We start from the raw sequence: 115343 nt of genomic DNA on the forward strand, positions 1-115343 counted from the left end.
GGGGCAGGCAGGGTCACAACAAGCCCGGGTGGGGCCTGGCAGGCGAGCGCCTTGGACCGCGCGTCACGCGGCCCACAGACTCAGGTCTGGCAACCCCGCTATCGTGACCCGGCGCCTGGACTGGAGGTTTCCAGTCTGGCGCCCGGCGGTAGACCGGAGGCTTTGCGACCCCGGCTTTCGCTCGGGTGTGCCCTGATGTGTCCGGACTGTAGTCAATGTGTGCGTCCGCAACAAGAACCCTTTTTGCACCGCACCAAAACAGCGTCCGCACCCGTGACGGATTTCACGAGTGCGGACTCTGCCGCCCCAACATTGATCCGCTGATCGCGCACATTGGGGCATTTTCGCGGCGCTGTGCGGCGTGAATGATAAATATGAAAAATCATCCACCGGCAACCGCGCAGGGGTATTAACGACTGGCGCGTCTCGGCGCTTAAATTCCGCTTCAGCGGCGTGTGCGATTCGCGATCCGCCATTTGTGATTTATTCCCCGATGAATCGAAGCCTGCCATTTCGATGCTGGCCTAAATCTCCATCGATTCCTAGAATTCGATGGTTATGGCGCGCGACCGGATGACAGTTTGGTTAAAGCGCCGCCCCTCCCTCCCTGGAACCACGGATGAACCAGCCCTCGCCCACCCCGCCGCCCCGGCCCGCCGCGCTCGATCCGCGCAGCCTGGGCCGTCCGGTGCACTTGCTGCCGCAGGTGGCGCAGCGCCTGCGCGAGGTGCTGCAGCGCACGCTCGTGCAGCCGTGGAACCGGCGTTATCACAGCCGCCATGAGCTGCACGCGCTGATGCTGCGACCGCTGGCGGCCGCGCCGCGCGGCGCGGACGAAGCGGACGAAGGCCAGGCGCGCTGGCTGCGCGCCAGCGGGCCGTCGGGTCCGCTGGCCTGCCGCATCGACCGGCCGCTGGTGCTGGCGCTGATGGCGCGCCGGCTGGGCCTGGGTCCCGACACCGCCGTGGCCACCGCCGGCACGCCGCCCACCGCCACCGAGGACCGCCTGCTGCATCTGCTGGCCGGCCAGTTCGCGCGCCAGTGCGTGCACGGGCTGGCGCAGGCCGCGAGCGCCGGGAGCGACGATGCGCAAGACCCGGCCCCGGCGGACGACGCGCTGCCGATGCAAGGCGGCGCGCTGCCCGCCTTCGGCCCCGATGCCTGGGAGTTGATCGCCACGATGCGCGATGGCGAGCAGTCGTCGACGCTCTCGTTGGCGCTGGCCGGCGCCTACCTGACGCCGCTGCTGCGCCATCTCTCGGCGCGGCAGCGGCCGGCGCGGCCCGCCGCGCCGCAGGCGCCGCTGGACCGGCGCCTGTCCCTGACCCTGCAGGCGCGCCTGCTCGAGCGCGAACTGGATCTGGGCACCGTGCTGGACCTGCGCCCGGGCGCGCTGATTCCGATCCGGCTCGCCGATGCGACGGTGCTGGTCGAGGGCTCCGCGCTGATGAGCGCGGCCGTCGCCGAGCACCAGGGCAAGCTGTGCCTGACCTCTTTCCAAGACCTGGAGTGATTGATGATGAGCGATACCGATCTGATCGCGGGCCTGCTCGACGAACCGGTGCAGGACGCGCCGGTGGCCGAGGCCAGGCCGGCCGGCCGTGATCTGCCCGCGCTGATGCGCAAGATCCCGGTGACGCTGACGCTGGAGGTCGGCCAGGCGCGCCTGTCGCTGCACGACCTGGCGCAGCTGCGGGCCGACAGCGTGGTCGAGCTCGACACGCTGGCCGGCGCGCCGCTGGTGATCAAGGTCAACGGCACGCCGATCGGCCATGCCGAGGTCGTGGTCAGCGGCGACAGCCACGCGCTGCGCGTGCTGGACATCGACGGCCTCGATCTGGACCGGCTGGGCGCATGAGGCCGCTTCCCGCGATCGGCCGCCGGCTCGCCGCGCTGGGCGGGCTGCTGGCGCTCGGCGCGATCGCGGCCGACCCGGCGATGGCGGCGATCCGCATCGCCGGCGCGGGCGCCGGCGGCGGCGACTTCACGCTCAAGACGCAGGTCCTGGTGATCATGACGCTGCTCGGGCTGCTGCCCGTGCTGGCGCTGATGATGACGAGCTTCACGCGCTTCGTGATCGTGCTGTCGCTGCTGCGCCAGGCGCTGGGCCTGCAGCAGGGCCTGCCCAACCGGCTGGTCACGGGCATCGCGCTGATCCTGACGATTCTCGTCATGCGCCCGATCGGCCTGCAGATCTACGAGCAGGCGATGCTGCCCTATGACAACGACAAGCTGACGTTGATGCAGGCGCTGGCGGTGGCGGAGAAGCCGATCTCGCGCTTCATGCTGGCGCAGACCAGCAAGAGCGCGCTGGCCCAGATCGCGCAGCTCTCCGGCGAGACCAACGTCGCCAGGCCCGAGGACCACAGCTTCCCGGTGAAGCTGGCGGCGTTCACGCTGTCGGAGCTCAAGACCGCGTTCCAGATCGGCTGCATGCTGTTCATCCCCTTCCTGGTGATCGATCTGGTGGTGTCGTCGGTGCTGATGGCGATGGGGATGATGATGCTGTCGCCGCTGGTGATCTCGCTGCCGCTGAAGCTGCTGCTGTTCGTGCTGGTGGACGGCTGGACGCTGACGGTCAACACGCTGGTGTCGAGCGTGCGCGGGGTGGCGGGATGACGCCGGAGATCGCCTCCGACCTGATCGGCGAGAGCCTGCACCTGACCATGCTGCTGGTGCTGGTGCTGATCCTGCCGGGGCTGGTGGTGGGCGTGCTGGTGGCGCTGTTCCAGGCCGCGACGCAGATCAACGAGCAGACGCTGGCCTTCCTGCCGCGGCTGCTGGTGACGCTGCTGGTGCTGGGCCTGGCGGGCCGCTGGATGGTGGGCCTGCTGATGGACTACTGCGTCTCGATCTTCGAGCGCGCGGCGCAGCTCGTCACCTAGCGGAGGCCGCGCCGTGGAGATCGAGTTCAGCCAGCTGACCATCTGGCTCAGCGCGCTGTGGTGGCCGTTTTGCCGCGTCATCGCGATGCTGGCCGCCGCGCCGACCATCGGCGACGCGGGCGTGCCCATGCCGATGCGCGCGCTGCTGGCGCTGGTGCTGGCGGTGGTGCTGATGCCGGTGTCGCAATCGACGGCCGCGCACGTCCCGATCTTCTCGATGCAGGGCGTGCTGGCCGCCGCCGAGCAGGCGATCCTGGGCCTGGCGATGGGCCTGACCTTCCACCTGGCGATGGCGGTGATCGGCGTGCTGGGCTTCCTGCTGTCCTCGCAGCTCGGGCTGGCGATGGCGGTGCTCAACGATCCGATCAACGGCAGCTCGTCGGACGTGGTGGGCGCGCTGCTCAACGTGCTGTGCGTGCTGGCCTTCTTCGGCATGGACGGCCACCTGCTGTTCACCGCGGTGCTGGGCGAGAGCTTCCGCGCCTGGCCCGTCGGCGCGGGGCTGTCGCTGCTGACGCTGCAGAACTTGGCCTACAACCTGGCCTGGGTGTTCTCGGCGGCGCTGCTGCTGGCGCTGCCGGTGGTGGCGGCGACGCTGGTGGTGCAGCTGGGCATGGGCTTCCTGAACCGCGTGGCGCCGGCGCTCAATCTGTTCTCGCTGGGCTACGCGCTGGTGACGCTGTTCGGCCTGTTCATGCTGACGCGGATGCTGGCGCAGGTGCCGGCCCACTACCTGCGGATGACGCGGCAGCTGCTGCGCATGCTGGAGCAAGGCATGCGCGGCATGCCGGGCGGAGGCCTGGATGGCTGACACCGACAGCGCCGACAAGACCGAGAAGCCCTCCGAGCAGAAGCTGCGCAAGGCGCGCGAGCAGGGCCAGGTCGCGCGCAGCAAGGACATCGGCGCGGCGATCGGGCTGCTGCTCGGCCTGAAGCTGCTGGTGATGGTGGCGCCGCTGTACCTCGAGGACTTCGGCCGGCTGTTCCGGCTGGCGCTGGCGCCGCTGGGCGGCAACGACGCGCTGCAGGGGCTGGACGGCCTGTGGGGCGAGGCGGCCCATGAAGCGCTGTGGCTGCTCGCGCGCCTGCTGCTGCCGCTGCTGGCGCTGCCCGCGGCGGTGATCGCCGCGGCGCAGCTGGGTGGCGGCATCGTGTTCTCGACCGCGCAGTGGCTGCCGCGCTTCTCGAAGCTGAATCCGATGGCCAACCTCGGGCGGCTGTTCAGTGCCAGGCACTACAGCGAGCTGGCCGCCACGCTGCTGAAGACCGGCGGCGTGCTGGGCGTCCTCTACGTCGTGACGACGGCCTGCGCGGCGCGCTACGTGCAGCTGCAGGCGATGCCCCTGCCGGCGGCGGTGGCGGGCGCGGCCGCGCTGGTGATGGACGCGCTGCTGACGCTGGCGGCGGTGCTGGCGTTCTACGCGCTGATCGACGTGCCCTTGCAGCGCCTGCTGTTCCTGCGCGGCCAGCGCATGAGCAAGCAGGAGGTCAAGGAGGAATACAAGCAGAACGAGGGCCGGCCCGAGGTGCGCCAGCGCCTGCGCCAGCTGCGCCAGCAGATGGCGCGGCGCGGCGTGCGCAAGGCGGTGCCGGAGGCGGACGTGGTCATCGTCAATCCCCAGCACTACGCCGTCGCGCTGCGCTACGACGGCAGCCGGGCCGAGGCGCCCTATGTCGTCGCCAAGGGCGTCGACGAGATGGCGCTCTACATCCGCGCCCTCGCGCGCGAGCACCGCGTGCAGCTGCTGGAGCTGCCGCCGCTGGCGCGCGCGCTCTACAACAGCTCGCAGGTGCAGCAGCAGATCCCGGCCTCGCTGTACCAGGCGGTGGCGCAGGTGCTCAGCCACGTGATGCAGCTCAAGGCCTTCCACGCGGGCCGCCGCAAGACCGAACCCCAGCTGGCGACCGACCTGCCGGTGCCACGCCACCTCTCCGATCCGGAGTCCCCATGAAGTCCGCCCCTACGACCTCCTCCGCGTCCGGCCTGGGCCGCCTCGGCCAGCAGCTGCGCGACCTGCGCGTGGCGGCGCCGCTGTTCCTGCTGGCGATCCTGGCGATGGTGATCCTGCCGCTGCCGCCGGTGCTGCTGGACGTGCTGTTCACCTTCAACATCGTGCTGGCGCTGGTGGTGATCCTGGTCAGCGTGAACAGCCGGCGGCCGCTGGACTTCTCGATCTTCCCGAGCGTGATCCTGGCGACGACGCTGATGCGGCTGTCGCTGAACGTCGCGTCCACGCGCGTGGTGCTGCTGCACGGCCACGAGGGCACGCATGCGGCGGGCCAGGTGATCGAGTCCTTCGGCAATGTGGTCATCGGCGGCAACTTCATCGTCGGGCTGGTGGTGTTCGTGATCCTGATGGTGGTGAACTTCATCGTCGTCACCAAGGGCGCGGAGCGGATCTCGGAGGTGTCGGCGCGCTTCACGCTGGACGCGCTGCCCGGCAAGCAGATGGCGATCGACGCGGACCTGAATGCCGGCCTGATCAACCAGGAGCAGGCGCAGAAGCGGCGGCAGGAGGTGGGCACCGAGGCCGACTTCTACGGCGCGATGGATGGCGCGAGCAAGTTCGTGCGCGGCGACGCGATCGCGTCGATCCTGATCCTGCTGATCAACCTGGTGGGCGGCGTGGCGATCGGCGCGTTCATGCACGGGCTGAGCCTGGGCGAGGCGATCCGCCAGTACGGCCTGCTGACGATCGGCGACGGCCTGGTGGCGCAGATCCCGGCGCTGCTGCTGTCGGCGGCCGCCGCGATCATCGTGACGCGGGTGAGCGACTCGGGCGAGTTCGAGCAGCAGGTCAGCGAGCAGATGCTGGCCTCGCCGCAGGTGCTGTACAGCGCGGCGGGCGTGATGGCGGTGCTGGCGCTGATTCCCGGCATGCCGTGGCTGGCGTTCAGCGCGTTCGCGGTGGCGCTGGGCTACGCGGGCTGGCGGATGGGCGCGCGGGCGAGCGGCCGCATCCAGCCGGCCGCGCCGCTGGAGAGCGCGCTGGTGGCGGCCGCGCCGCCGGAGATCGACTGGCGCGCGCTGCCGGTGGTGGAGGCGGTGTCGGTGAGCCTGGGCTACAAGCTGGTGGGGCTGATCGATCCGGCGCAGGGCGCGCCGCTGCAGGCGCGGGTGCGCGGCATGCGGCAGTCGATGAGCGAGGCGCTGGGTGTGCTGCTGCCGACGCTGGCGGTGCGGGATGACCTCTCGCTCAAGCCGAGCCAGTACGCGATCTTGCTGAGCGGCGCGGTGGTGGCGCAGGCGGAGGTCTATCCGGACCGGCTGATGGCGATCGCGTCGGGCCAGGTGTGGGGCGATGTGGATGGCATCCCGGGCTTCGATCCGGCGTACGCGATGCCGGTCACCTGGATCGAGCCGGAGCACAAGGCGCATGCGCTGGGATTGGGCTATCAGGTCGTCGACGTGGCGAGCGTGGTGGCCACGCATGTGTCGAAGGTGCTGCGCGAGCAGTTGCCGGAGCTGCTGAAGTTCGACGACATCACGGCGCTGCTGGAGCGCCTGAACGCGATCGCGCCGAAGCTGGGCGGCGCGCTGGACAAGGCCTTCACCCATGCGCAGCTGCTGAAGGTGCTGCGGCTGCTGCTGGCCGAGGGGGTGGCGGTGAAGGATATCCAGACCATCGCGTCGACGCTGGTCGAGAACGCGGAGGCGACGAAGGATGCGGTGCTGCTGGCGGCGGAGGTGCGCTGCGCGCTGAAGCGGCAGATCGTCGCGCAACTGCAGGGGCCGCAAGGCGCGCTGGGGGCGCTGAAGGTGTTCAACCTCGGCAGCGAGCTGGAGAACCACCTGCTGAACGCGCTGAACCAGGCACGCTCGGGCGGCGCGAAGGTGCAGCTGGACAGCTATCCGGTGGATCCGCAGCTGCTGTCGCAGCTGCAGCACCACATGCCGGGCGCGCGGGACCAGATGAAGTCGCTGGGCGCGCCGCCAGCGCTGCTGGTGATGCCGCAGGTGCGGCCGCTGCTGGCGCGCTACGCGCGGCTGTTCGCGCCGGGCCTGTCCGTGCTCTCGTACAACGAGGTGCCGGATCAGAAGGAGATCGCGGTCGTGGGGACCTTGGGGTGATGCGCCGCCTCAGCGGATGACCGAGGCGACCATGTCGCGCAGCCACAGGAGGGTCAGGCGTTGCGTTGCCGTAAAGCATCAGGGATGTCCAACGACTACCATCCCCCCGCTAGCCTCCCGCCAGCCTTCCCGATCCCTCACCTCATGGAGCTGACGATGCGCCTGACGATTCCCGGACTGCCCCTGCTGCTCGCCACCCTGATGCTGGCCGGCACCGCCCTCGCCGCGCCCGCCGAGACCCGTGACCTCCAGCAGGAGGAAGCCAATCGCGCGCTGGTGGTCGACTTCTACGACCGCTTCTTCAACAAGCACGACATCGGCGCCGCCAGCGTCGTCGCCGACGGCTACCGCCAGCACAACCCCGAGGTCCCGGACGGCAAGACGCCCTTCCTGACGTTCTTCTCCGGCTTCTTCAAGCAGTACCCGACGTCCTCGGCCCGCATCGTGCGCACCGCCACCGCCGGCGACCTGGTCTACCTGCACGTGCACTCGAAGATCACGCCTGCCGATCGCGGCGTCGCCGTCGTCGACATCTTCCGCGTCGACCATGGCCGCATCGTCGAGCACTGGGACGTCATCCAGCCGGTGCCCGAGAAGGCGGCCAACGGCAACACGATGTTCTGATCCGCCTGAAGGCAGAAGGCAGAAGGCGGCGAGCCTCCCCCGGCGCGATCAACGCGGGCTGGCGGCCTCCCGGCCGAGCCGCGCCACCGCCATCGCCCGCTGCAGGCGGCTGAGCGCCTGACGCGCCGCGGGCCCGTCGTCGCCACCGAACTCCAGCGTCGCGGCAAGCGCGGCGCGCAGTTCGTCGAAGTCGTTCGCGGCCGCCGCACGGCGGAACCACACGCTCAAGCACAGCGGCCTGAGCTCGGCCTGATGCGCCTCGTCGAGCATCGCGAACGCCTGATGCCAGCGTGGCGCGCCGGGCCGCGACGGCAGGCGCTCGAGCAGCCCCATCCGCGCGGCGCCGCCCTGCCTCGCGGGCACGACCGGCGGCGGCGCGGTGCGCGGATTCAAGGCCGCCGCGCACAGCATCCCCATCACGACATTGGCGTGATACGAGGTCCGCAGCTCGATGTCCTCGCGCGGCAGCGCGTCCCCCGCCACGTCGACCCATCGCGCGTGATCCGGCCCCGGCAGGAAGCCCTGCTCGTCCTGCGCCCGCGCGAGCACGTCGAACGCGAACGCCGCCACCGGACTCCACGCCTGGCGCAGCATCGGCCAGGTCCAGAGCAGCTCGGCGGCGAGATCGAAGTTGTCCGCGTCCAGCGCCGCCGCCAGCACGGCCTCGGCCTCCGCCAGTACCGCACCGGTCGGCCGCGGCAGCCACACGGCGCGGCGCCCCATGTCGGACGCATACAGCACCACGTGCGTGAACATGTAGAGATCGAGCGTCGAGCAGCCCAGCACGTCCAGCGGCCCGCCCAGGCAGGTGCCCGCGAGCAGCGCCTCGTCCGCGCGCATCGCGTCCACGCGCCGGCGGCGGATCTGATCGAGCCATTCGCACTCGAGCTGGTGATTGGGCAGGCGCTCGGGCCCGCGCGACGCCTCGCCGCCCACGATGCCTTCGAGCAGCCGCTCGAAGCCGTCGTCGCGATACCCCGCATCGCCCAGGAACAGATGCGCCGACGCATGCTCCAGCGCGCGGCCGGCGTCGTTGCACAGCCGCTCGACGACGCCGGCGCCGCGCGCCAGCGGCGCGAGCGTCTCCGCCAGCGCCTGCGCCTCGGCATCGAGCGCGGCATCCTCGCCGCGCAGGAAGGACATCGTGCGCAGCAGCATCGCGGACTCCCCCGCGACCTTGGCCGGCACCAGCGCCGGCGGGCGCCGCCGGCGTTCCGTCTCGGGCGCCGTCGCCATCCCGGCGATGGCGGCTTCGAGCGCGCGGCGCGCCATCCGCAGCGCCAGCCGCACGCGCCGCGGCAGGTCGTCCCGGCATGGCGCCGCGGCCGGCGTCCGGTGCGCCGCGGTCCGGACCACCGGCGTCGAGACGACCGTCACCGCGTCACTCGCGCAGTTGCCGCGCTTCGCGCAGGATGTCCAGCTCCGGGCCGGGCCAGCCGCAATTCCAGATCGCGTTGCGGTTGATGATCGTCACGAGCGATTCCCCGTGCAGCAGCGCCTTGTCGCCGAACTTGGCGAAGGTCGCGCCGATCGCCGACACGTTGATGGCCTTGCTCTCGACCAGCGCCTCGATGACCTGCTGCTGGAATGCGGATCTTGCTTCCGTGTTCATGGTGCCTCCTTGATGACTGCGTCGCGAGCGGAGGCGGTCGCCCCTCCCTTGATCGCTCGCCAGTTTTAGGTGGCCCTCCAGACCCCCACCACCCCTAGCTCGGCCTCGGCACCCCGGCCTCGGGGGGATGGTTCTAGGGGGTCTCTCCCCCCGCCGGGCCGCGCGGCGCCGCACGGCACGCGATTAGGTGATTACCCGCAGTTGTACGACTTCTTCTTGAACGCCGCGGTGGTGCTCGCTACGATGCGCCCCATGCTGGTACCGGTACCAATCCTGGTGCGATCGGAGCTGCCAGCGCTGTTGTAGCCACGGAGACACGCCCCCATGACCTCGCCGCAAGACCTCAAGGCCACCATTTCCCACGGCCTGCTGTCCTTCCCGCTGACCGACTTCGACGCCCAACTGAACTTCGCGCCCAAGCCCTATGCCGAGCGCCTGGAGTGGCTGATGCCTTACGGCGCGACCGCGCTGTTCGCGGCCGGCGGCACCGGGGAGTTCTTCTCGCTCGAGCCCAAGGAGTACAGCGACGTCATCCGCGTCGCCGTCCAGACCTGCCAGGGGAAGATGCCCATCATCGCGGGCGCCGGCGGCCCGACCCGCGTCGCCATCCAGTACGCGCAGGAGGCCGAGCGCCTGGGCGCGCAGGGCATCCTGCTGCTGCCGCACTACCTGACCGAGGCGTCGCAGGAGGGCCTGGTCGCGCACGTGCAGGCGGTGTGCCGCAGCGTCCGGTTCGGCGTGATCGTCTACAACCGCGGCGCCTGCCGTCTGACGCCCGAGTCGCTGCGCAAGCTCGCCGACTTCTGCCCCAACCTGATCGGTTTCAAGGACGGCATCGGCGACATCGAGTCCTTCGTCTCCATCCGCCAGCAGCTCGGCGACCGCTTCAGCTACCTGGGCGGCCTGCCCACCGCCGAGGTCTTCGCCGGCGCCTATCGCGCGATGGGCTGCCCGGTGTACTCGTCGGCCGTCTTCAACTTCATCCCCAAGACCGCGATCGACTTCTACAACGCGCACGCCGCCGGCGACACCGCGACCACCGACCGCCTGATCCAGGACTTCTTCCTGCCCTACATCGCGCTGCGCAACAAGGGCCAGGGCTACGCGGTCTCGATCGTGAAGGCCGGCGCCACCATCGCCGGCCATACCGCCGGCCCGGTGCGGCCGCCGCTGTCCGACCTCAAGCCGGCCGAGTTCGATGAACTGGGCGCGCTGATGGCCAGGCTCGGCCCGCAGTGAGCGCGCGCGGAGCAGTACCCATGTTCAAGAACCTCATCAACGGCGAGTGGGTCGACGGCGCCCGCGCCTCGCGCAACATCAACCCCAGCGACACCGGCGACGTGGTCGGCGAGTACGCGCAGGCCGACGTCGCCCAGACCCGCGCCGCCATCGACGCGGCGCGCGCCGCCTTCGGCAAGTGGAGCCTGTCCACGCCGCAGCAGCGCTTCGACATCCTCGACGCCGCGGGCACCGAGATCCTGGCCCGCAAGGCCGAGCTCGGCGACCTGCTGGCGCGCGAGGAAGGCAAGACCCTGCCCGAGGCGATCGGCGAGGTCGCCCGCGCCGGCAACATCTTCAAGTTCTTCGCCGGCGAGGCGCTGCGCGCCGGCGGCGAGGTGATCGCCTCGGTGCGCCCCAACGTCGGCGTCGAGGTGACGCGCGAGCCGATCGGCGTCGTGGGCCTGATCACGCCGTGGAACTTCCCGATCGCGATCCCCGCCTGGAAGATCGCGCCCGCGCTGGCCTTCGGCAACAGCGTCGTGCTCAAGCCGGCCGACCTGGTGCCGGGCTCGGCCTGGGCGCTGGCCGACATCCTCCAGCGCGCGGGCCTGCCCGACGGCGTCTTCAACCTCGTGATGGGCCGCGGCTCGGAGGTCGGCGCCGAGCTGCTCGAGAACCGCCAGGTCGATGCGATCAGCTTCACCGGCAGCGTCGCCACCGGCCAGCGCGTCGCGGCGGCTTGCGTCGCGCGCGGCGCCAAGTTCCAGCTCGAGATGGGCGGCAAGAACCCGTTCGTCGTGCTCGACGACGCGGATCTCGACGTCGCCGTCGCGGCCGCGATCAACAGCGGCTTCTTCTCGACCGGCCAGCGCTGCACCGCCTCCTCGCGCCTGATCGTGACGGCGGGCATCCATGACCGCTTCGTCGCCGCGATGGTCGACCGCATGAAATCGCTGAAGGTCGACGACGCCCGCAAGGCCGGCACCGACATCGGCCCGGTGGTCGACGAGCGCCAGCTCGCGCAGGACCTGGAGTACATCGCCATCGCCAAGGCGGAGGGCGCGACGCTCGCGGCCGGCGGCGAGGCGCTGGCGGTCAGCAGCGCGGGCGCGCCTGGTTTCTACCTGACCCCCGCGCTGTTCACGGACACCGCGCCGGCGATGCGCATCAACCGCGAAGAGGTCTTCGGTCCGGTGGTCAGCGTCATCCAGGCCCAGGACTATGACGAGGCGCTGGCGCTGGCCAACGACACGCCGTTCGGCCTGGCCACCGGCATCGCGACCACCTCGCTGAAGCACGCGACGCACTTCAAGCGCCACGCGCAGGCCGGCATGGTGATGGTCAACCTGCCGACGGCGGGCGTCGACTATCACGTGCCCTTCGGCGGCCGCAAGGCGTCCAGCCACGGCCCGCGCGAGCAGGGCCGCTACGCCGCGGAGTTCTACACGACCGTCAAGACCGCCTACACGCAGGCCTGAGCAGGCCTGAGCAGGCGCCTGGCCGCTCCCCCCCTGTCATGCAAGCCGGCGCAGACCGGCCCTCGAATGCGATCCGGAGACAACATGCAGTTATCCCTCTCCTCCCCGGCCGCGGGCGCGGTCGGCCGCGCGCGCTTCGGCGTGCTGGCGATGATCTTCATCGTCACCGTCCTGAACTACGCGGACCGCGCCACGGTCGGCGTCGCCGGCCCGGTGCTGTCCAGGGAACTGGGCATCGACGCGGTCCAGATGGGCTTCATCTTCTCGGCCTTCAGCTGGTCCTACGTGCTGGGCCAGCTACCCGGCGGCTGGCTGCTGGACCGCTTCGGCGCCAGGCAGGTCTATGCCTGGAGCATCCTGCTGTGGTCGCTGTTCACGATGCTGCAGGGCACCGTGCATCACATGGGCATGGACACGATGCTCCTCGGCCTGCCGCTGGCGGTGTCGGCGCTGTTCCTGATGCGCCTGCTGGTGGGCCTGGCCGAGTCGCCCTCCTTCCCCGCCAACGGCCGCATGGTCGCCGCCTGGTTCCCGGTGAAGGAGCGCGGCACGGCGTCGGCGATCTTCAACTCGGCGCAGTACTTCGCCACCGTGCTGTTCGCGCCGATCATGGCGTGGATCGTCCATGCCATCGGCTGGTCCGAGGTCTTCTACTTCATGGGCGGCCTGGGCATCCTGATGAGCGTGATCTGGATGCGCACGATGCACAACAGCCCGTCGGACCATCCCACCATCACCGCCGCCGAGCGCGAGCACATCGAAGCCGGCGGCGCGCTGCTCGCGGGCGGCGCGTCGGCCAAGGCCGCGCCGGGTCCGGCGCTGGGCTATCTCAGGCAGCTGCTGGGCAACCGCATGCTGCTGGGCGTCTACATCGCGCAGTACTGCGTGAACGTGCTCACCTATTTCTTCCTGACCTGGTTCCCCATCTACCTGGTCAAGGAACGCGGCATGTCGCTGCTCAACGCCGGTTTCGTCGCGGCGCTGCCCGCGATCTGCGGCTTCGCCGGCGGCGTGCTGGGCGGCGTGATCTCCGACTGGCTGCTGCGCCGCGGTCATTCGCTGACCTTCGCGCGCAAGCTGCCGATCGTGATCGGCATGCTGCTGTCGACGTCGATGATCGCGTGCAACTACGTGGGCATCGAGGCCGTCGTGGTCGGCATCATGGCGCTGGCGTTCTTCGGCAAGGGCCTGGGCGCGCTGGGCTGGGCCGTGGTGTCGGACACCTCGCCCAAGGAGATCGCCGGGCTGTCGGGCGCGCTGTTCAACACCTTCGGCAATGTCGCCGGCATCGTCACGCCCATCGTCATCGGCTATATCGTGCAGACCACGCATTCATTCAACGGCGCGCTGGTGTTCGTCGGCGCCCACGCGCTGATCGCGGTGCTGAGCTACCTGCTCATCGTCGGCGAGATCAGGCGCGTCGAGCTCAAGCCGGTCTGAGCCGCCCCGTCGCGCCCCTCCCAGGTTGACCCGTCCCAGGAAGTCCCCATGATCACCTCCCCGCTGACCATCCAGATGCACGAGGCCGACAACGTCGCCATCGTCGCCAACGACGGCGGACTGCCCGAAGGCACGGTGCTGCCCTCGGGCCTGGTGCTGCGCGAGCACGTGCCGCAGGGCCACAAGGTCGCGCTGGCCGACCTGCCGGCCGATGCGGCCGTGCTGCGGTACCACGTGCCCATCGGCTACGCGCTGCAGGACATCCCGGCCGGCAGCTGGGTGCACGAGCGGCTGCTGCGCATGCCGCCCGCGCGCGAGCTGCAGGGGCTGCCGATGGCCACGGTCCCGGCCCCGGCGCGGGTGCCGCTGGAGGGCTACACCTTCGAGGGCTACCGCAATGCCGACGGCTCGGTGGGCACGCGCAACATCCTGGCGATCACGCAGACGGTGCAATGCGTGTCGGGCGTGGTCGAGTTCGCGGTCGAGCGCATCAAGCGCGAGCTGCTGCCGAAGTATCCGAACGTCGATGACGTGGTGGCGCTGGAGCACACCTATGGCTGCGGCGTCGCGATCGACGCGCCGGACGCGGTGATCCCGATCCGCACGGTGCGCAACATCAGCCTCAATCCCAATTTCGGCGGCGAGGTGATGGTCGTGAGCCTGGGCTGCGAGAAGCTGCAGCCGGAGCGGCTGATGCCGCCGGGCGTGATCCCGATCGCGGACCAGCGCGGCGAGGCGGCGGGCGAGACGCTCGATGTCGTCTGCCTGCAGGATGCGAAGCACGTCGGCTTCATGTCGATGATCGATTCGGTGATGACGCAGGCGAGCGTGCATCTGGCGCGTTTGAACGCGCGCCGGCGCGAGACGGTGCCGGCCTCGGAGCTGGTGGTGGGCGTGCAGTGCGGCGGCAGCGACGCGTTCTCCGGCGTGACCGCGAATCCGGCGGTGGGCTTCTGCGCCGACCTGCTGGTGCGCGCGGGCGCGACGGTGATGTTCAGCGAGAACACCGAGGTGCGCGATGGGATCGCGCAGCTGACCGCGCGCGCGAGCACGCCCGAGGTCGCGCAGGCGATGGTCCGGGAGATGGCCTGGTACGACGAGTACCTGAAGCGCGGGAGCGTCGACCGCAGCGCCAACACGACGCCGGGCAACAAGAAGGGCGGGCTGTCCAACATCGTCGAGAAGGCGATGGGCTCGATCGTGAAGAGCGGGAGCTCGGCGATCTCCGGCGTGCTGTCGCCGGGGGACAAGCTGCGGCGCGATCAGCGCGGGCTGATCTACGCGGCGACGCCGGCGAGCGATTTCATCTGCGGGACGCTGCAATTGGCGGCGGGGATGAACCTGCATGTGTTCACGACCGGGCGAGGCACGCCGTATGGGCTGGCGGAATGTCCGGTCATCAAGGTGGCGACGCGCAGCGACCTGGCGCGGCGGTGGCATGACCTGATGGACGTGAACGCCGGGCAGATCGCCGATGGCGAGAAGACGATCCAGGAACTGGGGTGGGAGATGTTCCGGCTGATGCTGGATGTGGCCTCCGGAAAGAAGACCTGGGCGGAACAGCACAAGCTTGCGAACGCGCTCGTGCTGTTCAATCCGGCGCCAGTGACCTAGGGGGCGCGACTTCCTCGGCCGCTGGCCTTCACCCCTGCCCTCTCCCACTTCGCGGGAGAGCAACCGTGTCAAGCGCTGCTGCTGACCAACTCCCTCGCCCCCCGCAAGCGGGCGAGGCCGCCCGCACATGCCTTGCGCAAGAACTCCCTCGCCCCCCGCGAGGGGGGAGAGGGCAGGGGAGAGGGGGTGCTTCGAAGGGCAGCAGCGCTGTGGCACGAGCCCCCTCTCCCCTCCCTCTCCCCGCTGGGGCGAGGGGGTTCACTGCGCCGCCCGGCTCCTCTTACCCCTCCTCCTTACTCCCTCCTCCCTCCTCCTTACCCCCTCGCCCGCTTGCGGGAGGGGTGAGGGCCTGCGTCACGGCATGCTCATGGCCTGCCTGAACGACTGATCGAGGATTTCCGCGACGAGATCGAGCAATTGCGCCGCCTCCTCGTCGCCCATCGGGTCATACGGCGCCGCGTCCGTCGCCGGCACGCCCAGCAGCGCATGGAACGGCGTGCACCCCATCGCCGCGGGCGACAGGTTCTCCCCGAGGAACCGGTCGTCGAAGGGCGTGACCGGCCGTTCGGTCAGATCCACCATCGTGCCGAGCATCCGGACCACATCGCCGCGGTGATCCCGCTGCACCACCCTCCCCCGCGACAGCACGGTCCGGTACCCCGAGCCATTGCTGCGCAGCCGGAATCGCTGCTCATAGCTTTCGGTGAACCCGTCGAAATGCGCCCGCAGCGCCGCCATCATCGGTTCGAGGTCCTCCGGATGCACGCGGCAGCGCCAGAACGCGGTGCTGTCGGGCTGCTCCGGATGCGGAAACCCGAGGTGCTCCTTCCAGCGCGGCGAGTAGTGCACCAGCTCCAGCAATGGCTTCAAGTCCCAGACGCCGAAGGCGCCCCGCTCGATCGCCGTCCGCCAGCACCGGACTTCGTCATGACGGATCCCCATGGCGGGGCATCTTGCGCGCCCCTCGGGGGGATGGTCAACGCGAGTTCCCCGGGGAGGCGCGGAAAACAGTGCCGCCAAGCCACGGCGCCCGTGACAGGCGCCTTGACATCCCCTTTCGCAGGGCTCATCCCAGCGCCGTCACCCATTCAGCCGCCGCCGCCAGCAAGGAGGCATCGGACCGCATCGGCGGCGAGGGATCCACCGGCACCCACAGCGGCTGCCGCCGCCATCCCAGCCGCCGCAGACGGAACCCCGCCCGCACCAGCGCCGCGACCAGCCGCGGCAGCTCGCCGCGCAAGGCCGTCAGCACCTGCTCGTGCTCCGCCAGCACCGTCAGCGACAGCGCCGCCCGCGTCCCTTGCAACTGCAGCCCGATCGCCTCGCCGCGCCAGCGCAGCAGCAGGGACAGCGACGGTTCCTCCACCGCGCCGCCCCCTCCTTCCGGCGCCGGCGCCACGTCGTCGTGCCGCTCGGCCCTGACCCAATACGGCAGCGGCAGCATCCACAAGGGCTCGCCGCCCGGCCCGGCCGGCACCTGCCCATGCGCCAGCGCGATCGTCCAGGCCGAGACCAGCGCCGCGGGCGTGCGCGCCGGCGGCGTCTCGACGATCGCGGTCAGCAACTGCCGCCGCCACTGCGCCAGATCGACGCGCAAGGCCGGCAACTGCCCCCAGGCGCTCGGCGACGCGCCCTCGCCCCGCCCGCCGCCCGGCGCGGCCGCCGCCCCCGCCGACGGATCACGCCGCCGCTCGATCACCTCCAGCTCCATCCGCGGCGCCACCGCGCGCACGCGCAGCAGCACTTGATCCCCTGGGGCCAGGTCCTCCAGCGGCGGCTCGATCAGCGTCATGACCTCGCCGCTGTCGAGCGACTCCAGCCGCCAGCCCGGCGCGCCGCCGCTCCGGTCTCCGCCACCCGACAGCCTCAGCACCGCCCCCGGCGCCAAGCCCGCGAACTCCCGCAGCGCCGGCTGCAGCCGGCCCGCCGCCGCCACGGCGCCGACCCCGCCGACCCCGCCGACTCCGCCGATGGCACCCGCATTCGATGTCGATCCCGCCATGGCCGCCCCCCCCCCCGCCCTGCGCTTCCAGAAAGAACAAGGGCCGGACGTCGCCGTCCGGCCCTCGCGTGTCGATGTGGACGGGCGCGCCTCTCGGCGCGCCCCGCGCTCATCAGCCCAGCAGCGACATGACCAGGCCGGACATGCTGTTGCTCTGCTTGAGCATCGCGGTGCCCGACTGCATCAGCATCTGCTTGGTCGTCATCGTCGACGACTCGGCGGCGAAGTCCGTGTCCATGATCCGGCCCTTGGCGGCCGCGGTGTTGGTGCTCATGTTCTGCAGGTTGTTGTAGACATGATCCAGACGGTTGGCGGCGGCGCCGAAGGTGGCGCGCAGCTCGCCGACCTTGTCGATCGCGGTGCCGATGGTGGTCAGCAGCGTGTTGGTCGCGGCGGACAGCTCCGTGCCGGCGGCCGGCGCGGCGGCGTACTGCGTCGAGATCGCGGCCAGCGAGGTCGTCAGCGCGGTCAGCTGCGTGCTGGCATCCACCGACATCGTCTCGCCCGCGGACGCGCCGATCTGGAAGTTCATCGCCGCGGACATCTTGCCCAGCGTGCCGTCCACGGTCGTGCCGTTCGAGAACAGCTGCGTGCCGCCGAAGGACGTGTTCTTGACGATGTTGGTCAGCTCGGTGCCCAGCGCGTCGTACTCGCCCTGCATCGCGGTCTTGTCGGTCGCGGTCGAGGACGCCGAGAAGGCTTCCGTCGCCAGGTCCTTCATGCGCAGCAGGATGTTGCTGACTTCATTCAGCGCGCCTTCGCCGGTCTGCAGCATCGAGATGCCGTTCTGCGTGTTGCGCTGGGCCACGGCCATGCCGCGCGTCTGGGCATCCAGACGGGTGGCGATCTGCAGGCCGGCGGCGTCGTCCATCGCGGAGTTGACGCGGTAGCCGGTGCCCAGGCGGGTCATCGACGTGGCCAGGCTCTTCTGCGTCGAGCTCAGCGAGTTCTGGGTCGACAGGGCCGCGGCATTGGTGTGCAGGCTCAACATGGTGATTCGCTCCTAGAGAGAGGGGTCAAGCGCCTTCGCGCTTCGTTGTCGAGGGACTCAGCTGCCCTCCCACTCACAGGACGACCCCCTGCGCGGGGGACTTAAATCACCTGTCGAAAAAACTTTCGACGCGCAGGCGCCGGGCCTAGCGCGGGTCGTACATGTAGCGGCGCGTCAGCGGCACGGGGGCCGGGCCGCCGTCGCGCTTGCTGGCCAGGATCTGGTACAGGCCCAGCTCGCCGGTCTCGAATTCCAGCGCGGAGGCCGCCATGTACAGGCGCCAGATCCGGTAATGCGCCTCGTCGACGTACTGCAGCGCCTGCTCGTGGTTTTCCTCCAGGCGCGCCACCCACGCGCGCAGCGTGCGCGCGTAATGCATCCGCAATCCCTCGACGTCGTGGATCTCGAATTTTTGCTGCTCCATCACCCGCAGCACGTTGCTCGCCCGGTCCAGCTCCCCGTCCGGGAAGACATACCGGTTGATGAATTTCGAAGAGAGCGCCTGCCCCCAGCCGTCCTCCTCATGGGTGATGCCGTGATTCATGAAGAGACCGCCCGGCTTGAGCAGCCGGTGCACGCTGCCGAAATAGGTCGGCAGGTTCTTCAGGCCCACGTGCTCGAACATCCCGACGCTCGAGACCTTGTCGAACTGCCCGGTCATGTCCCGGTAATCGCACAGCCGGACCTCCACCTGCCCCTGCAGGCCCGCGGCCGCGATGCGCTCCCGGCCCATCGCCAGCTGGCGCTCCGACAGCGTGATGCCCACCGCCTTCACGCCGTAATGACGCGCCGCGTGCATCACCAGCGCGCCCCAGCCGCAGCCCACGTCCAGCAGCTCCTCCCCGGGCTGCAGGCGCAGCTTGCGGCAGATGTGATCCAGCTTGGCCCATTGCGCCTGCGCCAGCGTGGTGTCGGCGGTCTCGTAATAGGCGCAGGAGTACACCATCGCCGGGTCCAGCCACAGCGCGTAGAAGTCGTTGGAGAGGTCGTAATGGAAGGCGATGGCGGCCTTGTTCTCGGCCCGCGTGTGGCGCCGCACGCCGCCGGCGCGCAGGTCCGCGTCCGCGGCGCCCGGGGGCGGCGCCAGCAGCCGCACGGCCAGCCGCAGGCGGTCGCTCCAGGACAGGGTCAGCTCCGGCAGGTGGTCCTTGAGCTGCAGCGCGGCGAAGAAATCGCCCTCGACGTCGATCTGCTGCGTGAAGTAGGCCTCCGCGAAGCGCAGCGGATCGCGCCCCAGCAGCAGCCGGCGCAGCGCGGCCGGGTCGTTCAGCACCAGCGTGAAGTCGGGCGCGCGCTGCGCCTGCGCGCCCAGCCGGGCCTCCCAGTGCCCCAGCCTCAGCCCCATGCTGCCCGGATAGGCCGAGAACAGCCGCTGCAGCAGCGTCAGGCCGGCGGGCGGCAGCGGCGGCGCGCCGGCGGCGCTCGCGATGGCCTCGGCCGCGCGCGCGGCGGTGGGCGACGTGGGGGACATCAGTTCCTGATCCATGCGATTCCTCGTCCGCGAAACACGAAAGAAGCTTGGTCGGAAGCGGCCGGGGGGTCAGTTCTTGCGCGCCCCGCCGCTGGCGGCCTGGAAGTCCTGGGCCATTTTTAGCCAACCGTCCTCGCCCCGCCCCGATTGGGGGCATTGCTGCAAACGGCGTTCCCGCCCCCTGCCGGCGAGGGCCGTTGCGCCCTCGCACACCCTCGCCCAAAGGGGTCATCACAACATCGGCCGCCGAGGCCACAATCAGCCCCCATCGACGGCCAGAACGCCAAGATCAAAAGCCAAGGAGTGAGCCATGCCCGATGCATTCGCCAACACCATCGCCAGCTTCAAGACCGCGTCCGGCAAGGGCGGCAAGTACTACTCGCTGCCCAAGCTTGCCGAGCGTTTCCCCAATGTGAAGCAGCTGCCGGTGTCGATCCGGCTGGTGCTGGAGTCGGTGCTGCGCAACTGCGACGGCAAGCGGGTGACCGCCGAGCACGTCGAGCAGCTCGCCAACTGGCAGCCCAACGCGCCGCGCAACGAGGAGATCCCCTTCGTCGTCGCCCGCGTGGTGCTGCAGGACTTCACCGGCGTGCCGCTGCTGGCCGACCTGGCCGCGATGCGCAACGTCGCCCAGGCCCAGGGCAAGGACCCCAAGACGATCGAGCCGCTGGTGCCGGTCGACCTGGTCGTCGACCACTCGGTCATGATCGACCACTTCGGCACCCCCAAGGCGCTGGACCTGAACATGAAGCTGGAGTTCGAGCGCAACCGCGAGCGCTATGAATTCATGAAGTGGGGCATGCAGGCCTTCGACACCTTCGGCGTCGTCCCGCCCGGCTTCGGCATCGTCCACCAGGTCAACCTGGAATACCTGGCCCGCGGCGTCCACAAGGCCGGCTCCGGCGCCGCCGCGGTGTACTACCCGGACACGCTGGTCGGCACCGACAGCCACACGACGATGATCAACGGCATCGGCGTGGTCGGCTGGGGCGTCGGCGGCATCGAGGCCGAGGCCGGCATGCTCGGCCAGCCGGTCTACTTCCTGACGCCGGACGTGGTCGGCTTCGAGCTGACCGGCCGCCTGCGCGAGGGCGTCACCGCCACCGACCTGGTGCTCACCGTCACCGAGATCCTGCGCAAGGCCAAGGTGGTGGGCAAGTTCGTCGAGTTCTTCGGCGAGGGCACGGCCTCGCTGTCCGTGCCCGACCGCGCCACGATCGGCAACATGGCGCCCGAGTACGGCGCCACCATGGGCTTCTTCCCGGTGGACGAGCGCACCATCGACTACTTCCAGGGCACCGGCCGCACGCAGGACGAGATCGAGGCCTTCGAGGCCTACTTCCGCGCCCAAGGCCTGTTCGGCGTGCCCAAGACCGGCGACATCCGCTACAGCCAGGTCGTGTCGCTGGACCTGGGCAGCGTCGTGCCGTCGCTGGCCGGCCCGAAGCGGCCGCAGGACCGCATCGTCATCACCGACCTGGCCAAGACCTTCGCCTCGCTGTTCACCAAGCCGGTGGCGGAGAACGGCTTCAACCAGCCGGTGGACAAGCTGCCCAAGGCCTTCGCGCTCGGCGGCAACCAGAAGGGCCTGGAGATCTTCAACGGCGACGTGCTGATCGCGGCGATCACCTCCTGCACCAACACCTCCAACCCCAGCGTGCTGCTGGCCGCCGGCCTGCTGGCCAAGAAGGCGGTCGAGGCCGGGCTGAAGGTCCAGCCGCACATCAAGACCTCGCTGGCGCCGGGCTCGCGCATCGTCACCGAGTATCTGGAGAAGGCCGGCCTGCTCCCCTATCTGGAGAAGCTGGGCTTCGCCGTCGCCGCCTACGGCTGCACGACCTGCATCGGCAACGCCGGCGACCTGACGCCCGAGATCAACGAGGCCATCACCAGCAACGACCTGGTCTGCGCCGCGGTGCTGTCGGGCAACCGCAACTTCGAGGCCCGGATCCACCCCAACATCAAGGCCAACTTCCTGGCCAGCCCGCCGCTGGTGGTGGCCTACGCGATCGCCGGCAACGTGACGCGCGACCTGATGACCGAGCCGGTCGGCCTGGGCACCGGCGGCAAGCCGGTCTATCTGGGCGACATCTGGCCGACCAGCGACGAGATCCACGCGCTGCTGAAGCTGGCGCTCAATCCGGACGCCTTCCGCGTCAACTACGGCAAGGTGAAGTCGGAGCCCGGCAAGCTGTGGGAGAAGATCAAGGGCGGCACCGGCCAGGTCTACGGCTGGCCCAAGAGCACCTACATCGCGCAGCCGCCGTTCTTCGGCGGCTTCACGCAGGTGCCGGAGGCGCACGAAGCCGGCGTCAAGGGCGCGCGGATCATGGCGCTGTTCGGCGACTCGATCACCACCGACCACATCTCGCCGGCCGGCTCGATCAAGGAGGCCTCGCCCGCGGGCGCCTACCTGAAGGAGCAAGGCGTGCTCAAGGCCGACTTCAACAGCTATGGCTCGCGCCGCGGCAACCATGAAGTCATGATGCGCGGCACCTTCGCCAACGTCCGCATCAAGAATCTGATGATCCCCGCCAAGCCGGACGGCTCGCGCGAGGAAGGCGGCCTGACACTGTTCCAGCCGGGCGGCCAGAAGGAGTTCATCTACGACGCCGCGATGCGCTACATCGCCGCCGGCGTGCCGACGGTGATCTTCGCCGGCGAGGAATACGGCACCGGCTCCAGCCGCGACTGGGCGGCCAAGGGCACGCAGCTGCTGGGCATCAAGGCGGTCGTCGCCAAGAGCTTCGAGCGCATCCACCGCTCCAACCTGGTCGGCATGGGCGTGCTGCCGCTGCAGTTCCGTCCGGGCGATTCCTGGGAGTCGCTGGGGCTGAAGGGCGACGAGATCATCGACATCGAACTCGGCGACGAGATCAAGCCGCAGTCCGCCGCGACGCTGATCATCCGGTCCGCCGGCAGCCCCGAGCGCCGCGTGCCGCTGATCCTGCGCATCGACACGCCGATCGAGGTCGAGTACTACCGCCACGGCGGCATCCTGCCCTACGTGCTGCGGCAGCTGATCGCGGCCTGAGGGCCGGGCGCCTCCGGGCGCACCGCCAGGAAGCGCGCCGCCAAGAACAACGGGCGCTGGCTTTCGCCAGCGCCCGTTGTTCGTTCCGATGCAAGCGATGACCGCGATGACCGCCTCGGCGGCGGTCAGGCGCCCATCACTTCGTGCCGGTGCCCGAGGTGCTGTTGCTCTTCTTCGGCGCCGACTTGGCGGCCGGCTTCGGCGCCGCCTTCGGCGTGCCGGCCGGCGCGGCCTGGTCCAGCTCCTTGGACGCGGCGGTCGAGCCGCCCTGCACGCCCAGCCGTCCGCCGGTGCCCAGGCCGCCCTTGACCTGCTGGGCCTTGTAGTTGCGCAGCGCCTTGACCATCTGGTTGTACGAGTCCGCGAAGGCGGTCACGATCACCTTGCCGGCCGGCGTCTTGCCGTACGCGCCGCCCGCCACCGCGGTGTTGCTGAAGAAGCTGGCGCCGCCGATGCCGAAGTCGAAGTTCTTGGCCGTGCCTTCGGCCGCCGAGATCTGCACGCCCGAACGGTTGTCCACCAGCAGCAGCGTCGTCGACGCCTCGTTCTGGCTGATGTTGGCCGCCACCGCGGTCAGCAGGCCGATCGCGCCGGTGCCGATGCCGCCGCCACCGCCGCCGGTCTTGCCGGCGAACTGGATCTCGGGGCTCATCGTGTAGTCGGCCGCGACCATCTGGCCCTGGCCGAAGTTGCTGCCGGCGCGCACTTCACCGGATTGCATCAGCGCGCGCTCACGCTCCATGTTGGCGAAGGCCTTGCCGCGCTCGACGATCACGAAGCAGTTGGACTGCTGGACCATCAGGCGCAGGACGGGCACCGTCGAGCCCAGCTGGCGGTCGCGCAGCTGCGACCACCACGGCGCGTTCGTGTCCTCGAAGATCGTCAGCGTGCCCAGCGTCTCGTCGCAATGCTCGAGCTGGCTGTTCTGGTTCTCGGCCGTCGCGCCGCCGGCGGCGCCGGACACCGTGCCCTTGTTGTCGCCCATCGTGGGCGCGGTGGCCATGCAGCCGGCCAGCAGCAGCGGCGACAGCAGCAGGGCGGACTTCAGCGCGAGGCCGGAAACAGGGGTGAAGCGGGGGGTGGCAAGCATGGGATCCTCCAATTTTTCTAGCGATATCTCAGGACTGCAAACACGTCGGCGGCAACGGACGCGGCCCGTGCGGGCCCGGCCGGCCGGGACTTCGGGAACAGGGGTCAATCGATCGGCGTGGCGGGCGCGACGCCGTAATAGCCGCCGACCGGCTGGCCGTGCGGATTGCCGATCCAGATGCTGGTGCCGAACACATCGCTGCAACCGCCCCAGGCGATCTCCAGCGCGCGCGGCTCCTCGTTGCGGGTCTGCGCATAGACGGACACGGCGCTGTCCGACGGGCCGATCGTGTAGCAGACACGGGCCCATACCGGGCGCGGCGCCGACGCGACCACCGAGGCCGAACCCTCGGTGTCGCCATCGGACGCCTTGGCCATCCATTTGGTGCCCCGGGTCGGACCCGGGTTGTAGCTGAACACATAGGGCACCTGCGCGATCGCGGCGATCGACGCGGCAATCAATCCGGCAGCCATCAGGCCTTTGGCCAACATTCGTCTTCTCCCCCTGTTGTCTCGAAGCGTGTCTCGAAACCAAACGATTTCAACGAAACGTCGCGGATTGTTAGGGGCCCGACCTGAAAAAGCGAGGCCCCCATCGTGGTGGATTCCACGCCCCCCCAGACGGCGGGATGGCGAAACGGCGCCTGGCTGAGGTTCCTGCTCCGCCACTCGCACGCGAGGGCGGTCTGGCGAACGCCGCCGCAAGCCCTGACCCCGCGACGGCCAGGCGTGGCGCGGCCTGGCGGCCGGCGGGGCGTGCCTCGATGGCAGAGGGCAAATCCTGGCACCGGCCGCGTGCGGGGGCGCTCGCGCCGGGGCCTGGAGGGGCCGGGATCGAACCCGGCGGCGGGCGAGGATCGCCAGCCTGGTGACTTAGGTCACCCAGTGTTGTAGGGATGGGAAATGCCGGGGGATCACCTATGCGGGTTGTGCCTCGGTGGCCGCTCAGTCCAGTCCCAGGTCCAGGCCGCGCTCCCGCGCGAAGGCCTTCAAGGCGGGCATCAGCGCGCCGATCTTCTCGGCCACCGCGTCGCGGACGGTGTCCACCATCACCTGCGTCTGGCGCTCGATCTCGATGTGCAGCGGGGCGCCCTCGCCCTTGTCGGCGAAGGTCGTCATCCGCAGCGTCTCGGGGATCAGCCAGACCTCGAACCAGCCCGAGCCGTCGGCATGGCGGCCGGCCTCGGCCACCGTCAGGCTGGCGCCGTTCACCGCGATGTAGCCCTTGGCGAAGATGTAGCGCATCCACGGCGCCGGCACCGCGATGCGGATCACGTGGTTGTTGGCCGGACGGCGGATGGACTCGACCGTCGCCATGAAGTCGACATGGCCCGACAGCGGATGGCCGCCGATCTCCGCGCCATCCTTGGCCGCGCGTTCGACGTTGAGACGGCCGCCGCGCTCGAGCCGGCCCAGCGTGGTCAGGTTCAGGCTCTGCAGCATCACGTCGAAGTCCGCCTGGGTGTCCCCCTTCAGGGCGGTGACGGTCAGGCAGACGCCGTCGCAGGCGACGCTCGCGCCGATCTCCAGGTCCTGGCAGAAGCCGGGCGGGAAGCTCAGCGTGAAGCTGCGCAGCCCTTCCTTGTCGGTGATCTCCGCGACCTGCGCGATCCCTTGGACGATGCCGGTGAACATGCGGGGGCTCCTCGGGTCAGCGCGCGGCGGCGTGGGCGGCTTGGGCGGCATGCGCGGCGAACAGCTCGGGCGAGAAGCCCAGGCTCAGCCGGCCGTCGGCCCATTCGACGATCGGGCGCTTGATGACGCTGGGCTGCGCCACCATCAGCGCGGCGGCGCCGGCCGCGTCCGAGGCGCCGGCCTTGGCCGCGTCGTCCAGCTTGCGCCAGGTGGTGCCGGCGCGGTTCAGCACCTTGTCCCAGCCGAGTTCATCCATCCAATGCGGCAGCTTCGCCGCGGGCACGCCCTGCTTCTTGTAGTCGTGGAACTGGTACGCGAGGCCCTGCTCGTCGAGCCAGGCGCGGGCGCGCTTCACGGTGTCGCAGTTGGGAATGCCGTAGAGGGTGATCATGGGAACGCAGGGCTTCGAGGGAGCCGATGAAAGAAGCCGGCACGCTACCATGAAGCGGATGATCCCCTGGCTCGACGATGACTCTCTGGACTTCCCCCCGACGCGCCGCGCCCTCGGTCCGCGCAGCGACGCGCCGGGGTTGCTCGCGGCCGGCGGCGATCTGCGGCCGGCCCGCCTGAAGGCGGCCTACGCGCGGGGGATCTTCCCCTGGTATGGGGAAGGCCAGCCCATCCTCTGGTGGACCACCGATCCGCGCATGGTGCTGAAGACGGCGGACTTCAAGCTGTCGCGCTCACTGCGCAAGACGATCGCGCGCTTCATCCGCACGCCCGGCTGCGAGATCCGCGTCGACAGCGCCACCGAGACCGTGCTGCGCGCCTGCGCCAGCACGCCGCGCGACGGGCAGGACGGCACCTGGATCGTGCCGGAGATGCAGCTGGCCTACCTGCGCCTGGCCGAGGAAGGCACGGTGCACTCGGTCGAGACCTGGATGGACGGCGAGCTCGCCGGCGGGCTGTATGGCGTCAACCTGGGCCGAATGTTCTTCGGCGAGTCGATGTTCATGCGCAGGACCGACGCGTCCAAGATCGCGCTGGCCGCGCTGATCTGCCTGTGCCGCGAATTCGGCATCCCCTGGATCGACTGCCAGCAGCAGACCGCGCACCTGGCCTCGCTGGGCGCGGCACCCGTCACGCGCGAGGCCTTCGAGTCCCATCTCTGGGCGCATGCGGGCCTGCAGGCGCCGGGGGATTGGACCTATCATCCGCGCCTATGGGCCCACCTGGGCCTGCACGACAGCCCCGCCCCTCGCCCTGCCCCGTGACGCCGTAACGCCGTGACGCATCCCAAGGAACTCCCGCTGGCCGAGCTGCAGTTCTATGCGACCGCGCCCTATCCCTGCAGCTACCTGAGCGACCGCCAGGCCCGCTCGCAGGTCGCCACCCCCAGCCACCTGATCCATGCCGACGCCTACACCAGCCTGGTGGCGGCCGGGTTCCGCCGCAGCGGCATGTTCACGTACCGGCCCTACTGCGATGGCTGCAAGGCCTGCGTGCCGATGCGCATCCCGGTCGCGGAGTTTCACCCCAACCGCAGCCAGCGCCGTGCCTGGGCGCAGCACCAGTCGCTGCAGGCGCGCGTCATGCGGCTGGGCTACAGCGACGAGCACTACCAGCTCTACCTGCGCTACCAGGCCGGCCGCCACAGCGGCGGCGGCATGGATCACGACAGCGTCGACCAGTACACCCAGTTCCTGCTGCAGAGCCGCGTCAACTCGCGGCTGGTGGAGTTCCGCACCCCGGAGGGGGCGCTGAAGATGGTGTCCATCCTCGACATCCTGGGCGACGGGCTGTCGGCGGTCTACACCTTCTACGAGCCCGAGGCCAACGTCAGCTACGGCACCTACAACGTGCTGTGGCAGCTGCGGCAGACCCGCGACCTGGGGCTGCCGCACCTGTACCTCGGCTACTGGATCGCGCAGAGCGACAAGATGGCCTACAAGGCCCGCTTCCTGCCGCATGAACTGCTCCGGGAGGGGCAGTGGCAGCGCGTCGGGCGCTGAGATCCCGCGCCCGCCAGGGCAATAACTGGTCCCACATTGGTTTTTCCTGCAAAGCGACGTGGAAGCGCCGTCTTTTCGTTCTTCTGACGGAAATTGACGCCATAACACGGCTTTAGCGACATCATTACGACACGTTACCCCTTATCCAAGGGTTAACCTGAATGATGAGTGTGCGAGTGGTATCTACATTGCATACCACTATGAGATCAGCAGCGGTACCGATCTCCTGGACGCCGCGGACTTGCATCACCGCGGACCGCCTGTCGACTGCAAGGAGTGACTCCATGCCTGCACACGCCGTTGCCCGCACCGCTGACCGCGCCGCCGAGCGCCTGAGCGCGCCCGCCGCGCCCATTCCCTCCCCCGCTGCCCCCGAGTGGCCGGCCTGAGCGCCGGCCCTGGCGGCCGGCTCCGGCTGGCCGCCCGCTTCGCCGGTTGACCGCCGGCGCTTTTTCTTCCCGAGCACGACCGTCCCCGCCGCGCTGCATCCGCAGCCGCACGGCGCGGCGGCGCTCATCCCGCAGTCCCCGATCCGATAACGACAACCACGACAACCACGACAACACCTGCTCAGGAGACCCCGATGAGACTTCGCCCCCTTCCCCATCCGGCCCTGCCGTGGCTGCTGCCGGCGATGCTGGCCTTCGCCGGCGCGCCGGCCTCGGCCTACGACTGCACGAACGTCGCCGAATGGAACGCCGCGACCGCCTACGGCGGCAACGCGATCGTCAAGCAGAACGGCAATGCCTACCAGGCCAAGTGGTGGACGCAGAACAATGCGCCGGCCACCAACGCCGGCCAGTGGGATGTGTGGAAGCCGCTGGGCGCCTGTGACGGCGGGGGCGGCGGCACGAACAAGCCGCCGACGGTGGCGCTGAGCTCGCCCGGCGCGGGCAGCTCGCCGACGGCGGGCGACGTGGTCACGCTGTCGGCCACCGCCGCGGACAGCGACGGCAGCGTCGCCAAGGTCGGCTTCTACGTCAACGGCGCGCTGGTGGCCGAGGACACCAGCGCCCCCTTCAGCGTGAACTGGACCGCGCGGGCCGGCGTGGCCGACATCACCGCCCGCGCCACCGACGACAAGGGCGCCACCACCGAGAGCAGCGCCGTGCGCATCACCGTGCAGGGCCAGGTCACCGGCGACGAGCGCTGCCGCCCCGAGGGCCTGGTGACCACCGCCGGCACCGCGCCCGCCTACTGCAAGGTCTACGACGACCAGGGCCGCGAGAAGATGGGCGCCGACAAGCCGCGCCGCATCATCGGCTACTTCACCAGCTGGCGCACCGGCAAGACCGGGCAGCCCGCCTTCCTCGCGCACCAGATCCCCTGGGCGCAGGTCACGCACATCAACTACGCCTTCGCGCATGTCGATGCGGCCAACAGGATCTCCGTCGGCAACACCGCCGACGCCGCCAACCCCGCCACCGGCCTGACCTGGCCCGGCACCGCGGGCGCCGAGATGGACCCGGCCTACGCCTACCAGGGCCACTTCAACCTGCTCAACAAGTTCAAGAAGCAGTACCCGGGCGTCAAGACGCTGATCTCGGTCGGAGGCTGGGCCGAGACCACCGGCTTCTACACGATGACGACCAACGCCGACGGCTCGGCCAACACCGCCGGCATCGCCACCTTCGCGGACTCGGCGGTGGCCTTCCTGCGGCAGTACGGCTTCGACGGCGTCGACATCGACTACGAGTACCCCACCAGCATGAAGGACGCCGGCAACCCGGTGGACTTCGCCATCAGCAACGCGCGCCGCGCCGCGCTGATGAAGAACTACGTGGTGCTGATGCGCACGCTGCGCGCGAAGCTGGACGCGGCCGGCCAGGCCGACCAGCGCCACTACCTGCTCACGATCGCGGCGCCCTCCTCCGGCTACCTGCTGCGCGGGATGGAGGCCTTCCAGGTGACCCAGTACCTGGACTACGTGAACATCATGAGCTACGACCTGCACGGCGCCTGGAACCAGTTCGTCGGCCCGAACGCGGCGCTGTACGACGACGGCAAGGACGCGGAGCTGACGGCCTGGAACTACTACTCGAGCAGCCAGTACGGCCGCATCGGCTACCTCAACACCGACTGGGCCTACCACTACTTCCGCGGCGCGATGCCGGCGGGCCGCATCAACATCGGCGTGCCGTACTACACGCGCGGCTGGCAGGGCGTCACCGGCGGCGCGAACGGCCTGGGCGGCCAGGCCGCGCTGCCCGACCAGGGCAAGTGCCCGGCCGGCACCGGCGGCGCCGCCGTGCAGAAGTGCGGCAACGGCGCCGTCGGCATCGACAACCTCTGGCATGACCTGGACGTCGCCAGCAAGGAGGTGCCCGCCGGCTCCAACCCGCTGTGGCACACGATGAACCTGGCCTCGGGCCGCGCGGGCAGCTACCTGGCCGCCTACGGCCTGGATCCAGTCAACAACCCGGCCGACCGCCTGACCGGCAGCTATGTCCGCAACTACGACGCGACGCTGGTGGCGCCGTGGCTGTGGAACGCGCAGAAGCAGGTCTTCCTGAGCATCGAGGACGAGCAGTCGCTGGGCGTCAAGGCGCAGTACGTCGCGGACCGCGGCATCGGCGGCGTGATGTTCTGGGAGTTCGCCGGCGACTACGCCTTCAACACCGCCCGCAACGAGTACTTCATCGGCAACACGCTGACGAGCCTGCTCTACAACAAGCTCAAGACCGCGAGCGCCTACGGCAACCGCCTCACCCCGGCCAGCCTGCCCGCCGAGACGCTGGACATCGGCTTCGCGCTGAGCGGCTTCGCGCTGGGCGACAGCAACTACCCGATCACGCCCAAGCTCACGCTGACCAACAACAGCGGCGTCACGCTGCCGGGCGGCACCGAGTTCCAGTTCGACGTCCCCACCGCCATCCCGGCGACGGTCACGGACCAGAGCGGCTTCGGGCTGACGGTGATCAGCAACGGCTCCAACCCGGCGGGCAACAACGTCGGCGGCCTGAAGAACGACTTCCACCGCGCCAGCTTCAAGCTGCCCGGCTGGCAAAGCCTGGCCCCCGGCGCCAGCGTGACGGTGACCCTCAACTACTACCTGCCTATGCCCATGCCCAGCAACTGGACCGTGAGCTTCAACGGCCGCAGCCACGCGCTGGCGCAGGAGGCGCGCCGCGGCGCGGTGCCCGCCTCCGCCCCGGCCGCCCCGGCCATGAAGGCCGCGGCCAAGGCGCGCCAATGATTTCCAGGACCTCCCCACCCACCCCCCAACTTCCTTTTCAGGAGCTCGACATGACGAACCGACTGGCCCGGCTCAGCGGGATCGCGCTGGCCGCCGCGATGGCTGCCGGCAGCGCCCACGCCTATGACTGCACCAACGTGCCCGAGTGGTCCGCCTCGGCGGTCTACACCGGCACCTCCAACAGCTACGCCAAGCAGAACAACGCCGCCTACCAGGCGAAGTGGTGGACCCAGAACGAAGCGCCGGCCACGCACTCGGGCCAATGGGATGTGTGGAAGCCGCTCGGCGCCTGCGACACCGGCGGCGGCGACACGACGCCCCCGAGCGTCCCGTCTGGCCTGAGCTCCAGCAACATCACCACCAGCAGCATCACGCTGAGCTGGGCCGCATCGACCGACGCCGGCAGCGGCGTGGCCAACTACGAGCTGCTGCGCGGGGGCGCGCTGATCGCCTCGCCGGCCGCCACCAGCTACACCGACAGCGGGCTGAGCGCGGGCACCTCGTACAGCTACCAGGTGCGCGCCAAGGACAAGGCGGGCAACGTCTCGGCCGCCAGCGCCGCGCTGCTGACCAGCACCGCCAGCGGCAACTGCGCCGCCGCGCCGGCGACGCCCTCGGGCCTCACCTCGCCGTCCAAGTCCTCGACCAGCGTCAACCTGGCCTGGAACGCGGTCGCGGCGGGCCCGAACTGCACGGTGCAGTACCGCGTCAACCAGGGCGCGACGCAGGTCTCGCAGGGCGCGGCCACCAGCGCCAGCGTCGCCAACCTGACGCCCGACACCAGCTACACCTTCACGGTCAGCGCGTTCAACCAGGCGGGCGCGTCGCAGCCGTCGGCGCCGATCACGGTCAAGACCGACACGCAGACCGCGGGCGGCAAGGTGCTGCTGGGCTACTTCGCGCAGTGGGGCATCTACGGCCGCAACTACCACGTGAAGAACATCGACACCAGCGGCTCGGCGGCCAACCTCACGCACATCAACTACGCCTTCGGCAACGTGCGCAACAACCGCTGCGAAGTCGGCCTGACGGTGCCCAGCGACCCCAACACGGGGGTGGGCGGCGACGCGTTCGCCGACTACAGCAAGGCCTATGGCGCCGACCAGAGCGTGGACGGCAAGGCCGACACCTGGGACCAGCCGCTGCGCGGCAGCTGGAACCAGCTCAAGAAGCTCAAGGCCAAGTATCCGAAGCTGAAGGTGCTGATCTCGCTGGGCGGCTGGACCTGGTCGCGCGGCTTCTCGAGCGCGGCGCGGCCGGAGAACCGCGCGGCCTTCGTGCAGAGCTGCGTCGACGCCTACATCAAGGGCAACCTGCCGGTGACCGACAACGCGGGCGGCGCGGGCGCGGCGGCCGGCGTGTTCGACGGCATCGACATCGACTGGGAGTACCCCAACGCCTGCGGCCTGGCCTGCGGCGCGCCGGAGGACCGGGAGAACTTCACCGGGCTGATGGCGGAGTTCCGCAAGCAGCTCGACGCGGTGCGCCCGGGCCTGCTGCTGACGATCGCGGCGCCGGCGGGCGTGGACAAGATCCGGCAGTTCGATCCGGACAAGTTCCATCCGTACCTCAGCTTCATCAACGTGATGACCTACGACTTCCACGGCAGCTGGGATCCGATCACCGGGTTCCACTCGGCGCTGTACAGCTCGACGGCCGATCCGTCGACCGGGGATGTCCGCTCGTACAACACGAACGATGCGATGCAGGCCTTCCTGAACAAGGGCGTGCCGGCCTCCAAGCTGAACGTCGGCATCGGCTTCTACGGCCGCGGCTGGACCAACGTGCCCAATGCCAACAACGGGCTGTACCAGACCGGCACGGCGGCGCCGGGCACCTACGAGGCGGGCAACGAGGACTACAAGGTCCTGAAGAACCTGACCGGCTACACCAGCTACGTCGACAGCCAGAGCCGCGCGCAGTGGATCTACAACGGCACGACCTTCTGGAGCTTCGACACGCCGGCCCAGGTCGCCGAGAAGATGAGCTACGTGAAGTCCAAGGGCTTCGGCGGCGCGTTCTTCTGGGAGTTCTCGGGCGACGACCCGACCGGCTCGCTGGCCAAGGCGATGGGCAACGGCCTGAAGTGAGCGGCTGACGGACGCGGGCGGGGCGGTCGAGGCCGCCGCTGCCCGAAGCCGTCCACGACGCCCCTGTCCGGATGACCGGCGGGGGCGTTGTTCATGCTGACAGTGCTTGGCAGCACGCCGGCTTCTCCCCCCAGGGTCTTGGTTGAATACTGTATGTCCATCCAGTATTCTCCTTCCTCCCATTGAGCAGCCCGCCACCAAGGAACACCGTCATGCGCCGCTATGAAGTCATCCTCGAGAGAGTCATGGTCCCCTATCACCAGCGCGACCTCGCGCGCGTGATCGCCAGCCAGGTGCTGGACGCCCGGCTGGGCGGACCGGCCGGCGTCGTGGATGCCTTCCATGCGGCGCAGGCGGTGACCGGCGGCGATCCGCGCTGGCCGGTGCCGGAGTCGGCCGCCCGCGCCGACGTGGCGGCCGTGAAGCGCTGGCGCCGTGCGACCGAGGCCGCGCTGGACGCGATCGAGCGCGGCTTCGCCCATGTGTTCGCCGGCATGTCCGAGCAGGAGATCGAGCTCGCCCGCGCCGACGAGTTCCTGAGCATCGTCCCCAACGCCCTCGAGGCGCCAGGCCGGCTGCTGTCGGAGGCGCGCGTCGGGCTGCCCTGGTCGGCCACGGCGGCCGTCGTGGTCAGCGCGGCGGCTCAGGCCGCGATCGTGGCGCCGGTGGCATTGATGGCCCAGGTGCCGGTGATGGCGCACGCGGCGGCGTTCGCCCGCTGAGCCTGCGCGCCTGGCCTTCGCGCGGTCCGCCAGGCTGCCGGGTTCCACTTCGCCCCGCGCGGCGGCGCCGCCTCCCTCAACTGGCCCGGAACACCAGTTCCTTGATCCGCGCCAGCCGCGGCGCGACCACCGGGATGGTCAGCATCGTCGAGCCGACGGCCATCAGCAGCAGCGCGGTGAAGGTCTCGCTCGTGATGATCTGTTTGTCGAGCAGCACGTTGGCGAAGATGATCATGATCAGCGCCTTGGTCTGCAACAGCCAGCCGATGATGCCGGCCTCGCCCGGGGCCCAGCCCAGGACCCGGCCCGCGATCCGGGTGCCGAGCAGCTTGCCGCCGACAGACGCCGCCAGCAGCAGGCCGGCCGCCAGGAACACCGTCCCGCCTTCCAGTCCCCATTGCGTCCGCAGCCCGGTGCTGAGGAAGAAGACCGGCATGACCACCAGCAGCACGTGATGCCGCAGCGCATCCATCTGCGCCTGGTCGAACCACTCGGCATCCATCACGACGCCGGCCAGGAACGCGCCGACCATGTAGTGCAGGCCCGACCAGTCCGCGCCGAGCGCGCACACGGCCAGCCAGATCAGCCCCACGTACCAGCGGTCGCGCGCCGGGATCGCGCGCATCAGGCGGCGGAACAGCACCGTCGCCGCCGCGAATGCCGCCAGGAACAGCGCCTGCTTCCCCACCCGCGACCAGTCCATCAGGATCACCGCCAGCACGCCCCAGATGGCGATGTCGTCCAGGCTGGCGTAGCGCAGGATGCGCTGGCCGATCGGCTGGCGCAGGATCTCCAGCTTCTCCATCAGCAGGATCAGGATCGGCAGCGCCGTCACCGCGCACGACATGCCCACGCCGACGACGAACTGCCAGGCCTGGCCCCGCGCGCCCATCCACTGGGTGCCCATCCCCATCAGCACCAGCGCGGCCGCCGAGCCCAGCACCATCGGCACGCCCAGCGCCAGGCCGGCGGTGATGCCGCTCTCGACGCGATGGACCCAGGCCTTCTTCAGGTCCAGTTCGATGCCCGCGATCCAGACGAAGAGCATCACCGCCCACCACGCCACGCCGTTGAGCGACTGCACGACGGCGGGATTGAAGACGAACTGGTGATAGTCCGGAAAGGCGCGGCCGAGCACGCCCGGGCCCAGCAGGATGCCGGTGATGATCTGCACGACCACGAGCGGGGCCGCGTAGTCGGTGCCGCCCAGCCGCCACACCAGATAGGGGACGGTGAAGATGATCGCCATCGCGATCAGGAAGATCTCGGTCGTGCTCATCGGCGGCTCCTCGCGCGCGCCGCCTCCGCCGGCGGAACGCCACGGCGTCCGCCGATCGCTGACAGCGTTGTCTACCCCGGATTTCGATTGTGGGCGCCTTGCCCCACGATCGCCGCCCTCGCTTACCCCTATGAAAGCGGTTTCAGATCATTTCACTCCGGGAGCTTCGCCAGGGCAATAGGGGCTCTCCCGCTGGTGGCGGCGATCAGGCCCAGCACGCGGCCCGGCTCGGGGCCGACCATGTCCCAGGTGAAGCGCCATTCCCAGTTGCCGCCGAGGATGCCGGGGATGTTCATCCGGTGCTCCGAGCCCAGGCCCAGCACGTCCTGCAGCGGATACACCGCCACGTTGGCCACCGAATTGGCGCAGGCGCGGATCATGGCCCAGTGGATGTCGTGGTCGCCGCAGGCGAGATACGAGCCGGCGAAGGCGCGCTCATGGGCGCTGGCCTGGTTCCACCAGCCGCGCACCGTGTCGTTGTCGTGCGTGCCGGTGTAGGCGACCGCGGCGCGCGGCCAGTTGTGCGGCAGGAACTCGTGGCCGCCGTCGCCGCCGAAACCGAACTGCAGGATCTTCATGCCCGGATAGTTCAGCGCGTCGCGCAGCTCGTGCACGTCGGGCGTGATGAAGCCCAGGTCCTCGGCCACGATCGGCAGCTCGCCCAGCGACTTGGCGATCGCGTCGAACAGCGCCTTGCCGGGGCCCGTCTTCCAGATGCCGCGGGTCGCGTCGGGGCTGTCGCCGGGGATCTCGTAGTAGGCCGCGAAGCCGCGGAAGTGGTCGATGCGGAACACGTCGGCCGAACTCAGCATGCGCTGCACGCGCGCGGTCCACCACGCGAAGTGCTCGTGCGCCATCCTGTCCCAGCGATACATCGGGTTGCCCCAGCGCTGGCCGGTGGCCGACAGCGCGTCCGGCGGCACGCCGGCGACGACCGTGGTCTGGAAGTGCTCGTCCAGCTCGTACAGGTCGGGACGGGCCCAGCAGTCGGCGCTGTCGTGCGCGACGAAGATCGGCAGGTCGCCCATGATGTTCACGCCGCGCTGGTTGGCGTAGGCCTTCAGCGCGCCGGCCTGGACATCGAAGCACCACTGCACGAACTGCCAGAACGACACCTCGTCGGCGTACTGCGCCCGGGCGGTCTCGAGCGCGCGCGGCTCGCGCGCGGCCAGGTCGCGCGGCCATTCCCACCACGGCTGGCCGTTGCGCGGCGAGCGGATCGCCATGAACAGCGCGTAGTCGTCCAGCCAGTGGCGCTGCGACGCGCACCAGCCCTCGTAGGCCTGGCGCTCCTGCGGCAGCGCCTTGGCGAAGAAGCCGGCCGCGGCCACGCGCAGTTGCTGCTCGCGCCACGGCAGCACGCGGCCGTAGTCGACGCGGCGCGTGTCGAAGCCGCCCTCGGGCAGCGCCGGCGCGGCCAGCCAGCCCTTCTCCACCAGCGGCTCCAGCGCCACCATCCACGGGCTGCCGGCGAAGGCCGACACGCCCTGATAGGGGCTCTCGCCGGGGCCGATCGGCGTGCTGGGCAGCCATTGCCAGATCGACTGGCCGGCCGACTGCAGCCAGTCGACGAAGTGGAAGGCCTCGGGGCCGAAGTCGCCGATGCCGTTCGGGCCGGGCAGCGAGGTGATGTGCAGCAGGACGCCGGATTGGCGCTTGTGAAGGTCGATCGTCATGGTGTCGCTCAGGATCGTCGTGGGTCGCTCAAGGGTGTTCAGGGGGGTCAGGGTGTTCGGCACGGCGGTCGATGCACAGCAGCAGGCTGCGCGACGGCGCGCTCATCGCGCCGGCATCCAGTGGCGCCGGCTGCAGCTCGCCGCTGCTGTCCAGCAGCAACGACCAGCGCGCGCCCTCGCCCGCCGGCAGCGCGAAGCGTGCCGGCTCGGCGCCGGGGTTGACCATCAGCAGCAGGCGCTCGCGGCCGTCGCTCAGCAGCGCGGCCAGCGCATGGCGGCCGCCTTCGTGCCAGTCGTGCTCGCGCATCTCGTGGCCGTCGGGGTGGAACCAGCGCAGCGACGGGCCGTCCGACGGCGCGCCGAACCACTGCGCGTGGCGCAGCAAGGCGTGCTCCCGGCGCAGCCGCGCGAGCCCGGCGGTGAAGGCGATCAGCCCGTCATCGGCGTCCGGCCAGTCGAGCCAGCCGATCTCGTTGTCCTGGCAGTAGGCGTTGTTGTTGCCGCCCTGGCTGTTGCCGAACTCGTCGCCCGAATACAGCATCGGCGTGCCCTGCGACAGCAGCAGCGTCGCGAGCATCGCGCGGCGCGCGCGCTCACGGGCCTGGCGGATGGCGGGATCGCCGGTCCGGCCTTCCACGCCGAAGTTGCCGCACAGCTCGCCATCGCGGCCGTCGCGGTTGTCCTCGCCGTTGGCCTCGTTGTGCTTGCGGCTGTGGCTGACCAGATCGTTCAGCGTGTAGCCGTCGTGCACCGCGAGGAAGTTGATCGACGCCAGCGGCGAGCGCTGCCCGCTTCCATTGACCGGCGGCTCGGCGCGGAACACGTCGCTCGACGCGGTGAAGCGGCGCGCGAACTCGCCCCGCCCGACGGCCTTGCCATCCGGGCCATGGCCGAGCCAGAAGCCTCGCGCCGCGTCGCGGAACCTGTCGTTCCACTCCATGAAGCGGCCGGGGAAGCGGCCGAGCTGGTAGCCGCCGGGGCCGGCATCCCACGGCTCGGCGATCAGGTGGACCTGCGCCAGCAGCGGGTCCTGGCGCAGCGCCGTGTAGAACGCCGCCTGCGGATCGTGGCCCGCCGCGGTGCGGCCCAGCACCGGCGCGAGATCGAAGCGGAAGCCGTCGACGCCCATCTCGCCGGCCCAGAAGCGCAGCGAGTCCAGCACCAGCTGCGCCACGCGCGGATGCTCGACGTTGACGGTGTTGCCGCAGGCGGTGAGGTTCTCCATCCGCGACGGATCATCGGCCTGCAGGCGGTAGTAGCTCTTCTGGTCCAGGCCGCGCAGCGACAGCGTCGGCCCCCATTCGTTGCCCTCGGGCGTGTGGTTGTAGACGACGTCGAGCACGACCTCGAGGCCGGCCTCGTGCAGCGCATGGACCATCGCGCGGAACTCGGCGGCGACCGCGGCGGGATCGTGGCGCACCGCGCCGGAGGCCAGCCTCGGATCGGGCGCGAAGAAGCCCAGCGTGTTGTAGCCCCAGTAGTTGCGCAGGCCGGTGCCGAACAGATGCGGCTCGTCGACGGCGAACTGCACCGGCAGCAGCGACAGCGTCGTCACGCCCAGGCGCTTGAAATGCGCGATCGCGGCCGGATGCGCGAGGCCCGCATAGCTCCCGCGCAGCGCCTCCGGGATCTCCGGATGGCGCATCGAGAAGCCCTTCACATGGACCTCGTACAGCACCAGGTCGCGCGGCGCATGGCGCGGCGCGGTCGCGCGCGGGCTGATGCCGGACAGCGGCGCGGCCACGCGCGCCTTCAGCGCGGTCGCGCCGTTGTCGCGCTCGTCGAAGGCGGCCGGGCCGTCCGGATGGCCGAAGGGATAGCCGTGGTCCTCGGGCAGGTTGCGGAACTGGCCGACGATCTCGCGCGCATACGGGTCCAGGACCAGCTTGTTCGCGTTGAAGCGATGACCTTCGCACGGCGCGTGCGGCCCATGCGCGCGCAGGCCGTAGAGCTGCCCCGCCCGGACGCCAGGCAGGAAGCCGCTCCACAGGCCATCGACCGGACCCTGCAACGCATAGCGCTTCAGCTCGGTGGTGCCGCGCTCGTCGAACAGACAGACCTCGATGCGATGCGCGTGCTCCGAGAACACGGCGAAGTTGACGCCGCCGTCGCGGACGGTCGCGCCCAGCGGCTCATGCCGGCCGGGCTGGAGGAAATCGGGGAAGGCGGAGGAAGCGCTCATTCGAGGATCGATGGGAGATCGATGGGAGATCGGCGGCGGTACCGGCTCAGGCCGGCATCAGGAAGATCGTCGCCAGCGGCGGCAGGGTCAGCGTGATCGCGGGATCGCCGCCGGGCGCGACGGCCCGATGGGCGGCATCGTGCGCGCCGCTCGCGACGCCGCTGCCACCGTAGATCGCCGCGTCGGTGTTGAGGACCTCGCGCCAGGCGCCGCCATGCGGCATCGGCAGCCGATAGCCGGCATGCGGCACCGGCGTGAAGTTGCTGACCGCGACGACGCTCGCGCGCTCGGTGCCCGCGCCGCCGCGGCGCACCCAGGCGAAGACCGAGCGCGCGCGATCGTCCTCGACCAGCCATTCGAATCCGTCGCGATCGCCGTCGAGCCGATGCAGCGCCGGCTGCTCGCGATAAAGCCGGTTCAGGTCGCCGACGAGCCGCTGCACGCCCGCGTGGCGCGGATCGTCGAGCAGCTCCCAGGGCAGCGCGCGCTCGAAGTTCCATTCACCGCGCTGCGCGAACTCCTGTCCCATGAACAGCAGCTTCTTGCCTGGATGCGCCCACATGAAGCCGAAGTAGGCGCGCAGGTTGGCGAAGCGCTGCCAGTCCGTGGGATCGGCGTCCTCGCCGGGCATCTTGCCCAGCAGCGAGCCCTTGCCGTGCACCACCTCGTCATGCGACAGCGGCAGCAGGAAGTTCTCGCTGAACGCGTAGACCAGGCCGAAGCTCATCGCCTCGTGGTGCCAGGAGCGGTGGATGGGCCGCTCGCGCTGATAGCGCAGCGTGTCGTTCATCCAGCCCATGTTCCATTTGTAGTGGAAGCCGAGACCGCCCGCCGAGACCGGCGCCGACACCAGCGGGAAGGCCGTCGACTCCTCGGCCAGCGTGATCACGCCCGGGGCCTCGCGGCCGAGCCGCTCGTTGAGCTGGCGCAGCAGCGCGATCGCCTCCAGGTTCTCCTTGCCGCCATGGATGTTGGGGATCCATTCGCCGTCGGGGCGCGAGTAGTCGCGATACAGCATCGAGGCGACCGCGTCGACGCGCAGGCCGTCGATGCCGTAGCGCTCGGCCCAGAACAGCGCCGCGCCGCACAGGAACTGCCGCACCTGCGGCTTGCCGAAGTCGTAGATGCGCGTGTGCCAGTCGCGATGCCAGCCCTCGCGCGGATCGGCGTACTCGTAGAGCGGCGTGCCGTCGAAGCGCGCCAGGCCATGCGGGTCCTCGGGGAAATGCGCCGGCACGAAGTCCAGCAGCACGCCCAGCCCCGCCGCGTGGCAGGCCTGGACGAAGCGGTGCAGGCCGCCGGGCTCGCCCAGGCGCGCGGTCGGCGCGTGCAGGCCCAGCGTCTGGTAGCCCCAGGAGCCGTCGTAGGGGAACTCGGTGACCGGCATCAGCTCCACGTGCGTGAAGCCCAGCCCCGCCGCGTACGGCGGCAGCTCGCGGGCGAGGAAGTCCCAATCGGGGAATGGACCGCCACCCTCCTCCCGGCGCCACGAGCTCGCATGCAGCTCGTAGATGCTGATAGGCGCGTCGCGGCGGTTCAGCGCGGCGCGGCCGGCCGGCAGCGGATGCGGCGCGGGCAGCTCATGGACGACGCTCGCGTTGTCCGGGCGCAGCTGTCCACGCAGCGCGTAGGGATCAGCCTTCAGCGGCAGCAGCGTGCCATCGGGGCCGGTGATCTCGTACTTGTAGAACTGGCCGCGCGCCGCGCCGGGCACGAAGACTTCCCAGATCCCTGCGACATGCTCGTCGCGGCGGCGCATCGGATGCGCCGCGCCCTGCCAGCCGTTGAAGTCGCCGACCACCGCGACCCGCGATGCCGACGGCGCCCACACCGCGAAGCGCACGCCGTCCGCGCCATCCAGCGCCATCGGATGCGCGCCCAGCCACAGCCAGGGGCGCAGGTGCTCGCCGCGCGCGAGCAGCGCGAGTTCGGCATCGGGCAGCAGCGGCATGGGCGGAACCTCGGGGATCGGGCGCCGGCGGAACGTCAGCGCAGGCTCTTCGCCGACCAGACGCGGTCGACGTACTGCTCGATCGTACGGTCCGAGGAGAACATGCCCATGCCGGCGATGTTCAGCGCCACGCGCTCGGCCCAGGCCCGGCGGTCGCGGAACAGCGCGTCCACCTCGCCCTGCGCGCGCAGGTAATCGCCGAAGTCGGCCATCAGCAGGTAGTAGTCCTCGTTGAGCAGGCGGTCCACCAGCACGCGGTAGCGCTCGGTGTCGCCCTGCGAGAAGTCGCCACGCGCGATCGCGTCGATGACGGCGTGCAGCCGGGGCTGGTCCTCGACCATGCGGCGCGGCGCGTAGCCGGTGCGCTTGACCGACGCCACCTGCTCCGCCTTCAGGCCGAAGGTGAACATGTTCTTCACGCCGAAGGCCTGCGCCATCTCGATGTTGGCGCCGTCCCAGGTGCCGATCGTCAGCGCGCCGTTGAGCGCGAACTTCATGTTGCCGGTGCCCGAGGCCTCGGTGCCCGCGGTGGAGATCTGCTCCGACAGGTCGGCGGCCGGGATGATGGTCTCGGCCAGCGACACGCCGTAGTTGGGCAGGAACACCAGCTTGAGCCGGTCGCCCACGCGCGGGTCGCCATGGATCACGCGGCCGATGTCATGCGCCAGCTGGATGACGGACTTCGCCGCCACGTAGGCCGACGCGGCCTTGCCCGCGATGATCACCGTGCGCGGCACCCAGTCGGCCTGCGGGTTCGCGACGATCGCCTGGTAGCGCGCGATCACCTGCAGCAGGTTGAGCAGCTGGCGCTTGTACTCGTGGATGCGCTTGATCTGGACGTCGAAGAGGCTGTCGACGTTGACCGTCACGCCCAGCTCGCGCTGGATGCGCGCGGCCAGGCGCTGCTTGTTCTCGCGCTTGACGGCCTGCAGCTGCTCGCCGAGCGCGACGTCCGCGGCCTGCGGCTGGAGTTTCTCCAGCTCGTCCAGGCGCTGGCGCCAGCCGGTGCCGATGCGCGCATCCAGCAGCGCCGACAGTCCGGGATTGGCCTGCTGCAGCCAGCGGCGCGGCGTCACGCCGTTGGTGACGTTGTGGAAGCGGTCCGGGAACAGGCGCGCGTAGTCCGCGAAGATGGTCTTGACCATCAGCTCGGAGTGCAGCGCCGCGACGCCGTTGACGCGGTGCGAGCACACGATGCTCAGCGCGGCCATGCGCACGCGGCGCTCGCCGCCATGGGTGCCCTCGTCGATCAGCGAGACGCGGCGCAGCAGGTCCACGTCGCCGGGGAAGCGGCGGCGCACGTCGTCCAGGAAGCGCTGGTTGATCTCGTAGACGATCTCGAGGTGACGCGGCAGCAGCTGCTCGAACAGGCGCACCGGCCAGGTCTCGAGCGCCTCCGGCATCAGCGTGTGGTTGGTGTAGCTAACCGCCTCGCGGGTGATGGTCCAGGCCTCGTCCCAGCCCAGGCCGTGATCGTCCAGCAGCAGGCGCATCAGCTCGGCCGGCGCCAGCGCGGGATGGGTGTCGTTCAGATGGATCGCGTTCAGGCGGCCCAGGCGCTCCAGCGACGGGAACTCGCGCAGGTGGCGCGCGATCAGGTCCTGCATCGACGCGCTGACCAGGAAGGACTCCTGCTTCAGGCGCAGGACGCGGCCAGCCTCGGTGCTGTCGTCGGGATAGAGCACCCAGTTGAGCGCGTCGGCCGCGACGCGGTGCGCGGCCGCGCCGTGGTGGTCGCCGCGGCAGAAGGCGGCGAAGTCGATCGGCGCCGCGGCCTGCGCGTGCCATTGGCGCAGCGTCGAGACGCGCGCGCTGTGATGCGCCGGCACGACGAAGTCGTAGGCCTGCGCGACCAGGTGTTCGGCCGGCCACCAGCGGCGCGAGCCGTCGGTCTTCACCTCGACATGGCCGCCGAAGCCGACCGGGTAGCGCAGCTCGGGCCGCAGGGTCTCCCACGGATTGCCCTGCGCCATCCAGTCATCGGGGATCTCGACCTGGCGGCCATCGCGGATGTCCTGCGCGAACATCCCGTATTGATAGCGCAGCCCGTAGCCGAAGGACGGCAGGCCCAGCTCCGCGAACGAATCCAGGAAGCAGGCCGCGAGCCGTCCCAGTCCGCCATTGCCGAGCGCCGCGTCGTTCTCGCGCTCCAGCACGTCGGGCAAGGACTGGCCCCGGGCCTCGAAGGCGGCGCGCAGCGTATCGTCCAGCTTCAGCGCGGCGAGCGCGTTGCCCAGCGCGCGGCCCATCAGGAACTCCATCGACAGGTAGTGCACGCGGCGCACCTCGGCCCGATCGCCGCGCGCGGCGTCGGCCGCCTGCGTGTCAGCCCAGCGCTGGCCGAGCAACTCCCGGCAGGCCGTCGCCGCGGCGCGCATCAGCGCCTGCGGGCCGGACGCCGTGCCGGCGAGGTGGAGTTCGCGTTGCAGCGCCTGCTGGAAGGCGGCGGCCAGGTCGTTGGAAGTGGTCGTCATGCATCGAAGTATCCCTCAAGCCGAAGAATTTTCTGTAGTTTCACTACATCGGGTTATCCCGGAATCCATCGCAACCCATTGATTTCACGCGATTCAGTGCTTCGAATCAGGATGTGACCGCGTTGTGAACCGGTCACCAGACATGTATATTCTCTACAAACATCGCTGGATGACGCGCCGCTGCCACGCGGACGCGGCCCGGCGATGGATCGACACCAACGAGCGAGACAGGCGGCGCCCTCCCCGGGCGCGCGCGGAGGTATCCAAGTGGCGGACGTGAAGCTGCACAGCGTGGTCAAGGCCTATGGCGAGACCAAGATCCTGCATGGCATCGACCTGGAGATCCGGGACGGCGAGTTCATGGTCTTCGTCGGCCCGTCGGGCTGCGGCAAGTCGACGCTGCTGCGCACGATCGCGGGGCTGGAGGACATCACCGGCGGCGAGATGCGCATCGGGGGGCGGCTGGTCAACGACGTGCCGCCGTCCGAGCGCGGCATCGCGATGGTGTTCCAGAGCTACGCGCTGTATCCCCACATGAACCTGTACGACAACATGGCGTTCGGGTTGAAGCTGGCCAAGGTGCCCAAGGACGAGATCGAGCGCGCGGTGCGCTACGCCGCGCGCATCCTGCACATCGAGCACCTGCTCGAGCGCAAGCCCAAGGACCTGTCGGGCGGCCAGCGCCAGCGCGTGGCCATCGGCCGCGCGATCGTGCGCAAGCCCGAGGTGTTCCTGTTCGACGAGCCGCTGTCCAACCTCGATGCCGCGCTGCGCGTGCGCATGCGCTACGAGTTCGCGAAGCTGCACGAGGACCTCAAGACGACCATGGTCTACGTCACCCATGACCAGGTCGAGGCGATGACGCTGGCCGACCGCATCGTGGTGCTGAGCGCCGGGAAGATCGAGCAGGTCGGCACGCCGCTGGAGCTGTACGAGCATCCGGACAACCTCTTCGTCGCGGGCTTCATCGGCAGCCCGAAGATGAACTTCATCGAGGCCGAGGTCGTCGGCGCCGCGGCCGATCACGCGGTGCTGCGGCTGAGCGACGGCGCGATCATCCGCGCCCACGTCGATGCGTCGCGCGCCAAGGCCGGCGACCCGGTGACGCTGGGCCTGCGGCCCGAGCACTTCGAGGTCGGCGGCGATGCCAACCTGATCTCGAGCACGGTGACCTTCGTCGAATCGCTGGGCGGCGTCACGCATGCGTACTGCGCCTATCCCGGCGTCGAGGACGCGCTGACCTGCGAGTTCGACGGCCGCAAGCGCGTGCGCTCCGGCGACACGCTGCAGCTGCACCTGCCGCCGGACCTCTGCTACCTCTTCGACGCGCAGGGCCTGGCGTTCCAGCGGCTCGAGGCCGCGGCATGACGGCGCCGGCGACGCGCATGAAGCTGGCCGCCGCGGCGCTCGCGGCGCTCGCGCTGCTGGGGGGCTGCGAGCAGGCCGCCGCGCAGGCCGCTCCGAAGCTGCTGGTCTGGATCAACGGCGACAAGGCCTACAACGGGCTGCAGAAGGTGGGCGACGCGTTCGAGCGCGAGTCCGGCGTGAAGGTCGTCGTCGAGCATCCGGTCGACGCGCCCGAGAAGTACACGCAGGCGGCCGGCGCCGGCAAGGGACCGGATGTCTTCTGCTGGCCGCACGACCGCGTCGGGGAATGGGCCAAGGCCGGCCTGCTGACGCCGGTGCAGCCGCGCAAGGCGCTGTTCGACGAGGTCGAGGGCACCGCCTGGCAGGCCTTCCGCTACCAGGGCCGCTACTGGGGCTACCCGATCGCGATCGAGACCACCGGCCTGATCTACAACAAGGCGCTGGTGGGCAAGCCGCCCGCGACCTGGGAGGAGGTCATCGCGCTCGACAAGGACCTCCGCAAGCGCGGGAAGCACGCGATCCTGTGGGACTACAACAAGAGCTTCTTCAGCTGGCCGATGTTCGCGGGCGCCGGCGGCGTGATCTTCGGCCGTGACGCGCAGGGCGATTTCGACGCGCGCCAGGTCAGCGTCAACAACGAGGGCGCGCAGGCCGCCGGACGGATGCTCGGGCGCCTGATCCAGGACGGCGTGATGCCGCGCGGCGCGCGCTACGCCGAGATGGAATCGAGCTTCGCGCGCGGCGAGATCGCGATGATGATCTCCGGCCCCTGGGCCTGGGACAACGCGCGCAAGGCGGGCATCGAGATCGGCGTCGCGCCGATCCCGGCGGTGATCGCGGGCAAGCCGTCCAAGCCCTTCGTCGGGGTGCTGGGCTGCATGATCTCGGCGCCGTCGAAGAACAAGGACCTCGCGCGCGAGTTCATCGAGCGCCACCTGATGCGGCCCGAGGCGCTGCGGGTGCTCGATGCCGACGTGCCGATCGGCGTGCCGGCCAACAAGGCCTTCTACCAGGCGCTGTCGGTGAATCCGCTGATCCGCGCCAGCATGGAGAACGCCCGCGCCGGCGAGGCCATCCCCAACATCCCCGAGGTGGGCCGCTTCTGGACCGCGATGGACGCGGCGCTCGAGGCGATCACCAACGGCCTGCAAAGCCCCAAGGACGCGCTGGATGGCGCCTCCGGCCGGATGCTGCTGAAGCAATGAACGCCACGACCGCATCGACCTCGGCGCTCGCCGCCACCTTGTCCGGATCGCCGCTGGCGCAGGCCTACACCCGCCAGCCGCCCGGCGCGCTGGATCGCCTGGGCAAGGCGCTGTACTGGCCGGCCATCGCGGTCATCGCGCTGGCGGCGCTGTACCTCGTCTTCATGCTGTACGCGGCCGGGCTGACCGCCTGGGCGCTCGGCGCGCTGCTGCTGGCGGGCGCGGGCTTCGCGGTCTACCTGTCGAAGGCGGGCTTCGCGTATCGCTACCTGTTCCCCGGCGTCGCCGGGATGCTGCTGTTCATCGCGTTTCCGCTCGCGTTCACGACGCAGATCGGCTTCACCAACTACTCGTCGGCCCACCTGCTGAGCCAGGAGCGCGTGCGCGAATTCCTGCTCGACCAGCACGACACCGTGCTCGACGAGGTGCGCGACTACAGCGTGCATGGCGTGGGCAAGGACTTCCGCCTGGTGCTGCGCGACCCCGCGAGCGGCGCCGCGCAGTTCGTGTCGCCGCCGCTGGCGCTGCGCCAGGGCGACCGGCCGCTCGATGTCGCGATGCAGGCGGCCGGTCCGGCCGACGCGACGCTGGGCACGGCGCTGACGCTCAAGGAGCTGGTCGCGCATCGCCACGCGCTGGCGCAGTTGCGCCTGCGGCTGCCGGCATCGGCGGGCGGCGCGGCGGCGCTGCGCTACCTGGGCCTGCGCGAGTTCGGTCCGATCCGGCCGCACTTCGAGGAGCAGCCCGATGGCGCGCTCAAGCGCGTCGCCGATGGCGCCCTGTTCCGTCCCGACGCCGCCACCGGCTACTACGAGGGCCAGGGCGCGGCGGCGGGCACGCACCTGGCGCCGGGCTACAAGGTGATGGTTGGCGCGCAGAACTACCGGCGCATGCTGTTCGACGCGGAGTTCCGCGGCCCCTTCCTGTCGATCTTCGGCTGGACGGTGGCGTTCTCGCTGCTGACGGTGATCTTCGCCACGGCGATCGGGATGATGCTGGCGGTGCTGCTGAACTGGGAGGACCTGCGCTATCGCACGGCCTACCGCACGCTGCTGTTCCTGCCCTACGCGGTGCCGGGCTTCATCTCGATCCTCGTGTTCAAGGGCCTGTTCAATCAGAACTTCGGCGAGATCAACGCGATCCTGGACGCGCTCTTCGGCGTGCGGCCGGCGTGGTTCGCGGACCCGGGGCTGGCGCGGACGATGCTGCTGATCGTCAACGTGTGGCTGGGCTATCCGTACATCATGATCCTGTGCACGGGGCTGCTGAAGGCGATTCCATCGGACCTGTACGAGGCCTCGGCGCTGGCGGGCGCGGGACCGCTGACCAACTTCTTCCGGATCACGGCGCCGCTGATCATCAAGCCGCTGTCGCCGCTGCTGGTGTCGGCCTTCGCGTTCAACTTCAACAACTTCGTGCTGATCGCGCTGCTGACCGATGGGCGGCCGGACTACCTGTCGACCAAGATCCCGGCGGGCCAGACCGACATCCTGGTGAGCTACACCTATCGCATCGCGTTCCGCGACTCGGGCACGGACTTCGGCCTGGCCGCGGCGATCTCGACGCTGATCTTCATTCTGGTGGCGGCGATGTCGCTGCTGAACCTGCGCCTGATGCGCAAGGCCAACTCATAAGGACGCCCGGACCATGGCCATCGTTCGAGGCAAGCAGGCGCGCTGGCGCGTCGCGGCGGCGCACGCGCTGCTGTGGGTCTTCCTGGCGGTCACGCTGTTCCCGCTGCTGGCGGTGGTGTCGATCTCGCTGCGGCCGGGCAACTTCGCCACGGGCAGCCTGATCCCCACGGCGATCAGCCTGGAGCACTGGCAGCTGGCGCTGGGCATCCCGTACCAGGCGGCCGACGGCTCGCTGGTGCAGCCGCCGTTCCCGGTGCTGACCTGGCTGTGGAACTCGATCAAGGTGGCGACGATCTCGGCGCTGCTGATCGTGGGCATCTCGACGACGGCGGCCTACGGCTTCGCGCGGCTGCGTTTCCCGTTCAAGGGCGGGATCCTGAACAGCATGCTGCTGCTGCAGATGTTCCCGCCGGTGCTGGCGCTGGTGGCGATCTACGCGATCTTCGAGACCATCGGCAGCTTCGTGCCGTGGCTGGGCATCGAGACGCACGCGGGGGTGATCGTGGCCTACCTGGGCGGCGTGGCGACGCACATCTGGACCATCAAGGGCTACTTCGAGACGATCCCGGTGGAGATCGAGGAGAACGCGAAGGTGGATGGCGCGTCGCACTGGCAGGCGTTCCGGCTGGTGCTGCTGCCGATGGCGGTGCCGATCCTGATGGTGGTGTTCGTGCTGGCCTTCATCGGCTGCATCATCGAGTACCCGGTGGCCTCGGTGCTGCTGCGCGAAGAGGCCAACCTGACGCTGGCGGTGGGCTCGAAGTACTACCTGCACGACCAGCGTTTCCTGTGGGGCGACTTCGCGGCGGCAGCGGTACTGTCGGGACTGCCGATCACGGCGGTGTTCCTGCTGGCCCAGCGCTGGATCGTGTCGGGGCTGACGGCGGGCGGAGTGAAGGGCTGAGGCGAGCTGACGCGATCAAGCAGCGCGGCCCCGGTACTTCGCGTGCGCCGAGAACGCGGGTTCGGTGATCTCGATATCCGCGGCAGCGATCCGCGCGCGACGGGCCTGCATCCGCCAGCCATCCACCGCGATGGCGACCTCTTCAACGACCGCCTGCGCGCGCACCTCGGTCAGCCCATAGAAGGCGGCCGAGGCCAGCACGGTATTTAGATCCGGCCTGTTGTCGCTGTCGTCGATGTTGAGCACGTGCTCCGCCTTGTCGACATTTGGGTTGACGTCGAACGCAGGCGCGAGGCGCCAACCGAGCTTGTCCAAGACAAAGCCATGGTTGCGCAAGTGATCGTCACGATTGCCAATGGCGACGTTGAACGCCACTCGCCGGAAGAGCTGTTCGAGATCACTCTTCACATGAACTCCTGCCCCACGCTCTCGGATGAACTGGGCCAACTCCAGGTAACTCGTCCCCTCGCTCTGCTCCTTTCCCAGAAGCGTCATCGCGGAAGCATAGAAGCGCCGCTTGCCGTGGACTCGATCGAAGCGCTGCACGCAAAACGTGTGGAACTCGCTGTTCAGCCGGACGACCCGTGCCGAAGGAACTTCGATCCCCGCCTTCATCGCAAGCGCGTGCGCCACATGCTCCCAGGCACCGACGTCCCGATCGTCGTCGCGCGCGGGGAACTTGCCGATCCATAGCGCGCCATCCGTGTCCGAAAAATTGGCCTTGGGCCTTGCGCCACCCAGCGAAGCGCCGGGCGCGACCAGCACCACCAGCCATCGGCGCAGCGCATCGAGGTTGTCCAGGCGCCGGCTCGTGAGGGCCATCGCCACGGATTCCAGTTCACGCAAGGTGGTCACAGGCGGCGCGGCAAGACCTTCGTTGCCGAGGAAGTCCCGCGCACCGGCGCGGCGGAATCGCAACGCGCCTTGTCGCGTCAAGTCCTGGACTCCGATCAGGAAGTCCCATGCATAAAGGGTCCTCACGGGACGCTTCTCGTCCTTGGCTTGAAGCGCCTCCCGGCGCTTCATGAGCGTCTGGCCCCATCGATCCGGCGACGAGTCCAGGAAGATTCCGAAGTTGCCCCATTCGGGCTTCGGAAAGAAGGGGTGCGCGTCCAGCGAGAGATCCGGATCCAACGCAAACGCTCGAGGGTCTTCCAGCCAGGCGCGCTCATAGCGAAAACGCACTTGACCGCGATCGTGGGTCAGCATGCCCACCAGCGTCGCCGGGCCGAGATCGCAGTCCAGCCAGACTTCCAATGCCTCGTTCCGATCGGCCATCACCCCTGCTCCTCAGACGAGCCGGAGGGGATGGGGGATTTGGTGGCGGCTCGCTTCTGGGGTGCTCCGGCGGCGGGTTCGAGTGCCAGGTCTTGCAGACGTCGACCCACGCGGTCGTCCGCGGCGACAGCGTCGAGATCATTGGCAAGACCCAATGCCGCCAAGACGCGCAGATAAGTGCCCATCGTGACGCCTGCGTCGCCGACCTCGACCTTGTAGAGCGTGGTGCGCGAAATGCCCGCTCGCCCGGCCACTGCGACGCTGCTCAGTTGCCGACGCAATCGAGCCAGGCGGATGCGCTCGCCCAACTGGGCAAGCATGCGCTGCTCTTGAGGAAACACGACGGGCGGTTTGCTAGGCATGTTCATCATTCTAGGCAATTTAGCCGGTATTTGTCCAGAATGATGAACATTCGTCTTCATCTAGAGGCGTGGCTCCTTGCCCGCACCGAGCCGCTCGTTGATCGCTCTGGTTGAAAACCGCAATTTGACGACCTCCGAGACGCGATCCTGACGAGACCGTCCGCGTTCTACGACGGGCTCGCGGAGTCAAAGGCACCCCGGGTGTGATTCAAGCGCCGCTTAGGAGGCGGTGCTTTCCCGAATTTCCTCGCGAGCCTGTTGAACGAAAAAATGAGGGATTTTCACCGTGACCGGAATTTTTCAACTGGGCCTAAAGTCAGTTCGACTATGTTGCGCGCTTCAAGGAAAGCGCATTTCCACGCAGCGAGCCCGATCTCGTCGCTATTTGAGGAAATTGATATTTCTCAGCCATGATAAAACTCCTTGCACTGTCGCTTCTTGCGGCCTTTGGATTCTGTTCGAACGTTTCTTGCGGAGCAGCGCCGTCTTCAGCGATCTTCGTTGACGTGGAGCAGGAGTTCCAGGGAGATAATCTGAAGCACGTCAAGGACACTATTGACAGCACGAACTTGAGTTGCGAGCCCGATCAGCAAGCTCGATTTATTCTTACCGAACTGAATGTCTCCGATTCGAATGGCGGAGCCACCCGCCGAACTGCGATCCTGGCCGCGTCTCTTGTTGAATTTGGCGTTAAGCCAGAGCAGATCGTGCAAAGGAGTACGACAAGTCTCGAGGCGACGCCAAATTCCACCTTTGCCAGCGGCGCCGTCACGGTTCTAGCCGTCTGCGTGAAGGTGCAATCGCCGACTGAGTAATGTGGCGGAACGCAACCCGGCCGGCTCACGCCGGAACAGAGCTGCGCCGCTCACCTTCAGGAGCTCAGTTCAAACCTGAACGCTGATCGTTGGCTGGATCTGCAGCGGCAAGACCCAACCGGGCGACAGAGCGTCCCCACCCGGGGAAACCATCGCGGCCATTGTCTCCGTCATCTCTCCCACCGAACGCCTGAACCGTTGACGCGTGGAAACGGAGGCGCCGCTCGCATCGAAGTAATGCGTGTCGATGTAGCTGCGGGGTTGACCTCCCTGGGATTTGATGAGATCCGAGATTCGATCCTGGCGGGACCATCCGTGTTCCACGGCAGGCCATTGCCACGGAGCCAAAGGCACCGGAGGCCTCGTGAAGGCGCCAACCGCCAACCCCGGCAGATCCACGTCAAACCCGCCACGATTGATCGCGTCCACGGTGGACAAGCCGAACTTGATCTCGAAGGGGTTCTGGATGGCGGGCGGGCCGCTCACCGGTGGCTTGGCTGCGCCGGGTTCGCCGGGTTTCCTTGCACCGAAGATCGCGGCCGCGTCGTAACTCTGGTTGTCGCGGCGATAGACCCAGAGTCCATTGAACTTTCCAGGGCCACTGAATCTCGGCCAGAACTCCTCGCTACTCGGGCCGTCATGGTGTTTGATATAGAGATACTCCTCCAACGACAGCCGGTGCCGGGGAATTCGGGACGTGGGATCGTGGTAACGCTGCTCAAATCTATGCAGATCGTGGAACATCGCGACGATCTGATTTCCAATCGACATCCTATTCGGACCAAGTCTCCTTTGGTGCCGTTCTTTCCACGGCGTCGGCTTGTACTGAAAGAGGCCATCGGCATTGTTCCCCCCTCCCGATTCCACTGCGCCAAGCTTTGACTCGATGTACGCGAATTTCACGGCCGCATCGATCAGATGCTGCTTTATCCCCTTGCTGCGTCCGTAGGCGACTATCTGTTCAGCCACTGCGCGCTGCCGTTTACTGATGGGTCCCATGTCGCTTGCACTCCTTCAAAGAGAAACGTGTGGTAATCCAGCGATTCAGAGCCGCCAGCTCCGCATCGCCCAACAACTTCCAGAGACCTGGAAGATCCTTGTGAAGGTGGGCACAAGCCCGCTCTCCCAGTGCAGCATGAGCAGACGCGAAATAGTCTTCCGCTGCGTGATGAGAAAGCAGCCGCTTGCGCTTGGCCTCCAGAATCTCCGCCACCCGCGGCGCAATGAGGTCCCCCTTGACCGGTTCGAAACGGATCGGTGACCGGTCGACATTCAATTCGAACTGCATGGGTACCTCGACGAGCCAAGAGATACCAGGGACGTCTTGACGAACCAGCACCGTCCCGATCAGCCGCCCGTCCCGAGCCACGTACGGCACCATGTTCTCTTCGCCGCCGTCCAGTTGATCGAACTCGCCGGTGCCGTCACGGAGCGCAATGAGCGTTTCATATCGCCCTCCGCCCCCGGGCGTTCCGCACAACAACACGACGGAGACCTGATGCCCCGACCTGGCCCTCACCTGCACGACCTGCGGCGTGAATTCCCAGCAGCCCACCACCAGGCCGACTTCCGCGAACAGCAACTCGGTGCCATCCGGGCGATGCGCCATCAACGACGAAGACCAGCCTTCCATCCTCTCGTCGTCGTCAGCATCGCTGCGCAGGACATAGGTCCCCTGCGCCGTCGTGATGCGTTGCTCGCGGTACTGCGCCGACACCGGCGTCATGCTTACGCCACCCAACAGCGCCACGGCGACAACCCCCACCCGGCGCAACGCGCACAGCGACAACAGCAACCCCACGACAAGCTCCAACGTCGACTTGAAGAAGGCGCGTCAGTCCACCGCTTTCAGAGGCGAGTTCCTGGGCCTTGATTCCTTCACTCGCATCGGATCGGACCCGGCCTCAACGCAAACAGCCCCGCCCGGCTCACGCCGGACGGGACTGCGTCATTCGGGTCACCCGATTCAGCTTCGCCGCTTCACGCGCTGCGACGCCAGACCCGGTCGATCGATCTGCTCGGCGAGCAGATCGATATCCCTGGACGACACACCGGCTTGTTGGAAGTGCGCCTTCCAGCCGTTGACGACTTCAGCGACGCGCACGACTTCTTCCGCTGCCTGCTTGTCGTTCATCCCGAAGAGATGAGCTTCGGACATGGCGTTGTCGATCGTCGAATCGTGACCCTCCGCGCCGACCCGCAGCTGCTGATATCCCAGCGCCTGTCCGGACGGCAGCACGTCGAACGCGGGTGACAAGGACAGCTCCCCGCGCTGCGTGACCAGCAGCACATGGTTCTTCTCATGGTCATCGGTGTTGTCGATCAGGATGTTGAACACCATCCGCCGGAACAGCTCGCGCATCTCCATCTGCGACCGATCGCCTTCAATGACGCCTCGACGCCGCAGCAACTGCGACAGCTCCGGATAGCCGAGCCCCGCCTTCATCGCCTTGAGCGCGACATTCGCCGACATGCCATGCACGCGCCGGCTTCCCACCCGGTCGAACCGCCGCACCGCGACGGCATGACCTTGCGGCAGCGTCAATGCACGGGTCTCCGCGACCCGGATGCCGGCACGCGCGCACAGCGTCATCGTCGCGTGCTCGACCAGCGGCATGTCGAAGTCCTCGCCAGGCTCCGAGAACTTGACGACCCACTGCTCGCCTTCAATCGTGATCAACCCCTTCGGACGCGCGCCACCGAACGTGACGCCCGGAGCGATCAGGCGCCGCCCCGCGTCGTCCACCGGCTCGCCCGCGAGGATGCGCCGCACCAGCTCGTCCATCGATGCGACGTCCGCAAGATGGGGGAGCGGCCCCAGGCGGCGAGGCTCGTAGACCTCGGGCGAGGTCGATACGCCGAGCGCGCCAAAGCGCTCGTGTCCAGCGAAGTACAGGTAGTCCAGCACCGCCAGGCGCTTGGGCTTGTCCAGGAAACGGATCACCCGCTCGCCCCATCGATCGGGTCTCGCGTCATCGACCGCGCCGGCGGCCGTCTCCTTTTCCGCAGGGAACTTCTCCCCGGGATCAAGCGGCAGATCCTCGCTCAAGGCAAAGCCCTTCGACAGCCAGTCCCGCCCATAGGTCAGGGAGACACCTTTCAGCGCCCGCGCGATGCGCAGCTCCCCAATCAGCATCGGCGCCGCCGGATCGCTCAGCCACCATAGCCACAGCGCTTCGGACGGCTCATAGCCCCGTTCCCTGGTCATGCGTCACCTCCCCGATCCTTGCCCGCGGCGAGCCGCTCATCGATCGTCGTGCGCTTGCGCACGGCACGCTGCTTCGCGACCCGCACGGCCTGCTCGAGCGCGCCGCGATCATGCTCGGGCGCGGCGAGGTCCGGCAGCGCCGAGTCCCGTCCCATGAGCCACAGCGCCGTCGCGTAGACGGCCATGGAGACGGTTGGATCGCCCTTCTCCATCCGCATCAGGGTGGGCTCGGAGACACCGATCCGCTTCGCCCAGGACTTCAGCGGCTCCTGCCGCCGCTTCCTGGCAAGCGACAGGTTCTCGCCCAGTTCCCGCAGGTGGGCGAGAACCGCGATGGGCATCTGGTCGGCGGCGGCACTGCGTCTTGGCATGACATATATATTAGTACATCGCAGAATTTGCCAACATATATCTCATCTCAAGAGATCCTCGGCCCAACGCAAACAGCCCCGCCCGGCTCACGCCGGACGGGGCTGCGTCATTCAGGCTCGCAGGCTGAGCCGGCGATCAGAACTTGTAGGTCGCGCCCAGCAGGAAGGTGCGGCCCCACTTGATGTACTCCAGCGGACGGTCCTTGCTCTGCGCGTAGGTGCGATACGCCTCGTCGGTCAGGTTGTTGACCTGCGCCAGCAGCCCCAGCCCCTTCAGCGGACCATCGTTGAACGTGTAGCCGATCTGCGCATCCACGATGCTCTCGCCCACCACGTAGCGCAGCGTGCGCGAACCGTTGAAGTTGCCGATCTCGCCGATGAAGTCCGAACGCTTGCGCTGGCTGATCCGGAACTCGAAACCATTGGCCTCGTAGTACGCGGTCAGGTTGTACACATGCTTGGACAGGCCCGGCAGCGAGATCGGTCCGCTGCCCACGCTGCTCGCGCTGTCCGGATCCTTGATCGAGATGTTGCTGTCGTTGAAGGTCGCGCTGGCCGTGATGCCGAAACCGTTCAGCGACGAGCTGATCAGGTTCAGCGGCAGCGACGCCGTCAGCTCCAGCCCCTTGAGTTGGCCTCCCTGGCCGTTGTAGGGGGCGGTGAAGTCACCCGTCATCAGCGCCGGCGGCTGGCCCGGCTGCGGCTTGTAATCGACCACGAAGCGCGAGAAGTCGTAGCCATCCACCGTCTGCTTGTAGATGTAGCTGCGCAGGTCCTTGTAGTACGCGGCCGCGGCCACGTAGGCCTTGTTGCCGAAGTACTTCTCCCAGGACAGGTCGACCGCGTTGGCACGCCACGGATTCAGCGTCGGGTTGCCGCCCGTGGCGCCCGGCCTGCCCGTCGTGCCGTTGACGCCGAACTCCAGGCCCGCGTTCATCTGCTCCACGCGCGGACGCGCCATCTGCTTGGCCAGCGCGAAGCGCACCGTCTGATCGCCCGGCAGGTTCCAGGACAGGTTCAGCGACGGCAGGTAATCCGTGTAGGTCTTGCCGCCCTCGATCGGCTTGATGCCGCCCGTGCCGCCATTGAGCGTCGAGTCCCAGTAGTTGGACTGCGAGGACTGGTCCGTGTGCACCACCTGCAGGCCGACGTTGCCGCGCATCGGGATGCCGAAGGTGGTCGCGTCCAGGTTGCCCTTCAGGTAGACCGTCGTCGCCTTCTCCTTGACCTGCCAGGCCTTGGGGATCAGGTAGCTGGCCGATTCCCCCGGCACGAAGGTCATGTAGCGGCCGACCGCGCCCGGCACGTTCCAGGCCGGGATCAGGCCCAGGCCCGCGAAGCTCAGGTCCACCGGGCTGTACTGCAGGTCCGAGGCGATCGGCGTCGCGCCTTGCGCGCCGACATTGATGTTGCCTTCCGGCTGGCGCTTCTTCTTGGAACGGTCCGCGTAGTTCAGCCCCGCCTCGAAATCGGAGAACAGCCCCGACGCGAAGGCCGGCGCCGGCAGGTTGGCCACCAGCTTGAAGCCCGTCAGCTCATCCTTGACGCTGGGCACCTTGCCGTAGCCCGAGCCGTAGATCGTGTCCTGCAGGTACAGCAGCGCCGGGTCCGAGTACTTCTGCGTCGGCACGATCTGCGAGAAGTCGCCCGTCTTGAACGCCAGCGCCACGTTGTCCAGCGGCCAGTTGGTCGCGGAGGCCCGGGCCAGCTGGGTGTTGTTCTCCAGGCTCAGCTCGTTGCGGGTGGCGCGCGAGTAGTTCACGTCCGCCGTCAGCGACAGGCCGCTCTCGAAGCGCAGCTTGTTGTTCCAGCCCGCGGCGACGATCTTGTCGTCGCGCTTGTTGTACATGCCGCGGATCAGCGGATACGCGTTCAGCAGCGTGCCGCCGGTCTGCGTGCCGTTCTCGTTGATGACCGGGTTCGACCAGTTCAGCCCCGCCGGCGCGTTGTTGCCGTTCCAGCCCAGGTTCATCTCGAACTGGTTGGCGGTGTCCACCTGCTTGGCCTTGGTCCAGAAGCCGTCGACGACGCTGGTCCAGTTCTTGGTCGGACGGAACTCGACCGTGCCCATCAGCGCGTCACGCTCGGTCTTGCCGGTGCGGCGCAGCGCCTTGATGCCGCCCGAGTTGTAGGTGCCCGCCGGCAGCCCGGTGCGGCCGGTCTGGTCCCACGGCTCGTAGAAGCCGACCTGCTCTTCCTGCACCGGCGTCTGCTGGTGCGCGTAACCCAGCGACACGCCGATGGTGCGATCGGCGAATTGGTCGATGTAGCTGGCGCTGAGCCGGTTGCCGTTGGCGCTGGCGTTGGCCGCCTTGCCCAGCGAGTTGTGCTGGCCGCGCGCGTTCAGCGTGACCACGCGGCTGCTGAAGTTCAGCGGACGGACCGTCTGCATGTCGATCGTGCCCGACAGGCCCTGGCCCACCAGGCCGGCATCCGGCGTCTTGTAGATCACCACGCCGCTGAGCAACTCGGACGGGTACTGGTCGAACTCGACGCTGCGGTTGTCGCCGGTGGAGACCAGCTCGCGGCCGTTGAGCAGCGTGGTGGCGAAGTCGGGCGACAGGCCGCGCACCGAGATCACCTGCGCGCGTCCCGCCACGCGCTGGGCCGACAGGCCGGGCAGGCGGGCGATCGACTCGGCGATCGACACGTCGGGCAGCTTGCCGATGTCCTCGGCCGACACGGCCTCGACGATCAGGTCGGAGTTTTTCTTCACCGAGATCGCGGCCTCGATGCCGCGGCGGATGCCGGTGACGGTCACCGTCTCCAGCGTCTTGTCGGCGGCGGCCTTGGCCGCGGCTTCCTTGTCGGCTTCGGTCTGGGCTTGCTGCGCGTGCGCGGCGCCGGCCATCAGGGCCAGCGTCACCAGGCAGCCGGCCGCGACCGGTTGCACGCGGAACAGCTCGCGCGAGGCGTGCGATGTCTTCATTTGTCTGTCTCCTGTAGCTCTTGCTGCTCTCGAACGCCATCCGGCGCCCGTCTCTGGCTCGCCCTGCGGGGCACTGCGACCTGAAGGTTCACGTTGCAGGGACCACGGAACCCAACGTTCGAAAAGAATTCTGTACTAAAACTAGATGACGAACCAAGCTCTCGCAAACCCTGGAAGTCCGGTTAGACCCGCTTCATGGCGGAAAAACGACGTCACAGATTCGGGTTTTCACCAATAAAACAGCAAGTTAGGGGGCAGAAAAGCAAAACGGCGGCCACTGGGGCCGCCGTTATGAAAGGGTGATGTAGCTCGACTACAGATTGATTTCCATCCGACTACGTACTCATCGTACGGACTGCTCCAGCGCGAACGCCGCACCCGCGAGCGCGGTCAGCGTGTCGGTGATCAGGACGCAAGGCACCGCGCCCAGGTAGGACGCGAAGCGGCCCTTGGCCTCGAAGCGGGCGCGGAAGGGCGACTCGAAGAAACGGTCACCCAGCCGCGGCACGATGCCGCCGCCGATGTAGACCGTGGTCGCCCCCAGCGCCAACGCGACGCTGCCGGCAAAGCTGCCGAGGAAGGCACAGAACTGCTCCACCGTCTTGGCGCAGATCGCATCGCCGGCCTGGGCGCGCTCGAGGATCTGCTCCGCCGTCAGGCGCTGGGCCGACGGTTGCCCCTCGACCGTCGCGACGGCCGCATGCAGCGTCGGCAGGCCGATGCCGGACAGGAAGCGCTCGGCCGAGACATGCGGAAACTCCCGGCGCGCGACGGCCAGCAGCTCGCTTTCGTAATCATTGGTGGCCGCCAGCGTCATGTGGCCGCCCTCGCCCGGCAAGGCGACCCAGCCGCCGGAGGTCTCGATCACGCCGCCGACGCCGAGCCCCGTGCCCGGACCGATGACGGCCAGCGTGCCATGCGGCTTGCCGGCGAGCGCCGGACCGGGCACGGCGGCCGTCTGCCCGGCGGTCAGGCCAGGCAGCGACAGCGCGAGCGCTTCGAAGTCGTTCAGCAGCCGCAGTTCGTCCACGCCCAGGTCGGCCTGCAGCTTGCTGCGCGAGAAGGTCCAGTGGCTGTTGGTCAGTTCGATGCGATCACTCTTGATCGCCGTGGCCAGCGCCAGCGAGGCGCGGCGAGGACGGGCCGCGAGACCCAGCCCCGCGAGTTCTTCCAGATAGGCCTCGGCCGCGGCATGCAGCGATTCGTAGCGAGGCACCGGCAGCTTGCGCACATGCTCCACCGGCCGGCCGGGGCCATCGACCCAGCCGAAGCGGGCATTGCTGCCGCCGATATCCGCGACCAGCCACGGATAGCCCGCACCGCCTTGATGGCCGGCCGTGTCGGTCCGGCTGATGGTCACACCTGGTTCTGTTTGCACTGTTCTTGCCCTGCTTGATCGGCGCCGGATCGGCGTAGCCGAGCAAGGTAGCAAAACTACATCGATTGTGCAAGAGAAGAGACCCAAAGGCGGCGTACACGGTGGCATCTCCGGGTGGGAATCGGATGCGCAAGCTCAATCAACTCGTTGCCGCCATTGAGGTTTTTCACCGGCAGCGCGCGGGGACGGACAATGTAGTCACACTACAGCATGAACTGCCCGCCGCTCGTCGAAGTCATTCCCTCTCCCCGTCGGGGAGAGGGAGTTCTTGCCGGCAGAGCTCGCTCGTTCCTACACCCTCGCCCCAGCGGGGAGAGGGAGGGGAGAGGGGGCTCGTGCCACAGCGCTGCTGCCCTTCGAAGCACCCCCTCTCCCCTGCCCTCTCCCCCCTCGCGGGGGGCGAGGGAGTTCTTGCGCGGGGCGCTTCGGATCGCTAGGGCGAACCCTTCCGGCGGCTTTGGAGCGCCGGGACATAATCGCCCTTCCCTCCGCCGCGCGCGTCCGGCCGCGGCCATCCACCCTCTTTCATGCGTGAATTCGACAGTCCCCGGCTGATCGCCGACATCGGCGGCACCTTCGCCCGCTTCGCCCTGGAGACCGCCCCGGGAGAGTTCGAGCACATCGCGCTGCTGCGCTGCTCCGAACACGCCGACTTCCACGCCGCCGTGCGCGCCTACATGGACCGGCTGCCCAAGCAGCTGCAGGTCGCGCACGCGGCGATCGCGATCGCCAACCCGGTCGAGGGCGACCTGGTGCGCATGACCAACTACCACTGGCAGTTCTCGATCGAGGAGGCGCGTCAGCGCCTCGGCCTGGACACGCTGGTGGTGGTCAACGACTTCACCGCGCTGGCGATGGCGCTGCCGCGGCTGCGCGGCGGCGAGATCCGCCAGATCGGCGGCGGCGAGCCGCGCGCCCACAGCGTCATCGGGCTGCTGGGCTCGGGCTCCGGCCTGGGCGTGTCGGGCCTGATCCCGGCCGGCGAGGGCTGGATCTCGCTGGGCTCGGAAGGCGGCCACACCAACTTCGCGCCGCGCGACGAGCGCGAGATCGCCCTGCTGCGCTTCGCCTGGAACGAATACGAGCACGTGTCCTTCGAGCGCCTGCTCTCCGGCCCCGGCCTGGAGCTGATGCATCGCGCGATGGCGGACTATCTGAAGCGCCCCTGCGAGCCGCTGAGCGCGCCCGAGATCACCGCCCGCGCGCTCGAGGCCACCGACCCGGTCTGCGAGGAGACGCTGGAGCTGTTCTGCACGCTGCTGGGCACGGCGGCGGCCAACCTGGCGGTGACGCTGGGCGCGCTGGGCGGCATCTACATCGGCGGCGGCATCGTGCCGCGGCTGGGCGAGTACTTCGACCGCTCGCGCTTCCGCGCCCGCTTCGAGGACAAGGGTCGCTTCTCCAGCTACGTCGCCGCGATCCCGACCTACGTGATCACGGCCGAGCACGCGACCTTCAAGGGCGCCTCGGCGATCCTGGAGGCGCAGATGCGCAGCCTGCAGAGCACCGGCGGCGCGTCGGCGATCGTGGGCCAGATCCGGCGCGCGCGCGACGGCCTGTCGCCGGCCGAGCAGCGCGTGGCGGACCACGTGCTGGCGCATTCGCGCAAGGTGCTGAACGATCCGATCGCGGAGATCGCCAAGGCGGCCCATGTCAGCCAGCCGACGGTGATCCGCTTCTGCCGCTCGCTGGGCTGCGAGGGCCTGTCCGATTTCAAGCTGCGGCTGGCCTCGGGCCTGACCGGCACGGTGCCGGTCAGCCACACGCAGGTGACGCAGGACGACTCGATGGTGGAGCTCGGCGAGAAGGTGCTGGGCAACACCGCGTCGGCGATCCTGCAGGTGCGCAGCCAGCTCAACCGCGACACGATCGACCGCAGCATCGAGCTGCTGCTCAAGGCGCCGCGCATCGAGTTCTTCGCGATCGGCCATTACGGCGTGGTCGCGCAGGATGCGCAGTTCAAGTTCCTGCGCCTGGGCATCGCCTGCAACGCCTATGTCGAGCCGCGGCTGCAGCTGCTGGCGGCGCGCACGCTCAAGGCGGGCGACGTGGCGGTGCTGATCAGCAGCAGCGGCAAGCTGCCCGAGCTGATCGCGGTGGCCGACGCGGCGCACGAGCGCGGCGCCCACGTGGTGGCGATCACCGCGAGCCAGTCGCCGCTGGCCAAGAAGGCCGACGCGGCGCTGATCGTCGATCACGTCGAGGATGTCGCGACGCACCTGCCGATGATCAGCCGCATCCTGCACCTGCTGGTGATCGACATGCTGGCGGTGGGCGTGGCGATGCGGCGCGACAACGCGGCGCCGGTGCTGCGCGCGGCGCAGCCCGGCCTGGACGAGGCAGTCGACAGCGTGCTGGCCGGCGCGCCGGGCGTCACGCTGGCCGCGCCGCTGGCAAAGCTGACGGCGCACAGCCGCTGAACCTCACCGCGGGAGGCGGCGCGACGCTCCGGGGCCGCGGCGGATCCGGCACTCACGGCGCTCGTCCACTTCCGCGCCGGGTGTCGTCATGCATCCCCTCCCCTCCACGCCCGCCGGATCGCCGGTTCCCGCGGCCGGCTGGTCGCCGATCGCCTCACTCTCCGCCCTCGAACGGTCCCATGCGGTGATCGACCTGCTGTACTCCGTGCGCGGTGCCGCCCTGACCGACGCGACCATCGTCGCGATACAGCGCATCGCCACCAAGGCCCTGGCCGATGCCTTGCTCGCCAGCCCGCTCGATCCGGTGCTGCAAGCCATCGGCGCCGATCTCGCCGCCGGCCTGAACGATGCCGGCCGGCTGAAACAGGCGCTGGACAGCCTGCACAGCCTGGACATCCAGCCCGAGGTCAACTGGATCGAAGCGCCGCATCGTCTCGTCGTCACGGATCCCTTCCTGACCGATGCGCCCGCTTCCGCCATGGGGCGATCGTTCGTGGCCTCGGCCGACGTGATCTTCATGCGGGTGCTCGACGCCCTGGACGGTTTCCTGAGCGCCAACCTCGAACGCGCCGGCCCGGGTCACCAGTCCGACGGCCTGGGCAGCACGGTGGCGCATCGCCGCCTCCTGACGCGCGCGCTGCGCTCCAGCCTCACCGGCCAGCCGTTCAGGATCGAACTGGACCCGCCGGCGTTCAACGTCCTGCGGCCGCACGGCGCGACGGCGGCACTGCTCGAGGGCTGGCACACGCAACTCGCCGACTCGGAGCCCATCCTGCGACGCCTGGCGGCGCTCGATCTCATGCCCGAGCCGGTGCTCACGCGAGGATCCCGGCCCGAGTGGCAGCCGCAGGCGTGGACCGCGACGGAGGACGGCCAGTTCACCTCCACCAGCGCGTCGCTGGCGGATGAGTTGCCTCTGCTGGAGGAGAAGGTGGGGACCCGCGCTGAATCGCGCCTCAGCAAGAGCGGCCTGGCGAAGTGGTTTTCCGACAAGCAGAAGAAGTGGATCGAGATCAGCAGAACCCTGGCGGCCATTGACATCGCGCAGGGACGCGCGTTCGACGCCATCGAACGGAAGGCGCTGGACCACCTGCGGCGCGAGCTCGACGACAAGATCGAGCACGCGGGCCGCATCGCCGGAATGCGGGAGGGCGACATCGTCGCTGCGGCCAACGACGCGCTCGGCGAAGTGATGGGCCGGTGGCGGAATCGGGCAAGGGTCGCGGCCCTGCTGCCCGAGCGGTCCGCGGGCAAGGACCCCGAACGGATGGGCCGCCTCTGGCGGCTGTGCGCGTCCATTGAAGCCCACCAGCAGCGCGCGGCGAGGACCCGGTTCTTCGCGGACGCGCCGCCGCTGCTGGACGTTCGCCTGCCCATGCCGGCGCTGCGCGCGGTGACGCCCCGCGTGAGGCAATCGCTGGATCGGCAGGCCGGGGCCGTGCGCTTCCACGCCGCCAAGGGCGTCATCGCGCGGATGGCGGTCGGCCCCCTCTCCGCCTACCGGGGCATGGGCGAGGGCATGGGCGCGCGCTCCGAGCTGGAAGCCATGCGGCTCCAGGACCAGGATGTCCAGACCCTGGAGTCCTTCATCCTCAGACATCTGAGCCCGAGCGACGGGCCGCGTTCCCACGACGATTTCGTCACCGCGTTGCGGCTCATGCGCGAAGGGCCGCCGCCGTCACCCGATGCCGTGCATTGGGGCGCGCACGGCCTGGCCCTGCCGTTGCCGGAAGAACTCGCGGCGCCGGCCTCAGCCCCGCAGCGGCTGCGGCTGATCTTCCAGTTGGAGAACTCCCCGGAGGCGTACACGGCCGCCTGGCTGCAGTACCGGAAGCACGCGCGCGAGGCCGTGTGGCTTCAGCAAGGGAGCGAGGGCGCCACCCGGGTGCTGCGCGGGCAGCCCCTGCTGGACGCGGCCGGCGATGCGACCCCGATGAAGATCGCGCTCGTGGGGCGTTCCGGCAGGCTGGGCGGCACTCGCGAGCAGGGCGTGGCGGGATGGGCGTCGTGGGACCTGGCCGGCCAACTGGACCTCTGGCTGTCGAGGCTGAAGCTGGTCGAGCGCTGGGACGTCATGGAGGCGCTGGACCGGATCAGCACCGCGCTGTACCACCTCCCCGGGCCGCTGCTGGACGATCTGCATGCGGCCTCGTCCGCGCGCGGCCGCAGCCTGCTCGACAAGGTCCGCCAGGTCCGCGCCGAAGGCGCCTCGCGGTCCTCGGGCATCGATCTGCAGGCCATCGGCGGCCATGCCTTCGGCTGGGCCAACACCATCCTGGGCGCCTTCCAGATCGCCCAGGGCTGGCGCCACATGGACACCGCGCAGAAGTGGCTCTCCGTCGCCCAGACCAGCGGCATCGTCACCACGCCGCTGACGGTCAAGGTCGGCGAGTGGCTCAAGACCTGGGCCGATGAGCTCAAGGCGGTGTCCGCCGAGTCCCGCGCCGGCACGCTGGCCGCCTCGGCCTTCTCGCGCCTGGGGACGGTGCTGATGGCCGGCACGCTCGACGTGGGCCTGGCCAGCCTGGGCATGGTGCTGTGCGGCCTGCAGTGGCGGGACTTCTGGAAGTCCGGTCAGCCGGTGGGCGGCTACGCCTACAAGAGCCTGGTGGCCAACACCACCGTGGCGGCGGTGTTCCTGCTGCACTCGCTGGTGAGCGCCGGCGTCAACCTGGCGGTCCTGGCCGCCGGCGGCGCCGAGGCCGTCGCCGGCACACTGCTGGGCGCCGCCGCCGGCGTGATGGGCGCCGCGGCCCTGCCCTTCGCGATCGCGGCCGTCGCCGTCGCCGGCGCGGTCAACTGCATCCTGTGGGCCCAGGAGTACGCCGGCTACATCGATGCGTCCACGCCCTGGGGCGAGGTGGTCAAGGGGACGCTGGCCAAGATGTTCGGCTTCGAGACCGACACCTTCAAGCGCGCCGAGGTGGCCAAGAGCGCCCACGACGCCGCGAAGGCGCGCGCCGATTTCCTGGTGAGGCAGCGGCAGGAGTACATGGCGTTCAGGGCGAAGCAGCTCGCCAAGACCGGCCGCTACGGCGCCATCCGGTATCCCAAGGTGGAGCAGAAGGTCTGGCCCGCCACCTTCCGCGTCCCCGACGAGGATCCCCCGTTCGCCTTTGTCCTTCAGGACGACCCCGCGCGCGTCCTGCAGGACTGGGAGCGCCTGCCCGTGCCGTCGAGCCCGGCGGGCGCTTCCGGCACCGCCTGGCTCGCCCTGCGCGGCCTGTCCTGGCCCACCCTGCCCGCGGCCACCGGCGCGCAGCTGTTCGAGCTCCAGGGCGCCCAGGGCGATTTCTCGGGCGGCGCGGAAGCCGACGTCTTCCTGCTCGATGGGCAGTCCTTCGTCCACGTCGACGGACGGGGTGGCGCCGATGAGCTGGTGCTCGATGCGAGCCAGCGGCACGTGAAGATGCTTCCCTGGGAGGGGCACACCGGACTGCGGTACGCGATCACCCGGGCGGCCTCCGGATTCAAGGGAGCGCACTATGCCCAGCTGGCCAACGTCGAGGCCATCACCGTGCGAGACGCCGAGTCGGCGCACATCACGGGCGGCGCCGCCGACGAGCGCTTCGATGTCTCCGGCCACCACACCGACATCGCCGGCGGCGGCGGTCGCAACACCTACGTGCTGCGCCAGGGCAACCGCATCGTCAGCAGTTCCAGCGATGCCGCCATCTGGTCGCGGGGCGTGAGCGCCACCATCGACTTCGATGGCAAGCCCGCCGACACGCCGTTGATGCTGCGGACCGATGTCCTGTACGAGTCCCTCAGCTTCAGGCGCGAGGGCACGACGCTGTTCATCGGCAACGGCGCGGACACGCTGACGCTGCTGGACTTCTTCGCGTCCCCCAACGCCACGCCCGCCGCGCGCGCCAAGCCGCGAGGGCTCTTCATCGTCGACGCCGTCGGCACGCACCTGACGCTCGCCGATCCGCGGCGGCTGGAGGGCAAGATGCGCGGCAGCGACTCGGTCGACAAGCATCTGTCCTTCGACGCTTCCACGCCCGAATCGCGCCGCGCGCTCACCGGCGACCACGCCTATACGCGTCACCATCTGCTTTCGGGCAGCGGCAACTTCCGCCTCGCGCCGCGCACCACGATGCCGATGGACGTCACGCTGGACATCGACATCGCGCGGCTGCGCTACGAGCGCAAGGGCGACGACCTGATCCTCGTCGAGACACCGCCGGCGGATGCGCCCGCGGACTTCAAGCCGGTGCGCCTGACACTGCCTGGCTACGCGAAGCGGGACTGGACCGCCTCGCACGGCCAGCTGTCGCTCTGGGCCCGCGGCGCCGCGGGCGAGACGGCCGCGGTCAAGCTGGCGCATCCGGCGCCCGGCGATCCCGATGAAGGCGCGATGCGGCGCGTGGCGCCCGCAGCAACGACTCCCGTTCAAGGTCCTGCTCAGGCACCTGTTCAAGCGCCTGTTCAAACGCCTGTGCAGGCCTCCGTCCAGGACGCCGGCGATGCCGTCGAGGCCAAGACCGCCACGCCGATCTTGAGCCGCGAGAGCGCCGCGAAGGTCTACACCGCCGATGACGACCGTCCCGTGCAGGCCACCGCGCCTGGCATCCACATCATCGAGTCTGGGCCCACCGCGCCCTGGTCGGCGGCCAGACCGCGCGTGATCCACGTGCGACCGGGCGCGACGACGCGCATGGTGGGCCGCTCGCTGGAGATCACCGCCGGCGAAGGCGCCGACCGGACCACGGTCCACGTGCTGGACTACTTCCGCGCGCCCGGGCACTTCACGTTCGAGCCGCTGAGCGGCGAGACCGCCTGGACGATGAAGCAGCTCACCGGCCTGCATGCGCCGCCGCTGCTGCCGCAGAACTTCCGTGGCCTCTGGCTGGGCATCTACGTCGATCTCGATGCCGACCCCTGGATCGCGCCGCTGCTGTACGCCGCTGGTATCAAGGATCACGCCGTGGTCAAGGCGGTGTCGCGGATCTCCACCGTTCTGCGACAGGACCCATCGGCCAAGGACGCGCCCGCTGAAGACAGCGCGCATGACATCGCCGCCGTGCGGACCTATCTGCGCTTGAAGGGGCTGAGCGCGGAAGTCGCCAATGCCATCCAGTCCACCACCACGCGTCAGCTGCGGCGCGTGCATCAGCTGCTCGCGGCCGCCTCCGATGGACGCACGACGCTGCCCGCCTCCTTCATCGACGCCTACGCCGCCAGCAGCGTGGACACGCCGCTCAACGCATCGCATCACGGCGCACTGATCAGATCGCTCGCCGCGCGCGCCCTGCCGTGGGCCTACGTCGAAGCAGTCCTGAAGCACGACGTGTCGAGCGACGCGCTCGCGGCCTTCGAGGCCTGGGCCAGCCAGCATGCCGAAGGCGGCCTGGGCGGCGCCCACGCGATCCGCGCGCTGGCGGAGTTCGATCGCCTGCTCGACGGCAGCCACGGCGCGGACGCCGCGATCACGCCGGACACCCGCGCGCTGCTCGCGATCGTGCTGCGGCTAGACGGCCGGCCCGACGACGTGATCGACGCCCTGGTCGACACGATGGTGGCCGTCGCGCTGGACAAGGACTGGATCGACGGCATGCTGCGCGCCGGCGTCGACAACCACGACGTGCTGAAGCAGCTGCACGGCGCCAAAGTCTCGGTGCAGGACCTGGTGATCGGCAATGCCAACCGGCATCTCTACGAGGGCGACGGCGACCGCTCCGCGCTCGTCGAGGTCAATACTTCCGGCCCCTTTCAACAACCCCGGACCCGGCTCGTGAGATACCGGGTCGAGCGCTACATCGAGTTCGATTACGACGGCAACGTCAAGCGCAATGACGCGCAGCCGCAGCACGGCGCTCAGTACCACCTCGTCCCCGGTGACATCGTCGACGCGAGCGGGCAGGCGCCCGATCCGGACGAGGCCAACAGGGACCGGGCATCGACGATCCGCAGCCTGATCGCCGACTACAACAGCGAGAACAATCTGGACAACCCCAACAAGCATTGGACAAGACGGGAGCTGGCCACGTTCGAAGGCTGGCGCGCTTCATACGTGCGGCGGAACACGCCTGCGCTGTCCTCCGCCGTTCAGCTGTTCAACAAGCAGCTTGCCAGCGCCGAGAAGCTGGAAGTGGAAGGGGCTTCCTTCGGGCGCAGCACGCCCGGGAACCTCGTCGACGGAAAGACGGCACCGGACGAGGTGACGGCCTGGCGCCCATATCGCAGCACGCCGGGAACTGCCATCGGCTTCTACGTTCCCGGCGCCGCCGACATCCGGTTCGACTTTCAACACGCCATCGCATTGGCCCGGATCAAGCTCCAGCTCAAGCGGCAAGCCGCGCCCGGCGACCCCAAGGGGCCACCGACCGGCGGCAATGGTGGCAACTGGCGGGTCGAGGCCCTGGCCCGCGACGGCCGCTGGCTCGACGTTTCGCCCCAGGTCTCGGTCTGGAACGTCGACGAGCAGCGGGTCTGGACGATCGACGCGCAGGGCGTTCCCTATCGCACCTACCGGCTCAATACCCTGTCCGGCCAGTTTCCGACGGATACCTGGTTCACCGAGGTCACCTTCGAAACCGCCGATGCAGGCGTTGAGCTGTTGATCGCGCGGATCGAGAACGCGGGCTACAGCCGCGATCAAGCCAGAGACCTCCTCCGGCGCACACCGCTGGGCGACACCGAGCGCCAGTTCGCCGCCGGGCTCATCGCCGGCGGATGGCTTCCGGTGCAGGCGCTCGCCGCTGCCCGTTCCCCTTCCGGCCGGGTTGGGGCCATCGCATCGAAGTTGCCGGCAGCCGGATCTGCGCTGATCCAGCCTGAGATGCTCGAGCCGCTGCGCTCCCGCGTGGCCGGCTGGGTGTTCGAGACCTGGGGCCTGGCGCGCGGCGAAGCGCTGCCCGGCTACATCGCGCAGCACTTCCTCGATGCCGCCATGGGGCGCACCGGCGCACTGAAGCATGCGCTCTCCTCCTTGACGTCTGCGCGGCTCAAGGTCTCCGACCCGGGCAGCATGACCGCGGGGCGGCTGTCCCAGTTCGCCGTCCTGGGACCGCCCGCGCGGCCAGGCGCCTTCACGACAGACGCCAACACGGCCATCGGGGTCCTGAGCGTCTTCGAACGTCTCATCGACGCGCTCTTCGACCATTTCGCCAAGGGCCAGGACCCCGTGCAGGCATTCACGGCCACCGTTCCCCTGTACCTCAACCTGCTGGCATTGAAGGCCGCCGTGGACCTGCAGCCTCTACAACTGCGGATGCCGACCGGCGATACGGATGAGGGTCAGATCGTGCTCGACATCATGAACCGCACGCTCGGCGCGCTGCAGCCCCTGGAGAACGCCAAGCTCCTGGATGTGCGCACTGTGGCTCCGCCAGAGCCGCTCGCGGATGAGGCCGCCAACTATCGCGCCGCGCATCGTTGGACCGCGCTGCTGACCCAGGCGATGGCGTCGGTGGACGATGCGGGCGCGCCGGCCTCGTCGCGGGGCATGTCCCTCGTCACCGAGTGGACCGGCCCGCGGCAGGCCCCGTTCGTGCCCAACGACGACTGACGCGCGGCCGGCCGGCCGCCGTCACCGGCCCGCCCTCACCAGCCCGCCAGCACCTCCTCCGCCAGCCCGAAGGCGGTGCTGGCGCCAGTGCCGCTGGTGACCACGACGAGCCGCGTGCGCTCGTCCGGCACCTCGACCAGGCACGGCGCGCGGGCGCTGACCGGATAGACGCCGGTCCAGCGCTCGACCACCTCCAGCCCCGGCAGCGCCAGCTGCCGCTGCAGCTCTTCGAGGATCAGCCGGTCCACCGCCTCGCTCGCGAACGGCGGCAGCACCGGCCCGTAGTGATGCGAGTCGCCCACGACCAGCGTGCCGTCGGCGCTCTGCACCGCGATCAGGTGGACGCCATGCGCCAGCGCGTCATGGCGTTCGGCCGAGAGCCGCCGCAGCAGCGGCTGCGCCTCGGGCAGCGCCGAGTAGCCCTCGTAGCGCACCAGGCTGAGATCCGCCATCAGCGCCGCGTTCAACCGGAAGCCCGCTGGCGGCTTCACCCGCAGCATCTGCAGCTGGCACAGCGACAGCGCATGCGGCGTCCAGCGCTCGGCGAAGAGGCCGTGCAGCTCGGCGCCCGAGCACACCGCCACGCGTTCCGCGCGATAGACCGCCCGCGACGTGCGCACCCGCGGGGCCTCGGCCTCGAGCACCGATTCGCCGAAGCGGAACTCGACGCCACGCCGCTCCGCCAGCCAGGCGGCGATGCGCGGGATCACCTCGCGCGACTCGACGCGCAGTTCATGCGGGCTGTACAGGCCGCCGCGCAGACCGTCCGCGCGCAGGCTCGGCTGGCGCGCCAGGGTTTGCGCCGCGGTCAGGCGCTCGCAGCCCTCGCCCATCTCGGTGGCGAGGAAGGCGTCCAGCACCGCTTCCGATGCCTCATGGCGCGCGGCCACCAGCAGCCCGGCGTGCTCGATGCGCAGGCCGGCCTGCGGCGCGAGCTCGGCCCACAGATCGCGCGAGCGCCGCGCGCGCCGCCAGTGCGCGCCGCGCTGCTGGCCGGTCACGGTCACGAAGCCGAAGTTGCGGATCGACGCGCCGATGCAGGCCGCATCGCGCTCGACGACGACAACACGCCAGCCGCGCTTGACGCCAGCCCAGGCATGGGCCAGGCCGACGATGCCGGCGCCGACCACCAGGAGATCACAGGTCATGGGAATGTCCGTCAAATGAAGCCAATCACTGGAAGCGCTCGCTCGTTCCTACACCCTCGCCCCAGCGGGGAGAGGGAGGGGAGAGGGGGCTCGTGCCACAGCGCTGCTGCCCTTCGAAGCACCCCCTCTCCCCTGCCCTCTCCCCCCTCGCGGGGGGCGAGGGAGTTCTTGCGCAAGGCAAGTGCCGACGCTCGCTCGTTCCTACACCCTCGCCCCAGCGGGGAGAGGGAGGGGAGAGGGGGCTCGTGCCACAGCGCTGCTGCCCTCCGGAGCACCCCCTCTCCCCTGCCCTCTCCCCCCTCGCGGGGGGCGAGGGAGTTCTTGCGCAAGGCAAGTGCCGACACTCGCTCCTTCTTACCCCCTCGCCCCAGCGGGGAGAGGGAGGGGAGAGGGGGCTTGTGCCACAGCGCCGCTGCCCTTCGAAGCCCCCCCTCTCCCCTGCCCTCTCCCCCCTCGCGGGGGGCGAGGGAGTTCTTGCCAGCAGCGCGGCGCTAGCGCGCGCGCCAGCGCTGCGTGCGCTGCACCAGCGCGTGGCCGATCAGGCCGATGACGCCGCGCCCGATCGCCGCCGTGGCGAACAACAGCGTCGCCATCGCGGCGGCCGGCGCGGTGTCGCCGGCGTCGTCCATCGCCAGCACCGCGATCGCGGCCAGCGTGGTGTCGGGCGAGTACAGGAACACCACCGCCGACACCGTCGTCAGCGCGCTGACGAAGAAATAGCCCGCCACCTGCACCAGCGTCGGGATCGCGATGGGCAGATGCACGCGCGCCAGGTGGGTCCAGAACGGCAGGCCGAGCGATTCGGCGACGCGTTCGTACTCGGGGTCGAGCTGGCGCAGCGCGCCGAGCTGCGTCAGATGCGCGACCGAGTAGTAATGCGCCACCGTGCACAGCACCAGGATGCCCAGCCCGCCGTACCAGCCGCGCAGCGGATTCCACGGCGCGTTGAAGAACAGGATGTAGCCCAGGCCCAGCGCCAGCCCCGGCACCGCCATCGGCAGCGTCGCCAGCGCGTTCAGCACGCCGCGCGCGGCCGCGAAGCCGCGCGGCTTGTCGACCAGCCAGGCCAGCAGGAAGCTCAGCGCCGCGCCGGCGATCGCCGTCCACGCCGCCATGCGCAGCGAGTTCCCGTAGCTGACCCAGCCGCCGCCGTCGCTCATGTCGAACTGGTAGTGCGACAGCGTGGGGGTGAGCTGATACGGCCAGTACTGCGCGAAGGAGGCGTACACCGCGATGCCGAACACGCCCGCCAGGACCGTCGCGACGGCCGCGCAGTACAGCAGCGCGGCAAGGTCGCGCGGCGCATGCGGCGCCGGCACGTGCGGCACGGCGCGCAGGCTCAGCACCGCGCGCTGGCGGGCGCGCAGCCGCTGCTCGACGGCGAAGGCGCCCAGCGCCGGCAGCAGGAGCAGCAGCGCCACGACCGCGCCGCGGTCCAGCCGCTGCTGGCCGACGACTTCCTTGTAAATGTCGGTCGCCAGCATCGCGGTCTGTCCGCCGACGACCTTGGGCACGCCGAAGTCGGTCAGCACCAGCACGAACACGACCACCAGCGAGATCAGCAATCCATAGCGGCTGGCCGGCAGCGTCACCGTGCGGAACACGCGGCCGCCGCTCGCGCCCAGGCAGCGCGCGGCCTCGATCAGGCGGGCGTCGCTGCTGGACAGCGTCGTCACCAGGATCAGCATCGCGTGCGGGAAGGTCCACAGCACCGAGCCGAAGACGATGCCGGCCGGCCCGTAGATGCTGTCGATGCCCACGGCCAGCATCGCCGCCTTCAGCAGGCCCTGGTTGCCGAAGGCGTAGACCAGGCCGATGGCGGCGAGCAGCGAAGGCGCCAGCAGCGGCAGCAGCGCGAGCGCGCGCCACAGCCCCTTGGCCGGCAGCGCCGTGTGCGTCAGCGCCCAGGCGTAGCCGTAGGCCAGCGCCACGCACAGCACCGCCGAGACGGCCGACAGCGCGACGCTGTGGCACAGCGCGCTCCAATGCCCGCTGGAGAAATACGAGACGAAGTGCGCCGCGCCGACGAAACGCCCCTGCCCATCGAGCACGCTCTGCGCCAGCAGCGACCCCAGCGGCAGCAGGATGATCACCGTCAGCGCCAGCAGCGCGGCGGCCAGCAGGCCGCGCAGCGCCCGGGCCTCGGTGTGGCGGCGCGGCTGCGGCGGCAGCGCCGGCGCCTGGTCGAGCACCAGGCTCATGCAGCCCTGCGCATCGACAGCGGCGCATCGAAGAGCCGCACCGCCTCGGCCGGCAGGCGCAGGCCGCGGACCTCGCCCTCCTGCAGCGCGGCGGCCTCGCGGCTGGACAGTTCCAGCGTCAGGTCGCCGCCCAGCGCGTCGCAGCGCATCAGCACCTGCGTGATCGCGCCATGGAACTGCAGCGCGCCGATGCGGGCGCGGATCATCGCGCCCTCCCCGTCCAGCAGCCGGATCGATTCCGGGCGGATGCCCAGGCGCACCACGCTGCCGGTCTTGTAGACGCTGGTGTCGCAGTCGACCATGGTCGTGCCGACGCGCACGCGCCCTTCCGCGATCACCTGCCCGTCCATCCAGTTCATGCGGCCGACGAAGCCGGCCACCAGCGCGCTGGCCGGCGCCTCGTAGAGCTGGCGCGGCGCGCCCTGCTGCGCGATCTGGCCCCTGGCCAGCAGCACGACGCGGTCCGACATCGCCAGCGCCTCCTCCTGGTCGTGCGTGACCATCAACGTCGTGATGCCCAGCCGCTGCTGCAGCGCGCGGATCTCGGCGCGCAGCTCCTGGCGCACCTGCGCGTCGAGCGCCGACAGCGGCTCGTCCAGCAGCAGCAGCCTGGGCCGCGGCGCCAGCGCGCGGGCCAGCGCGACGCGCTGCTGCTGGCCGCCGGAGAGCTGCGCCGGGAACTTGCCCGACTGCTCGAGCAGCCCGACCAGCGCCAGCAATTCGGCGGCGCGCTCCAGGGCCTGGCGTTTCGGCAGCTCCGAGAGGCCGTAGCGGACGTTCTCCAGCGCGGTCATGTTGGGGAACAGCGCGTAGGACTGGAACACCACGCCGAAGCGCCGCTGCGAGGCGGGCCAGGCGGTGATGTCCTGGCCCTGCATCAGCACCTGGCCGTGGTCCGGCGTCTCGATGCCGCAGACGACGCGCAGCAGCGTCGTCTTGCCGCAGCCCGACGGGCCGAGCAGCGACACGAACTCGCCGGACTGCAGGTCCAGGTCGATGCCCTGCAGCACCGTCTGCAGGCCGAAGCGCTTGGTGATCTGGCGCAGATGCAGCATGGGGAGGTCGCTTTCCGTCTCGGTGTCGATCTCGGTCTCGGGCGGCTGAGCCGGCTCAGCCGGTCACTTCTTCTCGGCCTTGGCCTCGTAGCGGCGCGACCACTCGGCGAGGATGCGGTCGCGATTGGCCGCGGCCCAGGTGAAGTCGTTCTTGGCCAGCAGCTTGTCGAGGTCGGACGGGACGTATTCCAGCTGCTCCTGCACCGAGGGCAGCGCCAGCACGGCGAAGTTCCTGGCGTACAGCTCGTTGGCCTTGCGCGTCACGGACCAGTCGGCCAGGGCCTTGGCGGCCTCGAGCTTGCGGGTCGTCTTCATGATGCCGGTGGCCTCGACGTCCCAGCCCAGCCCCTCCTTGGGGAACACGATGTCGATCGGGGCGCCTTCCTTCTTGGTCTTGTTGGCGCGGTACTCGAAGGACAGGCCGACCGGGAATTCGCCGGCGCCGGCCTGCTTGCAGGGCTTGGAACCGGAATGCGTGTAGACGCCGATGTTCTGGTGCAGCGCGTCCATGAAGGCCCAGCCCTTGGCCTCGCCCATCATCTGCAGCCAGGCGGAGACCATCAGGTAGCCGGTGCCGCTGGAGGCGGGATGCGGCATCGTCACGAGGCCCTTGTAGACGGGCTGGGTCAGGTCGTTCCAGGAGGCCGGCTTGGGGAGGCTGCGCCTGGCGGCCTCGGTGGTGTTGAAGCAGACGGCGGAGGACCACAGGTCCATGCCGACCCAGGTGGGCTGCGGCCGCGGATCGCGCATGCTGGCGCGCACCTGGTCGAGGCCCTTGGGCGCGTACGGCGCGAGCAGGCCTTCCTTGTCGAGCAGCATCAGCGAGGTCGCGGCCAGGCCCCAGACGACGTCGGCCTGCGGGTTGGCCTTCTCGGCCAGCAGCCGCGCGGTGACGATGCCGGTGGACTCGCGGACGAACTTCAGCTCGATGGACGGATGGTCCTGCTCGAAGGCGGTCTTGTAGGCCTTGATCTGGTCGGCCTCGAGCGCGCTGTAGACCAGCAGCTCGGTCTTGCCCGGGGCCGCCTGGGCGTGGGCCTCTGGGCTGGTGAGCGCGGCGATCGCGGCCAGGGCCAGGGCCGCGGCGGCGTGGACGAAGGTCGAGAAGGACTTGAGACGCATGGGCGCTCCATCGAGGGTCGTGGGGGAAGACGGGACCGCGCGCCGCCGCCACCCGCGGCGGACTGTCACGATCGATGGCGACACTGTAGGAATGGCATGTGTCATCCGCGCGTCAAACGCCAAAGTTCCCGAAAGCCGGTTTGGCGAGCCGCCGGCGATGAACGAGGTACCAGGCCGCGGGAATCACCAGCATGCTGAGCAGCGGGGCCGTGACCATGCCGCCGACCATGGGCGCGGCGATTCGCGCCATGACCTCGTGCCCGGTGCCCTGTCCCCAGAGCATGGGGATGACGCCGGCCAGCACGATCGCGACAGTCATCGCCTTGGGCCGCACCCGAAGCACGGCGCCTTCACGAATGGCGGCGAGCAGCGTGTCGTGGGTCTGCGCCTCGCCGGCGGCAAGACGTCTTGCCAAGGCGTTCTCGAGGTACACCAGCATGACGACGCCGAACTCGGCCGCCACGCCGGCGAGCGCGATGAATCCCACGGCCGTTGCGACCGACACGGAATGCCCGAGCAGCCAGATCAACCAGAACCCGCCCACCAGCGAGAACGGCACGGCAGCCATGACCAGCGCGGCATTGGTCGCGTCCCGGAACAGCAGATGGAGCAGCACGAAGATGACCGCCAGCGTCGCGGGGACGACGACCTTCATGCGCTGCGCCGCCCGCTCCAGGTATTCGAACTGACCGGACCAGGAGAGCGCGTACCCGGCAGGCATGGCGACCTCCTTCGCCACGACCGCTTGCATGTCGCGCACGACCGAACCGAGGTCGCGCCCACGCACGTCCACGTAGACCCATCCGGACAGGCGCGCGTTCTCGCTGCGCAGCATGGGCGGGCCGTCTTCAACGGTGATGCGCGCGACGTCCTGCAGCAGCAGGCTGGCGCCCTTCCCGGTCACGAACGGCAGGGTCCGCAGCCGCTCCAGCGAGTCCCGGATCTCACGCGGATATCGGACATTGAGCGGGAAGCGCTCGCGACCGCTGATGACCTCGCCGACGTTCTCGCCGCCCACCGCCGTGGACACCACCGCCTGCACGTCCGCCACCGACAGGCCGAAGCGCGCGGCGGCGGCGCGGTCGACGTCGACGTCGATGTAGCGCCCGCCGGTCAGCCGCTCCGCCAGCGCCGATGAGACCCCCGGCACCTGCTTGACGGCGATCTCGATCCGGGTGGTCAGGCGGTCAATGGTCTGCAGGTCCGCGCCCGCGACCTTGATGCCCACCGGCGACTTGATGCCCGTGGCCAGCATGTCGATGCGGTTGCGGATGGGCGGCACCCAGACGTTGGACAGACCGGGCACCTTGACGACGCGGTCGAGCTCCTCGATCAGCGTGGCCGGCGTCATGCCGGCTCGCCAATGCTCACGCGGCTTGAACTGGATGAGGGTCTCGAACATCTCCAGCGGCGCCGGGTCGGTGGCGGTGTCCGCGCGGCCGGCCTTGCCGAAGACCGTCGCCACCTCGGGCACCGTCTTGATGAGCCGGTCCGTCTGCTGAAGCAGCTCCGCCGCCTTGGAGACCGGGAGGCCCGGCAGGGCCGAGGGCATGTAGAGCAGGTCGCCCTCGTCCAGCGGGGGCATGAACTCTCCCCCCAGTCGCATCAGCGGAAAGGCGGTCAGGGCGAGGACGACACCCGCGACGACCAAGGTCGCTTTCGGGAAGCGAAGCACGGTCTCGAGGGCGGGCCGGTAGGCCGCCATCAAGAGGCGATTCAGCGGGTTCGCGGCTTCCTTGGGAATGCGGCCCCGAACCAGGCAGCCCATGAGCACCGGCACCAAGGTGACGGATAAAGCCGCGGCGGCCGCCATCGTGTAGGTCTTGGTGAAGGCCAGGGGAGCAAACAGCCGCCCCTCCTGAGCCTCCAGCGTGAACACCGGCAGGAAGGACAGCGTGATGACCAGCAGCGAGAAGAACAGCGCCGGACCGACTTCGGTGCAAGCGTCCGCGACCAGTGCCCAACGTTCCTGCGTCGCCGGCGGGCGAGACCGGTCGTGCTCGAAGGCTTCGACATGCCGGTGGACGGCTTCCAGCAGCACCACGACGCCATCCAGCGCGGCGCCCAGGGCCAGCGCGATGCCCGCGAGCGACAGGATGTTGGCGTTGAGTCCCTGCCATCGCATCACGATGAAGGCGGCCCCGACCGCGATCGGCAGCGCGGCCACGGCCACCAGCGCGGAACGCAGGTGGAACAGGAAGAGCACGCATACCAGCGCGACGGCGATGAACTCCTCCGTGAGCTTGAGCCTGAGGTTGTCGATGGCGCGGTCGATGAGCTTGGAGCGGTCGTAGGTCTCCACGACCTCCACGCCCTTGGGCAGGCTGGGCTTGAGCAGCGCCAACCTGGCCTTCACGGCGTCGATGGTCGTGCGCGCGTTCTTGCCCGAGCGCATGACGACGACACCGCCGGCAACCTCGCCCTCGCCGTCCAGTTCGGCCACGCCGCGGCGCATCTCCGGCCCCAGCTGGACCGTGGCGACGTCCCGCAGCATCACGGGGGTCGACCCCGACAGGCCAAGCGGGATGGACCGGAAGTCGTCCAGCGACTTCAGGAATCCCCGCGAGCGCACCATGTACTCGGTCTCGGCCATCTCGACCACCGACCCGCCCGAGGATTGGTTGGCGTTCTTCAGCGCGTCGACGACCATGGCCTGTGTGACGCCGAGTCCGCGCATCCGATCCGGGTCCAGCACCACCTGGTACTGGCGCACCATGCCGCCGATGCTGGCCACCTCCGCCACATCCGGCACGGTCTTCAGCTCGAACTTCAGGAACCAGTCGTTCAGCGCGCGGAGCTGGCTGATGTCGGTGTGCCCGGTCCTGTCGACCAGCGCGTACTCATAGACCCAGCCCACGCCGGTCGCATCCGGCCCCAAGGCGGCGGTCGCTCCCGTGGGCAGACGGCTCTGGACCTGGGTGAGGTACTCGCCCACGCGCGACCGCGCCCAGTACGGGTCGGTCTTGTCGTCGAACAGGATGTAGACGAACGAGTCGCCGAAGAACGAGTAGCCGCGAACCGTCTTGGCGCCCGGCACGCTGAGCATGGTCGTGGTCAGCGGATAGGTCACCAGGTCCTCGACCATCTGTGGCGGCTTGCCTGGATAGCTTGTCCGCACGACCACCTGCGTGTCGCCGACATCGGGCAGCGCGTCGACGGGGGTGTGCAGGACCGCGAAGAGCGCCGCGCCCCCCAGGAAGGCCGTGGCGATCAGCACCAGGAAGCGGTTGCCGATGGACCAGCGAATGAGCGCGGCGATCACTGGACGCCTCCGGCGGCGGAAGCAGCCGGGGCCGCGGGCTGCGCGGAGGCCATGGCGCCGAGCACGGACTTGAGCCGGGCTTCCGAGTCGATGAGGAACTGCCCACTGGCGACCACCTCGTCACCTTCTCGCAGGCCCGCCAACACCTCGAACTGGTCACCCAGATCGGCGCCAAGCTGGATGTCGCGAGGCGAGAAGCCGCCGGTGCCGTTTCGGACGATGGCGACCGCGCGAGTCCCGGTGCGGATGACCGCCTCGGACGGCACGATCAAACGCGAGGCCGGGGCGCCGGCGACCTGCAGACGCAGCAGCATCCCAGGGGTCAGCGTCCCCGCCTGGTTGTCGACCTCGAAGCGCGCCTGCAGCGTGCGCGTGTTCGCGCTGACTTGAGGGAGGATCTCCTTCAGTTCTCCATCGAAGGCGTGGGTCGGGTCGGCTTGCAGGACGGCCTTGACCCGCTGACCGCGCGCGAGCCGCGCGATCTGCGCCTCGGGCACCTCCGCGACGACCCAGACCTTCTCCAGGCCGGCGATGCGGAAGAGCGTGGTGCCGGGCTGCACCTGCATGCCTTCTCGAACGCCGAGCTCCGCGACCACGCCACTGGCGGGCGCGCTGAGAGTGAAGCGGGCCTGCGCGGTGCCGGTCTCCTCGCTTTGCTGAATCAATCCGTCCGGAATGGACATGGCGCGCATCCGGTCCCTGGCGGCAGCGATCAGGTCGGCGCTCACGCCCGCTCGCTTGAGCGCCAGAAGCTCGTTCTGCGGCGCCAGCCACTCCGGCGCGAAGACGACCGCCAGCGTTTGACCCTTGCGGACCCGCTCCATGGGCGCTCGCACCGCCAGACGTTCCACGTAGCCGGCGACTCGGGTCTGCACGGCGACATTGAGCCGCTCATCGAACTGGACGGTGCCCACGGCATCGAAGGAGGTAGCGATGTCCGCTCGCTTCACGGCGGCGGTCCGGATTCCCAGGTTCTGCTGGATGGTCGGGCTGACCTTCACGCCGCCATCGCCTGCCTCGTCCGCATAGACGGGAACGAGCTCCATGTCCATGAACGGGGACTTGCCCGGCTTGTCGAAGCGAGGACCCGGGACCATGGGGTCGTGCCAGTAGAGGACCTTGCGCTCGCTCGCGGAAGCGGCGTTGGCGTCAGGCGCCGCAGCCACGGGGGCAGTGCGCGAGCTGGCGGAGGAGCGGCCAAGCACATAGCCACCGCCCATCAGCAGGGCGCCGGCGACGGCCAAGGAGGTGACGAATGCGGCGCGAGTCATTGGGCTGCTCCCTGTGCAAGTGGCTTGAAGGTCAGTTGCGCCTGGGCGCGCGCGAGGTCTCGTTGAAGCGCGAGCAGGCGCCGCTGCGCGTCCACCTCCGCGTGGCGGGCCTCGAAGAGCGCGGACAGCGGCGTCTGGTTCGAGCGGTAGGCCGCCAAGGCGGCGGCGGTCCGTTGCTGCGCCGGGAGGATCACCGCGACGCGGTAGCGGTCGACGCGCTGCCGAAGCCGGACGGCGTCGCTGGCCAGCGTGCGGTAGTCCGCTGTCGCGGCGCGAGTCGCCTCGGCCAGATCCGCTTCGGCCCTCTCGGCCAGCGCCAGCTTGGCCGCGATGTCGCGGTCCTGGCGCTGTGACGGCGCCACCTGCAGCGGAATGCTGACCCCGATGGACACCATGTCCGAATATCCGCTGCGCTGACCGTAGGCGACCTCCCAAGTCCAGTTTGGCGAGCGTTCCTTCGCGGCCGCGGCAGCTGCTCGTCTGGCCACCTCCACGTCTCGCCGCAGGCCGGTGATGCTCGGGCTCCGAGCGACGAAGTCGTCTTCGGACGGGACGGCGAACGCCGGGGGCGGGCTCAACGCGTCGGGCGTGAAGCCGATCCATCGCTGGAGAATCACCGCGGCGCCGGCCTGCTGCTGGCGAGCCTCGTCGCTCTCGTCCTCGGCCATGCCGCGCGCCGCCGCCAGCTGAAGGACCTCAGGACTGCCGCCCGTGGCTGCGGCGAGTCGAGCTCGGGCGGCCTCGAATTCTTCGTGCAGATGGCGCTCCGTCTGGGTTGTGAGCTGGAGCGCCTGGCCCGCATACCAGGCATCCACGTAGCTCAGGGCCACCTGAAGCCGGGCGTCAGCCTCGGCCGTGGCGCCCTGAACCGCCTCGCGGTCGGCCATCGCGCGCGCAGCCGCCTCCCGGGCGGCGCGCTTGTCGGCCGACAGCCACTCCTGGCTGAGGCCGACGCGCTTCATCGTCATCGAGTCCCGCGTCGTGCTGAAGCGGTCGGCACCGGTCACGGGAAGGTTGTCGACCCCGGCGCGCAGCGTGGGATCGGGAAGCTGGCCCGCGGCCCGAGCGGACTCATTCGCGCTGGTGGCGGCCGCGCGGCCCGCGCGAGCGGCCTCGGAGCGTTGGACGGCCAGGCTCAAGGCCTGGTCGAAGGAAAGCGGCTGCGCCGAAGCGAGGCTGGGCAGAACAGCGGCAGCCAGGGCGGCTGCGCGCAAGAACATGGTTGGCATGAAGACTCCGAGGACGAACGGGAGCGCAGCTGATGTGCGGACGTGCCGCACCAGCGCCAGTCAGTCGACGGAGCAGGTCAGACGCGGAGTCTGAGGGTGGAGAGGAAGAGCGGGTCCGGCGGTGGTCGAAGCTCGGGGGCTTGAGCCACTGGAAGCATGCGAGCGACCTCTTCCTCCAGCAAGGCGGGCAGCTCGATGACCTGCAGCACCATCGGAAGGGACGCCGCAGGCAACTTCACGGCCTCGAAGGTCTTGCCCGGATCGGCAGCGTGCTGATGACAGAGCGCTGGTTGCTGCTCGTCCATGCCGTCGCACGGCATGCCCGCGTCCATCATGGCCGTCATCGCCGCCGCGTCCGCCTCTTGCGGGCACACGTAACTCGCCAAGGCCAGCTGTGAAAACAGCAGCGCCAACACGGCGCAGAGCGCAACGGTCAGCCGGCGAGTGAGGGGGTGAACCATGATGAGGCGGCAGTGTAGCCGCCATGGACTTCATGGGAGCTCCTTGGGTCAACCCGTGGGTTGCTCAGTGCGAGCGGCCGGCGTGGCCATCGGCCTTCGCGCCGGACTTGGCAACGGTGACCGCGCCCTTCATGCCGGCGTCATAGTGGCCCGGCTGCAGGCAGGCGAAGTCGACCTTGCCGGCCTTGGTGAACTGCCAGATCACCTCGCCACGCTTGCCGCCAGCGAGCGTGATCATCTGCGGGTCCTCATGCTCCATCTCCGGGTTCTTGAGCATGACCTGGTAGTGCGCCTTGAGTTCCTGCTCGGTGCCGAGCACAAACTCATGCTTCACCTGACCGGAGTTCCTGACGTTGAAGCGGATGGTCTCGCCTTGCTTGACATCAATGCTCGCGGGCGTGAAGCGCATGTTGTCGGTCATGTCGACATTGACGGTGCGCGTGACCTGGGCCGCCTTGCCAGGCTTGCCGATGGCACCGTCTTCGTCGCCATGCGCATGACCGCCAGCGTGATTGCCGGAGGCGAACGCGGCGCTGGCGAAAAGTGCCACGAGTGCCGCGGCAAATGCTTGTTGAGCGTGTTGGACCTTCATCTCTGGTTCCTTGAAAGAAGGCGGTTTGCCTGGGGGTGAAACTCTACAAGTCCGGTCCCCACGGCACGGGGACGGGAACATGACAGACCGGTCATGTGGTCGTCCTCCTCTCGAAGGACTTCCTGCGTCACACTTTCGCCCATGCGAATCTTGGTGATCGAAGACGAGTCCCGGCTGGCCGGCTATGTCAAAAAGGGCCTGGGCGAGAGCGGCTACGTGGTCGACGTGGCCGGCGACGGGATAGATGGGGCACATCTGGCGATCGAAGGCCAGTACGACCTGATCGTGCTGGACGTGATGCTCCCGGGCATCGACGGATTCGAGGTGCTGCGTCGTCTGAGAGAACACAAGTCCACGCCGGTGCTCATGCTCACGGCACGGGACAAAGTGGAAGACCGGGTACAAGGTCTCAAGGCAGGAGCGGACGACTACCTGATCAAGCCGTTCGCCTTCACTGAACTGCTGGCCCGCATCGAGGCGCTGCTGCGTCGCGGCGCCAGCCACTCGTCCCAGCCGTTGACCTCGCTGCGATTGGGAGATCTGGAGGTCGACCTGGCGCGGCGCAAGGTGACCCGCGCGGGTCGGCGGCTGGACCTGTCGCCCAAGGAGTTCACGCTGCTGACGGTCATGCTTCGGCGCCACGGGGAGGTGCTCTCGCGCACGGTACTCGCCGAGCAGGTCTGGGATCTGAACTTCGACAGCGAGACGAACGCGATCGACGTCGCGGTACGCCGGCTTCGCGTCAAGCTGGACGCGGGGTTCGACAGGCCGCTGTTGCATACGGTCCGTGGCATGGGCTATGTGCTGGAGGATCGGGGGTGAGGCCCACTGGCTCGAACCCGAGTCTGCGCGGCCACGCCCCGAGCGCTCCGCGCTCGATGGCGCAGCGCCTGACGCTTGCGTTGACGCTGCTGGCCGTCGTCGTCTTCGTGGCGGTCGCGCTGCTGCTGCACAGCGGCCTGCGGCAGGAGTTGGAACGCGCCCGCGAGCAGGATCTCGACGGGAAGATCGATGTCGTCGAGCACCTGCTGAAAGAGGTGCGAAGCCCCGCCGACGTGCCAGCACTCACGCATCACCTCAATGACCTGCTGATCGGTCATGGGCAGATGCGCATCTGGTTGCTGGACCGACAAGGCCGAGTGTTCTACGGCGGCAGCCGGCCACCCGTTCCAGCAGCACGAGCAGGCGGCCTGGAAGTGCGACGGGAGGACGGCTTGGCGATGCAGGCTCGGCGGGTCTCTCTCGGCAACCACCCGGTCCTGGGCGAGCAGGACCTCATCGTCGCGATCGACTCTCGTGATCAGGACGCGATGCTGCGCAGATACGCCACCCGGCTGGCGATCGTGTGCGGCGTCGGCGTCGCGCTCATCGTGGCGATTTCAGGATGGATCGCGCGCCGATCGCTTCGCCCGGTGCGACAGCTGTCCGAGGAAGCCACGGCGCTCAATCCAGGATCGCTCTCGTCGCGCCTGACGCCGGTCGAGACCGCGGAGCTGCAGGAGCTGGTCCAGGCCTTCAACAGCGCTTTGAGCCGCGTGGAGGCGGCGTACGGTCAACTCGAAGGGTTCAGCGCCGACGTGGCTCATGAACTGCGCACGCCGCTGGCCACGCTGATCAGCAGCGCGGAAGTAGCGCTGATTCGAGAGCGGCCCGCGGCCGAGCTGAGGGAAGTCGTGGGGACAAACCTGGAGGTGCTGCGCGAGCTCTCCACCCTCGTCAACGACATGCTGTTCCTGGCCAAGGCGGACCAGGGGCAGCTCGCCGACCATTTGGTTCCGCTGGACCTGAGAGCGCAGGCGCAGCACATTGCCGACTACTTCGAGCCGATGCTCGAGGAACAAGGCGTGCGGCTGCGCATAGACGGCGACGCGCAAGCCGCGGGCAATGCCGGACTGGTGCGCCGGGCGCTCGTCAACCTGGTGGGTAACGCCGCGCGATACACGCCACGCGGCGGATCCATCGTCATCGAGTTGGCGGCGCTGGAGTCGCGGCTGGTGCGCGTTTGCGTCAGAAACACCGGGCCGGCGATCCGGCCGGAGCTCCTGCCCCGGCTCTTTGACCGATTTGTCCGAGGCGACCCCGCGCGGGAGAAGTCGAGCAGCCATCACGGCCTTGGCCTGGCCATTGTCCGAGCCGTCGCCGTCATGCACGGCGGACGAGTATTCGCAAGTTCACAGCATGGCTGGACAGCCGTTGGTCTCGAGTGGCCCTCCTCTCCGGCGGCTTGATTCACCCACGATGCGCTGGGCGAGCCCGGTCCGCCTCCTCAGAAAAGGTGGGAGACGACCGCCCTCACCCGCGCGCTCCGAAGCTCTTCCGGTATTCGCTGGGACTGACGCCCGCGATGCGATGGAACTGTGCCCGGAAGTTGGCCGCCGAGCCCAGGCCCACCGCCTCGACGATCTGCTCGATGCCCAGCGACCCCGTCTCCAGCAGCTCCTGCGCGCGGCGCACGCGGGCCTCGATCAGCCAGCGCACCGGCGCGACGCCGAATTGCTGCACGAAGCGGCGATGCAAGGTGCGCGCGCTGACGCAGCCCTCGCGCGCGAGGTCCTCCATCGAGATCGGCCGATGCAGGTGCCGCAGCGCCCAGTCGATCACCGGCTGGAGACCGCGATCGGCGGGCAGGTCCGCCGGCTGGATGAACTGGGCCTGGCCGCCCTCGCGCTGCAAGGGCACGACCGACAGCCGCGCGACACGCGCCGCCACCGCGGCGCCGTGGTCCTCCCGGACCATGTGCAGGCACAGGTCGATGCCCGCCGCCGCGCCGGCCGAGGTGAGGATGCGGCCCAGGTCGACGAACAGCACCGACGGATCGACCTCGACCTCGGGATGCCGCTGAGCCATCAACGCCGCCGCCGCCCAGTGCGTCGTGGCGCGCCGGCCATCGAGCAGGCCGGCCTGAGCCAGCACGAAGGCGCCTGAGCAGATCGACGCCACCCGCGCGCCGCGCGCATGCGCCGCCCGCAGCGCCCGCCGCACCGCGGGGCTGATCGGCATCAGCGGCGTCTCGGTGCCGGGAACCACGATGGTGTCGGCGCGCGCCAGGGCCGACAGCCGCCGGCGCAGGCCAAGCGTGAAGACACCGGCGTCGACCTGCGCCTGCTCACCGCAGACCGTGACCGCATAGGCCTTGCGGCCATCGTCGAGCACCGCCCTGCCGAAGACCTCGCAGGCGAGCGCGAGATCGAAAGGGATGACGCCGGGCAGCACCAGGACGGCGACCTGATGCGCAGCGGCGGGAAGGGATCGGGAGGCGTTCATCGAAGCAGAAGCGGAAGCCGGCGGTCGCCCAACACCGCGCATTCTCGTCGCGTCTGACTGAAAACAGTCGAATATTGGCTATTCAGACACTTTCAGACTGCGAGCCCGGCCGCAAGAATCCACTCCGCCACAACGCCGGAGCCTTGCTTGATGCCCTCTTCCCCCACACCCATCCGCGATCGCGACCGGAATTCGACGCTCCGGGTGTTCTGCCTGATCGAGGCGTTCACGCTGCTTGCGCTGGTGCTGGTCGCGGTGCCGTTGAAGCACCTCGCGAGCCAGCCACTCGGTGTGTCCGTGATGGGCCCCGTCCATGGACTGGCCTTCCTGAGCTTCTGCTGGCGCCTCGCGCAGTCCGCGGCGGCGAAGGACATCGACGCCAGCGCGGCCTGGCGATTGCTGATCGCCGCGCTCGTGCCCTTCGGCGGCCTCTACAGCTGGGCCGCGCTCCGCCGGGGATCGGCCCGGTGAGCTCCCTGTGGATCAAGGCACTGCACCTCGCCTCGGTGCTGGCATGGGTCGGCGGCCTGGTGCTGCTCGCCGTGGTCACCGCCGCGCTGCGTCCCGCGCCGGAGGCGGTGCTGCTCCCGCATGAACGGCGCCTCGGCCTCGCGGTGCAGCGATGGGACCGGCGCGTGACGACACCGGCCATGCTCGCCGCGTGGGCGCTGGGCATCGGACTGGCGAGCTGGGGCGGCTGGTTCGGCGCGCCGTGGTTGACCGCGAAGCTGCCGATCGTCGTGCTGCTCTCGGGACTGCACGGTGCGCTGTCGGCGACGCTGCGGCGACGCCTCGAATCGGCGGCGGCAGCGGACGGACGCGGGCCAGGCTGGCTGCGATTCGCGGCGCCCGCGTCGATCGCGGGGCTGGCGGCGATCGCGTGGCTCGCCGTGGTCAAGCCCTGAGGCCGCTCAGACGTCGAAACCCGCGCACTGCCGGCGCGCCTGCCTCAGCAGCGTCGGCCACACGAAGGCGCCGCCCAGGCCGCCCGTCTGCACGCGCATCGACTCGGCGGTGCCGCGGATGATCGCGTCGTCGACCGGCGTCAGCGGCACGCCGCCGGCCTGCGCGGCGATCTGGATCTGGCAAGCGCTCTCGAAGGTGTACATCGACAGGAAGGCATCGCCGATGGTCCGCCCGACGGTCAGCAGGCCGTGGTTGCGCAGGCAGTAGAAGATCTTGTCGCCCAGATCCTGCTGGAGCCGCGGCTGCTCGTCGGGACGGATCGCGACGCCCTCGTAGTCGTGATACGCCAGCGAGGCCAGCACGAAGGTCGATTGCTGCGAGATCGGCAGCACCCCGCCCTGCTGCGCCGACACCGCGACCCCGGCCCGCGTATGCGTGTGCAGCACGCAGCCGACATCGGGTCGCGCCGCGTGGATCGCCGAATGGATGATGAAGCCGGCCTGGTTCACCGGGAACGGCGTGTCCTGCAGCTTGTTGCCCTGCGCGTCGACCTTGATCAGGCTGGAGGCCGTGATCTCGTCGAACATCAGGCCGTAGGGGTTGATCAGGAACTCGTGCGCGCCGCCGGGCAGGCGCGCGCTGATGTGCGTGAAGATCAGGTCGCTCCAGCCATAGCGCGCCACCAGCCGGTAGCAGGCGGCGAGGTCCACGCGCAGCTGCCATTCGGCGTCGCTGACCTGGCCCTTGAGCGAAGGGATGTGGGCGGTGATGTCGTCCATGAACGCGTCTCCTGGTCGCGCCGGGCCATCGCGCTGGCCCGGTCCGCGGCGGATCGTCCTCCCGCAGCGCGGGAGTGGCTGTCGCGTTCAGGACAGGGCCGTCGGCGATAGAAGGCCGGGGAATTTCTTCTCCCGCAGTTCGTCGAGCACCTTGGAGGTCAGCTTCCATCCGTCACCGGGCAGACGCTGGATCAGTTGGCGCCAGACGTTCTCGAAGGCGATGAGCGCATCTGACTCCTCGAAAGAGATGCCTGCGGCCAGCAATGGCGCGATGTCGTCCGTGAGGCTGGCGGTCAGCTTCCTGAGCATCCGCTCCTCCGCGTGTGCCCGCGTGATCTCGACGCCTTCCAGACCGATGTAGTGATGGAAAGCGGCCAGGACCCTTTCAGCGTCGAGACCGAGCAGTTCAAGGCCGTGGTGGAGGTCGAACAGATCTCGATTCTTTCGGCGCTGCAGCAGTGCTCGAATCCTGTTCAGTCTGCCGGGAGTCGGTCCACGGCGCACGCGCGATCCATGCCTGGATATGAGGATTCGGAATCAAAGGTCGACCTCCACCTCCTGATTCAGGAGGAGCTTCCATTTGGCGTCCCTCTCGAAGTCCTCCGCCAACGAAGCAATCACCGGCTTGGCCGCCGGATCCAGCAGCACCGTCGTCTTCGCCGCAACGGCGAAACGCTCCAATGCCCTGGCCTGCCTGTCGTGATGGAAGTGCTCGAGAAGAAAGCCGAGTCTTCGCACACACGGCGTCTCGTAATGCGCGGCGAGCGTCGACAAGCGCCGCGAAGCGGCCTTGTCGCCGAGCGTCATCGCCAGTTGCGCGACACCGTTGATGCCGCCCGCCTTGCCTGAATAGCGTGCCGCATCGAGGAGCGTCAATTCGACGCCGGCCGCTTTGGCAAAGCCAGAGGACGTCTTGATACTTGTCAGAAATTCAGCTTGATTGACCGCCTGAAAGTCTTCGGCGCCCTGGGTCAGGAATTGGATCCTGCTTCGACCGATCTCGAAACTGCGCAGTTGCCGGGGCACGATCACCTGGAAGACCATGGCCGCCTGATGCGACGCGCCATGAAGCGCTGCCGCGCGCAGCAGGGAGACACGATAGTCCAGTCCGAGGTGGCGCATGAACGGGTCGATCCACCGTTCGGGATCCGGCGCCCCTCGCGTCCTGTCTTCAGGACGAAGGACGATGTAGAAGCCCTTGTAGGGACTGACGATGCGGCGGCGCCGGCCGAGGCGCAACAGCGCCGCCTTCAGTCCGGAGTCAGTCAATCCCAGACGGCCCTCGACCTCGGCTCGGGCAGACGTCGCACGTCCGGACTGAAGCGCGTCGTCGATGAAGCGGTCGAGCGGATTCATTCCCAAACCATATTCAGAAAGCTGCATTTTTGCAACTTTCTGCATATGAGTTGGGATCCCCCTGGGACTGAAACGACGAAGGGCGCCCTCGGCGCCCTTCGTTCTGGTCCGGAGACGACCGCGTTCAAAACGCCGCGATTCCCGTCTGCGCGCGTCCGAGGATCAGCGCGTGGATGTCATGCGTGCCCTCGTAGGTGTTGACCACCTCCAGGTTGACCAGGTGTCGCGCGATCCCGAACTCGTCGCTGATGCCGTTGCCGCCCAGCATGTCCCGCGCCGCGCGCGCGATGTCCAGCGACTTGCCGCAGCTGTTGCGCTTCATGATCGACGTGATCTCCACCGCCGCCGTGCCCTCGTCCTTCATCCGGCCCAGCCGCAGGCAGCCTTGCAGGCCCAGCGTGATCTCGGTCTGCATGTCCGCCAGCTTCTTCTGCACCAGCTGGTTCGCCGCCAGCGGCTTGCCGAATTGCTTGCGGTCCATCGTGTACTGCCGCGCGGTGTGCCAGCAGAACTCCGCCGCGCCCAGCGCGCCCCACGCGATGCCGTAACGCGCGCTGTTCAGGCACGTGAACGGCCCCTTCAGCCCGCGCACGTCGGGGAAGGCGTTCTCCTCGGGACAGAAGACCTCGTCCATCACGATCTCGCCGGTGATCGACGCGCGCAGGCCCACCTTGCCGTGGATCGCCGGCGCGCTCAGGCCCTTCCAGCCCTTCTCCAGCACGAAACCGCGGATCTGGCCGCCATCGTCCTTCGCCCAGACGACGAACACGTCCGCGATCGGGCTGTTGGTGATCCACATCTTGCTGCCGCTCAGCGAGTAGCCGCCGTCCACCTTGCGCGCCCGCGTCACCATCGAGCCCGGATCCGAACCATGGTTCGGCTCGGTCAGGCCGAAGCAGCCGATCCATTCGCCGCTGGCCAGCTTGGGCAGGTACTTGCGCTTGGTCGCCTCGTTGCCGAACTCGTTGATCGGCACCATCACCAGCGAGCTCTGCACGCTCATCATCGAGCGGTAGCCGCTGTCCACGCGCTCGACCTCGCGCGCGATCAGGCCGTAGCAGACGTAGTTCAGGCCGGCCCCGCCGTACTCCTCCGGGATCGTCGGGCCCAGCAGGCCCAGCTCGCCCATCTCGCGGAAGATCGCCGCGTCGGTCTTCTCATGCCGGAAGGCCTCCAGCACCCGCGGCGCCAGCCGGTCCTGGCAGTAGGCCCGCGCCGCGTCGCGCACCGCGCGCTCGTCGCCCGTCAGCTGCTGTTCCAGCAGCAGCGGGTCGTCCCAGTGGAATGCGGCCTTCGAGGCCTTCGATGCTTGGCTCATGATGTCTCTTCCGTTCCTGTTTGATGTGACGGCGTCTCCGGGGGACGCGGCGCAGGCTGGGACCGATCCTAGTCCCGCGCCGGCACCACCGCCGTCACCTCGATTTCAACCTTCGCACGGTCCTCGATCAGCCCCGCCACCTGCACGGCGGTCATCGCGATCCCGTACTCGCTGCCCAGCACCTCGCGGTACGCCTGCCCCACCTCGCGGCCTCGGGCGACGTACTCGCGCTTGTCGAGCAGGTACCAGGTCATCCGCGCAATGTGCCTCGGCTCGGCCCCGGCCTCGGCCAGCACCGCCTTGATGTTGGTCAAGGCCTGGCGACATTGATCGACGAAGTCGTCGCTCTCGAACTGGCACTGGCCGTTCCAGCCGATCTGCCCGGCCACGAACACCTGCGTGCCGGCCGCGGCGACGCCGTTCGCGTAGCCGCGCGGCGCCATCCAGCCTTGCGGCTGCAGCAGGCGCCTGCCGGCGCTCGCCGTGTCGTTCTCTTTGCTCATCGTCGGACTCCTCTACTGCGATGACGATTGATGGGATTGCTGTTGCTGGACCGCCCGCACCAGCGCGGCGCGGACGTCCTCGGGAAAGGGCTGCGACTGGTGCGTGTCCAGCGAGGTGCACACCAGCACCTGGCCGAAGCTCACGCGCGGGCCATCGGCGCCGTCGAAGCTGATGCGCAGCGTCAGCGAGCTGCGCCCCACGCGCTCGATCCAGAGCCGCTGCATGAGCCGGTCGCCCTGCCGGCTGATGCGCTCGAAGCTGGTCTGCAGCTGCACCGTCGGCAGCCCGACGCGGCGCGGGCCCAGCAGCTCGGCGTACGGCACGCCCAGCCCGTCGTTGAACCAGTCCTCGACGAAGGCGTTCAGCAGCTCGTAGTAGCGCGGAAAGAAGACGATGCCCGCCGGGTCGCAGTGCCCGAAGCGGATCAGCAGCTCGCGCTCGAAGATGGCGCTCATGGGGTCGTGCTCCTCGATGGTTCGAACATGGCGGTCCCCGCGCTCACACGCCCAGGTGGCGGTGCCACAGCCCGTGGTCGGCCGCCAGCGCCGCGGAATCGCCGCGCCACACGACCTGGCCGCGTTCCAGGATGCTGTGCCGGTCCGCGAGGCGGATCAGGCGCTTCACGTATTTGTCCACGACCAGGATGGTCTGCCCCGCCTGCCGCAGCGTGTCCAGGCAGCGCCAGATGTCCTCGCGGATCAGCGGCGCCAGGCCCTCGGTGGCCTCGTCCAGCACCAGCAGCCGCGGATTGGTCACCAGCGCCCGCCCGATCGCGAGCATCTGCTGCTCGCCGCCGGACAACTGCCCGCCCAGATGATCCGCGCGCTCCCGCAGCCGCGGGAACAGCGCGAAGACGCGCTCGACGGTCCAGGGCTGCGCCGCGCCGCAGCGGTTGGCCGCGAAGGCGCGCAGGTGCTCGGCCACGCTCAGGTTGGGGAAGATCTGCCGCCCCTCGGGCACGATCGCCAGGCCCAGCCGCGCGATGCGGTCGGCGCGCCAGCCGGTGACGTCCTCGCCGGCGAAGCGGATGCGGCCGCCACTGGGCGCCAGCCAGCCGGTGAGGCAGCGCAGCGTCGTGCTCTTGCCCATGCCGTTGCGGCCCAGCAGCGTCGCGACCTCGCCGGGCGCGATGCGCAGGTCCAGCCCGAACAGCACCTGGCTGCCGCCATAGCCGGCGCGCAGGCCGTCGATCTCGAGCAGCGCCTCGCTCATGCGCCGGCCTCCGCGTCCTCGCCGAGATAGGCCTGCTTCACCGCCGCGTCCTGGCGGATCTCGGCGGGCGCCCCGGTGGCGATCACGCGCCCGCCCACCAGCACCGACACGCGGTCGGCGAGCCGGAACACCGCGTCCATGTCGTGCTCGACCAGCAGCAGCGTCAGCCGCTGGGCCTTGAGCGCCAGCAGCAGCTCGACCATCCGCGCCGATTCGTCCGGTCCCATGCCGGCCATCGGCTCGTCGAGCAGCAGCAGGCGCGGCTTGGCGGCGAGCGCCAGCGCGAGTTCCAGCTGGCGCTGCTCGCCATGCGCGAGGCTGCCCGCGACGCGGCCCGCCAGCGCGCCGAGTCCGACCAGCGCGAGCATCGCCTCGGCGTCGGCGAAGGCGGCCTCGTCGGCGCGCGCGGCACGCCACCACGGCGGCGCCTTCGGCCGCCGCGCGAGCACCGCCAGCACGGCGTTGTCCAGCACGGTGAAGCGGCGGTAGATGCTCGTGATCTGGAACGAGCGGACCAGTCCGGCCTGCACGCGCCGCGGCATCGGCAGCGCGGTCACGTCCTCGCCATCGAAGAACAGCCCGCCGCCATCGGGCGCCAGCGCGCCGGAGATCTGGTGGATCAGCGTGGTCTTGCCGGCGCCGTTGGGGCCGATCAGCGCGTGGGTCTCGCCGGCGCGGACGTCGAAGCTCGCCTCGTCCGTCGCGGTCAGCGCGCCGAAGCGCTTCACCAGGCGGTGGACCTGAAGCAGCGAGAGCTCGGGCAACTGCGACAGTGGCGAGGCACGATCGGCGCCGTGGCGTTCACGCATGCGCGTCTCCCCGTGGCCGGAAGAGTCCCGCCAGGCCGCGCGGCGCGAACAGCACCACCGCCAGCAGGATCGCGCCGAGCGCGAACTGCCAATGGATGGTCACGCCGGAGAGCAGCTCCTCGAGCAGCAGGAAGACCAGCGCGCCCAGCGGACCGCCCCAGAGCGCGCCCGCGCCGCCGAGGATCACCATCACCATCAGCTGCCCCGACTGCGACCAATGCATCAGGTGCGGCGAGACCAGGCCGTTGAGATTGGCCAGCAGCGCGCCCGCCAGTCCCGCGATCGCGCCGGCGACGACGAAGGCGCTCCACTGCACGGCGAAGACGCGGCCGCCGGTGGCGGCGACGCGGGTCTCGTTCTCGCGCGCGGCCTGCAGCAGCCAGCCCAGCGGCGAGTTGACGAGCCGCTGCAAGCCCGCGAAGACCAGCGTGAAGAGGCCGAGCGCGACCCAGTAGAACGACGCGTCATCCGCCAGGTTCACCGGCAGCGCCGTCACGCTGGACCGTGCCGCCAGCGGCAGGCCGTCGTCGCCGCCATAGGCCTTCAGCGAGACCGCCAGGTAATGGAACATCTGCGCGAAGGCCAGCGTGATCATGATGAAGTAGACGCCGCGCGTGCGCAGGCTGATGGCGCCGATCACCGCGGCCGCGAGCCCCGAGACGAGCATCGCCGCCGGCCACGCGATCCAGGCCGAACCGATGCCCGCGTCCATCAGCACGCCCACCGTGTATCCGCCCAGTCCCACGAAGGCCGCGTGGCCGAAGCTCACCAGGCCGCCGAAGCCGAGGATCAGGTTCAGGCTCGACGCCGCGATGGCGAAGATCAGCACCCGCGTCGCGACCACCGTGTAGAACTCGAGCCCCATCGCCTGGAGCAGCGGCGGCAGTGCGGCCAGCAGCGCGAGCACGGCCCAGGTCCAGGGCCCGAGGCCGCGGTGATGCAGCAGCGTCTGACGCGGCGGACGCGCGGAGGAAGGCGGCGTGCTCATCGGCTCAGCCTCTCGCGGGGAACAGGCCGCGCGGTTTCCAGAACAGCACCGCCGCCATCAGCACGTAGATCAGGATGGAGGCCACGGCCGGGCCGACGCTGGATGCGAGCTCCGGCGAGGCCACCTGCCGCAGCGCCGCCGGCAGCAGCGTGCGCGAGCCGGTGTCCACCAGCCCCACCAGCAGCGCGCCCACCAGCGCGCCCCGGATCGAGCCGATGCCGCCGATGACGATCACGACGAAGGCCAGGATCAGGATGCTCTCGCCCATGCCGACCTGCACCGCCAGCAGCGGCCCCAGCAGCGCGCCCGCCAGCGCGCACAGCGCCGCGCCGATGCCGAAGACGGCGGTGAACAGCCGATCGGCGGGAACGCCCATCGCGGAGGTCATCGCGCGGTTGGACGCGCCGGCGCGCACCCACATGCCCCAGCGCGTGCGCGTCACCAGCAGGTAGAGCGCCACCGCCACGGCCAGCCCGACGCCGATGATCAGCAGCCGGTAGGCCGGGACCATCAGCCCCGGCAGCAGCTCGACCGGGCCGGACAGCGCGGCCGGCGTGTTGAGCATCAGCGGCTGCTCGCCCCAGATCATGCGCACGCCCTCGTTGAGCATCAGGATCAGCGCGAAGGTCGCCAGCACCTGGCTGAGGTGGTCGCGCTGATAGAGGCGCCGCAGCAACGCGACCTCGAGCGCCATGCCCAGCAGCGCCGTGCCCGCGATCGCCGCGAGCACCGCCACCAGGAAGGACGCGCCCGCCGCCAGCGCCGCCGCGGTCAGGTAGGCCCCGACCATGTACAGCGAGCCATGCGCCAGGTTGATCAGGTCCATGATCCCGAACACCAGCGTCAGGCCGGCGGCCAGCAGGAACAGCATCAGCCCGAACTGCAGCCCGTTCAGGGTCTGCTCGGCGATGAGGATGAGGTCCATCGATGCGCGCCCGCGGCCCTCACTTCATCTTGCACTGCGGCGCATAGGCATCCGCGTGCTGCTCGAAGATCCTGCCCAGCGTCCGGTTGGTCACGCGGCCCTGCGGGTCCTTGGTGATCACGCGCAGGTAGTAGTCCTGCACCGGATACTGGTTGTTGTTGAAGCGGAACGGCCCGCGGACCGAGTCGAACTTGGCCACCTTCAGCGCCTTGAGCATCGCGGGCCGGTCCTCCACCCTGCCCTTCACGTCGCGCACCGCCGCGCCGATCAGCTGCGCCGCGTCGTAGCCCTGGCTCGCGTACAGCGAGGGCAGCCGGCCGTACGCCTTGACGAAGTCCGCGACGAAGCGCTTGTTGGCGGGGTTGTCCAGGTCATGGGCCCAATGCGAGCTGTTGAACATGCCCAGCATCGGCTCGCCGACGGCCTTGATCACGTCCTCGTCGGCGGAGAAGCCCGGCCCGAACAGCGTGACGTCCTTGGACAGGCCGGCGCCGACGAACTGCTTGATGAAGTTGATGCCCATGCCGCCGGGCAGGAAGATGTACATCGCGTCGGGCTTGGCGGCGCGCGCCTGCGCCAGCTCGGCGGCGTAGTCCAGCTGGCCGAGCTTGGTGTAGATCTCCTCGGCGACGGTGCCCTTGTAGTAGCGCCGGAAGCCGGCCACCGCGTCCTTGCCCGCCGGGTAGTTGGGCGCCAGCACCACGACCTTCTTGAAGCCCTTGTCCATCACCGTCTTGCCGATGGCCTCGTGCAGGTTGTCGTTCTGCCAGGCGACGTTGAAGAAGTACGGGTTGCACTGCTCGCCGGCGTACTGCGACGGGCCGGCATTGGCGCTGACATAGGGCACCTGCGCCGTGAAGACGCCGGGCCCCACCGCCAGCATCACGTTGGAGAACACGATGCCGGTCATGACGTCGACCTTGTCGCGCTTGAGCAGCCGCTCGGCCGACTGCTTGGCGACCTCGGGGTTCTGCTGGTCGTCGGCGATCACGGTCTCGACCGGCAGGCCGCCGAGCTTGCCGCCGCCCTGGCTGACCGCCAGCGCGAAGCCGTCGCGGATGTCGACGCCCAGGCCGGCGCCCGCGCCGGACAGCGTGCTGAGCATGCCCACCTTGAGCTTGTCGGCGGCCGAGGCCGCGGACGGCAGACCCAGGCCGGCGCCAGCGGCGATGGTGGCGAGCAGGAACGCGAGGGACTTCGGCGACTTCTTCATCGGCATCTCCACGGAGGAATGGACGGTCGGAAGGCTGCGGTTACTGCTCACGCAGACGGAAGCGCTGCAGCTTGCCGGTCTCGGTCCGGGGCAGGCTGGCGCGGAACTCTATCGCACGGGGGTATTTGTACGGGGCGATCGCCGCCTTGACGAAGTCCTGCATCGCCTTGGCCAGCGCGGCCTCGTCGCCGGCGCCGGCCGTGCCCGGCTTCAGCACGACGAAGGCCTTCACCAGCTGGCCGCGCTCGTCGTCCGGCACGCCGATGACGGCGCATTCCGCCACCGCCGGATGCGCAAGCAGCGCGGACTCGACCTCCGGGCCGGCGATGTTGTAGCCGCCGGAGATGATCATGTCGTCGGTCCGCGCCTGGTAGACGAAGTAGCCGTCGGCATCGATGAGATAGGCATCGCCGGTCAGGTTCCAGCCGTGCTTCACGTACTTCAGCTGACGATCGTCGGCCAGATAGCGGCAGCCGGTGGGGCCTTGAACCGCAAGCTTGCCGACCTGCCCTTGCGGCACGTCGCGTCCGTCGTCATCCACGACGCGCGCGCGGTAGCCCGGCACCGCCTTGCCCGTCGCGCCGGGCCGCGCCGTCTCCTCGGTGTGCGAGATGAAGATGTGCAGCATCTCGGTCGCGCCGATGCCGTCGATCAGTTCGAGACCGGTCGTGTCCTTCCACAACTGGCGCGTCGCGGCGGGCAGCGCCTCGCCGGCGCTGACGCACTTGCGCAGCGACGAGAGATCCTGCGAAGCCGCCTGCGCCGCCATCGCGCGGTACGAGGTCGGCGCGGTGAAGCACACCGTCGCGCGGTGCCTCGCGATCGCCGGCAGCAGCGCATCGGGCGAGGCCTTCTCCAGCAGCACCGTCGACGCGCCGACGCTGAGCGGGAACAGCACCAGTCCGCCCAGGCCGAAGGTGAAGGCCAGCGGCGGACTGCCGATGAACACGTCGTCCGCGTTCGCGCGCAGGCAGTGCACCGGCCAGCAGCGGCAGATCGCGATCACGTCGCGGTGGAAGTGCATCGTGCCCTTGGGCTGGCCCGTGGTGCCGGAGGTGAACGCGATCAGCGCGCAGTCGTCGGACGCGGTGTCGACGTTGTCGAAGCGGCCGGACTGGCGTTCGGCCAGCGCCTCCAGGCCATCCGCCGCCTCGCTGCGGAACAGGCAGACCCGCTCCAGCACCGGGAACTGCGCCCGCGCCGTCTCCAGTTCCCCGGCTAGCGCCGCGTCGCACAGCGCATGCGAGATGCGCGCCTTCTCGATGACCTGGCCCAGCTCCTTCGCGCGCAGCAGCGGCATCGTCGCGACCGCGATCGCGCCGGCCTTCATCACCGCGAACCAGCAAGCCGTCATCTGCGGCGTGTTGGCGCCGCGCAGCAGCACGCGGTTGCCGGGCACCACGCCCATCTCGTTCACCAGCACCTGGGCGATGCGGTTGGCCTGCGCACGCAGTTCGGCATAGGTCCAGCGCAGCTCGCCGCCGCGGCCGTCGCCGCCGATCACGCAGACGCGATCGCCCTGCCCCTGCTCGACCCAGCGATCCAGCAGCTCGTGCGCGCAGTTCATCCGCTCCGGGAATCGCAGCGCCGGCAGGTCGAAGACCAACTCCGGCCACTGGTCCGGCGGCGGGAGCTTGTCGCGGGCGAAGGTGTCCAGGTGGGCGCTGCGGTGCATGAGGAAGTCCTTATCCGTTCTTCAACAGGTCTCGTCCGATGATCAGCTGCTGGACCTCGCTGGCCCCTTCGTAGATGCGCAGCGCGCGGATCTCGCGGTACAGCGACTCGGCGATCTCGCCGCGCCGCACGCCGCGCCCGCCATGCAGCTGCACCGCCGCGTCGATGACGCGCTGAGCGCCTTCGGTCGCCATCAGCTTGGCCATCGCGGCCTCGCGCGTGATGGTGCGGCCCTGGTCGCGCTCCCAGGCCGCGCGGTAGACCAGCAGCGCGCTGCTGTCGACGGTGCAGGCCATGTCGGCGAGCTTGGCCTGCGTCAGCGGCAGGTCCGCCAGCGTCGCGCCGAACATCGCGCGCGCCTTCGACTGCGACAGCCCTTCCTGCAACGCGCGGCGGGCGAAGCCCAGCGCCGCCGCGGCCACCGAGGTGCGGAACACGTCCAGCGTGCGCATCGCCACCTTGAAGCCTTCGCCCGGCGCGCCGACCATCGCGGACTTCGGCACGCGGCAGCGGGTGAAGCGCAGCGTCGCCAGCGGGTGCGGCGCGATCACGTCGATGCGCTCGGCGATGTCGAAGCCGGGAAGTCCCGCGTCGACGATGAAGGCGCTGATGCCGCGCGAGCCGGGCGCTTCGCCCGTGCGCGCGAAGACGACGTGGAAATCCGCGATCCCGCCGTTGGAGATCCAGGTCTTCTGACCGTCGAGCACGTAATGGTCGCCGTCCTCGCGCGCGGCGCACTGCATCGCCGCGACATCGGACCCCGCTTCCGGCTCGGAGAGCGCGAACGCGGCCAGCGCCTCGCCGCGCGCGACGCGCGGCAGGTAGGCCTCGCGCTGCGCCGGTGTGCCCATCAGCGAGATCGCGCCCGATCCCAGCCCCTGCATCGCGAAGGCGAAATCCGCCAGCCCGTCATGCCGGGCCAGCGTCTCGCGCAGCAGGCAGATGGCGCGCGTGTCGATCGCCTCGCCTTCGCCGGCCACGGCATGCGTCAGCCAGCCGCCGGCGCCCAGCGCCTTCACCAGCGCCTTGCAGCTCGCGTCCACGTCCTCGTGATCGACCGCGCCCGGGGCGAGGTGCTTCGCGCACCACGCGTCCAGCTCGCTCGCGAGCGCGCGATGCCGGTCCTCGAAGAAGGGCCAGTCCAGATGCTTCAGGGGGTTCATGGCCATGCTCAATCGCCCTTGAACTCGGGGCGCTGCTTCGCGACGAACGCGTGATACGCGCGGTGGAAGTCCTGCGTCATCATGCAGATCGCCTGGGCCTGCGCCTCGGCCTCGATGGCCTCGTCGACGCCCATCGTCCACTCCTGATGCAGCATGCGCTTGGTCATCGCATGCGCGAAGTTGGGACCGGCGGCGATCTCCGCGGCCCAGGCCACGGCCTGCGCCTGGAGCGCGTCCGGCTCGGCCAGGCGGTTGAAGAAGCCCCACTGATGGGCCTCCTCGCCGCCCAGGCTGCGCCCGGTGTACAGCAGGTCCGACGCGCGGCCCTGGCCGACGATGCGCGGCAGCAGCGCGCAGGCGCCCATGTCGCAGCCGGCCAGGCCGACGCGGGTGAACAGGAAGGCGGTCTTGCTGCGCGCGGTGCCCACGCGCAGGTCCGAGGCCATCGCCATGATGGCGCCCGCGCCGGCGCAGACGCCGTCCACCGCCGCGACCACCGGCTGCGGGCAGGCGCGCATCGCCTTCACCAGATCGCCGGTCATGCGCGTGAACGCGAGCAGGTCCGGCATCGCCATCGTCGTCAGCGGGCCGATGATCTCGTGCACGTCGCCACCCGAGCAGAAGTTGCCACCCGCGCCCTGCACCACGATCGCATGCACCTCGTCCACCTGGGCGAGCGTGCGGAACAGGTCGCGCAGCTCGGCGTAGGACTCGAAGGTCAGCGGGTTCTTGCGCTCGGGCCGGTTCAGCGTGACGACGCCGACCGCGCCGTCCCGGCGCCAGCTGAAGTGGCGGGGCGCGAAGCCTTCGAGGCTGCGCCGGTTGCCGGTGATGAGGTGGCTGTCCATCGGAACTCCTTGAATCGGGGGACTGCTTGAAATCGGGTTCACTTGCGGGCGGCGTCGAGCTGCGCGAGGTGGCCCTTCAGGCCTGCCAGCAGTTCGCTCACCGCGGTCTTCTGTTCGGGCGACCAGCCGGCCAGCAGCTCGACGATCCAGCCCTCGTGCGTGGCGGCCATGCGCTTGAACTGCCGGCGGCCGGCCGGCGTCAATCGCACCGTCACGCTGCGGCGGTCCGACGGATGCGGCTCGCGCACGACGAGTCCCTCGGCCTCCAGCTGATCGGTGATGCCGGTCACGTTGCCGCCGGTCACCATCAAGCGCTGCGAGAGCTCGCGCATCGTCAGTCCGTCGGGGCTGCGCTCGAGCTGCGCCAGCAGGTCGAAGCGCGGCAGCGTCGTGCCGAAGTCGTTGCGCAGGCGCTGGCGGATCTGGTCCTCGATGCGCGTCGTGCACGACAGCAGCCGCAGCCACACGCGCAGCGCCTGGTGATCGCCATCCTGCAGCCGCGACTCGAGGTCGGGGCCCAGGTCCTGGTCAGCGTCCAGACTCACATCACCTCCCCGCCCGCGACCGCGATCGCCTGGCCCGTGATGGATCCGCTGTCGCGCCGCGCCAGCCACGCGACCGCCGCCGCGACTTCCGCCGGGTCGACGAGCCGCCCCTGCGGATTGACCGCGGCCAGCTCGGCGCGCGCCGCTTCCGGCGTGCGGCCGGTCTTGGCGACGATCGTGTCGATCGCGCCAGCGACGATGTCGGTCTCGGTGTAGCCCGGGCAGACCGCGTTGACGGTCACGCCCTTGCGCGCCGTCTCCAGCGCCAGCGCGCGCGTCAGTCCGAGCACGCCATGCTTGGCCGCGCAGTAGGCGGCGACATAGGCATAGCCCTTCAGCGCCGCCGTGCTGGCGACGTTGACGATGCGGCCGAAGCCGCGCTGCGTCATCGCCGGCAGCACCTCGCGGCTGCACAGGAAGCTGCCGGTGAGGTTCACGTCGAGCAGCCGCCGCCAGGTCTCCAGCGAGGTCTTGCCCAGCGGCGCGGTCTCGACCTGGCCCGCGTTGTTGACCAGCAGGTCGACCGGACCGGCCTCGGCCGCCGCGGCCGCGAAGGCCTGTCGCACGGCGGCCTCGTCGGCGACATCACAGGCCTGCAGGCCGATCGACGGCCCGCCGTCGACGCTCAGCCGGTCACGCTGTTCCTTCAGTTTGTCCAGGCGCCGGCCCATCAGCGTGACGCGCGCGCCGTCGGCGATCAGCGCCTGCGCGATCGCGGCGCCGATGCCCGAGCCGCCGCCCGTCACCACCGCGTGCAGGCCTTCGAGGGGGTACTTGCCGCTCATCGATGCGTTCCTCCGCCGCTCAGACGCCGAGCGCCCGGTTGGCCTGTTCCTGCGCCGCGGCGCCGCCGCCCAGCGCGCGCTGGCGTTCGAAGTCGCGTTCCATCTGGCTCTTGCCGGACAGGTACTGCGCCGGCCAGTCCAGGCCCGGCCCCGACAGGTAGCCGATGCGCGCCGCCTCGGTCAGCGTCCAGGCCGGATTGGCCAGGTGCGGCCGCGCGATCGCGCACAGGTCGGCGCGGCCGGCCGCGATGATGCTGTTGACGTGGTCCGCTTCCGAGATCGCGCCGACCGCGATCGTCGCGATGCCGGCGCGGTTGCGCACGCTCTCGCTGAACGGCGTCTGCCACATGCGGCCGTAGACGGGTTTCTCGCGCTTGCTGACCTGGCCCGAGGACACGTCGATCAGGTCGGCGCCCGCGGCCTTGAAGGCCTCGGCCATCGCCACCGCGTCGTCGGTCGTCGTGCCGCCGGACACCCAGTCGCTGGCGGAGATCCGCACCGACATCGGCTTGTCCCGCGGCCACACGGCGCGCATCGCGGTGAAGACCTCCAGCGGATAGCGCAGCCGGTTCTCCAGCGTGCCGCCGTAGTCATCGGTGCGCTGGTTGGTCAGCGGCGACAGGAAGCTCGACAGCAGGTAGCCGTGCGCGCAGTGCAGCTCCAGCCAGTCGAAGCCGGCCTGCGCGGCGCGGCGCGTGGCGGCGGTGAAGTCGGCCTTCACGCGATCCATGTCCTCGCGCGTCATCGCGCGCGACCACTGGCTCACGCCCTCCAGGTACTGCTGCGGCGAAGCCGAGATCAGCGGCCAGTTGCCGTCCTCCAGCGGCTGATCGATCCCCTCCCAGGCGACGCGGGTCGAGCCTTTCGCGCCGGCATGGCCGAGCTGCATCGCGATCTTCGCCGTCGAGCGGCGATGCACGTGATCGACGATGCGCGCCCAGCCGTCGCGCTGCGCGTCGTTCCACAGGCCCGGGCATCCGGGCGTGATGCGCGCGTCGGGCGAGACGCAGGTCATCTCGACGAACACCAGCCCCGCGCCGCCCATCGCGCGGGCGCCCAGGTGCGTCAGGTGATAGTCGGCGGGCTGGCCGTCCTCGCAGGAGTACTGCGCCATCGGCGACACGACGACGCGGTTCTTCAGCGTCACGCCGCGCAACGTGAACGGCGTGAACATCGGCGGCGCGGCGCGGTCCAGGCCCGCGCGCCGGGCCAGCCAGGCCTCGTACTCGCCGACGTAGCGCGCGTCGCGCAGCCGCAGGTTCTCGTGCGAGATCCGCTGCGAGCGCGTCAGCAGCGAGTACGCGAACTGCTCCGGCGCCAGGCGCGCGTGGCGCTCGACGTTCTCGAACCATTCGGTGGAGTTGCGCGCGGCGTTCTGGATGCGCAGCACCTCGATCGAGCGCGTGGCCTCGTAGGCCTCGAGCGCGGCGGACAGGCTCTCGACGCCGCGGCCATGGCGGGCGATGTCCTTGGCCAGCGCGATCGCGTCCTCGAGGGCGAGCTTGGTGCCCGAGCCGATCGAGAAATGCGCCGTGTGCGCCGCGTCGCCCATCAGCACGACCGGCGCGCGGCCGTTGTGGTGCACCCAGCGCTTGCAGACCACGCGCGGGAAGCGGATCCACTGCGCCGAGCCGCGCAGGTGCGCCGCGTTGGAGATCAGCGGATGGCCGTCCAGCACCTTCGCGAACAGCCGCTCGCAGAAGGCGATGCCTTCTTCCTTGCTCATGTCCTCCAGGCCGGCGGCCTTCCAGACCTGCTCGGGGGTCTCGACGATGAAGGTCGAATGCGTCTCGTCGAAGCGGTAGGCATGCGCCTGGAACCAGCCCCACTCGGTCTGCTGGAAGTCGAAGGTGAAGGCGTCGAAGAGCCTGGTGGTGCCCAGCCAGACGAAGCGGCAGTTCCGCAGGTCGATGTCGGGCTGGTAGGTCCCGGTGTACTTCTGGCGCAGCCGGCTGTTGAGACCGTCGGCCGCGATGATCAGGTCGGCGTCGATGCCGGCATCGTCGGTGACGTCGGTCTCGTAGCGGATCTCGACGCCCAGTTCCACGCAGCGCTCGCGCAGGATGTCCAGCAGCTTGCGGCGGCCGATGCCGCAGAAGCCATGCCCGCCTGAGACCATGGTGCGGCCGCCGATGTGCACGGCGATGTCGTCCCAGTGATTGAAGGACTGCAGGATCTGCTCGGCCGTCTTCGGATCGGCCTCGCGCAGCGCGGCCAGCGTCTGGTCGGAGAACACGACGCCCCAGCCGAAGGTGTCGCCGGCGCGGTTGCGCTCCAGCACCGTGACCTGGTGGGCCGGGTCCTGCCGCTTCATCAGCAGCGCGAAGTACAGGCCGGCGGGACCGCCGCCGATGCAGGTGATGCGCATGGTTCCGGAGGCCGGCTCGCGCCGGCCGATGACTGCTTGACGGGAGCACTTTAGGCATTGATAGTTGAGGTGTCAACGATCTGGATAACCCTGAGCCCATCGGCATCGCGAGCCGGGCGGCTTGCGGAAACGATCCGGCCTTGTTGGAATTAACCGACACCACGCCCTCCGGCCCGGCGCTAACGTGCGCGCCGCCGTCCCGAGGACCGGCAGGAGCAGCAGATGAAGTCAACGAGCCCAGCCCCGCGGCGCACGCTGTGGGACATCTCGCCGGTGGTGGCGCCCGACGCGCCGATCTTTCCCGGCGACGAACCCTACGCGCTGAAGTGGACCGCGCGCCTGTCGCCGCAATGCCCGGTGAACCTGAGCGCGATCACGATGTCGCCGCATGTCGGCGCGCATGCCGACGCGCCGCTGCACTACGCCGACGGCGTCGCGAGCGCCGCCGAGGTCGCGCTCGATCCCTACCTCGGCCCGTGCCGCGTGATCCATGCGATCGGCTGCGGCCCGCTGATCCGCGTCGAGCACCTCCAGCACGCCGCGCACGAGCTGCCGCCGCGCGTGCTGGTGCGCTGCAACGAGCGCGCGGACACGGTCTGGAATCCCGGGTTCAGCGCCTACGCGCCGGAGACCGTCGAGTGGCTGGCGGCGCGCGGCGTGAAGCTGATCGGCCTGGACACGCCGTCGGTCGATCCCGCCGCCAGCAAGACGCTGGACAGCCATCAGCGCCTGCTGCGCCTGGACCTGCGCGTGCTGGAGAACCTCGTGCTCGACGACGTGCCCGAAGGCGACTACGAGCTGATCGCGCTGCCGCTGAAGCTGGCGGGCGCCTGCGCGTCGCCGGTGCGCGCGGTGCTGCGCTCGCTCTGACGGCGGCGCCCTGTCCGCCGCCGTCCCCGTGCACCGTCCTCCCTTTCACCGCCCTTCCCTTTCATCGCCCTTCCCTTTCATCGCTTTGTCTGGAACGCCCATGACGACAAGACAAGACTGCCTGGCCCTGGACGCCGCCGACCCGTTGGCGCCGTTGAAGGACCAGTTCTCGCTGCCTCCGGGCACGCTCTACCTCGATGGCAATTCGCTCGGCGCGATGCCCAAGGCGACCGCGGCCCGCGTGCAGCAGGTCATCGCCGACGAGTGGGGCCGCGACCTGATCAAGAGCTGGAACACCGCCGGCTGGATGGACCTGCCCGGGCGCATCGGCGACAAGATCGGCCGGCTGATCGGCGCCAGGCCCGGCGAGACCATCGTCGCGGACTCGACCTCGCTCAACCTCTACAAGGTGCTGACGGCGGCGCTGCGCATCGTCAAGAGCGACGACACCAGCGGCCGCCGCACGGTGATCGTGTCCGAGCGCAGCAACTTCCCGACCGACCTCTACATCGCCGAGAGCCTGGCCGGGCAGCACGGCATGACGCTGCATCTGGTCGATCACGTCGATGAAATCCCCGGCCTGCTCGACGAGCGCCTGGCCGTGCTGATGCTGACCGAGGTCAACTACCGCACCGGCCGCAAGCACGACATGAAGGCCGTCACCGCCGCGGCCCATGCCGCCGGCGCGCTCACCGTGTGGGACCTGGCGCACTCGGCCGGCGCGATCCCCGTCGACCTCCATGGCGCCGACGCCGACTTCGCCATCGGCTGCGGCTACAAGTACCTCAATGGCGGCCCCGGCGCGCCGGCCTTCGTCTGGGCCCACCCGCGTCACGCGGACCGCTTCTGGCAGCCGCTGTCGGGCTGGCTGGGCCATGCGGCGCCGTTCCAGTTCACGTCGAACTACGCGCCCGCCGCCGGCATCAAGCGCTACATCTGCGGCACGCCGGCGATCCTGTCGACCGCCGCGCTGGAGTGCGGCGTCGACACGCTGCTCGCGGCCGAGCCCTTCGGCGGCATGGCGGCGCTGCGCGAGAAGTCGATCGCGCTGACCGAGCTCTTCGCGCGCCTGGCCGAGGAACGCTGCGGCGCGCAGGGCGTCTACGTCGTCTCGCCGCGCGAGGCCGCGAGGCGCGGCAGCCAGGTCTGCCTGGCGCTGAAGGCGCCGCTGCACGAGGCCGGCTACGCCGTCGTGCAGGCGCTGATCGAGCGCGGCATGGTCGGCGACTTCCGCGCCGGCGATCCAGCGCGGCTGGACCAGGTGCCGCACATCCTGCGCTTCGGCTTCACGCCGCTGTACATCGGCTTCGCCGACGCGTGGGACGCGGTCGAGCACCTGCATCAGGTGCTGGCCAGCGGCCAATGGCGCGAGGCGCGCTTCAACACCATGGCGGCGGTGACATGAGCTGCCCGATGGGACACGGCACCGGCGCCGTCACGGGAACCGGCGCGGGCGACACGCCGGCGCCGGGCGGCGAGGCGATCGTCCGCGAGGAAGGCGCGCAGCTCGACTTCTCCAAGGACATGAGCTACGGCGACTACCTGCACCTGGACCGGGTGCTGAGCGCGCAGCATCCGCTCTCGCCCGACCACAACGAGATGCTCTTCATCATCCAGCACCAGACCTCGGAGCTGTGGATGAAGCTGATGCTGCACGAGCTGCAGGGCGCCGTCGCCAACGTCGCGTCCGACCAGTTGCCCGAGGCCTTCAAGATGCTGGCGCGGGTGTCGCGGATCATGGAGCAGCTCGTGCATGCCTGGGACGTGCTGGGCACGATGACGCCGCCGGAGTACTCGGCCATCCGGCCTTATCTGTCGAACAGCAGCGGCTTCCAGAGCGCGCAGTACCGGCGCATCGAGTTCATGCTCGGCAACAAGAACGCCGCGATGCTCAAGCCCCATGCGCACCGCGCCGACCTGCTGGCGGAGGTGACCTCGGCCTACGAGGCGCCCTCGCTGTACGACGAGGTGCTACGCCTGATGCAGCGCCGCGGCATCGCCGTGCCCGCGGCGCGGCTGGAGCGCGACTGGACGCAGCCCTACGCCGCCGACGACGGCGTCAAGGCCGCGTGGCTGGAGGTCTACCGCCATCCCAAGGAGCACTGGGACCTGTACCAGATGGGCGAGGAGCTGGTGGACCTGGAGGACGCCTTCCGCCTCTGGCGATTCCGCCATGTCACCACGGTGGAGCGCGTCATCGGCTTCAAGCGCGGCACCGGCGGCACCGGCGGCGTCAGCTATCTGCGCAAGATGCTCGACGTCGTGCTGTTCCCCGAGCTGTGGGCGCTGCGCACGGAGCTCTGACACAATCGCTGGCTTCGACGCGGGCCGCCCATCCGGCGGCCCTGGTCCCGTTGTCTTTGCCCGCCAACCCGCCGAGGCTCATCCATGGACACCCGTCTCTCCCAGATCAAGCTGCGCATCTCCAAGCTGCGCGACGCGCTGCGCCAGGCCGGCGCCCACGCCATCCTGGTGCCCTCGGCCGACCCCCATCTCTCGGAGTACCTGCCGCGCCGCTGGCAGGCGCGCGAAGTGCTGTCGGGCTTCACCGGCTCGATGGGCACGCTGGTCGTCACACTCAATGACGCGCAGCTCTTCGCCGACAGCCGCTACTGGACCCAGGCCGAGCGCGAACTCGCGGGCAGCGGCATCGCCCTCTTCAAGATCGCCACCGGCGCGTCGACCCAGCACATCACCTGGCTGGCACAGACGCTGCAGCCCGGCCAGACGCTGGTCGTCGATGGCCAGGTGCTGGGCCTGGCGCTGGCGCAGCAGCTGCGCACGGCGCTCGGCGCCAAGGGCGTCAAGCTCGACACCAGCCGCGACCTGATCGACCACGCCTGGGACGAGCGCCCCGGGCTGCCCGACGCCCCGATCTACGAGCATGCCGCGCCGCAGGCCACCGTCAGCCGCGCCGACAAGCTCCAGCAGGTCCGCGAGGCGATGACCCGCCAGGGCGCGTCGCATCACCTGATTTCCAGCGTCGACGACATCGCCTGGCTGTTCAACCTGCGCGGCTCGGACGTGACCTACAACCCGGTGTTCCTGGCGCATGCGCTGCTGGACGCCCAGGGCGCCACGCTGTTCGTGCAGCCCGGCAAGATCGACGCCGCGCTGACGCAGCGGCTGGCCGCCGACGGCGTGCGCCTGGCCCCCTATGCCGAGGCCCGCGCCGCGCTCGGCGCGCTGCCCGCCGACGCCAAGGTGCTGATCGACCCGCGCCGCGTGACGCTGGGCCTGCGCGAGGCGCTGCCCGCCTCCGCCGCCGCCATCGAGGCCATCAACCCCAGCACGCTGCTCAAGAGCCGCAAGAACGCCGCCGAGGCGCAGTTCATCCGCCAGGCCATGGAGCAGGACGGCGCCGCGATGTGCGCGTTCTACGCCTGGTTCGAGGCCGCGATGGCGCGCGGCGAGGCGATCTCCGAGCTCACCATCGACGAGCGGCTGACCGCCGAGCGCGCGCGGCGTCCGGGCTTCGTCGGCCTGTCGTTCTCGACGATCGCCGGCTTCAACGCCAACGGCGCGATGCCGCACTACCGCGCGACCGAGGAAGCCTTCTCGCAGATCCAGGGCGACGGCCTGCTGCTGATCGATTCCGGCGGGCAGTACCTGGGCGGCACCACCGACATCACCCGCGTCTGGCCCATCGGCGCCATCACCGACGACCATCGCCGCGACTACACGCTGGTGCTGAAGGGCACGATCGCGCTGTCGCGCGCGGTGTTCCCGCGCGGCACGCTGAGCCCGATGCTGGACGCCCTCGCGCGCGCGCCGCTGTGGGCGCACGGCCTGGACTATGGCCACGGCACCGGCCATGGCGTCGGCTACTTCATGAACGTCCATGAAGGCCCGCAGAGCATCTCCAAGGCCGTGCCCGACGCCAACATGGCGATGGAGCCAGGCATGATCACCTCCATCGAGCCCGGCCTGTACCGTCCCGGCCAATGGGGGGTACGGATCGAGAACCTGGTGCTCAACGTCCAGCGCGACACCCCCGAACAGGGGCAGTTCGGCGAGATGCTGGCCTTCGAGACGCTGACGCTGTGCCCGATCGACACCCGCTGCATCGCGATCGCGTTGCTGTCGGATGAAGAACTCGTGTGGCTGAACGCGTATCACGCGGAGGTCCGCCGCCGGCTGGCGCCGCTGGTCGAGGGCGACGCGCTGGCCTGGCTGAACACGCGCACCGAGCCCCTGGCCCGGTAAGCCTGGACGGCGCTGGCCGCGACCGGTCTGAGACCAATCGCGGCCGGCCTTGCGACAGAGCGGGGAAAAGCGCGGATCAGCCGCGCTTTTTTACGTCCGGGTCCCCTGGAAGCGCTTCAAGCCGCCACCTAGACTTGATTCAGGTTGTCGACGAGGAGCAGAGACCATGGACACCCGACTCTCTCAAGCCTGGCACGACTGGCGCATGCATGGACGCGGCCGCGCACCGGCCAATGACGAACACACGCTGCATCGTTTCTCCGACGGCGCGATGCACACCGCGCTGATGGCCGCGGTCATCGCGGTCGCGGTGATGGCGGTGGCGCAGATGGTGAACATCGGCGTGCAGATGTGGCGGCTGGATCCGGTCGTCGTGCAGGGCAAGTCGCAGAACGTGCCCCTGCCGGCGGCGCCGCAGCCGCTCGAACAGACCCAGCCCAAGCGCTGAGCCGCTGGCTCACATCTGCCGGAACAGGTGCAGGTAGCTGCGGCTGACCGGCAGCACCTCGGGGCGCGCCTTCAGATGGAGGTCGGCCGTCTCGTTGGGGCCGCGCGTGACGTGGCTGATCGCATGCAGGTTCACGACCACCGATCGATGCACCTGCACGAAGCGCTGCGGATCCAGACGCTCGATCAGTTCCCGGATCGGCGTGCGGATCAAGGCCTCGCCGTCCGCGGTGACCACCAGCGTGTACTTCTCGTCGGAGCGCAGGAACAGGATCTCGTCGACCGGGATCAGCTTCAGCGTCGAGCCCACCGACGCCCGGATCCACTGCAGCGGTCCCGTGTCGGCGCCCAGCCCGCCCGCGGCCGGCGCCAGAGCGCCCGGCGGCCGGACCATGCGCCGGGCGAGTTCATCGATCACCGCCTCCAGCGCGGCCTGATCCGGCGCGCCCGGGACCCGCGGCGCGCGCTCGGCCAGGCGCTCCTTCAGGCGCTCGATGGTGTCGGCCAGCCGCGCCTCGTCGACCGGCTTGACCAGGTAATCGATGGCGCCGCGCTCGAAGGCCTGCAGCGCGTATTCCTCGTAGGCGGTGACGAAGACCACGTGGGCCTGGCGCGCGATCTGCCGCGCCGCGTCCATGCCGTTCAGGCCCGGCATGTGCACGTCGAGGAAGGCGATGTCGGGGCGATGATCCTCGAACATCTCCACCGCCTCCCGGCCGTTGCGCGCCTGCGCCACGACGCGCAGCTCCGGCCACAGCTGGGAAAGACTGCGCTCGAGGCTGTCGCGCAGCAGCGGTTCGTCGTCGGCGATCAGCGCCGTGGGGGCGGTCGGCAAGGCAGTCCTCTCAATGCGGCGTGAAGCGCAGTTCGGCCCGCAGGCCGTGCGGCGAATTCTCGGTCAGCGTCAGACCGGCGCCGAGGCCGTAGAACAGCATCATCCGCTCGCGCAGGTTGCGCAGTCCGGTGCCGGTGCCCATGCTCTGCGTCATGCCGACGCCTGTGTCGCTGACCCACAGCGTCACCTGGCCGTTGTCGAGCGTGCCGCCGAGTTCGATGCGGCCGCCCTCCTCGCCCGGGTCGATGCCATGGCGCACTGCGTTCTCCACCAGCGTCAGCAGCGCCATCGGCGGGAAACGCAGGCTCGCGAGTTCCGGCGGCACGTCGACGACGAAGTCCAGCCGGTCCGGCATCCGCAGGTGCATCAGCTCCAGGTAGGCGCGCACCAGGGCGAGCTCGTCCGCCAGCGTCGTCGAGTCGCCCTGCAGCCGCGGCATCGCCGCGCGCAGGTAGGCGATCAGGCTGCGCAGCACCGGCGCGGCCTGCGGCGAGCCGGTCTCCACCAGCGCCCGCACGTTGGCCAGCGTGTTGAACAGGAAATGCGGCTCGACCTGCGCCTGCAGCAGCCGCAGCCGGGCGTCCAGCGCCTGGCGCTCGAGTTCGCTGCGTTCGAGCTCGAAGCTCAGCGCCTGGCTGCGGGCCTCGGCATCGCGCTGCCGGTAGAGCGCCCCCATCGCCAGCAGCGGGCCCACCACCAGCCCGGACCCGGCGATCCAGAGGAAGCCCAGCATCCGGGATTCGGATTCGACAAAGCTGGAGAAGTCGCCGCCGACGGCGACCATGTAGACCGCCAGCGTCGCCAGCGGCACGGCCGCGGCGACGACGACCACCTGGAACAGCCAGCGCGCCCACCAGCGCGGCAGCCGCCGCGGCCATTGCCCGGCCGCGGAGAACGCCAGCAGCGCCAGCATGCCGACGAACATCGTCCGGCCCAGCAGGACGGGGAATGGCGTGATGAAGATCGGCTGCAGCGCCAGCGCGAAGACGGTGGCCAGCGCCAGCGCCAGCAGCACCCGCTGCGGCGTCAGGTAGGAGACGAAGCCGTGCCAGGCGGGATGCGCGGGGCGCGCGGTCTCGGGCGGGCTGGCGGGAAGGACCGGGGTCGACATGCCCGCACGATAGCGGCCGCGCCACGGTGATCCAAGCGGTCGCGCAGCCCCACGCGACGAAACACGGGATGGACCGCTTGAGCCACGGCTCCCGGGCCGGCAACCGCCCCGGGATCTGGGCCGGGTGCCGCGCCCACGCGGGGCAGCGACTGGAGGAAGTCCTCGAACAGCGCGTCGTTCACGTGTACATCCCGATCCGGCACATGACCGCTTCCTTGCCGGCGCTGATCGCGAAGCGCAGCGCCTCGGCCGGCGTCGCCCAGCCGTAGCCGCCGGCCAGGTTCTCGTCGCGGAAGGCCTCGCGCCGGTTCATCGACTCGATCGCGCCCATCCGCACGACGACGACCGCCGCCACGTAGCCGAACTGGCGCGGGCGCTCGATCGCCCCGGCATAGATGCGGTAGTCCCCGGTGTCGACTTCGGCGAAATGCATGGCTGACTCCTTCAGCGCCGCCCAGCGCGAGCGGCCCGGAAGGGGCCGCGATGGAGTCACTTTGCGCGACGCAACCCGCGATGCCTACCCAACTGAGGTGGGCCCTCGTAAGGGGGGTGGTCCGGAAGCATCCCCCTATCGGGCGATGGGGGCCGCGCGATCCGCAGGCGCTTCAGAGGCGCGGCGCGTCAGAACTGCTTGCTCGCGATCGCGTTGTACTCGCGGAGTTCGGCGTCGACGACCCGCTTTGGCGGGACATCCGCGGGCCGCTCGCCCAGCTTGGGATGGACGACGTCGTAGGCGCGGCGCTCGGCCGGCGAGACCACGCCGTTCTCATCCCGATCGGCTTCGGCATAAACAAGGTTCGGAATCAGGCTGACCGGCGGCGGGAATTTCTCCACCGTCGACTGCCCCACGTTCGCGGCCAGCGCGTTCGCGGGCTGGAACGAGGTCGACTGCGCGATCACGGTCGGCGCGGGAGCCGGCACGGGCGCCGGCACGGGCGCTGACGCAGCGGGAGCGGGAGCGGGAGCCAGGACGGGCGCCGGCGAGGCGGCGGATGCGGGCGCTGAAGCAGCGGGAGCGGGCGCCGGAGCCGGCTGCGGCGCCGCGGCCAGGTTTGCCGCCTGCGGTGACAGGCTCACCACGGCGGACGCCTCGGCCGAGCTGTCGGTCGAGGCGTCGTTGACGTCGGCATCACGCAGGCGTGCCGACTGCCCGGTGGTCGCACCGGGACCATTTGAAGTCGTCGTGTTGTTCAGGGCAGCAATCATGGCGAGCCTCCCGCGAGGGTTCCGCACATTCCGGCCAGCGGGCGCCGGGCTCGGAACGGAATCCAAGCCGATGCCCTTCCTGGGCATGTTCGGTTTATCGGCGGGCGATCTCCGGACTTTAGGCCCCGAGAGGCGCCTTTCGCACTTTCTTGATAGGTGAAAACCCTCAACCCCGCCACCCGAACCCGCCCGGAGCCACAAGTCCACTCGCCGGAAACCCCTGTCGCCATCGGTTAAATTGCCACGCATGGGTCTCCGCTCCTTCGCCACCGCTCACATTCCCGGCCTGACCGGGCTGGCCGGTCCTCGGACCGCGCCGGACACGGCCGCCGAGGCCTCGTCCTTCGACGCGCTCGTCCATCGCCTGCACTACCTGCCCAAGGCCGACGTCAAGCGCATCCGCGAGGCCTACAAGTTCGCGGACGAGGCGCACCTGGGGCAGTTCCGGGCCAGCGGCGAGCCCTACATCACCCACCCGATCGCCGTCGCCGGCCTGTGCGCCGACTGGCGCCTGGACGCGCAGGCCATCATGGCCGCGCTGATGCACGACGCGATGGAGGACTGCGGCGTTACCAAGACCGAGCTGATCGAGCGCTTCGAGGCGCCGACCGCCGAGCTGGTCGACGGCCTGACCAAGCTGGACAAGCTGCAGTTCTCGACCCGCGAGGAGTCCCAGGCCGAGAGCTTCCGCAAGATGCTGCTGGCGATGGCGCGCGACGTGCGCGTCATCCTGATCAAGCTGGCCGACCGCCTGCACAACATGCGCACGATGCAGCACATGGCCTTCGACAAGCGCCGCCGCATCGCCCGCGAGACGCTGGACATCTACGCCCCGATCGCTCACCGGCTGGGCCTCAACGAGATCTACCGCGAGCTGCAGGAGCTCTCCTTCCAGTACATCCATCCCTGGCGCCACGCGGCGCTGGCCAAGGCGGTCATGAAGGCGCGCGGTCACCGGCGCGACCTGGTCGCGCGCATCGAGCGCGACGTCCAGAAGGCCTTCGCCGAGGCCAGCCTGCGCGTCGAGATCCAGGGCCGCGAGAAGACGCTGTTCAGCATCTACAAGAAGATGCGCGAGAAACACCTGAGCTTCGCCCAGGTGAGCGACATCTTCGGCTTCCGGGTCATCGTCCAGGACCTGCCGCAGTGCTACTGGTCGCTGGGCGTGCTGCACCAGCTGTACAAGCCGCAGCCGGGCCGCTTCAAGGACTACATCGCGATTCCCAAGCCCAACGGCTACCAGTCGCTGCACACGACGCTGGTGAGCCCGCTGGGCACGCCGGTTGAATTCCAGATGCGGACCGAGGCGATGCACATGGTCGCCGAGAAGGGCGTGGCGGCGCACTGGCTCTACAAGAGCAAGGGCGACGCCAAGGGCGCGCAGCAGCTGGGCTCGCGCTGGCTGCAGTCGCTGCTGGACATCCAGGACGAGACCCGCGACGCGACCGAGTTCCTGGAGCACGTCAAGATCGACCTGTTCCCGGACGCGGTCTACGTGTTCACGCCCAAGTCCAAGATCATGGCGCTGCCCAAGGGCGCGACGCCGGTGGACTTCGCCTACGCGATCCACTCGGACGTCGGCGACCACTGCGTCGCGGCCAAGGTCAACGGCGAGCCGGTGCCGCTGCGCACCGAACTGCGCAGCGGCGACGTGATCGAGATCGTCACCGCCGCCGGCGCGCGGCCGAATCCGGCGTGGCTGAGCTTCGTGCGCACTGGCCGGGCCCGCTCCAAGATCCGCCACTTCCTGAAGAACCTGGAGCAGGAGGAATCGCGCGAGCTCGGCCACAAGATGCTGGCGCAGGCGCTGCGCGCCGAAGGGCTGGCGCTGCCCAGCCTGAAGGCCGAGGACGAGGCCGCCGCCGCGCTGTGGCAGGACCTGGCGCGCTGGGCCGGCAACCGCAACGTCGACGAGCTGCTGGTCGAGATCGGCCTGGGCCGCAAGATCGCGACCATCGTCGCCAAGAAGCTCGCGCGCACCCTGTCCGAGCAGGGACAGCGCCCGGACGCGGTGCTGCTGACGATGGGCCGCTTCTCGACCGACGACGCCCCCGCCCAGGGTCAGGTGCTGATCGACGGCAGCGAAGGCGCATCGGTGCGCCTGGCCACCTGCTGCCGTCCGATCCCGGGCGACGACATCAAGGGCTATCTGGGCCGCGGCGAGGGGCTGGTCGTGCACACGGCGGAGTGCTCGGTGGGACGGCGGCTCTTCCAGCGCGACAGCGAGCACTGGATCGCGGTCGGCTGGGGCGAGGAACTCTCGCGCAGCTTCGAGGCCGAGGTCGGCGTGCTGATGCGCAACGGCAAGGGCGTCCTGGCGCAGATCGCGACGGCCGTCAGCAGCGCCGAGGCCGACATCACCCACATCGCCATGAGCGACGACTCGCAGCAGCAGGAAACGGCCGAGATGACGCTGCTGCTGGCGGTGAGAGACCGGCTGCACCTGGCCGACACGCTGCGCACCCTGAAGCGCTCGAGCGCGGTGATGCGCGTCTGGCGGGTGAAGCCCTGATCAAGCCTCTGGCTTGGGGTAGCTCACCTCGACAACCTCGATCGTCTCCACGCCGACCGGCGTGACCAGTTGCAGCTCGTCGCCCTCGCGGGCCTTCAGCAGCGTCCGCGCGATCGGCGACACCCAGCTCACCTCGCCGGCGAGGCTGTCCGACTCGTCGATGCCCTTGATCGTGATGGTCCGCTCCTCGCCCTTCGAATTGGCGTAGGTCACGGTCGCGCCGAAGAAGACCTGGTCGCTGCCGTGATGCGCGCTGGGGTCCACGACCTCGGCGATGTCCAGGCGCTTGGTCAGGAAGCGCAGGCGGCGGTCGATCTCGCGCAGCCGCTTCTTGCCGTAGAGGTAGTCCCCGTTCTCCGAGCGGTCGCCGTTCTTGGCGGCCCAGGAGACGATCTCGACGATCTTGGGCCGCTCGGCGTCCAGCAGCTGCATGAACTCCTCGCGCAACCGCGCGTAGCCGGCTGGCGTCATGTAGTTGCGCGAGCCCTTGGGCAGCGCTGGCAGCGACGGGCCGTCCTCGTCGTCATCGCCGGGGGCGGCGTCGTTTTCCTTCGTGAATGCCTTGCTCATCCGGACATTGTGACGAAAACGGCAAGGGGCCGGAGCCCTGCGGCACCGGCCCCCCGACGCGTGCGCTTCTATCAGCCCTTGGCCTTGCGATCCACGAGGTCGAAGTTGATGTCGTCGAAATCGCCGTCGTCATCTGCCCAACGATCGAAGCCCACGCGATAGCCATTGCCGGTGGGCCTGACGCTGGCGTGATCCTTCCCGTCGACGTTCTGCGTGGTGCCGCCCCGGAAATATTCGCCGTTGTTGAAGTTGCGGATCCGGAACTCGACCAGCGAGCCTGGCTCCCCGGTGATCGTCCCGGTGCGGTTCAACATGTCCGAAGCACCGCCAAGATCGGTCCACATGCCGCCGGCAGTGCGGTACTGCACCATGTCGTTGCCGTCCCCGTCCTTGTAGTCGACTTGAACCTCGCCACTCTGGCCCAGGACATATCCGCCGCGTGCGTTGCTCCACGCGCCTTCCTTGGGCGCATTGAAGATCGGCGCCTTGGCAGCGGCAGGTGTCGAGGGAGTCACCGGAGATGGGGCGGGCTGGGCCACCGCCACTGCCACCGCCACGGGCTCCAGTCCGCGCGTGGGCTCGGTCACGGGCTCGGACACGAACGTGGATGCGGCTTCCGGCGCCACGGACCGCTGGGCCCAGCAGCATTGAGGGCGATGCTGGAACCACGGCAGCGATTGATATCGGGACCAACCGGAGCCTGCCATCCAACCCGTGGACTGGCTCATGATCCAACCGCCCATCCAGTTGTTCATCGCGCTCATCCGCGCGCCGAACCAGTTCCACGGTCGTACGTAGCCCATGGCGGGGAAGGAACGAAAGGGCGAAGCCGGGAACGCGAAGTCCGGCGGGAATTGATTGAAGTACATGTCTTCGAATCTCCGAAGTAGAGGAATTTGGCGCTCGAATCCCGCGATCGGTGAGGCACCCGGTCGCGGCATCGCGCGGCAAGTCCAGTACGGCGGACGAGGCGACCAGTTCGGGCATCGTCTCTTCGGCGCGATATCGTCGGGGCCCCACTTCGGAGACAGCGGGCATGGCGCAAGCAACGGCGAACAACACGCACGGTCCATTGAGCGGTCTGAAGATCGTCGAGTTCGCCGGCATCGGTCCCGCGCCCTTCGCCGGACTCGCGCTGGCCGACTTCGGCGCCGAGGTCACGCTGATCGACCGCCCTGACGGCGCATCGCGACTGGGCGGCGGCGCGGCGCTTCATCGCGGCAAGACGATCGTTCGGGCCGATCTGAAGTCGCCGCCGGATCTGGCCCTCGTGCGCGAGCGGATCGCTCGCGCCGATGCGCTGATCGAGGGTTTCCGCCCCGGCGTCATGGAGCGGCTGGGGCTCGGCCCCGACACCTTGCTGGCGGCGCATCCGCGGCTGGTCTACGCGCGGCTCACCGGCTGGGGCCAGACCGGCCCGCTGGCGCGAAGCGCCGGCCACGACATCAACTACGTCGCGTTGAGCGGATTGATGCCCTTCGCGGCCCGTCCCGGTGAAGCCCCCGCGCTACCCGCGACCTTGCTCGGCGACATCGGCGGCGGCGCGCTGACGATGCTGTTCGGCCTGATGTGCGCGCTGTGGGAGTCGCGGCGCTCCGGCCGCGGTCAGGTGGTCGACGCCGCCATCCTCGACGGCGTCGGCTACATGGGCACCTTGATCCAGGCCTTGCGCGCCGATGGGCACTGGAGCGACACCCCTTCGCAGAACTTCTTCCGCCACGGCTCGCATTTCTACGACTGCTTCGAATGCGCGGACGGCCGCTGGCTGTCGCTGGGCGCCATCGAGGCGCCGTTCTACGAGGAGCTCATGCGCCGGCTGGATCTGGCGCCAGCGGCGCCACAGGACGATCCGGGCCAGTGGCCCGTGCTGCGCGAGCGGGTCGCGGCGCGGCTGCGAGAACAGCCGCTGGCGCATTGGGTGGCGATATTCGAAGGCAGTGATGCCTGCGCCGCGCCGGTGCTGACCTTGGCCGAGGCGCCGCATCATCCGCATCAGCAGGCCCGGCGCAATTTCTTCATTCAGGATGGCCAGGCGTGGCCCATGCCGGCGCCGAAACTCTCGCGGACACCGGCGAGGCCGGGTTCGGCGGCCGCTTCAGATACTGCTGAGCCAATTTCCGGCATGGACGATATTCGCCCGAATTGATTCCGGCCCGAATACTCGAATGCCATTCAGAAAAGAAAAAAGGCCAGTGTCTTGAAACACTGGCCTTTCGATTTGGCGCGGCTGGCAGGATTCGAACCCACGACCCCTTGGTTCGTAGCCAAGTACTCTATCCAACTGAGCTACAGCCGCACGACTTTTACTGATCAGAAGCCACCGTCGTGGAAGCGGCCCCTGGTTTTTGTTGTTACTTCTTCTTGTGATTGCCGAATCATTGGTTTCCCTTTGATTCGACAGTTTTTCTGGTGCGGCTGGCAGGATTCGAACCCACGACCCCTTGGTTCGTAGCCAAGTACTCTATCCAACTGAGCTACAGCCGCTGAAAGACTGCGACTATAGCATGCGTTTT

At 69.4% G+C, this 115343-nt stretch carries 92 protein-coding genes, 2 tRNA genes and 1 riboswitch; of the genes, 36 read left to right on the forward strand and 58 right to left on the reverse strand.

Features of this window, described 5'->3' with window-relative positions; genetic code table 11:
* Positions 1-85 precede the first annotated feature (85 nt).
* A riboswitch (cyclic di-GMP riboswitch) is annotated at positions 86-202 on the reverse strand.
* A 417-nt stretch (positions 203-619) separates the two neighbouring features.
* From ACEN96_RS18855 to ACEN96_RS18890, 8 genes are all read left to right on the forward strand, one after another.
* A complete protein-coding gene (locus tag ACEN96_RS18855) occupies positions 620-1513 on the forward strand; it encodes a FliM/FliN family flagellar motor switch protein (protein ID WP_495584603.1) in 894 nt (297 codons plus the stop codon).
* Between the two features lie 3 nt (positions 1514-1516).
* On the forward strand, positions 1517-1858 hold the full coding sequence (locus ACEN96_RS18860; RefSeq protein WP_495584604.1) for a FliM/FliN family flagellar motor switch protein: 342 nt from the start codon (positions 1517-1519) through the stop codon (positions 1856-1858).
* Complete coding sequence (locus ACEN96_RS18865) at positions 1855-2619, forward strand: flagellar type III secretion system pore protein FliP (RefSeq protein ID WP_495584605.1); 765 nt, start codon at positions 1855-1857, stop codon at positions 2617-2619. Before ACEN96_RS18860 ends, ACEN96_RS18865 begins: the two co-directional genes overlap by 4 nt.
* Positions 2616-2885, forward strand: coding sequence for a flagellar biosynthesis protein FliQ (fliQ, locus tag ACEN96_RS18870; RefSeq protein WP_495584606.1), 270 nt, complete (start codon positions 2616-2618; stop codon positions 2883-2885). Before ACEN96_RS18865 ends, fliQ begins: the two co-directional genes overlap by 4 nt.
* A 13-nt stretch (positions 2886-2898) precedes the next feature.
* Entirely contained in the window at positions 2899-3696 is a 798-nt protein-coding gene (locus tag ACEN96_RS18875) for a flagellar biosynthetic protein FliR (RefSeq protein WP_495584607.1), read from the forward strand.
* The gene (gene flhB / locus ACEN96_RS18880) at positions 3689-4837 is read left to right on the forward strand and encodes a flagellar type III secretion system protein FlhB (RefSeq protein ID WP_495584608.1); all 1149 of its coding nucleotides are present in this window, start codon (positions 3689-3691) and stop codon (positions 4835-4837) included. Before ACEN96_RS18875 ends, flhB begins: the two co-directional genes overlap by 8 nt.
* The gene (locus tag ACEN96_RS18885; RefSeq protein WP_495584609.1) at positions 4834-6957 is read left to right on the forward strand and encodes a flagellar biosynthesis protein FlhA; all 2124 of its coding nucleotides are present in this window, start codon (positions 4834-4836) and stop codon (positions 6955-6957) included. Before flhB ends, ACEN96_RS18885 begins: the two co-directional genes overlap by 4 nt.
* 156 nt (positions 6958-7113) lie before the next feature.
* On the forward strand, positions 7114-7581 hold the full coding sequence (locus ACEN96_RS18890) for a nuclear transport factor 2 family protein (RefSeq protein WP_495584610.1): 468 nt from the start codon (positions 7114-7116) through the stop codon (positions 7579-7581).
* Between the two features lie 48 nt (positions 7582-7629).
* Here ACEN96_RS18890 and ACEN96_RS18895 read toward each other — a convergent pair whose 3' ends face one another.
* Both ACEN96_RS18895 and ACEN96_RS18900 read right to left on the reverse strand, forming a co-directional pair.
* Positions 7630-8958 (reverse strand): DUF6895 family protein, encoded by a 1329-nt coding sequence (locus ACEN96_RS18895; protein ID WP_495584611.1) that lies wholly within the window; start codon positions 8956-8958, stop codon positions 7630-7632.
* Between the two features lie 4 nt (positions 8959-8962).
* Positions 8963-9193 carry a hypothetical protein gene (locus ACEN96_RS18900; protein ID WP_495584612.1) on the reverse strand — a complete coding sequence of 77 codons (231 nt, stop codon included), beginning with the start codon at positions 9191-9193 and terminating at the stop codon, positions 8963-8965.
* A 324-nt stretch (positions 9194-9517) separates the two neighbouring features.
* On the opposite strand from ACEN96_RS18900, the gene kdgD reads away from it, so the two are divergent.
* The 4 genes from kdgD to garD all read left to right on the forward strand — a co-directional run bounded on the left by kdgD (position 9518) and on the right by garD (position 14946).
* Positions 9518-10432: a 5-dehydro-4-deoxyglucarate dehydratase gene (kdgD, locus tag ACEN96_RS18905; RefSeq protein WP_495584613.1), complete on the forward strand. Its 915-nt coding sequence runs from the start codon at positions 9518-9520 to the stop codon at positions 10430-10432.
* A gap of 20 nt (positions 10433-10452) precedes the next feature.
* Positions 10453-11892: an aldehyde dehydrogenase family protein gene (locus ACEN96_RS18910; protein ID WP_495584614.1), complete on the forward strand. Its 1440-nt coding sequence runs from the start codon at positions 10453-10455 to the stop codon at positions 11890-11892.
* Between the two features lie 84 nt (positions 11893-11976).
* A complete protein-coding gene (locus ACEN96_RS18915) occupies positions 11977-13332 on the forward strand; it encodes an MFS transporter (protein WP_495584615.1) in 1356 nt (451 codons plus the stop codon).
* 48 nt (positions 13333-13380) lie between these two features.
* Positions 13381-14946, forward strand: coding sequence for a galactarate dehydratase (gene garD / locus ACEN96_RS18920; RefSeq protein ID WP_495584616.1), 1566 nt, complete (start codon positions 13381-13383; stop codon positions 14944-14946).
* 354 nt (positions 14947-15300) lie between these two features.
* On the opposite strand, the gene ACEN96_RS18925 is transcribed toward garD, so the two are convergent.
* The 4 genes from ACEN96_RS18925 to ACEN96_RS18940 all read right to left on the reverse strand — a co-directional run bounded on the left by ACEN96_RS18925 (position 15301) and on the right by ACEN96_RS18940 (position 19425).
* Positions 15301-15888, reverse strand: a complete 588-nt coding sequence (locus ACEN96_RS18925; RefSeq protein WP_495584617.1) for a PAS domain-containing protein — start codon at positions 15886-15888, stop codon at positions 15301-15303.
* Positions 15889-16012: 124 nt separating this feature from the next.
* Positions 16013-16948, reverse strand: a complete 936-nt coding sequence (locus ACEN96_RS18930) for a hypothetical protein (RefSeq protein WP_495584618.1) — start codon at positions 16946-16948, stop codon at positions 16013-16015.
* 112 nt (positions 16949-17060) lie between these two features.
* Positions 17061-17939, reverse strand: coding sequence for a flagellin N-terminal helical domain-containing protein (locus ACEN96_RS18935; protein WP_495584619.1), 879 nt, complete (start codon positions 17937-17939; stop codon positions 17061-17063).
* A 145-nt stretch (positions 17940-18084) separates the two neighbouring features.
* The gene (locus ACEN96_RS18940) at positions 18085-19425 is read right to left on the reverse strand and encodes a class I SAM-dependent methyltransferase (protein ID WP_495584620.1); all 1341 of its coding nucleotides are present in this window, start codon (positions 19423-19425) and stop codon (positions 18085-18087) included.
* A gap of 295 nt (positions 19426-19720) precedes the next feature.
* Between ACEN96_RS18940 and acnA the strand changes: the two genes are divergently transcribed.
* The gene (gene acnA / locus ACEN96_RS18945; RefSeq protein ID WP_495584621.1) at positions 19721-22444 is read left to right on the forward strand and encodes an aconitate hydratase AcnA; all 2724 of its coding nucleotides are present in this window, start codon (positions 19721-19723) and stop codon (positions 22442-22444) included.
* Between the two features lie 136 nt (positions 22445-22580).
* Here acnA and ACEN96_RS18950 read toward each other — a convergent pair whose 3' ends face one another.
* The 4 genes from ACEN96_RS18950 to ACEN96_RS18965 form a co-directional block, all read right to left on the reverse strand.
* On the reverse strand, positions 22581-23534 hold the full coding sequence (locus tag ACEN96_RS18950) for a CsgG/HfaB family protein (RefSeq protein ID WP_495584622.1): 954 nt from the start codon (positions 23532-23534) through the stop codon (positions 22581-22583).
* Positions 23535-23638: 104 nt separating this feature from the next.
* Complete coding sequence (locus ACEN96_RS18955; RefSeq protein WP_495584623.1) at positions 23639-24025, reverse strand: hypothetical protein; 387 nt, start codon at positions 24023-24025, stop codon at positions 23639-23641.
* 453 nt (positions 24026-24478) lie between these two features.
* Positions 24479-25168 carry a riboflavin synthase subunit alpha gene (locus tag ACEN96_RS18960; protein WP_495584624.1) on the reverse strand — a complete coding sequence of 230 codons (690 nt, stop codon included), beginning with the start codon at positions 25166-25168 and terminating at the stop codon, positions 24479-24481.
* 16 nt (positions 25169-25184) lie between these two features.
* Positions 25185-25559 (reverse strand): ArsC family reductase, encoded by a 375-nt coding sequence (locus ACEN96_RS18965; RefSeq protein WP_495584625.1) that lies wholly within the window; start codon positions 25557-25559, stop codon positions 25185-25187.
* Between the two features lie 49 nt (positions 25560-25608).
* Between ACEN96_RS18965 and aat the strand changes: the two genes are divergently transcribed.
* From aat to ACEN96_RS18990, 5 genes are all read left to right on the forward strand, one after another.
* Complete coding sequence (gene aat, locus ACEN96_RS18970) at positions 25609-26382, forward strand: leucyl/phenylalanyl-tRNA--protein transferase (protein WP_495584626.1); 774 nt, start codon at positions 25609-25611, stop codon at positions 26380-26382.
* A gap of 12 nt (positions 26383-26394) precedes the next feature.
* Complete coding sequence (locus ACEN96_RS18975; protein ID WP_495584627.1) at positions 26395-27120, forward strand: arginyltransferase; 726 nt, start codon at positions 26395-26397, stop codon at positions 27118-27120.
* A 583-nt stretch (positions 27121-27703) separates the two neighbouring features.
* Complete coding sequence (locus ACEN96_RS18980; protein ID WP_495584628.1) at positions 27704-30316, forward strand: chitinase C-terminal domain-containing protein; 2613 nt, start codon at positions 27704-27706, stop codon at positions 30314-30316.
* A gap of 50 nt (positions 30317-30366) precedes the next feature.
* The gene (locus ACEN96_RS18985; RefSeq protein ID WP_495584629.1) at positions 30367-32406 is read left to right on the forward strand and encodes a glycosyl hydrolase family 18 protein; all 2040 of its coding nucleotides are present in this window, start codon (positions 30367-30369) and stop codon (positions 32404-32406) included.
* A 212-nt stretch (positions 32407-32618) separates the two neighbouring features.
* Positions 32619-33128 carry a hypothetical protein gene (locus tag ACEN96_RS18990; protein WP_495584630.1) on the forward strand — a complete coding sequence of 170 codons (510 nt, stop codon included), beginning with the start codon at positions 32619-32621 and terminating at the stop codon, positions 33126-33128.
* A 76-nt stretch (positions 33129-33204) separates the two neighbouring features.
* Here ACEN96_RS18990 and ACEN96_RS18995 read toward each other — a convergent pair whose 3' ends face one another.
* From ACEN96_RS18995 to ACEN96_RS19015, 5 genes are all read right to left on the reverse strand, one after another.
* Positions 33205-34407: a cation:proton antiporter gene (locus ACEN96_RS18995; protein ID WP_495584631.1), complete on the reverse strand. Its 1203-nt coding sequence runs from the start codon at positions 34405-34407 to the stop codon at positions 33205-33207.
* A gap of 152 nt (positions 34408-34559) precedes the next feature.
* Positions 34560-36083, reverse strand: a complete 1524-nt coding sequence (gene malQ, locus ACEN96_RS19000; protein ID WP_495584632.1) for a 4-alpha-glucanotransferase — start codon at positions 36081-36083, stop codon at positions 34560-34562.
* A 28-nt stretch (positions 36084-36111) separates the two neighbouring features.
* Entirely contained in the window at positions 36112-38265 is a 2154-nt protein-coding gene (glgX, locus tag ACEN96_RS19005; RefSeq protein WP_495584633.1) for a glycogen debranching protein GlgX, read from the reverse strand.
* A gap of 46 nt (positions 38266-38311) precedes the next feature.
* Complete coding sequence (gene glgB, locus ACEN96_RS19010) at positions 38312-40216, reverse strand: 1,4-alpha-glucan branching protein GlgB (protein WP_495584634.1); 1905 nt, start codon at positions 40214-40216, stop codon at positions 38312-38314.
* Positions 40217-40251: 35 nt separating this feature from the next.
* Positions 40252-42690, reverse strand: a complete 2439-nt coding sequence (locus tag ACEN96_RS19015) for a glycogen/starch/alpha-glucan phosphorylase (protein ID WP_495584635.1) — start codon at positions 42688-42690, stop codon at positions 40252-40254.
* Between the two features lie 267 nt (positions 42691-42957).
* On the opposite strand from ACEN96_RS19015, the gene ACEN96_RS19020 reads away from it, so the two are divergent.
* Genes ACEN96_RS19020 through malG form a run of 4 tightly spaced genes read left to right on the forward strand, consistent with a single transcriptional unit; the run spans position 42958 to position 47801 of the window.
* The gene (locus ACEN96_RS19020; RefSeq protein WP_495584636.1) at positions 42958-44058 is read left to right on the forward strand and encodes an ABC transporter ATP-binding protein; all 1101 of its coding nucleotides are present in this window, start codon (positions 42958-42960) and stop codon (positions 44056-44058) included.
* Complete coding sequence (gene malE, locus ACEN96_RS19025) at positions 44055-45263, forward strand: maltose/maltodextrin ABC transporter substrate-binding protein MalE (protein WP_495584637.1); 1209 nt, start codon at positions 44055-44057, stop codon at positions 45261-45263. The genes ACEN96_RS19020 and malE overlap by 4 nt, the downstream gene beginning before the upstream one ends.
* Positions 45260-46897, forward strand: coding sequence for a maltose ABC transporter permease MalF (gene malF, locus ACEN96_RS19030; RefSeq protein ID WP_495584638.1), 1638 nt, complete (start codon positions 45260-45262; stop codon positions 46895-46897). The genes malE and malF overlap by 4 nt, the downstream gene beginning before the upstream one ends.
* 13 nt (positions 46898-46910) lie before the next feature.
* Positions 46911-47801 (forward strand): maltose ABC transporter permease MalG, encoded by an 891-nt coding sequence (gene malG / locus ACEN96_RS19035; RefSeq protein ID WP_495584639.1) that lies wholly within the window; start codon positions 46911-46913, stop codon positions 47799-47801.
* A gap of 15 nt (positions 47802-47816) precedes the next feature.
* Here the strand turns inward: malG and ACEN96_RS19040 are convergent, their stop codons facing one another.
* Together ACEN96_RS19040 and ACEN96_RS19045 are read right to left on the reverse strand one after the other, a co-directional pair.
* On the reverse strand, positions 47817-49079 hold the full coding sequence (locus tag ACEN96_RS19040) for a type II toxin-antitoxin system HipA family toxin (RefSeq protein WP_495584640.1): 1263 nt from the start codon (positions 49077-49079) through the stop codon (positions 47817-47819).
* Positions 49079-49501, reverse strand: coding sequence for a helix-turn-helix domain-containing protein (locus ACEN96_RS19045; RefSeq protein ID WP_495584641.1), 423 nt, complete (start codon positions 49499-49501; stop codon positions 49079-49081). Before ACEN96_RS19045 ends, ACEN96_RS19040 begins: the two co-directional genes overlap by 1 nt.
* A 350-nt stretch (positions 49502-49851) precedes the next feature.
* Between ACEN96_RS19045 and ACEN96_RS19050 the strand changes: the two genes are divergently transcribed.
* Positions 49852-50256 carry a hypothetical protein gene (locus ACEN96_RS19050; protein WP_495584642.1) on the forward strand — a complete coding sequence of 135 codons (405 nt, stop codon included), beginning with the start codon at positions 49852-49854 and terminating at the stop codon, positions 50254-50256.
* 69 nt (positions 50257-50325) lie between these two features.
* On the opposite strand, the gene ACEN96_RS19055 is transcribed toward ACEN96_RS19050, so the two are convergent.
* The 6 genes from ACEN96_RS19055 to glk all read right to left on the reverse strand — a co-directional run bounded on the left by ACEN96_RS19055 (position 50326) and on the right by glk (position 58124).
* Positions 50326-51255 carry a hypothetical protein gene (locus ACEN96_RS19055; RefSeq protein ID WP_495584643.1) on the reverse strand — a complete coding sequence of 310 codons (930 nt, stop codon included), beginning with the start codon at positions 51253-51255 and terminating at the stop codon, positions 50326-50328.
* Positions 51239-52051: a hypothetical protein gene (locus tag ACEN96_RS19060; protein WP_495584644.1), complete on the reverse strand. Its 813-nt coding sequence runs from the start codon at positions 52049-52051 to the stop codon at positions 51239-51241. Before ACEN96_RS19060 ends, ACEN96_RS19055 begins: the two co-directional genes overlap by 17 nt.
* Before the next feature lie 171 nt (positions 52052-52222).
* Positions 52223-53464 carry a type II toxin-antitoxin system HipA family toxin gene (locus ACEN96_RS19065; RefSeq protein ID WP_495584645.1) on the reverse strand — a complete coding sequence of 414 codons (1242 nt, stop codon included), beginning with the start codon at positions 53462-53464 and terminating at the stop codon, positions 52223-52225.
* Positions 53461-53835 carry a helix-turn-helix domain-containing protein gene (locus tag ACEN96_RS19070; protein ID WP_495584646.1) on the reverse strand — a complete coding sequence of 125 codons (375 nt, stop codon included), beginning with the start codon at positions 53833-53835 and terminating at the stop codon, positions 53461-53463. Before ACEN96_RS19070 ends, ACEN96_RS19065 begins: the two co-directional genes overlap by 4 nt.
* A gap of 136 nt (positions 53836-53971) precedes the next feature.
* Complete coding sequence (locus ACEN96_RS19075; protein WP_495584647.1) at positions 53972-56764, reverse strand: TonB-dependent receptor; 2793 nt, start codon at positions 56762-56764, stop codon at positions 53972-53974.
* Positions 56765-57107: 343 nt separating this feature from the next.
* Positions 57108-58124: a glucokinase gene (gene glk, locus ACEN96_RS19080; protein WP_495584648.1), complete on the reverse strand. Its 1017-nt coding sequence runs from the start codon at positions 58122-58124 to the stop codon at positions 57108-57110.
* Positions 58125-58669: 545 nt separating this feature from the next.
* Here glk and ACEN96_RS19085 point away from each other — a divergent pair.
* Both ACEN96_RS19085 and ACEN96_RS19090 read left to right on the forward strand, forming a co-directional pair.
* Complete coding sequence (locus tag ACEN96_RS19085; protein WP_495584649.1) at positions 58670-60562, forward strand: glucokinase; 1893 nt, start codon at positions 58670-58672, stop codon at positions 60560-60562.
* Between the two features lie 88 nt (positions 60563-60650).
* A complete protein-coding gene (locus ACEN96_RS19090) occupies positions 60651-68075 on the forward strand; it encodes a C80 family cysteine peptidase (protein WP_495584650.1) in 7425 nt (2474 codons plus the stop codon).
* A gap of 35 nt (positions 68076-68110) precedes the next feature.
* Here ACEN96_RS19090 and ACEN96_RS19095 read toward each other — a convergent pair whose 3' ends face one another.
* From ACEN96_RS19095 to ACEN96_RS19135, 9 genes are all read right to left on the reverse strand, one after another.
* Complete coding sequence (locus ACEN96_RS19095) at positions 68111-69223, reverse strand: TIGR03364 family FAD-dependent oxidoreductase (protein ID WP_495584651.1); 1113 nt, start codon at positions 69221-69223, stop codon at positions 68111-68113.
* Between the two features lie 491 nt (positions 69224-69714).
* On the reverse strand, positions 69715-71424 hold the full coding sequence (locus ACEN96_RS19100; protein WP_495584652.1) for a putative 2-aminoethylphosphonate ABC transporter permease subunit: 1710 nt from the start codon (positions 71422-71424) through the stop codon (positions 69715-69717).
* Positions 71421-72479: an ABC transporter ATP-binding protein gene (locus tag ACEN96_RS19105; RefSeq protein WP_495584653.1), complete on the reverse strand. Its 1059-nt coding sequence runs from the start codon at positions 72477-72479 to the stop codon at positions 71421-71423. Before ACEN96_RS19105 ends, ACEN96_RS19100 begins: the two co-directional genes overlap by 4 nt.
* A 63-nt stretch (positions 72480-72542) precedes the next feature.
* Positions 72543-73601 carry a putative 2-aminoethylphosphonate ABC transporter substrate-binding protein gene (locus ACEN96_RS19110; RefSeq protein ID WP_495584654.1) on the reverse strand — a complete coding sequence of 353 codons (1059 nt, stop codon included), beginning with the start codon at positions 73599-73601 and terminating at the stop codon, positions 72543-72545.
* A 112-nt stretch (positions 73602-73713) separates the two neighbouring features.
* The gene (locus ACEN96_RS19115) at positions 73714-76863 is read right to left on the reverse strand and encodes an efflux RND transporter permease subunit (protein ID WP_495584655.1); all 3150 of its coding nucleotides are present in this window, start codon (positions 76861-76863) and stop codon (positions 73714-73716) included.
* Positions 76860-78134, reverse strand: coding sequence for an efflux RND transporter periplasmic adaptor subunit (locus ACEN96_RS19120; RefSeq protein WP_495584656.1), 1275 nt, complete (start codon positions 78132-78134; stop codon positions 76860-76862). Before ACEN96_RS19120 ends, ACEN96_RS19115 begins: the two co-directional genes overlap by 4 nt.
* Positions 78131-79363: a TolC family protein gene (locus tag ACEN96_RS19125; RefSeq protein ID WP_495584657.1), complete on the reverse strand. Its 1233-nt coding sequence runs from the start codon at positions 79361-79363 to the stop codon at positions 78131-78133. Before ACEN96_RS19125 ends, ACEN96_RS19120 begins: the two co-directional genes overlap by 4 nt.
* Before the next feature lie 77 nt (positions 79364-79440).
* Positions 79441-79824, reverse strand: coding sequence for a hypothetical protein (locus ACEN96_RS19130; RefSeq protein WP_495584658.1), 384 nt, complete (start codon positions 79822-79824; stop codon positions 79441-79443).
* A gap of 64 nt (positions 79825-79888) precedes the next feature.
* Positions 79889-80416, reverse strand: a complete 528-nt coding sequence (locus ACEN96_RS19135; protein WP_495584659.1) for a cupredoxin domain-containing protein — start codon at positions 80414-80416, stop codon at positions 79889-79891.
* A gap of 141 nt (positions 80417-80557) precedes the next feature.
* Between ACEN96_RS19135 and ACEN96_RS19140 the strand changes: the two genes are divergently transcribed.
* Entirely contained in the window at positions 80558-81238 is a 681-nt protein-coding gene (locus tag ACEN96_RS19140) for a heavy metal response regulator transcription factor (RefSeq protein WP_495584660.1), read from the forward strand.
* Positions 81239-81294: 56 nt separating this feature from the next.
* The gene (locus ACEN96_RS19145; RefSeq protein ID WP_495584661.1) at positions 81295-82644 is read left to right on the forward strand and encodes a heavy metal sensor histidine kinase; all 1350 of its coding nucleotides are present in this window, start codon (positions 81295-81297) and stop codon (positions 82642-82644) included.
* Between the two features lie 64 nt (positions 82645-82708).
* Here the strand turns inward: ACEN96_RS19145 and ACEN96_RS19150 are convergent, their stop codons facing one another.
* Positions 82709-83680 (reverse strand): GlxA family transcriptional regulator, encoded by a 972-nt coding sequence (locus tag ACEN96_RS19150; protein WP_495584662.1) that lies wholly within the window; start codon positions 83678-83680, stop codon positions 82709-82711.
* A 150-nt stretch (positions 83681-83830) separates the two neighbouring features.
* Here ACEN96_RS19150 and ACEN96_RS19155 point away from each other — a divergent pair, with 150 nt between their 5' ends.
* Both ACEN96_RS19155 and ACEN96_RS19160 read left to right on the forward strand, forming a co-directional pair.
* A complete protein-coding gene (locus ACEN96_RS19155) occupies positions 83831-84151 on the forward strand; it encodes a DUF3817 domain-containing protein (protein WP_495584663.1) in 321 nt (106 codons plus the stop codon).
* The gene (locus ACEN96_RS19160) at positions 84148-84585 is read left to right on the forward strand and encodes a CopD family protein (protein ID WP_495584664.1); all 438 of its coding nucleotides are present in this window, start codon (positions 84148-84150) and stop codon (positions 84583-84585) included. Before ACEN96_RS19155 ends, ACEN96_RS19160 begins: the two co-directional genes overlap by 4 nt.
* A gap of 6 nt (positions 84586-84591) precedes the next feature.
* Here ACEN96_RS19160 and ACEN96_RS19165 read toward each other — a convergent pair whose 3' ends face one another.
* The 17 genes from ACEN96_RS19165 to ACEN96_RS19245 form a co-directional block, all read right to left on the reverse strand.
* On the reverse strand, positions 84592-85365 hold the full coding sequence (locus ACEN96_RS19165) for a class II aldolase/adducin family protein (RefSeq protein ID WP_495584665.1): 774 nt from the start codon (positions 85363-85365) through the stop codon (positions 84592-84594).
* A gap of 87 nt (positions 85366-85452) precedes the next feature.
* The gene (locus ACEN96_RS19170; RefSeq protein ID WP_495584666.1) at positions 85453-85869 is read right to left on the reverse strand and encodes a nucleotidyl transferase AbiEii/AbiGii toxin family protein; all 417 of its coding nucleotides are present in this window, start codon (positions 85867-85869) and stop codon (positions 85453-85455) included.
* A gap of 33 nt (positions 85870-85902) precedes the next feature.
* Positions 85903-86766, reverse strand: coding sequence for a type IV toxin-antitoxin system AbiEi family antitoxin domain-containing protein (locus ACEN96_RS19175; RefSeq protein ID WP_495584667.1), 864 nt, complete (start codon positions 86764-86766; stop codon positions 85903-85905).
* 79 nt (positions 86767-86845) lie between these two features.
* Positions 86846-88039 (reverse strand): acyl-CoA dehydrogenase, encoded by a 1194-nt coding sequence (locus tag ACEN96_RS19180; RefSeq protein WP_495584668.1) that lies wholly within the window; start codon positions 88037-88039, stop codon positions 86846-86848.
* 68 nt (positions 88040-88107) lie between these two features.
* Positions 88108-88542, reverse strand: a complete 435-nt coding sequence (locus tag ACEN96_RS19185) for a RidA family protein (RefSeq protein WP_495584669.1) — start codon at positions 88540-88542, stop codon at positions 88108-88110.
* Between the two features lie 12 nt (positions 88543-88554).
* A complete protein-coding gene (locus ACEN96_RS19190; RefSeq protein WP_495584670.1) occupies positions 88555-88998 on the reverse strand; it encodes an acyl-CoA thioesterase in 444 nt (147 codons plus the stop codon).
* Between the two features lie 43 nt (positions 88999-89041).
* Entirely contained in the window at positions 89042-89755 is a 714-nt protein-coding gene (locus tag ACEN96_RS19195) for an ABC transporter ATP-binding protein (RefSeq protein WP_495584671.1), read from the reverse strand.
* Positions 89752-90564, reverse strand: a complete 813-nt coding sequence (locus tag ACEN96_RS19200) for an ABC transporter ATP-binding protein (RefSeq protein WP_495584672.1) — start codon at positions 90562-90564, stop codon at positions 89752-89754. The genes ACEN96_RS19195 and ACEN96_RS19200 overlap by 4 nt, the downstream gene beginning before the upstream one ends.
* On the reverse strand, positions 90557-91552 hold the full coding sequence (locus ACEN96_RS19205; protein WP_495584673.1) for a branched-chain amino acid ABC transporter permease: 996 nt from the start codon (positions 91550-91552) through the stop codon (positions 90557-90559). Before ACEN96_RS19205 ends, ACEN96_RS19200 begins: the two co-directional genes overlap by 8 nt.
* A 4-nt stretch (positions 91553-91556) precedes the next feature.
* Positions 91557-92477: a branched-chain amino acid ABC transporter permease gene (locus ACEN96_RS19210; protein ID WP_495584674.1), complete on the reverse strand. Its 921-nt coding sequence runs from the start codon at positions 92475-92477 to the stop codon at positions 91557-91559.
* Positions 92478-92496: 19 nt separating this feature from the next.
* The gene (locus ACEN96_RS19215) at positions 92497-93690 is read right to left on the reverse strand and encodes an ABC transporter substrate-binding protein (RefSeq protein ID WP_495584675.1); all 1194 of its coding nucleotides are present in this window, start codon (positions 93688-93690) and stop codon (positions 92497-92499) included.
* Positions 93691-93730: 40 nt separating this feature from the next.
* Positions 93731-95365 (reverse strand): benzoate-CoA ligase family protein, encoded by a 1635-nt coding sequence (locus ACEN96_RS19220; RefSeq protein ID WP_495584676.1) that lies wholly within the window; start codon positions 95363-95365, stop codon positions 93731-93733.
* Between the two features lie 10 nt (positions 95366-95375).
* Positions 95376-96527 (reverse strand): acyl-CoA dehydrogenase family protein, encoded by a 1152-nt coding sequence (locus tag ACEN96_RS19225; protein WP_495584677.1) that lies wholly within the window; start codon positions 96525-96527, stop codon positions 95376-95378.
* Between the two features lie 8 nt (positions 96528-96535).
* Positions 96536-97375 carry an enoyl-CoA hydratase family protein gene (locus tag ACEN96_RS19230; protein ID WP_495584678.1) on the reverse strand — a complete coding sequence of 280 codons (840 nt, stop codon included), beginning with the start codon at positions 97373-97375 and terminating at the stop codon, positions 96536-96538.
* Between the two features lie 38 nt (positions 97376-97413).
* Positions 97414-97920 (reverse strand): MarR family winged helix-turn-helix transcriptional regulator, encoded by a 507-nt coding sequence (locus tag ACEN96_RS19235; RefSeq protein ID WP_495584679.1) that lies wholly within the window; start codon positions 97918-97920, stop codon positions 97414-97416.
* Positions 97917-98705, reverse strand: coding sequence for an SDR family NAD(P)-dependent oxidoreductase (locus tag ACEN96_RS19240; protein ID WP_495584680.1), 789 nt, complete (start codon positions 98703-98705; stop codon positions 97917-97919). Before ACEN96_RS19240 ends, ACEN96_RS19235 begins: the two co-directional genes overlap by 4 nt.
* Before the next feature lie 19 nt (positions 98706-98724).
* Entirely contained in the window at positions 98725-101073 is a 2349-nt protein-coding gene (locus ACEN96_RS19245; RefSeq protein ID WP_495584681.1) for a bifunctional salicylyl-CoA 5-hydroxylase/oxidoreductase, read from the reverse strand.
* A 222-nt stretch (positions 101074-101295) separates the two neighbouring features.
* On the opposite strand from ACEN96_RS19245, the gene kynB reads away from it, so the two are divergent.
* The 5 genes from kynB (at position 101296) to ACEN96_RS19270 (ending at position 106597) form a co-directional block, all read left to right on the forward strand.
* Positions 101296-101943, forward strand: a complete 648-nt coding sequence (gene kynB, locus ACEN96_RS19250) for an arylformamidase (protein ID WP_495584682.1) — start codon at positions 101296-101298, stop codon at positions 101941-101943.
* A gap of 100 nt (positions 101944-102043) precedes the next feature.
* Positions 102044-103348, forward strand: a complete 1305-nt coding sequence (gene kynU / locus ACEN96_RS19255; protein WP_495584683.1) for a kynureninase — start codon at positions 102044-102046, stop codon at positions 103346-103348.
* Entirely contained in the window at positions 103345-104247 is a 903-nt protein-coding gene (gene kynA, locus ACEN96_RS19260; RefSeq protein WP_495584684.1) for a tryptophan 2,3-dioxygenase, read from the forward strand. The genes kynU and kynA overlap by 4 nt, the downstream gene beginning before the upstream one ends.
* A gap of 84 nt (positions 104248-104331) precedes the next feature.
* Positions 104332-106149: an aminopeptidase P family protein gene (locus ACEN96_RS19265; protein ID WP_495584685.1), complete on the forward strand. Its 1818-nt coding sequence runs from the start codon at positions 104332-104334 to the stop codon at positions 106147-106149.
* A gap of 166 nt (positions 106150-106315) precedes the next feature.
* Positions 106316-106597 carry a hypothetical protein gene (locus ACEN96_RS19270; RefSeq protein ID WP_495584686.1) on the forward strand — a complete coding sequence of 94 codons (282 nt, stop codon included), beginning with the start codon at positions 106316-106318 and terminating at the stop codon, positions 106595-106597.
* A gap of 9 nt (positions 106598-106606) precedes the next feature.
* Here the strand turns inward: ACEN96_RS19270 and ACEN96_RS19275 are convergent, their stop codons facing one another.
* The 4 genes from ACEN96_RS19275 to ACEN96_RS19290 form a co-directional block, all read right to left on the reverse strand.
* Positions 106607-107431, reverse strand: coding sequence for a LytR/AlgR family response regulator transcription factor (locus ACEN96_RS19275; protein WP_495584687.1), 825 nt, complete (start codon positions 107429-107431; stop codon positions 106607-106609).
* 10 nt (positions 107432-107441) lie between these two features.
* Positions 107442-108542, reverse strand: coding sequence for a sensor histidine kinase (locus tag ACEN96_RS19280; protein ID WP_495584688.1), 1101 nt, complete (start codon positions 108540-108542; stop codon positions 107442-107444).
* A 178-nt stretch (positions 108543-108720) separates the two neighbouring features.
* Positions 108721-108975, reverse strand: coding sequence for a hypothetical protein (locus ACEN96_RS19285; RefSeq protein WP_343637885.1), 255 nt, complete (start codon positions 108973-108975; stop codon positions 108721-108723).
* Positions 108976-109163: 188 nt separating this feature from the next.
* Positions 109164-109748: a hypothetical protein gene (locus ACEN96_RS19290; RefSeq protein WP_495584689.1), complete on the reverse strand. Its 585-nt coding sequence runs from the start codon at positions 109746-109748 to the stop codon at positions 109164-109166.
* A 247-nt stretch (positions 109749-109995) separates the two neighbouring features.
* Between ACEN96_RS19290 and ACEN96_RS19295 the strand changes: the two genes are divergently transcribed.
* Positions 109996-112260 (forward strand): RelA/SpoT family protein, encoded by a 2265-nt coding sequence (locus ACEN96_RS19295; protein WP_495584690.1) that lies wholly within the window; start codon positions 109996-109998, stop codon positions 112258-112260.
* Here ACEN96_RS19295 and greB read toward each other — a convergent pair whose 3' ends face one another.
* Together greB and ACEN96_RS19305 are read right to left on the reverse strand one after the other, a co-directional pair.
* A complete protein-coding gene (gene greB / locus ACEN96_RS19300) occupies positions 112261-112830 on the reverse strand; it encodes a transcription elongation factor GreB (protein WP_495584691.1) in 570 nt (189 codons plus the stop codon).
* Positions 112831-112901: 71 nt separating this feature from the next.
* On the reverse strand, positions 112902-113699 hold the full coding sequence (locus tag ACEN96_RS19305) for a hypothetical protein (protein ID WP_495584692.1): 798 nt from the start codon (positions 113697-113699) through the stop codon (positions 112902-112904).
* 167 nt (positions 113700-113866) lie between these two features.
* Here ACEN96_RS19305 and ACEN96_RS19310 point away from each other — a divergent pair, with 167 nt between their 5' ends.
* Positions 113867-114976 carry a CaiB/BaiF CoA transferase family protein gene (locus ACEN96_RS19310; protein ID WP_495584693.1) on the forward strand — a complete coding sequence of 370 codons (1110 nt, stop codon included), beginning with the start codon at positions 113867-113869 and terminating at the stop codon, positions 114974-114976.
* A 73-nt stretch (positions 114977-115049) separates the two neighbouring features.
* Here ACEN96_RS19310 and ACEN96_RS19315 read toward each other — a convergent pair.
* Both ACEN96_RS19315 and ACEN96_RS19320 read right to left on the reverse strand, forming a co-directional pair.
* Positions 115050-115126: transfer RNA gene (locus ACEN96_RS19315), tRNA-Arg, on the reverse strand.
* Between the two features lie 111 nt (positions 115127-115237).
* Positions 115238-115314: transfer RNA gene (locus ACEN96_RS19320), tRNA-Arg, on the reverse strand.
* Positions 115315-115343 lie beyond the last annotated feature (29 nt).

The organism is Roseateles sp. Mitsp63 (assembly GCF_059491535.1).

Coding starts and splice junctions, on each gene's coding strand:
- ACEN96_RS18855 (WP_495584603.1), top strand. CDS start 620: ATGAACCAGCCCTCGCCCACCCCGCCGCCCCGGCCCGCCGCGCTCGAT.
- ACEN96_RS18860 (WP_495584604.1), top strand. CDS start 1,517: ATGATGAGCGATACCGATCTGATCGCGGGCCTGCTCGACGAACCGGTG.
- ACEN96_RS18865 (WP_495584605.1), top strand. CDS start 1,855: ATGAGGCCGCTTCCCGCGATCGGCCGCCGGCTCGCCGCGCTGGGCGGG.
- fliQ (WP_495584606.1), top strand. CDS start 2,616: ATGACGCCGGAGATCGCCTCCGACCTGATCGGCGAGAGCCTGCACCTG.
- flhB (WP_495584608.1), top strand. CDS start 3,689: ATGGCTGACACCGACAGCGCCGACAAGACCGAGAAGCCCTCCGAGCAG.
- ACEN96_RS18885 (WP_495584609.1), top strand. CDS start 4,834: ATGAAGTCCGCCCCTACGACCTCCTCCGCGTCCGGCCTGGGCCGCCTC.
- ACEN96_RS18890 (WP_495584610.1), top strand. CDS start 7,114: ATGCGCCTGACGATTCCCGGACTGCCCCTGCTGCTCGCCACCCTGATG.
- ACEN96_RS18900 (WP_495584612.1), bottom strand. CDS start 9,193: ATGAACACGGAAGCAAGATCCGCATTCCAGCAGCAGGTCATCGAGGCG.
- kdgD (WP_495584613.1), top strand. CDS start 9,518: ATGACCTCGCCGCAAGACCTCAAGGCCACCATTTCCCACGGCCTGCTG.
- ACEN96_RS18910 (WP_495584614.1), top strand. CDS start 10,453: ATGTTCAAGAACCTCATCAACGGCGAGTGGGTCGACGGCGCCCGCGCC.
- ACEN96_RS18915 (WP_495584615.1), top strand. CDS start 11,977: ATGCAGTTATCCCTCTCCTCCCCGGCCGCGGGCGCGGTCGGCCGCGCG.
- garD (WP_495584616.1), top strand. CDS start 13,381: ATGATCACCTCCCCGCTGACCATCCAGATGCACGAGGCCGACAACGTC.
- ACEN96_RS18925 (WP_495584617.1), bottom strand. CDS start 15,888: ATGGGGATCCGTCATGACGAAGTCCGGTGCTGGCGGACGGCGATCGAG.
- ACEN96_RS18930 (WP_495584618.1), bottom strand. CDS start 16,948: ATGGCGGGATCGACATCGAATGCGGGTGCCATCGGCGGAGTCGGCGGG.
- ACEN96_RS18935 (WP_495584619.1), bottom strand. CDS start 17,939: ATGTTGAGCCTGCACACCAATGCCGCGGCCCTGTCGACCCAGAACTCG.
- ACEN96_RS18940 (WP_495584620.1), bottom strand. CDS start 19,425: ATGGATCAGGAACTGATGTCCCCCACGTCGCCCACCGCCGCGCGCGCG.
- acnA (WP_495584621.1), top strand. CDS start 19,721: ATGCCCGATGCATTCGCCAACACCATCGCCAGCTTCAAGACCGCGTCC.
- ACEN96_RS18950 (WP_495584622.1), bottom strand. CDS start 23,534: ATGCTTGCCACCCCCCGCTTCACCCCTGTTTCCGGCCTCGCGCTGAAG.
- ACEN96_RS18955 (WP_495584623.1), bottom strand. CDS start 24,025: ATGTTGGCCAAAGGCCTGATGGCTGCCGGATTGATTGCCGCGTCGATC.
- ACEN96_RS18960 (WP_495584624.1), bottom strand. CDS start 25,168: ATGTTCACCGGCATCGTCCAAGGGATCGCGCAGGTCGCGGAGATCACC.
- ACEN96_RS18965 (WP_495584625.1), bottom strand. CDS start 25,559: ATGATCACCCTCTACGGCATTCCCAACTGCGACACCGTGAAGCGCGCC.
- aat (WP_495584626.1), top strand. CDS start 25,609: ATGAAGCGGATGATCCCCTGGCTCGACGATGACTCTCTGGACTTCCCC.
- ACEN96_RS18980 (WP_495584628.1), top strand. CDS start 27,704: ATGAGACTTCGCCCCCTTCCCCATCCGGCCCTGCCGTGGCTGCTGCCG.
- ACEN96_RS18985 (WP_495584629.1), top strand. CDS start 30,367: ATGACGAACCGACTGGCCCGGCTCAGCGGGATCGCGCTGGCCGCCGCG.
- ACEN96_RS18990 (WP_495584630.1), top strand. CDS start 32,619: ATGCGCCGCTATGAAGTCATCCTCGAGAGAGTCATGGTCCCCTATCAC.
- ACEN96_RS18995 (WP_495584631.1), bottom strand. CDS start 34,407: ATGAGCACGACCGAGATCTTCCTGATCGCGATGGCGATCATCTTCACC.
- malQ (WP_495584632.1), bottom strand. CDS start 36,083: ATGACGATCGACCTTCACAAGCGCCAATCCGGCGTCCTGCTGCACATC.
- glgX (WP_495584633.1), bottom strand. CDS start 38,265: ATGAGCGCTTCCTCCGCCTTCCCCGATTTCCTCCAGCCCGGCCGGCAT.
- glgB (WP_495584634.1), bottom strand. CDS start 40,216: ATGCCGCTGCTGCCCGATGCCGAACTCGCGCTGCTCGCGCGCGGCGAG.
- ACEN96_RS19015 (WP_495584635.1), bottom strand. CDS start 42,690: ATGACGACCACTTCCAACGACCTGGCCGCCGCCTTCCAGCAGGCGCTG.
- malE (WP_495584637.1), top strand. CDS start 44,055: ATGACGGCGCCGGCGACGCGCATGAAGCTGGCCGCCGCGGCGCTCGCG.
- malF (WP_495584638.1), top strand. CDS start 45,260: ATGAACGCCACGACCGCATCGACCTCGGCGCTCGCCGCCACCTTGTCC.
- malG (WP_495584639.1), top strand. CDS start 46,911: ATGGCCATCGTTCGAGGCAAGCAGGCGCGCTGGCGCGTCGCGGCGGCG.
- ACEN96_RS19040 (WP_495584640.1), bottom strand. CDS start 49,079: ATGGCCGATCGGAACGAGGCATTGGAAGTCTGGCTGGACTGCGATCTC.
- ACEN96_RS19045 (WP_495584641.1), bottom strand. CDS start 49,501: ATGAAGACGAATGTTCATCATTCTGGACAAATACCGGCTAAATTGCCT.
- ACEN96_RS19050 (WP_495584642.1), top strand. CDS start 49,852: ATGATAAAACTCCTTGCACTGTCGCTTCTTGCGGCCTTTGGATTCTGT.
- ACEN96_RS19055 (WP_495584643.1), bottom strand. CDS start 51,255: ATGGGACCCATCAGTAAACGGCAGCGCGCAGTGGCTGAACAGATAGTC.
- ACEN96_RS19065 (WP_495584645.1), bottom strand. CDS start 53,464: ATGACCAGGGAACGGGGCTATGAGCCGTCCGAAGCGCTGTGGCTATGG.
- ACEN96_RS19070 (WP_495584646.1), bottom strand. CDS start 53,835: ATGCCAAGACGCAGTGCCGCCGCCGACCAGATGCCCATCGCGGTTCTC.
- ACEN96_RS19075 (WP_495584647.1), bottom strand. CDS start 56,764: ATGAAGACATCGCACGCCTCGCGCGAGCTGTTCCGCGTGCAACCGGTC.
- ACEN96_RS19085 (WP_495584649.1), top strand. CDS start 58,670: ATGCGTGAATTCGACAGTCCCCGGCTGATCGCCGACATCGGCGGCACC.
- ACEN96_RS19090 (WP_495584650.1), top strand. CDS start 60,651: ATGCATCCCCTCCCCTCCACGCCCGCCGGATCGCCGGTTCCCGCGGCC.
- ACEN96_RS19095 (WP_495584651.1), bottom strand. CDS start 69,223: ATGACCTGTGATCTCCTGGTGGTCGGCGCCGGCATCGTCGGCCTGGCC.
- ACEN96_RS19100 (WP_495584652.1), bottom strand. CDS start 71,424: ATGAGCCTGGTGCTCGACCAGGCGCCGGCGCTGCCGCCGCAGCCGCGC.
- ACEN96_RS19105 (WP_495584653.1), bottom strand. CDS start 72,479: ATGCTGCATCTGCGCCAGATCACCAAGCGCTTCGGCCTGCAGACGGTG.
- ACEN96_RS19110 (WP_495584654.1), bottom strand. CDS start 73,601: ATGCGTCTCAAGTCCTTCTCGACCTTCGTCCACGCCGCCGCGGCCCTG.
- ACEN96_RS19120 (WP_495584656.1), bottom strand. CDS start 78,134: ATGACTCGCGCCGCATTCGTCACCTCCTTGGCCGTCGCCGGCGCCCTG.
- ACEN96_RS19125 (WP_495584657.1), bottom strand. CDS start 79,363: ATGCCAACCATGTTCTTGCGCGCAGCCGCCCTGGCTGCCGCTGTTCTG.
- ACEN96_RS19130 (WP_495584658.1), bottom strand. CDS start 79,824: ATGGTTCACCCCCTCACTCGCCGGCTGACCGTTGCGCTCTGCGCCGTG.
- ACEN96_RS19135 (WP_495584659.1), bottom strand. CDS start 80,416: ATGAAGGTCCAACACGCTCAACAAGCATTTGCCGCGGCACTCGTGGCA.
- ACEN96_RS19140 (WP_495584660.1), top strand. CDS start 80,558: ATGCGAATCTTGGTGATCGAAGACGAGTCCCGGCTGGCCGGCTATGTC.
- ACEN96_RS19145 (WP_495584661.1), top strand. CDS start 81,295: ATGGCGCAGCGCCTGACGCTTGCGTTGACGCTGCTGGCCGTCGTCGTC.
- ACEN96_RS19150 (WP_495584662.1), bottom strand. CDS start 83,680: ATGAACGCCTCCCGATCCCTTCCCGCCGCTGCGCATCAGGTCGCCGTC.
- ACEN96_RS19155 (WP_495584663.1), top strand. CDS start 83,831: ATGCCCTCTTCCCCCACACCCATCCGCGATCGCGACCGGAATTCGACG.
- ACEN96_RS19165 (WP_495584665.1), bottom strand. CDS start 85,365: ATGGACGACATCACCGCCCACATCCCTTCGCTCAAGGGCCAGGTCAGC.
- ACEN96_RS19175 (WP_495584667.1), bottom strand. CDS start 86,766: ATGCAGAAAGTTGCAAAAATGCAGCTTTCTGAATATGGTTTGGGAATG.
- ACEN96_RS19180 (WP_495584668.1), bottom strand. CDS start 88,039: ATGAGCCAAGCATCGAAGGCCTCGAAGGCCGCATTCCACTGGGACGAC.
- ACEN96_RS19185 (WP_495584669.1), bottom strand. CDS start 88,542: ATGAGCAAAGAGAACGACACGGCGAGCGCCGGCAGGCGCCTGCTGCAG.
- ACEN96_RS19190 (WP_495584670.1), bottom strand. CDS start 88,998: ATGAGCGCCATCTTCGAGCGCGAGCTGCTGATCCGCTTCGGGCACTGC.
- ACEN96_RS19195 (WP_495584671.1), bottom strand. CDS start 89,755: ATGAGCGAGGCGCTGCTCGAGATCGACGGCCTGCGCGCCGGCTATGGC.
- ACEN96_RS19200 (WP_495584672.1), bottom strand. CDS start 90,564: ATGCGTGAACGCCACGGCGCCGATCGTGCCTCGCCACTGTCGCAGTTG.
- ACEN96_RS19205 (WP_495584673.1), bottom strand. CDS start 91,552: ATGAGCACGCCGCCTTCCTCCGCGCGTCCGCCGCGTCAGACGCTGCTG.
- ACEN96_RS19210 (WP_495584674.1), bottom strand. CDS start 92,477: ATGGACCTCATCCTCATCGCCGAGCAGACCCTGAACGGGCTGCAGTTC.
- ACEN96_RS19215 (WP_495584675.1), bottom strand. CDS start 93,690: ATGAAGAAGTCGCCGAAGTCCCTCGCGTTCCTGCTCGCCACCATCGCC.
- ACEN96_RS19220 (WP_495584676.1), bottom strand. CDS start 95,365: ATGCACCGCAGCGCCCACCTGGACACCTTCGCCCGCGACAAGCTCCCG.
- ACEN96_RS19225 (WP_495584677.1), bottom strand. CDS start 96,527: ATGAACCCCCTGAAGCATCTGGACTGGCCCTTCTTCGAGGACCGGCAT.
- ACEN96_RS19230 (WP_495584678.1), bottom strand. CDS start 97,375: ATGGACAGCCACCTCATCACCGGCAACCGGCGCAGCCTCGAAGGCTTC.
- ACEN96_RS19240 (WP_495584680.1), bottom strand. CDS start 98,705: ATGAGCGGCAAGTACCCCCTCGAAGGCCTGCACGCGGTGGTGACGGGC.
- ACEN96_RS19245 (WP_495584681.1), bottom strand. CDS start 101,073: ATGCGCATCACCTGCATCGGCGGCGGTCCCGCCGGCCTGTACTTCGCG.
- kynB (WP_495584682.1), top strand. CDS start 101,296: ATGAAGTCAACGAGCCCAGCCCCGCGGCGCACGCTGTGGGACATCTCG.
- kynU (WP_495584683.1), top strand. CDS start 102,044: ATGACGACAAGACAAGACTGCCTGGCCCTGGACGCCGCCGACCCGTTG.
- kynA (WP_495584684.1), top strand. CDS start 103,345: ATGAGCTGCCCGATGGGACACGGCACCGGCGCCGTCACGGGAACCGGC.
- ACEN96_RS19265 (WP_495584685.1), top strand. CDS start 104,332: ATGGACACCCGTCTCTCCCAGATCAAGCTGCGCATCTCCAAGCTGCGC.
- ACEN96_RS19270 (WP_495584686.1), top strand. CDS start 106,316: ATGGACACCCGACTCTCTCAAGCCTGGCACGACTGGCGCATGCATGGA.
- ACEN96_RS19280 (WP_495584688.1), bottom strand. CDS start 108,542: ATGTCGACCCCGGTCCTTCCCGCCAGCCCGCCCGAGACCGCGCGCCCC.
- ACEN96_RS19285 (WP_343637885.1), bottom strand. CDS start 108,975: ATGCATTTCGCCGAAGTCGACACCGGGGACTACCGCATCTATGCCGGG.
- ACEN96_RS19290 (WP_495584689.1), bottom strand. CDS start 109,748: ATGATTGCTGCCCTGAACAACACGACGACTTCAAATGGTCCCGGTGCG.
- ACEN96_RS19295 (WP_495584690.1), top strand. CDS start 109,996: ATGGGTCTCCGCTCCTTCGCCACCGCTCACATTCCCGGCCTGACCGGG.
- greB (WP_495584691.1), bottom strand. CDS start 112,830: ATGAGCAAGGCATTCACGAAGGAAAACGACGCCGCCCCCGGCGATGAC.
- ACEN96_RS19305 (WP_495584692.1), bottom strand. CDS start 113,699: ATGTACTTCAATCAATTCCCGCCGGACTTCGCGTTCCCGGCTTCGCCC.
- ACEN96_RS19310 (WP_495584693.1), top strand. CDS start 113,867: ATGGCGCAAGCAACGGCGAACAACACGCACGGTCCATTGAGCGGTCTG.